The sequence below is a fragment of the Pseudomonas sp. B26(2017) genome (genome assembly GCF_002113045.1).
Taxonomy (GTDB): Bacteria; Pseudomonadota; Gammaproteobacteria; order Pseudomonadales; family Pseudomonadaceae; genus Aquipseudomonas.
This window is the reverse complement of sequence record NZ_NEJJ01000004.1, coordinates 227,786-329,775: the sequence shown is the minus strand read 5'-3', so window position 1 is coordinate 329,775 and position 101,990 is coordinate 227,786. Positions and strand designations below refer to the sequence as shown.

At 61.4% G+C, this 101,990-nt stretch carries 99 protein-coding genes; 55 read left to right on the top strand and 44 right to left on the bottom strand.

Translation table 11 applies throughout. The features are described from left to right. Both CAF79_RS08680 and CAF79_RS08675 read right to left on the bottom strand, forming a co-directional pair. Window positions 1-703: YgcG family protein (locus CAF79_RS08680; protein WP_085697473.1), on the bottom strand; the 703-nt coding region annotated here is incomplete at its 3' end. 13 nt (window positions 704-716) lie between these two features. After that, window positions 717-1,325 carry a LemA family protein gene (locus CAF79_RS08675; protein WP_085697472.1) on the bottom strand — a complete coding sequence of 203 codons (609 nt, stop codon included), beginning with the start codon at window positions 1,323-1,325 and terminating at the stop codon, window positions 717-719. Between the two features lie 260 nt (window positions 1,326-1,585). On the opposite strand from CAF79_RS08675, the gene bglX reads away from it, so the two are divergent. Further along, the gene (gene bglX / locus CAF79_RS08670) at window positions 1,586-3,877 is read left to right on the top strand and encodes a beta-glucosidase BglX (protein WP_085697471.1); all 2,292 of its coding nucleotides are present in this window, start codon (window positions 1,586-1,588) and stop codon (window positions 3,875-3,877) included. A gap of 134 nt (window positions 3,878-4,011) precedes the next feature. On the opposite strand, the gene CAF79_RS08665 is transcribed toward bglX, so the two are convergent. From CAF79_RS08665 to CAF79_RS08645, 5 genes are all read right to left on the bottom strand, one after another. After that, window positions 4,012-5,169: a phosphatidylserine/phosphatidylglycerophosphate/cardiolipin synthase family protein gene (locus tag CAF79_RS08665; protein ID WP_085697470.1), complete on the bottom strand. Its 1,158-nt coding sequence runs from the start codon at window positions 5,167-5,169 to the stop codon at window positions 4,012-4,014. 1 nt (window position 5,170) lies between these two features. Further along, the gene (locus tag CAF79_RS08660; RefSeq protein WP_085697469.1) at window positions 5,171-5,761 is read right to left on the bottom strand and encodes a YceI family protein; all 591 of its coding nucleotides are present in this window, start codon (window positions 5,759-5,761) and stop codon (window positions 5,171-5,173) included. Between the two features lie 81 nt (window positions 5,762-5,842). Then, on the bottom strand, window positions 5,843-6,145 hold the full coding sequence (locus tag CAF79_RS08655; RefSeq protein ID WP_085697468.1) for an amidase: 303 nt from the start codon (window positions 6,143-6,145) through the stop codon (window positions 5,843-5,845). After that, window positions 6,142-7,221: a serine hydrolase gene (locus tag CAF79_RS08650; protein WP_085697467.1), complete on the bottom strand. Its 1,080-nt coding sequence runs from the start codon at window positions 7,219-7,221 to the stop codon at window positions 6,142-6,144. Before CAF79_RS08650 ends, CAF79_RS08655 begins: the two co-directional genes overlap by 4 nt. A 180-nt stretch (window positions 7,222-7,401) precedes the next feature. After that, a complete protein-coding gene (locus tag CAF79_RS08645) occupies window positions 7,402-8,280 on the bottom strand; it encodes an acyl-CoA dehydrogenase family protein (protein WP_085697466.1) in 879 nt (292 codons plus the stop codon). A gap of 153 nt (window positions 8,281-8,433) precedes the next feature. Here CAF79_RS08645 and olsB point away from each other — a divergent pair, with 153 nt between their 5' ends. Further along, window positions 8,434-9,189: an L-ornithine N(alpha)-acyltransferase gene (olsB, locus tag CAF79_RS08640; RefSeq protein ID WP_085697465.1), complete on the top strand. Its 756-nt coding sequence runs from the start codon at window positions 8,434-8,436 to the stop codon at window positions 9,187-9,189. Next, window positions 9,189-9,983: a 1-acyl-sn-glycerol-3-phosphate acyltransferase gene (locus CAF79_RS08635; RefSeq protein ID WP_085697464.1), complete on the top strand. Its 795-nt coding sequence runs from the start codon at window positions 9,189-9,191 to the stop codon at window positions 9,981-9,983. Before olsB ends, CAF79_RS08635 begins: the two co-directional genes overlap by 1 nt. A gap of 14 nt (window positions 9,984-9,997) precedes the next feature. Here the strand turns inward: CAF79_RS08635 and CAF79_RS08630 are convergent, their stop codons facing one another. Further along, a complete protein-coding gene (locus CAF79_RS08630; protein ID WP_085697463.1) occupies window positions 9,998-10,570 on the bottom strand; it encodes an ACP phosphodiesterase in 573 nt (190 codons plus the stop codon). Between the two features lie 171 nt (window positions 10,571-10,741). Between CAF79_RS08630 and CAF79_RS08625 the strand changes: the two genes are divergently transcribed. Genes CAF79_RS08625 through CAF79_RS08615 form a run of 3 tightly spaced genes read left to right on the top strand, consistent with a single transcriptional unit; the run spans window position 10,742 to window position 13,323 of the window. Next, window positions 10,742-11,044 (top strand): helix-turn-helix transcriptional regulator, encoded by a 303-nt coding sequence (locus CAF79_RS08625; RefSeq protein WP_065257584.1) that lies wholly within the window; start codon window positions 10,742-10,744, stop codon window positions 11,042-11,044. Between the two features lie 33 nt (window positions 11,045-11,077). Next, window positions 11,078-12,241, top strand: coding sequence for an MFS transporter (locus CAF79_RS08620; protein WP_085697462.1), 1,164 nt, complete (start codon window positions 11,078-11,080; stop codon window positions 12,239-12,241). 32 nt (window positions 12,242-12,273) lie between these two features. Continuing rightward, window positions 12,274-13,323, top strand: a complete 1,050-nt coding sequence (locus tag CAF79_RS08615) for an alkene reductase (RefSeq protein WP_085697461.1) — start codon at window positions 12,274-12,276, stop codon at window positions 13,321-13,323. Window positions 13,324-13,571: 248 nt separating this feature from the next. On the opposite strand, the gene emhR is transcribed toward CAF79_RS08615, so the two are convergent. Then, window positions 13,572-14,204 carry an efflux system transcriptional repressor EmhR gene (emhR, locus tag CAF79_RS08610; RefSeq protein WP_085697460.1) on the bottom strand — a complete coding sequence of 211 codons (633 nt, stop codon included), beginning with the start codon at window positions 14,202-14,204 and terminating at the stop codon, window positions 13,572-13,574. A gap of 266 nt (window positions 14,205-14,470) precedes the next feature. Between emhR and emhA the strand changes: the two genes are divergently transcribed. Genes emhA through emhC form a run of 3 tightly spaced genes read left to right on the top strand, consistent with a single transcriptional unit; the run spans window position 14,471 to window position 20,253 of the window. Then, on the top strand, window positions 14,471-15,628 hold the full coding sequence (emhA, locus tag CAF79_RS08605) for an efflux RND transporter periplasmic adaptor subunit EmhA (RefSeq protein ID WP_039771445.1): 1,158 nt from the start codon (window positions 14,471-14,473) through the stop codon (window positions 15,626-15,628). Window positions 15,629-15,631: 3 nt separating this feature from the next. After that, window positions 15,632-18,796 (top strand): efflux RND transporter permease subunit EmhB, encoded by a 3,165-nt coding sequence (gene emhB / locus CAF79_RS08600; protein ID WP_085697459.1) that lies wholly within the window; start codon window positions 15,632-15,634, stop codon window positions 18,794-18,796. Beyond that, a complete protein-coding gene (gene emhC, locus CAF79_RS08595; protein WP_085697458.1) occupies window positions 18,793-20,253 on the top strand; it encodes an efflux RND transporter outer membrane subunit EmhC in 1,461 nt (486 codons plus the stop codon). The genes emhB and emhC overlap by 4 nt, the downstream gene beginning before the upstream one ends. 57 nt (window positions 20,254-20,310) lie before the next feature. Here emhC and CAF79_RS28750 read toward each other — a convergent pair whose 3' ends face one another. Then, a complete protein-coding gene (locus tag CAF79_RS28750; protein WP_139832571.1) occupies window positions 20,311-20,739 on the bottom strand; it encodes a hypothetical protein in 429 nt (142 codons plus the stop codon). A gap of 393 nt (window positions 20,740-21,132) precedes the next feature. Here CAF79_RS28750 and CAF79_RS08590 point away from each other — a divergent pair, with 393 nt between their 5' ends. Both CAF79_RS08590 and CAF79_RS08585 read left to right on the top strand, forming a co-directional pair. Next, window positions 21,133-22,392 carry an OprD family porin gene (locus CAF79_RS08590; RefSeq protein WP_085697457.1) on the top strand — a complete coding sequence of 420 codons (1,260 nt, stop codon included), beginning with the start codon at window positions 21,133-21,135 and terminating at the stop codon, window positions 22,390-22,392. Between the two features lie 167 nt (window positions 22,393-22,559). Further along, window positions 22,560-23,375, top strand: coding sequence for a methyltransferase domain-containing protein (locus CAF79_RS08585; protein ID WP_085697456.1), 816 nt, complete (start codon window positions 22,560-22,562; stop codon window positions 23,373-23,375). A 51-nt stretch (window positions 23,376-23,426) separates the two neighbouring features. Here the strand turns inward: CAF79_RS08585 and pcaC are convergent, their stop codons facing one another. The 12 genes from pcaC to CAF79_RS29120 form a co-directional block, all read right to left on the bottom strand. Beyond that, the gene (gene pcaC, locus CAF79_RS08580; RefSeq protein WP_011332825.1) at window positions 23,427-23,819 is read right to left on the bottom strand and encodes a 4-carboxymuconolactone decarboxylase; all 393 of its coding nucleotides are present in this window, start codon (window positions 23,817-23,819) and stop codon (window positions 23,427-23,429) included. Between the two features lie 10 nt (window positions 23,820-23,829). Beyond that, window positions 23,830-24,621: a 3-oxoadipate enol-lactonase gene (pcaD, locus tag CAF79_RS08575; protein WP_085697455.1), complete on the bottom strand. Its 792-nt coding sequence runs from the start codon at window positions 24,619-24,621 to the stop codon at window positions 23,830-23,832. A gap of 12 nt (window positions 24,622-24,633) precedes the next feature. After that, window positions 24,634-25,998 carry a 3-carboxy-cis,cis-muconate cycloisomerase gene (locus tag CAF79_RS08570; protein WP_085697478.1) on the bottom strand — a complete coding sequence of 455 codons (1,365 nt, stop codon included), beginning with the start codon at window positions 25,996-25,998 and terminating at the stop codon, window positions 24,634-24,636. A 47-nt stretch (window positions 25,999-26,045) separates the two neighbouring features. Continuing rightward, window positions 26,046-27,341, bottom strand: a complete 1,296-nt coding sequence (locus CAF79_RS08565) for an MFS family transporter (protein ID WP_085697454.1) — start codon at window positions 27,339-27,341, stop codon at window positions 26,046-26,048. Window positions 27,342-27,544: 203 nt separating this feature from the next. Then, window positions 27,545-28,111, bottom strand: coding sequence for a protocatechuate 3,4-dioxygenase subunit alpha (pcaG, locus tag CAF79_RS08560; protein WP_085697453.1), 567 nt, complete (start codon window positions 28,109-28,111; stop codon window positions 27,545-27,547). A 1-nt stretch (window position 28,112) separates the two neighbouring features. Next, a complete protein-coding gene (gene pcaH / locus CAF79_RS08555; protein ID WP_085697452.1) occupies window positions 28,113-28,817 on the bottom strand; it encodes a protocatechuate 3,4-dioxygenase subunit beta in 705 nt (234 codons plus the stop codon). 36 nt (window positions 28,818-28,853) lie between these two features. Further along, window positions 28,854-30,059 carry a 3-oxoadipyl-CoA thiolase gene (gene pcaF, locus CAF79_RS08550; protein WP_170929712.1) on the bottom strand — a complete coding sequence of 402 codons (1,206 nt, stop codon included), beginning with the start codon at window positions 30,057-30,059 and terminating at the stop codon, window positions 28,854-28,856. After that, window positions 30,056-30,835, bottom strand: a complete 780-nt coding sequence (locus tag CAF79_RS08545; RefSeq protein WP_085697450.1) for a CoA-transferase subunit beta — start codon at window positions 30,833-30,835, stop codon at window positions 30,056-30,058. The genes pcaF and CAF79_RS08545 overlap by 4 nt, the downstream gene beginning before the upstream one ends. Further along, on the bottom strand, window positions 30,835-31,692 hold the full coding sequence (locus CAF79_RS08540) for a CoA transferase subunit A (RefSeq protein WP_003222404.1): 858 nt from the start codon (window positions 31,690-31,692) through the stop codon (window positions 30,835-30,837). Before CAF79_RS08540 ends, CAF79_RS08545 begins: the two co-directional genes overlap by 1 nt. 282 nt (window positions 31,693-31,974) lie before the next feature. Further along, window positions 31,975-33,321 (bottom strand): MFS transporter, encoded by a 1,347-nt coding sequence (locus CAF79_RS08535; protein WP_085697449.1) that lies wholly within the window; start codon window positions 33,319-33,321, stop codon window positions 31,975-31,977. A 294-nt stretch (window positions 33,322-33,615) separates the two neighbouring features. Further along, entirely contained in the window at window positions 33,616-34,458 is an 843-nt protein-coding gene (pcaR, locus tag CAF79_RS08530; protein ID WP_007917109.1) for a pca regulon transcriptional regulator PcaR, read from the bottom strand. A 427-nt stretch (window positions 34,459-34,885) separates the two neighbouring features. Next, complete coding sequence (locus tag CAF79_RS29120; RefSeq protein WP_170929711.1) at window positions 34,886-35,053, bottom strand: hypothetical protein; 168 nt, start codon at window positions 35,051-35,053, stop codon at window positions 34,886-34,888. Between the two features lie 46 nt (window positions 35,054-35,099). Between CAF79_RS29120 and CAF79_RS08525 the strand changes: the two genes are divergently transcribed. Continuing rightward, the gene (locus CAF79_RS08525) at window positions 35,100-35,300 is read left to right on the top strand and encodes a hypothetical protein (protein ID WP_007957826.1); all 201 of its coding nucleotides are present in this window, start codon (window positions 35,100-35,102) and stop codon (window positions 35,298-35,300) included. Window positions 35,301-35,676: 376 nt separating this feature from the next. After that, a complete protein-coding gene (locus CAF79_RS08520) occupies window positions 35,677-37,152 on the top strand; it encodes an inorganic phosphate transporter (protein WP_085697448.1) in 1,476 nt (491 codons plus the stop codon). A gap of 271 nt (window positions 37,153-37,423) precedes the next feature. Here the strand turns inward: CAF79_RS08520 and ccoM are convergent, their stop codons facing one another. Both ccoM and CAF79_RS29115 read right to left on the bottom strand, forming a co-directional pair. Continuing rightward, on the bottom strand, window positions 37,424-37,540 hold the full coding sequence (ccoM, locus tag CAF79_RS29600; protein ID WP_305880187.1) for a cytochrome c oxidase subunit CcoM: 117 nt from the start codon (window positions 37,538-37,540) through the stop codon (window positions 37,424-37,426). Window positions 37,541-37,685: 145 nt separating this feature from the next. Next, window positions 37,686-37,847 (bottom strand): hypothetical protein, encoded by a 162-nt coding sequence (locus CAF79_RS29115; RefSeq protein ID WP_170929710.1) that lies wholly within the window; start codon window positions 37,845-37,847, stop codon window positions 37,686-37,688. Between the two features lie 185 nt (window positions 37,848-38,032). Here CAF79_RS29115 and CAF79_RS08515 point away from each other — a divergent pair, with 185 nt between their 5' ends. The 3 genes from CAF79_RS08515 (at window position 38,033) to CAF79_RS08505 (ending at window position 40,666) form a co-directional block, all read left to right on the top strand. Continuing rightward, a complete protein-coding gene (locus CAF79_RS08515; protein ID WP_085697447.1) occupies window positions 38,033-38,899 on the top strand; it encodes a LysR substrate-binding domain-containing protein in 867 nt (288 codons plus the stop codon). Between the two features lie 88 nt (window positions 38,900-38,987). Next, the gene (locus CAF79_RS08510; RefSeq protein ID WP_085697446.1) at window positions 38,988-39,458 is read left to right on the top strand and encodes a RidA family protein; all 471 of its coding nucleotides are present in this window, start codon (window positions 38,988-38,990) and stop codon (window positions 39,456-39,458) included. Beyond that, window positions 39,455-40,666, top strand: coding sequence for an aminotransferase class V-fold PLP-dependent enzyme (locus tag CAF79_RS08505; RefSeq protein WP_085697445.1), 1,212 nt, complete (start codon window positions 39,455-39,457; stop codon window positions 40,664-40,666). Before CAF79_RS08510 ends, CAF79_RS08505 begins: the two co-directional genes overlap by 4 nt. Here the strand turns inward: CAF79_RS08505 and CAF79_RS08500 are convergent. Beyond that, window positions 40,636-40,977, bottom strand: coding sequence for a hypothetical protein (locus CAF79_RS08500; RefSeq protein ID WP_007959194.1), 342 nt, complete (start codon window positions 40,975-40,977; stop codon window positions 40,636-40,638). The two genes, CAF79_RS08505 and CAF79_RS08500, sit on opposite strands and share 31 nt — an antisense overlap. Window positions 40,978-41,220: 243 nt before the next feature. Here CAF79_RS08500 and rapA point away from each other — a divergent pair, with 243 nt between their 5' ends. After that, window positions 41,221-44,067 carry an RNA polymerase-associated protein RapA gene (gene rapA / locus CAF79_RS08495; RefSeq protein WP_085697444.1) on the top strand — a complete coding sequence of 949 codons (2,847 nt, stop codon included), beginning with the start codon at window positions 41,221-41,223 and terminating at the stop codon, window positions 44,065-44,067. Between the two features lie 194 nt (window positions 44,068-44,261). Here rapA and CAF79_RS08490 read toward each other — a convergent pair whose 3' ends face one another. Continuing rightward, the gene (locus tag CAF79_RS08490; RefSeq protein WP_085697443.1) at window positions 44,262-45,611 is read right to left on the bottom strand and encodes an MFS transporter; all 1,350 of its coding nucleotides are present in this window, start codon (window positions 45,609-45,611) and stop codon (window positions 44,262-44,264) included. 303 nt (window positions 45,612-45,914) lie between these two features. On the opposite strand from CAF79_RS08490, the gene CAF79_RS08485 reads away from it, so the two are divergent. Both CAF79_RS08485 and CAF79_RS08480 read left to right on the top strand, forming a co-directional pair. Further along, window positions 45,915-46,268, top strand: a complete 354-nt coding sequence (locus CAF79_RS08485; protein ID WP_085697442.1) for a YkgJ family cysteine cluster protein — start codon at window positions 45,915-45,917, stop codon at window positions 46,266-46,268. A 163-nt stretch (window positions 46,269-46,431) separates the two neighbouring features. After that, window positions 46,432-48,714, top strand: a complete 2,283-nt coding sequence (locus CAF79_RS08480) for a bifunctional diguanylate cyclase/phosphodiesterase (RefSeq protein ID WP_085697441.1) — start codon at window positions 46,432-46,434, stop codon at window positions 48,712-48,714. Here the strand turns inward: CAF79_RS08480 and CAF79_RS08475 are convergent. Then, window positions 48,605-49,501, bottom strand: coding sequence for an NAD(P)-dependent oxidoreductase (locus tag CAF79_RS08475; protein ID WP_170929709.1), 897 nt, complete (start codon window positions 49,499-49,501; stop codon window positions 48,605-48,607). The two genes, CAF79_RS08480 and CAF79_RS08475, sit on opposite strands and share 110 nt — an antisense overlap. Before the next feature lie 197 nt (window positions 49,502-49,698). On the opposite strand from CAF79_RS08475, the gene CAF79_RS08470 reads away from it, so the two are divergent. Then, complete coding sequence (locus tag CAF79_RS08470) at window positions 49,699-51,900, top strand: hypothetical protein (protein ID WP_085697440.1); 2,202 nt, start codon at window positions 49,699-49,701, stop codon at window positions 51,898-51,900. A 230-nt stretch (window positions 51,901-52,130) separates the two neighbouring features. On the opposite strand, the gene CAF79_RS08465 is transcribed toward CAF79_RS08470, so the two are convergent. Next, complete coding sequence (locus CAF79_RS08465; protein ID WP_085697439.1) at window positions 52,131-52,436, bottom strand: DUF2288 domain-containing protein; 306 nt, start codon at window positions 52,434-52,436, stop codon at window positions 52,131-52,133. 350 nt (window positions 52,437-52,786) lie between these two features. Between CAF79_RS08465 and CAF79_RS08460 the strand changes: the two genes are divergently transcribed. The 9 genes from CAF79_RS08460 to CAF79_RS08415 all read left to right on the top strand — a co-directional run bounded on the left by CAF79_RS08460 (window position 52,787) and on the right by CAF79_RS08415 (window position 60,435). Beyond that, on the top strand, window positions 52,787-53,914 hold the full coding sequence (locus CAF79_RS08460; protein WP_064382946.1) for a branched-chain amino acid ABC transporter substrate-binding protein: 1,128 nt from the start codon (window positions 52,787-52,789) through the stop codon (window positions 53,912-53,914). Between the two features lie 231 nt (window positions 53,915-54,145). Next, the gene (gene livH, locus CAF79_RS08450; RefSeq protein WP_007959165.1) at window positions 54,146-55,069 is read left to right on the top strand and encodes a high-affinity branched-chain amino acid ABC transporter permease LivH; all 924 of its coding nucleotides are present in this window, start codon (window positions 54,146-54,148) and stop codon (window positions 55,067-55,069) included. After that, window positions 55,066-56,322 (top strand): high-affinity branched-chain amino acid ABC transporter permease LivM, encoded by a 1,257-nt coding sequence (locus CAF79_RS08445; protein WP_085697438.1) that lies wholly within the window; start codon window positions 55,066-55,068, stop codon window positions 56,320-56,322. Before livH ends, CAF79_RS08445 begins: the two co-directional genes overlap by 4 nt. Continuing rightward, entirely contained in the window at window positions 56,319-57,086 is a 768-nt protein-coding gene (livG, locus tag CAF79_RS08440) for a high-affinity branched-chain amino acid ABC transporter ATP-binding protein LivG (protein ID WP_085697437.1), read from the top strand. The genes CAF79_RS08445 and livG overlap by 4 nt, the downstream gene beginning before the upstream one ends. Then, window positions 57,087-57,788 carry an ABC transporter ATP-binding protein gene (locus CAF79_RS08435; protein ID WP_003222380.1) on the top strand — a complete coding sequence of 234 codons (702 nt, stop codon included), beginning with the start codon at window positions 57,087-57,089 and terminating at the stop codon, window positions 57,786-57,788. A gap of 158 nt (window positions 57,789-57,946) precedes the next feature. Continuing rightward, a complete protein-coding gene (locus CAF79_RS08430; protein ID WP_085697436.1) occupies window positions 57,947-58,255 on the top strand; it encodes a DUF2282 domain-containing protein in 309 nt (102 codons plus the stop codon). Between the two features lie 25 nt (window positions 58,256-58,280). After that, window positions 58,281-59,168 (top strand): DUF692 domain-containing protein, encoded by an 888-nt coding sequence (locus tag CAF79_RS08425; protein WP_085697435.1) that lies wholly within the window; start codon window positions 58,281-58,283, stop codon window positions 59,166-59,168. Further along, window positions 59,165-59,923 (top strand): DUF2063 domain-containing protein, encoded by a 759-nt coding sequence (locus CAF79_RS08420; RefSeq protein WP_085697434.1) that lies wholly within the window; start codon window positions 59,165-59,167, stop codon window positions 59,921-59,923. Before CAF79_RS08425 ends, CAF79_RS08420 begins: the two co-directional genes overlap by 4 nt. Next, window positions 59,920-60,435, top strand: a complete 516-nt coding sequence (locus CAF79_RS08415) for a DoxX family protein (RefSeq protein WP_085697433.1) — start codon at window positions 59,920-59,922, stop codon at window positions 60,433-60,435. Before CAF79_RS08420 ends, CAF79_RS08415 begins: the two co-directional genes overlap by 4 nt. Here CAF79_RS08415 and CAF79_RS08410 read toward each other — a convergent pair. Then, window positions 60,384-61,292 (bottom strand): LysR family transcriptional regulator, encoded by a 909-nt coding sequence (locus CAF79_RS08410; protein ID WP_085683276.1) that lies wholly within the window; start codon window positions 61,290-61,292, stop codon window positions 60,384-60,386. The two genes, CAF79_RS08415 and CAF79_RS08410, sit on opposite strands and share 52 nt — an antisense overlap. A gap of 103 nt (window positions 61,293-61,395) precedes the next feature. On the opposite strand from CAF79_RS08410, the gene CAF79_RS08405 reads away from it, so the two are divergent. The 3 genes from CAF79_RS08405 to CAF79_RS08395 all read left to right on the top strand — a co-directional run bounded on the left by CAF79_RS08405 (window position 61,396) and on the right by CAF79_RS08395 (window position 64,417). Continuing rightward, a complete protein-coding gene (locus CAF79_RS08405; protein WP_085697432.1) occupies window positions 61,396-61,995 on the top strand; it encodes a short chain dehydrogenase in 600 nt (199 codons plus the stop codon). 59 nt (window positions 61,996-62,054) lie between these two features. After that, complete coding sequence (locus CAF79_RS08400; RefSeq protein ID WP_085697431.1) at window positions 62,055-62,708, top strand: COG3650 family protein; 654 nt, start codon at window positions 62,055-62,057, stop codon at window positions 62,706-62,708. A 95-nt stretch (window positions 62,709-62,803) separates the two neighbouring features. Continuing rightward, on the top strand, window positions 62,804-64,417 hold the full coding sequence (locus CAF79_RS08395; protein WP_085697430.1) for an NAD(P)/FAD-dependent oxidoreductase: 1,614 nt from the start codon (window positions 62,804-62,806) through the stop codon (window positions 64,415-64,417). A 65-nt stretch (window positions 64,418-64,482) separates the two neighbouring features. On the opposite strand, the gene CAF79_RS08390 is transcribed toward CAF79_RS08395, so the two are convergent. Further along, a complete protein-coding gene (locus CAF79_RS08390; RefSeq protein ID WP_085697429.1) occupies window positions 64,483-65,577 on the bottom strand; it encodes a PLP-dependent cysteine synthase family protein in 1,095 nt (364 codons plus the stop codon). Window positions 65,578-65,823: 246 nt separating this feature from the next. Here CAF79_RS08390 and nhaA point away from each other — a divergent pair, with 246 nt between their 5' ends. The 3 genes from nhaA (at window position 65,824) to CAF79_RS08375 (ending at window position 68,217) form a co-directional block, all read left to right on the top strand. Continuing rightward, entirely contained in the window at window positions 65,824-67,011 is a 1,188-nt protein-coding gene (gene nhaA / locus CAF79_RS08385) for a Na+/H+ antiporter NhaA (protein WP_085697428.1), read from the top strand. Between the two features lie 199 nt (window positions 67,012-67,210). Next, the gene (locus CAF79_RS08380) at window positions 67,211-67,480 is read left to right on the top strand and encodes a hypothetical protein (RefSeq protein WP_085697427.1); all 270 of its coding nucleotides are present in this window, start codon (window positions 67,211-67,213) and stop codon (window positions 67,478-67,480) included. Beyond that, window positions 67,477-68,217, top strand: coding sequence for a zeta toxin family protein (locus tag CAF79_RS08375; RefSeq protein WP_085697426.1), 741 nt, complete (start codon window positions 67,477-67,479; stop codon window positions 68,215-68,217). Before CAF79_RS08380 ends, CAF79_RS08375 begins: the two co-directional genes overlap by 4 nt. A gap of 174 nt (window positions 68,218-68,391) precedes the next feature. Here the strand turns inward: CAF79_RS08375 and CAF79_RS08370 are convergent, their stop codons facing one another. Next, the gene (locus CAF79_RS08370; protein ID WP_007969461.1) at window positions 68,392-68,856 is read right to left on the bottom strand and encodes a glycine zipper 2TM domain-containing protein; all 465 of its coding nucleotides are present in this window, start codon (window positions 68,854-68,856) and stop codon (window positions 68,392-68,394) included. A 166-nt stretch (window positions 68,857-69,022) separates the two neighbouring features. Here CAF79_RS08370 and CAF79_RS08365 point away from each other — a divergent pair, with 166 nt between their 5' ends. Then, on the top strand, window positions 69,023-69,259 hold the full coding sequence (locus CAF79_RS08365; RefSeq protein ID WP_039771369.1) for a hypothetical protein: 237 nt from the start codon (window positions 69,023-69,025) through the stop codon (window positions 69,257-69,259). Window positions 69,260-69,264: 5 nt separating this feature from the next. Here the strand turns inward: CAF79_RS08365 and pdxH are convergent, their stop codons facing one another. The 5 genes from pdxH to dinG all read right to left on the bottom strand — a co-directional run bounded on the left by pdxH (window position 69,265) and on the right by dinG (window position 77,126). Beyond that, on the bottom strand, window positions 69,265-69,912 hold the full coding sequence (gene pdxH, locus CAF79_RS08360) for a pyridoxamine 5'-phosphate oxidase (RefSeq protein ID WP_085697425.1): 648 nt from the start codon (window positions 69,910-69,912) through the stop codon (window positions 69,265-69,267). 24 nt (window positions 69,913-69,936) lie between these two features. After that, a complete protein-coding gene (locus tag CAF79_RS08355) occupies window positions 69,937-71,040 on the bottom strand; it encodes an OmpA family protein (protein ID WP_085697424.1) in 1,104 nt (367 codons plus the stop codon). Between the two features lie 113 nt (window positions 71,041-71,153). Then, on the bottom strand, window positions 71,154-72,299 hold the full coding sequence (locus tag CAF79_RS08350; RefSeq protein WP_085697423.1) for a serine hydrolase domain-containing protein: 1,146 nt from the start codon (window positions 72,297-72,299) through the stop codon (window positions 71,154-71,156). Window positions 72,300-72,405: 106 nt separating this feature from the next. After that, complete coding sequence (locus CAF79_RS08345; protein WP_085697422.1) at window positions 72,406-74,886, bottom strand: beta-galactosidase; 2,481 nt, start codon at window positions 74,884-74,886, stop codon at window positions 72,406-72,408. 95 nt (window positions 74,887-74,981) lie between these two features. Next, the gene (gene dinG / locus CAF79_RS08340; RefSeq protein WP_007952008.1) at window positions 74,982-77,126 is read right to left on the bottom strand and encodes an ATP-dependent DNA helicase DinG; all 2,145 of its coding nucleotides are present in this window, start codon (window positions 77,124-77,126) and stop codon (window positions 74,982-74,984) included. A 99-nt stretch (window positions 77,127-77,225) separates the two neighbouring features. Here dinG and CAF79_RS08335 point away from each other — a divergent pair, with 99 nt between their 5' ends. After that, window positions 77,226-77,690 carry a CopD family protein gene (locus CAF79_RS08335; RefSeq protein WP_085697421.1) on the top strand — a complete coding sequence of 155 codons (465 nt, stop codon included), beginning with the start codon at window positions 77,226-77,228 and terminating at the stop codon, window positions 77,688-77,690. 131 nt (window positions 77,691-77,821) lie between these two features. On the opposite strand, the gene CAF79_RS08330 is transcribed toward CAF79_RS08335, so the two are convergent. The 4 genes from CAF79_RS08330 to CAF79_RS08315 form a co-directional block, all read right to left on the bottom strand. Continuing rightward, window positions 77,822-78,580: a collagen-like protein gene (locus tag CAF79_RS08330; protein ID WP_085697420.1), complete on the bottom strand. Its 759-nt coding sequence runs from the start codon at window positions 78,578-78,580 to the stop codon at window positions 77,822-77,824. Beyond that, window positions 78,573-78,851: a DUF1145 domain-containing protein gene (locus tag CAF79_RS08325; protein ID WP_085697419.1), complete on the bottom strand. Its 279-nt coding sequence runs from the start codon at window positions 78,849-78,851 to the stop codon at window positions 78,573-78,575. The genes CAF79_RS08330 and CAF79_RS08325 overlap by 8 nt, the downstream gene beginning before the upstream one ends. Window positions 78,852-79,013: 162 nt before the next feature. Further along, a complete protein-coding gene (locus CAF79_RS08320; protein WP_085697418.1) occupies window positions 79,014-79,736 on the bottom strand; it encodes an OmpA family protein in 723 nt (240 codons plus the stop codon). A gap of 90 nt (window positions 79,737-79,826) precedes the next feature. Further along, on the bottom strand, window positions 79,827-80,522 hold the full coding sequence (locus CAF79_RS08315; RefSeq protein WP_011332779.1) for an OmpA family protein: 696 nt from the start codon (window positions 80,520-80,522) through the stop codon (window positions 79,827-79,829). 199 nt (window positions 80,523-80,721) lie between these two features. Between CAF79_RS08315 and CAF79_RS08310 the strand changes: the two genes are divergently transcribed. From CAF79_RS08310 to CAF79_RS08295, 4 genes are read left to right on the top strand one after another with little or no spacing between them, the layout of a single operon-like run. Continuing rightward, window positions 80,722-81,219, top strand: coding sequence for a DUF6231 family protein (locus CAF79_RS08310; protein WP_085697417.1), 498 nt, complete (start codon window positions 80,722-80,724; stop codon window positions 81,217-81,219). A gap of 4 nt (window positions 81,220-81,223) precedes the next feature. Beyond that, on the top strand, window positions 81,224-81,700 hold the full coding sequence (locus CAF79_RS08305; RefSeq protein ID WP_085697416.1) for a YchJ family protein: 477 nt from the start codon (window positions 81,224-81,226) through the stop codon (window positions 81,698-81,700). A 31-nt stretch (window positions 81,701-81,731) separates the two neighbouring features. Then, window positions 81,732-82,217 (top strand): LEA type 2 family protein, encoded by a 486-nt coding sequence (locus CAF79_RS08300; RefSeq protein WP_085697415.1) that lies wholly within the window; start codon window positions 81,732-81,734, stop codon window positions 82,215-82,217. A gap of 5 nt (window positions 82,218-82,222) precedes the next feature. Beyond that, window positions 82,223-82,423, top strand: a complete 201-nt coding sequence (locus CAF79_RS08295) for an SEC-C metal-binding domain-containing protein (protein WP_085581598.1) — start codon at window positions 82,223-82,225, stop codon at window positions 82,421-82,423. Window positions 82,424-82,582: 159 nt separating this feature from the next. Here the strand turns inward: CAF79_RS08295 and CAF79_RS08290 are convergent, their stop codons facing one another. Then, window positions 82,583-83,140 carry a cysteine hydrolase family protein gene (locus CAF79_RS08290; protein ID WP_085697414.1) on the bottom strand — a complete coding sequence of 186 codons (558 nt, stop codon included), beginning with the start codon at window positions 83,138-83,140 and terminating at the stop codon, window positions 82,583-82,585. Between the two features lie 147 nt (window positions 83,141-83,287). Between CAF79_RS08290 and CAF79_RS08285 the strand changes: the two genes are divergently transcribed. From CAF79_RS08285 to pdeM, 11 genes are all read left to right on the top strand, one after another. Then, a complete protein-coding gene (locus CAF79_RS08285; protein ID WP_085697413.1) occupies window positions 83,288-83,932 on the top strand; it encodes a glutathione binding-like protein in 645 nt (214 codons plus the stop codon). 228 nt (window positions 83,933-84,160) lie between these two features. Continuing rightward, a complete protein-coding gene (locus tag CAF79_RS08280; RefSeq protein WP_085697412.1) occupies window positions 84,161-86,611 on the top strand; it encodes a penicillin acylase family protein in 2,451 nt (816 codons plus the stop codon). Window positions 86,612-86,789: 178 nt separating this feature from the next. Then, entirely contained in the window at window positions 86,790-87,824 is a 1,035-nt protein-coding gene (locus tag CAF79_RS08275; RefSeq protein WP_085697411.1) for a ligase-associated DNA damage response exonuclease, read from the top strand. Beyond that, window positions 87,821-89,509: an ATP-dependent DNA ligase gene (locus CAF79_RS08270; protein WP_085697410.1), complete on the top strand. Its 1,689-nt coding sequence runs from the start codon at window positions 87,821-87,823 to the stop codon at window positions 89,507-89,509. Before CAF79_RS08275 ends, CAF79_RS08270 begins: the two co-directional genes overlap by 4 nt. Window positions 89,510-89,842: 333 nt before the next feature. After that, window positions 89,843-90,625, top strand: a complete 783-nt coding sequence (locus CAF79_RS08265) for a transporter substrate-binding domain-containing protein (protein WP_085683295.1) — start codon at window positions 89,843-89,845, stop codon at window positions 90,623-90,625. 56 nt (window positions 90,626-90,681) lie between these two features. Continuing rightward, entirely contained in the window at window positions 90,682-91,410 is a 729-nt protein-coding gene (locus CAF79_RS08260) for an ABC transporter permease (protein ID WP_085697409.1), read from the top strand. After that, window positions 91,407-92,117, top strand: a complete 711-nt coding sequence (locus CAF79_RS08255) for an ABC transporter permease (RefSeq protein WP_011332767.1) — start codon at window positions 91,407-91,409, stop codon at window positions 92,115-92,117. The genes CAF79_RS08260 and CAF79_RS08255 overlap by 4 nt, the downstream gene beginning before the upstream one ends. A gap of 12 nt (window positions 92,118-92,129) precedes the next feature. Next, window positions 92,130-93,248 carry a succinylglutamate desuccinylase/aspartoacylase family protein gene (locus CAF79_RS08250; protein WP_085697408.1) on the top strand — a complete coding sequence of 373 codons (1,119 nt, stop codon included), beginning with the start codon at window positions 92,130-92,132 and terminating at the stop codon, window positions 93,246-93,248. A 13-nt stretch (window positions 93,249-93,261) separates the two neighbouring features. After that, window positions 93,262-94,026, top strand: a complete 765-nt coding sequence (locus CAF79_RS08245; protein ID WP_085697407.1) for an ABC transporter ATP-binding protein — start codon at window positions 93,262-93,264, stop codon at window positions 94,024-94,026. 59 nt (window positions 94,027-94,085) lie between these two features. Next, window positions 94,086-96,572 carry a ligase-associated DNA damage response DEXH box helicase gene (locus CAF79_RS08240; protein WP_085697406.1) on the top strand — a complete coding sequence of 829 codons (2,487 nt, stop codon included), beginning with the start codon at window positions 94,086-94,088 and terminating at the stop codon, window positions 96,570-96,572. Further along, window positions 96,572-97,228: a ligase-associated DNA damage response endonuclease PdeM gene (gene pdeM, locus CAF79_RS08235; protein WP_085697405.1), complete on the top strand. Its 657-nt coding sequence runs from the start codon at window positions 96,572-96,574 to the stop codon at window positions 97,226-97,228. Before CAF79_RS08240 ends, pdeM begins: the two co-directional genes overlap by 1 nt. Before the next feature lie 39 nt (window positions 97,229-97,267). Here the strand turns inward: pdeM and CAF79_RS08230 are convergent, their stop codons facing one another. Beyond that, entirely contained in the window at window positions 97,268-97,477 is a 210-nt protein-coding gene (locus CAF79_RS08230; RefSeq protein WP_085697404.1) for a hypothetical protein, read from the bottom strand. A gap of 106 nt (window positions 97,478-97,583) precedes the next feature. Further along, complete coding sequence (gene dcd / locus CAF79_RS08225) at window positions 97,584-98,150, bottom strand: dCTP deaminase (protein WP_007954988.1); 567 nt, start codon at window positions 98,148-98,150, stop codon at window positions 97,584-97,586. A gap of 353 nt (window positions 98,151-98,503) precedes the next feature. Between dcd and CAF79_RS08220 the strand changes: the two genes are divergently transcribed. After that, on the top strand, window positions 98,504-98,713 hold the full coding sequence (locus tag CAF79_RS08220; RefSeq protein WP_002554837.1) for a cold-shock protein: 210 nt from the start codon (window positions 98,504-98,506) through the stop codon (window positions 98,711-98,713). A 118-nt stretch (window positions 98,714-98,831) separates the two neighbouring features. Here the strand turns inward: CAF79_RS08220 and CAF79_RS08215 are convergent, their stop codons facing one another. Next, window positions 98,832-99,839: a DUF481 domain-containing protein gene (locus CAF79_RS08215; RefSeq protein ID WP_007954986.1), complete on the bottom strand. Its 1,008-nt coding sequence runs from the start codon at window positions 99,837-99,839 to the stop codon at window positions 98,832-98,834. 177 nt (window positions 99,840-100,016) lie between these two features. On the opposite strand from CAF79_RS08215, the gene CAF79_RS08210 reads away from it, so the two are divergent. Together CAF79_RS08210 and CAF79_RS08205 are read left to right on the top strand one after the other, a co-directional pair. Continuing rightward, entirely contained in the window at window positions 100,017-100,358 is a 342-nt protein-coding gene (locus tag CAF79_RS08210) for an MGMT family protein (RefSeq protein WP_170929714.1), read from the top strand. Between the two features lie 43 nt (window positions 100,359-100,401). After that, on the top strand, window positions 100,402-101,961 hold the full coding sequence (locus CAF79_RS08205; protein WP_085697402.1) for an AmpG family muropeptide MFS transporter: 1,560 nt from the start codon (window positions 100,402-100,404) through the stop codon (window positions 101,959-101,961). Window positions 101,962-101,990: the final 29 nt, after the last annotated feature.

Below are 101,990 nucleotides of genomic sequence, written 5' to 3'. Positions count from 1 at the left end.
AGCCCCCGCCACCACCACCGCCGCCGCCAAAACCTCCGCCACCAAAGCCGCCCCCTCCTCCGGAGCCGCCCCGGCCGGCGGGAAGGATACCGAGCATCTGGCAGACAAAAACAGTCAGGATGAATAACATCACCAGAAATACGAACAACGCCGGGTGCCGCGAGACGAAATCATCCGCAGGATCGCCGGCCGACTCATACACCGTGGAAGGTTCGTCCAGTGGATTGCCGCCCAGCACCACCAGCATCGCCGCCACGCCGTCACTGATGCCTTTACTGAAGTTACCGGCCTTGAACGACGGCGTGATCACCTGATGAATGATCACCGAGCTCTGGGCATCGGTCAGCCGGTCCTCCAGCCCGTAGCCGACTTCGATGCGCAACTTGCGCTCGTCCCGGGCGACGATCAACAGCGCGCCATTGTTCTTGTCCTTCTGGCCGATGCCCCAGTGCCGGCCGAGTTCGACGCCATAGTCCTCGATGGTCGCGCCTTGCAGGTTCGGCAAGGTCACCACCACCAGTTGCTCGCCGGTCGCCTGTTCGTGGGCCTGCAACTGCTGGCTCAGTTGCGCGCGCACCGACGGTTCGATCATCTGCGCGTCGTCCACCACCCGCCCGGTCAGTGCCGGAAAGGTCAACTCGGCCCGGGCGCTGACGGCGAACAGCCACAGCATCAGCACCAGGCCCATCTTCAACACACGCATGGGCATCCCCGGCTCAGAACTTCACTTCCGGGGCCTTGTCCGCGCCGGGGCTGGTGGCTTCGAAGGTCTCGCGGATCGGCAGGTTGCTGTACATCACGCTGTGCCAAAGGCGACCCGGGAAGGTGCGGATCTCGGTGTTGTACTTCTGCACTGCCAGAATGAAATCACGACGGGCCACGGCGATGCGGTTTTCCGTGCCCTCGAGTTGCGATTGCAGGGCGAGGAAGTTCTGGTTGGCCTTCAGGTCCGGATAACGCTCGGACACCACCATCAACCGGCTCAAGGCGCCGGTCAGTTGATTCTGGGCCTGATCGAACTGCTTGAGCTTTTCCGGGTTGTCGAGCGTGCTGGCATCGACCTGGATCGACGTCGCCTTGGCCCGCGCCTCGATGACTGCCGTCAACGTTTCCTCTTCGTGCTTGGCGTACCCCTTCACGGTTTCCACTAGATTGGGGATCAGGTCGGCACGGCGCTGATACTGGTTCTGCACCTGGCCCCAGGCGGCCTTGGCCTGCTCATCGAGGGTCGGGATGTTGTTGATGCCGCAGGCGGTCAACAATGTGGCCAGCACCAGCAGGGTGGCGGCCTTCAATCGCGAGCGGTAGACAGGACTGACATTCATCGTACGGGTGCTCCCTTGCACAGTTCATGAATAATGAATCGCGAAACATTCTCAGCCGACGGTTGCGGCATAATCGCCCGCGCCACTGGATTGCAGCGGGCCGATGGGCTAAAAAGAGGCCCTGCGCGATCACGTCGCCGACACTTTCGACGTACATTCGGCTGTCGTTTTCTGAATCAGCACCCGAACAACAATAGTCGCTCCCTAAATTTTGGCTGGCCGGCATTGCAACGCCGTTTAGGCCCTTGAGAAAACTATTCATGAAGAAGCTGTGTTTGCTGGGCCTGTTCGTCAGCCTGGCCAGTCATCAAGTACTGGCCGCCACGACCCCAGTACCCCTGGAAAACAAGGACGCGTTCATCAGCAACCTGATGAAGCAAATGACCCTCGACGAGAAGATCGGCCAGTTGCGCCTGATCAGCATCGGCCCGGAAATGCCCCGCGAGCTGATCCGCAAAGAGATCGCGGCCGGCAACATCGGCGGTACGTTCAACTCGATCACCCGCCCGGAAAACCGTCCGATGCAGGACGCTGCCATGCGCAGCCGCCTGAAGATTCCGATGTTTTTCGCGTACGACGTGATCCACGGTCACCGTACGATATTCCCGATTCCGCTGGCCCTGGCATCGAGCTGGGACATGGACGCCATCGGCCAGTCCGGGCGCGTTGCCGCCAAAGAGGCCGCCGCCGACAGCCTCGACATCACCTTCGCGCCGATGGTCGACATCTCCCGCGACCCGCGCTGGGGCCGCAGCTCCGAAGGTTTCGGTGAAGACACCTACCTGACTTCGCGTATCGCCAAAGTCATGGTCAAGGCCTATCAGGGCGAGGCCCCGAGCGCGGCCGACAGCATCATGGCCAGCGTCAAGCACTTCGCCCTGTACGGCGCGGTCGAGGGCGGTCGCGACTACAACACCGTCGACATGAGCCCGGTGAAGATGTACCAGGACTATCTGCCACCGTACCGCGCCGCGATTGATGCCGGCGCCGGCGGCGTGATGGTGGCGTTGAACTCGATCAACGGCATCCCGGCCACCGCCAATACCTGGCTGATGAATGACCTGCTGCGCAAGGAGTGGGGCTTCAAGGGCCTGGCGGTCAGCGACCACGGCGCGATCTTCGAACTGATCAAGCACGGCGTGGCCCGCGACGGGCGGGAAGCGGCGAAGCTGGCAATCAAGGCCGGCATCGACATGAGCATGAATGACACCCTGTACGGCAAAGAGCTGCCGGGGCTGCTCAAGTCCGGCGAGATCGAACAGAAAGACATCGACAACGCGGTGCGTGAAGTCCTCGCCGCCAAGTACGACATGGGCCTGTTCAAGGACCCGTACCTGCGTATCGGCAAGGCTGAAGACGACCCGGCCGACACCTACGCCGAAAGCCGCCTGCACCGCGCCGACGCCCGTGAAGTGGCGCGTCGCAGCCTGGTGCTGCTGAAGAACCAGAACGAAACCCTGCCGCTGAAGAAAACCGCCAAAATCGCCCTGGTCGGCCCGCTGGCCAAGGCCCCGATCGACATGATGGGCAGTTGGGCCGCCGCCGGTCGTCCGGCGCAGTCGGTGACCCTGTTCGACGGCATGAGCAATGTGATCGGCGACAAGGCGAACCTGATCTACGCCCGCGGTGCCAACATCACCAGTGACAAGAAGATCGTCGACTACCTGAACTTCCTCAACTTCGATGCCCCGGAAGTGGTCGATGACCCGCGTCCGGCCAACGTGCTGATCGACGAAGCGGTGAAAGCTGCCAGGGACGCCGACATTGTGGTTGCCGCCGTGGGTGAGTCCCGTGGCATGTCCCACGAATCGTCGAGCCGTACCGACCTGAACATCCCGGAAAACCAGCGCGAGCTGATCCGTGCCCTGAAAGCGACCGGCAAGCCGTTGGTGCTGGTGCTGATGAACGGCCGTCCGCTGACGATTCTTGAAGAGAAAGAACAGGCCGACGCGATTCTGGAAACCTGGTTCAGCGGCACCGAGGGGGGCAACGCCATCGCTGACGTGCTGTTCGGCGACTACAACCCGTCGGGCAAGCTGCCGGTGACCTTCCCGCGTTCCGTGGGCCAGATCCCGACCTACTACAACCACCTGAGCATTGGCCGGCCGTTCACGCCGGGCAAACCGGGCAACTACACCTCGCAGTATTTCGATGACACCACCGGGCCCCTCTTTCCGTTCGGTTACGGCCTGAGCTACACCAGCTTCAGCCTGAGTGACATGGCGCTGTCCTCGACCACCCTGAACGCTACCGGCAAGCTCGACGCCAGTGTCATGGTCAAGAACACCGGCAAGCGCGATGGCGAAACCGTGGTGCAGCTGTACATCCAGGACGTCACCGGTTCGATGATCCGTCCGGTCAAGGAGCTGAAGAACTTTCAGAAGATCATGCTCAAGGCCGGCGAGCAGAAGGTCGTGCACTTCACCATCACCGAAGATGACCTGAAGTTCTACAACGCCCAGCTCAAGTACGCGGCCGAGCCTGGCAAGTTCAACGTGCAGATCGGTCTGGACTCCCAGGACGTGACGCAGCAGAGCTTTGAGTTGCTGTAATCCCGCGCCCCGATCGTTCCCACGCTCCGCGTGGGAATGCAGCCCGGGACGCTCCGCGTCCCAAAGCGGACGCAGAGCGTCCATTGAGGCATTCCCACGCGGAGCGTGGGAACGATCAAATCTGAAAACTGCACTTAGCCGCGTCTATCGAGCAGATTGACCACCACCCGATCCACCCAGCCCCAGATCCGCTGCTTCACCCGCCGCCACAACGGCCGGCGCTGCCATTCCTCCAGGCTCACCTGCTGACTCAGGCCGAAGTCCTTCTCGAAACTCGCCACCACCGCTGCCGTCAGTGACGGATCCAGCGCTTCCAGATTCGCTTCAAGGTTGAAGCGCAGATTCCAGTGATCGAAATTGCACGAACCGATGCTCACCCAATCGTCCACCAGCACCATTTTCAAATGCAGGAAACACGGCTGGTATTCGTAGATTTTCACCCCGGCCTTGAGCAGGCGCGGATAGTAGCGATGCCCCGCGTAGCGCACCGACGGGTGATCGGTGCGCGGCCCGGTCAGCAGCAGGCGCACGTCGAGACCACGGGCGGCGGCCTTGCGCAGGGAACGGCGGATTTTCCAGGTCGGCAGAAAATACGGCGTGGCCAGCCAGATCCGCTGCTGGCCGCTGTTCAGCGCGCGGAACAGCGATTGCAGAATGTCCCGATGCTGACGGGCGTCGGCGTAGGCCACACGGCCCATACCCTCGCCCGTGTCCGGCACGCGGGGCAGTCGTGGCAGGCCGAAATGCGCATTGGGCCTCCAGGCCCGACGGTGGCGGTTGGCAATCCATTGGCGGTCGAACAGCAATTGCCAGTCGAGCACCAGCGGGCCGGTGATTTCCACCATGACCTCGTGCCACTCGCTGGTGTCGTGGCCCGGCGTCCAGAATTCATCGGTGACCCCGGTGCCGCCGACCACCGCCAGACGCTGGTCGACCAGCAACAGCTTGCGATGGTCGCGATAGAAATTGCCGACCCAGCGCCGCCAGTTCAGCCGATTGTAAAAACGCAGTTCGACCCCGGCACCGGTCAGCCGCCGACGCAACGTGAGGGTGAACGCGAGGCTGCCGTAATCGTCGAACAGGCAACGCACCCGCACGCCCCGCTCTGCCGCCAGCACCAGCGCCTGCACGATGGTTTCGGCACAGGCGCCGGCCTCCACCAGATACAGCTCCAGTTCGATCTGCTCGCGGGCGCGGGCGATCTCGTCGAGCATGCGCGGGAAGAATTGCGGGCCGTCGATCAACAGCTCGAAGCGGTTGCCATCACGCCACGGAAATACCGCGCCGCGCATGTCAGCGCGCCGTGAAGATCAGCACCGCACCCACCGGCACCGACAGACTGATGGCCGACAGGCCGGCCATGTTGCGCAGGCTTTCCAGCCCCGGCAGCAAATCGAAGTCCTCGGCGCTGATCACCAGCGGTTCCAGGGTCACCACTTGAAAACGTCGGTCATCGAGGCGCGTGGCAAGCAATTCGGCGGGATATTCGCGCTGTTTGCCATGCAGATTGACGGTCAGCGGCAGGCGCAATTCAAGCTGCGCGCCAGGGGCCAGATCGTTGATCGGGCGCAGGTCGATCCGGGTGCTGATGGTCGCTTCGGGGAATTGCTCGATCTGGAACAGTTCCTTGCGCATGCGCTCGTCGCGCAGCGGGATGCCGCTGTTGATCGAATCCAGTTCGACTTCGACCACGGCGCGGCCATCGGGATCGACCTTGCCGTGCAGCACCAGAAAGCGCTGCACTTCAGAAATATTGGCGTTTTTCGTGCTGACGAACGACAGCCGCGACGACTCGCCGTCCAGATACCAGTTGGCCTGGGCCGGCAGCGCAGCAGCGCCCAGCAGCAGGCCGGCGAAGGCGTTGCGCAGAGAACGGTTGAACATTGAAGACTCGTGGGGCCGATAAACCTGCACGAACCTTAACTGCCTGGAGCCGGGTTGCAAACCGGCAGTTCATTTTGCTGATCAGGGATTGAGACGACAGCCCTGACGCTCGCCCTGCCATTGGGCGCTGTTGCTACGGCCCATGCCGCTGGCACTGACGAGTTTTTGTGCAGCGTTATCGGTCAGCTCAGCGGGCAACCACTGCTTGACGTAACCCCGGCAGTATCCGGCGTCGTTGTTCATCACGTAGCGGCACGAACAATATTCCTTGGCGGTATAGGCGCTGATGATGTCCGGGAAAGCCCACAGGTTTTCGCGCTCGTGCCAGCCCCAGCCCAGCAGCACGACCAACAGCACCAGCAGGATTCGTCTGAACAGTTTCATGGCCGCACCGCCCCGAGCACACGCTTGAGCAATTCGTTGTGGCGATAGCTGCCGTCGCGGTCGTCGGCGTAGCGCACGATCACCAGTTTTTCGCTCGGGATCACGTACAACGCCTGGCCCCAATGTCCGAGGGCGGCAAAGGTGTCGGGCGGTGCGTCGGGCCACGGAGAAGGCGCGCCATCCGCCGGGCGATTGAGCCACCATTGGCCGCCGGGCACGGCTTCGTCCTGATGAGCCTTGTAGCCGGCGAAGGGTTGGCGGTTGAAGGCGACCCAATCCCTGGGCAGCAACTGCCGGTCGTTCCAGCGTCCGTCACGCTCCATCAACAGGCCGATTCGCGCCAGATCCCGGGCCGTCATATAAGCGTAGGAAGAGGCGACGAAGGTGCCCGTCGCGTCGGTTTCCCAGGTCGCATTGCGGATGCCCAGGGGATCGAAAAGTGCTGTCCACGGATAGTCCGGATAACGCTGTGGGCCGACGATGGTTTTCATTGCGGCGGCCAACAGATTGCTGTCACCGCTGGAATAACGGAACGCCTGACCCGGTGGAGCGTAGCGGTCGTGATCGGCGGTGAAGGCGGCCATGTCGCGGTGGCCACGGGTGTAGAGCATCGCCACCACCGAGGATTTCAGCGGGGCATATTCGTAGTCTTCCTGCCAGTCGATGCCGGAGGCCCAGTGCAGCAGATCCTTGAGGGTGATGGCCGGGTGTTTTTCCAGCGCCGGGTAGAACGTCGCCGCCGAGTCCTCGAGCTTGAACAGACCTTCGCCGTACGCCACGCCGAGCACCGTGGCCATCAGGCTTTTGCTGATCGACCAGGTCAGGTGTGGAGTGTCGGCGGTGGTTGCGGCGGCGTAGCGTTCGTAGATGATCTGGCCGTCACGGATCACCAGCAAGGCGTCGGTGCGGATGCCTTTTCGGGTGTTGTCATCGCGGGCGGCAAAGGCGTAAGCCTCCAGTACCTCGACGGCCTGGCCGTTGAGTTTCGGGCCGGTCGGCCACTGCTCGCCCGGCCATTGTTCGGCCTGAACCGTGAAGCTGATCAACAGCAGAAACAGGGACAGGCCTTTGAACATGGTGAGGGCTCTTGGGGAGAACCTGCTGAGGGTAGTCAGGGTTGATGACAGATTTGAGAATTTGACCGCCCATGAAACCGCCATCGCTGGCAAGCCAGCTCCCACAGGGGTAGAGGATTGCCATTGATAGCCTGTACACCAGCGACTGTGTGGGAGCTGGCTTGCCAGCGATGAGGCCGGTCAGTCCAGCGCCAACGCCTTGGCCAGGCGTTTGGCCCGCGCGCCCGCCGCCAGTTGCATGACCGATTGATCGCGCTGCCACATCGCCGCCCACTCGGGATTGCCGTCACGCAGGGCCTGATCGACTTCCGCTTTGAGCCCGTCAAACTGCGCAAACAAGCCACCAAGCAACACATGCCCGGCGGGATTGTTCGGTGGCTGCCGACTGACTTCCGCACACCCGGCCAACAGCGCCAGCAAGCGCAATTGCAACGGCTGTGGCCAGCCGCTGTCCTGACCGACGCCGTACAACCAGGCGGTCATCGCGCTGAGCACATAGATATCTTCAAGGGTGCGGAACGGTTTGACGTAGGCATCCCAACCGTCCCCGGCGAGCAGCTCGCACAACGCTTCATCGAGATGCAGTCGGCCATGGCTGATGTCCGGCATCAGCGGCAGGGCCGGGAGCTTTTCCACCCGCACACCGGGCTCACCGGGATAGACCACCGCCAGGCTCAGGCGCGGTGATTCGCCGGGTTGCTCATTGCGTGCGGCGATCAGCAGCCAGTCCGCCGCATCGCCGGCGGTGACGAAATCCTTTTGCCCGGTGAGGCGCAGGTCCGTGAGCCGGGTCTGCATGTCCGCCGGGCGCAGGCTGCGCTGTTCAGTCGCACACAACGCACCGAGGCTTGGTGGCGCGCTTGGCCAGAGCATCCGCAACGCCGCCTGATAGCCCACCAGAAACGCCAGCCCCGGCGTCGCCATCCGCCGCCCGCCTGCCACCGCCAGTTCGAACGGCGTCACGCTGCCCAGTTGCTGCAGCAACGTGGCGAAGCCCTCCGCCAGATCGGCATCGGCGGGCAGGCGTTCGCGGCATTCAAGCAGGATCGACCAGGTCATCAGAGGCTCCTTGTGGGCTGTCATATAAGCATCACCAAACATTCATGGCGATGACACCGGGGCTACATAGCCTGACTTTGCACAACACGGCTGCATAAAGAAAGTCGATCGGCTGCAACCCATGACGGGTTCAAGGCCCGTACGGAGATTCACATGACTCAGATCGCCCGCATCAGCGACACCGGCAATGAACGCCGCCTGCAAGCCGAACGCCTGATCGGCGCCGAGGCCTTGCAGCAAGCCCAGGCCTTGCGCTTCAACGTGTTCAGCGGCGAGTTCAACGCCAAGCTGAACGGCGCGGAGCTGGGTCTGGACATGGATGACTATGATGTTCACTGCAGCCACATCGGCGTGCGTGACCTGAACACCGGCCGCCTGGTGGCAACCACCCGTTTGCTCGATCACGCTGCCGCCAGCAGCCTGGGCAAGTTCTACAGCGAAGAAGAATTCAGCCTGCACGGCCTCGCCGGCCTGCAAGGCCCGATCCTGGAAATCGGTCGCACCTGCGTCGACCCGGCCTACCGCAACGGCGGCACCATCGCCGTGCTGTGGGGCGAACTGGCCGAAGTCCTGAATCAGGGCGGTTACAGCTATCTGATGGGTTGCGCGAGCATCCCGATGCAGGACGGCGGCGTGCAGGCCCACGCGATCATGCAGCGCCTGCGCGAGCGTTATCTGTGCACCGAACACCTGCGCGCCGAACCGAAGAATCCGCTGCCTAGCCTCGACATTCCATCGAACGTGATCGCCGAAATGCCACCGCTGCTCAAGGCCTACATGCGCCTGGGCGCGAAGATCTGCGGCGAGCCGTGCTGGGACGAGGACTTCCAGGTCGCCGACGTGTTCATCCTGCTCAAGCGCGACGAGCTCTGCCCGCGCTACGCCAAACACTTCAAGGCGGCCGTGTGATGAGCCGGCTGCGGGTGTACGCGCGGATCGCGCGAGTGCTGCTGGTGGTGACGCTGGGCCTGAGCATGGCCAGTGTCTTCGGCGTTTTCGAACGCCTGGGGCTGGCCCACTCGATGGAACGTCGGCAGCGCTGGTCGCGGTTTTTCATGGCGCGCCTGAGCAATGCCCTGCCCTTTCGTGTGACCGTTCACGGCGAGCTGCCAAAACAGCCGATGCTGTGGGTCAGCAACCATGTGTCGTGGACCGACATTCCGTTGCTCGGCATGCTCACGCCGCTGTCGTTTCTGTCCAAGGCCGAAGTGCGCACCTGGCCGGTGGCCGGATGGCTGGCGGCGAAGGCCGGCAGCCTGTTCATCCGTCGCGGTGCGGGCGACAGCCAGTTGATCCGCAAGCAGATGACCCGTCACCTGCAAACCGATCATCCGTTGCTGATGTTCCCGGAAGGCACCACCACCGATGGCCGTTCGCTGCGCACCTTTCATGGTCGCCTGCTGTCGGCGGCGATTGATTCCGAGGTGATGCTGCAACCGGTGGCGATCCGTTATCTGCGCGAGGGCAAGATCGATTCGCTGGCGCCGTTCATTGGTGACGATGATCTGCTGTCGCACCTGATGCGTCTGTTCAGCAACGACTGCGGCGATGTCGAGATTCACCTGCTCAAGCCGATTGCCTGCCAGGGCCGGGAGCGCGCGGCGCTGGCGTTCGAGGCACAGCAGGCGGTGCAGAAAGCCTTGTTCGGCGATGTACTCAAACCGGTCAAAGCGCAACACGCCCGCGATCTGATCGCAGCCTGATCGGCGACTTCCGCCTACAGCTGCCGGCCGGCAAAGTCCTGCAGCTGTGGGTAGAACAAACGAAAGTCTTCGCTCAACGGTTCATACAACTGCCGCAAGTCTTCCATCGCCCCCGCCAGTTCTTCAGGTCGGGTCAGGCGCCGGGAGATCCCGCGCAACACTTGTTCCAGCACTTCGAATTGCTGATACGAACCCAACCAGTCATTGGCCACCATGTGCGGGACGATCTTCGCCAGGCGCTCGGGCAACTGCCGCTCGCTGGACAGCACACGGTAAACGTCGGAGGTGAACTGGGCGAGCGGGCGGTCGGCGTACAGCGTCCAGTCCCGGGCCAGGCAATGGTCGAAAAACACGTCGAGGACGATGCCCGCGTAACGACGGCGGGTCCTGGAGAACCGCGCCAGTGAGACATCCACCAGCGGGTGGCGATCGGTGAACACGTCGATCTGCCGATGCAGGGCAATCGCCGCTTCGATCTCCGGGTCGAACTGCCCTTGCAGCCGCCCTTTGACGAAATCGCCATACAGACTGCCAAGCAGTTGACCGGGACGCTGGCCACCGAGGTGTAAATGTGCGAGATAGTTCATGGGCGCAGCTTAGCACCGCGCCCGCGTTTGTTTACACCTCACATATCGTTATAACCCGATATACCGATTTATGCGGTCATCAGATCAAATTCATATTGGTATATCGCGAAGTACCGATTTAAAGTTCGCCTCATCGCGATATAGCGCTACACACATCTTGAGCACCCAGCCATGAACATTGACCTCGACGAAATAATAAAAGCCCTGGCACACCCAGTACGGCGAGACATCCTCAACTGGCTGAAAGACCCGAAAGCCGAGTTTCCGGAACAGATCCACAACCACGAGTACGGCATCTGTGCCGGGCAGATCGATCAACGCTGCGGCCTGTCGCAATCGACCGTTTCCGCCCACCTGGCCACCCTGCAACGGGCCGGGCTGATCAGCAGTCAGAAAGCCGGCCAGTGGCACTTTTTCAAACGCAACGAGGACGTGATCCAGGCGTTCCTCAGCACCCTCAGCAAAGAGCTCTGACCCTTAACGTCAGCCAGCCAAAAGGAACAAACGATGCCCCTCTCACTATTCATACTCGCCTTGAGCGCCTTCGCCATCGGCACCACCGAGTTCGTCATCATGGGCCTGCTGCCTGATGTGGCGGCCGACCTCGGTGTGTCGATCCCCGGCGCCGGCTGGCTGGTGACCGGTTACGCTCTGGGCGTGGCCATCGGTGCACCGTTCATGGCAATGGCCACTGCACGACTGCCGCGCAAGGCTGCACTGGTGGCGTTGATGGGCATCTTCATTATCGGCAACCTGCTTTGCGCGATCGCCAGTGACTACAACGTGCTGATGTTCGCCCGAGTGGTTACCGCTCTCTGCCACGGTGCGTTCTTCGGCATCGGTTCGGTGGTCGCGGCCAACCTGGTCGCTCCGAACAAACGCGCCTCGGCCGTGGCCCTGATGTTCACCGGCCTGACCCTGGCCAACGTGCTGGGCGTACCGCTGGGCACCGCCCTCGGTCAGGAAGCCGGCTGGCGCTCGACCTTCTGGGCAGTGACCGTGATCGGTGTGATCGCGCTGATCGGCCTGATCCGCTTCCTGCCCGCCAAGCGTGACGAAGAAAAACTCGACATGCGCGCCGAACTGGCCGCGCTCAAAGGCGCCGGTATCTGGCTGTCGCTGAGCATGACCGCGCTGTTTGCCGCCTCGGTATTCACCCTGTTCACTTACGTCGCACCGCTGCTGGGCGATGTCACCGGCGTCTCGCCCCGTGGCGTGACCTGGACCCTGATGCTCATCGGCCTGGGCCTGACCGTCGGCAACATCATCGGCGGCAAACTGGCCGACAGGGGCCTGGCCGCGACGCTGATCGGCGTGTTCATCGCGATGGCCGTGACCTCCACGGTACTGACCTGGACCAGCATCGCGCTGATCCCGACCGAGATCACCCTGTTCCTCTGGGCCACCGCGTGCTTCGCCGCCGTGCCGGCCCTGCAAGTGAACGTCGTGACCTACGGCCAGGCCGCACCGAACCTGGTGTCGACCCTGAACATCGGCGCCTTCAACGTCGGCAACGCCCTCGGCGCCTGGGTCGGCGGCAGCGTCATCGCCCACGGCTACGGCCTGACAAGCGTGCCTCTCGCCGCAGCGGCGCTGGCGGTCCTCGCGCTGCTGGTGACCCTGATCACATTCCGCCAGAACGGCAATCCCGAGCTGGCCACCGCTAACTGATTCACTCACTTACCTCACGAGGGTTGTATCTCATGGCAACGATTTTCGATCCGATCAAACTGGGCGACCTCGAGCTGTCCAACCGCATCATCATGGCGCCGCTGACCCGCTGCCGCGCCGACGAAGGCCGCGTACCCAACGCGCTGATGGCCGAGTACTACGTACAACGCGCTTCGGCCGGCCTGATCATCAGCGAAGCCACCTCGGTGACCCCGATGGGTGTCGGCTACCCGGACACCCCGGGCATCTGGTCCAACGACCAGGTGCGCGGCTGGACCAACGTGACCAAGGCCGTTCACGCAGCCGGCGGCAAGATCGTCCTGCAACTGTGGCACGTCGGCCGGATCTCCCACCCGTCGTACCTGAACGGCGAAGCGCCGGTTGCACCGAGCGCCATCCAGCCAAAAGGCCACGTCAGCCTGGTTCGCCCGCTGGCCGACTATCCAACCCCTCGTGCGCTGGAAACCGCTGAAATCGCCGACATCGTCGACGCCTACCGCGTCGGCGCGGAAAACGCCAAGGCGGCCGGTTTCGACGGTGTGGAAATCCACGGCGCCAACGGCTACCTGCTCGACCAGTTCCTGCAAAGCAGCACCAACCAACGCACCGACCAATACGGCGGCTCCCTGGAAAACCGTGCCCGCCTGCTGCTGGAAGTGACTGACGCGGCAATCGAAGTCTGGGGCGCCGGCCGTGTCGGTGTGCACCTGGCTCCGCGCGCCGACTCCCATGACATGGGCGACGACAACCTGGCCGAAACCTTCACCTACGTCGCTCGCGAACTGGGCAAGCGTGGCATTGCCTTCATCTGCTCCCGCGAGAAAGAAGGCGCCGACAGCCTCGGCCCACAACTGAAAGAAGCCTTCGGCGGCGCATACATCGCCAACGAACGTTTCACCAAGGACAGCGCCAACGCCTGGCTGGCATCGGGCAAGGCTGATGCTGTGGCATTCGGTATCCCGTTCATTGCCAACCCGGACTTGCCGGCTCGCCTGAAGGCCGACGCGCCGCTGAACGAACCGCACCCGGAAACGTTCTACGGCAAAGGTGCGGTCGGTTACCTCGACTACCCGACTCTGTAAGCCATACCGCAGAAACGCAAAAGCCCCCGACTCGCGAGAGTCGGGGGCTTTTTATTGGTCGCTGGGTGGTCGGCCGTTCACATTCGTTCACAGGCTCGACACAAAATCCCTACAAAATACGTAGCTCGCTACATATCAACCCGCGCCGCAGAGGTATATAAAAGCATCCCATTGCAGCGGGGCGAGTGAACACGGATCTTCATCCGCGTCCTTCATTGACACAAACTGATCCAATAACGAATTTTGTTTCATTTGCGCAGGCTGGGGCTCAAGCGCAGCATGTCCAGCCCGGTATCGACCCAGCGCTCGGCCTCGGCGTAGAGTTCGAAGCTGTCCGGCGCCAGGAGCCATCCATAGAGAAGGCCGTCGATATAGGCGTGAATGCTGATGGCTGCCCGGGCAGTGTCGAGGTCTGCCGGCAGCTGCCCACGATTGACCGCATTACTCAATGTCAGCGCGATCCGCACATTGCAATCGAGGCTGGCGGTCCGGCGCTGCTGGCGCAGATCGCACATTTCATCGGTGAACTCGCACTTATGAAACAGAATTTCGTTGATGCGCCGGGTTTTTGGGTCCAGCGCAATTTGATGAAACAAATGAATCAGCAACTTGCGCATGCAGCCCAGCGGATCGGGTTCGTCCTCGCTTTCGCTGGCCTTTGCCAGTTCATCCAGCGGTTCCTTCAGCGTATCGAGCATCGCCTGCAACAGATCGGCCTTGTTGCTGAAGTGCCAGTAGATGGCACCGCGCGTTACACCCGCAAGGCTCGCAATGTCGGACAGCGTCGTACGGGCCACGCCCCTTTCATAGAAAGCTTTCTCGGCGGCTTCCAGAATCTGGCTTCGCGTTTCCTGAGCTTCCTCTTTGGTGCGACGAACCATGGCAGTAAAACCTCAAACAGGATGTTTCAGGGATGGCTGAATATCCGCTGAATAAAAAGGGGTGGATCTCTCGCGGATCGACTCCCCGGCCTACAATTTCAGACCTTGCCACGACTTTTGTAACCGGTTGGGTACGCAGCCAAGGTGTTTACAAACAACCATGAACGTAAGTATATTCATTAGCAAGCTACTTATCCACCCGGTAACCTTTTTTTACCCTTCCACACTTCTTGTGCGCTTTTCGCGCGCCTGACCCGAGGATCTTCATGCAATTCAAGCCAGCTGTTACCGCTCTGGTCACTGCCGTCGCCCTGGCATCGCTGCTCAGCGGATGTAAAAAGGAAGAGGCGGCTCCCGCCGCACCACCTCCTCAGGTCGGCGTCGTCACCCTGCAACCACAAGCCTTTACCCTGACTTCCGAACTGCCGGGCCGCACCAGCGCGTTCCGCATCGCCGAGGTTCGCCCGCAGGTCAACGGCATCATTCTCAAGCGTCTGTTCAAGGAAGGCGGCGATGTCAAAGCCGGCCAGCAGCTGTATCAGATCGATCCGTCGGTCTATGAAGCGACCCTGAAAAGCGCCGAAGCCAACCTGCGCTCGACCAAGTCGATCTCCGACCGCTACAAGCAACTGGTCGACGAGCAGGCGGTCAGCCGTCAGGAATACGACACCGCCGTGGCCAACCGCCTGCAATCGGAAGCGTCGTTGCAGAGCGCACAGATCAACGTGCGCTACACCAAGGTCTACGCGCCGATCTCCGGTCGTATTGGCCGCTCTTCGGTGACCGAGGGCGCGCTGGTCAGCAGCGGCCAGACCGACGCGATGGCCGTGATCCAGCAACTGGACCCGATCTATGTCGACGTCACCCAGTCCTCGGTCGAGTTGCTGGAACTGCGCCGCGAGCTGGAAAGCGGCCGTCTGCAGAAAGCCGGCGACAACGCCGCTGCGGTCAAGCTGACCCTGGAAGACGGCAGCCAGTACAAGCTCGACGGTAAGCTGGAATTCTCCGAAGTGTCGGTCGATCAGACCACTGGTTCCGTGACCCTGCGCGCTGTGTTCCCGAACCCGGATCACACCCTGCTGCCGGGCATGTTCGTCCACGCGCAGTTGCAGGCCGGTGTGAACAGCGCCGCGATCCTCGCACCGCAACAAGGCGTGACCCGCGACCTCAAAGGCACTCCGACCGCGCTGGTCGTCGGCCCGGACAACAAGGTCGAACTGCGTCAGCTCAAGGCCAGTCGCACCGTCGGCAGCCAGTGGCTGATCGAAGACGGCCTGAAGGCCGGCGATCGCCTGATCACCGAAGGGCTGCAATTCGTCAAACCGGGTGTTGAGGTCAAACCGACCGAAGCGACCAACGTCGGCAAGAAGAACCCGGCCCCCGCTCAGGCAGCTGACAAAGCCGCCGGCGGCAAAGGGGAGTAATCCATGTCAAAATTTTTCATCGACCGTCCGATTTTCGCCTGGGTAATTGCCCTGGTGATCATGCTGGTCGGGGCACTTTCGATCCTGAAGCTGCCGATCAACCAGTACCCGAGCATTGCGCCACCGGCCATTGCGATCTCCGTGACCTACCCGGGTGCTTCGGCACAGACGGTTCAGGACACCGTGGTCCAGGTGATCGAGCAGCAACTCAACGGTATCGACAACCTGCGTTATGTGTCCTCGGAAAGTAACTCCGACGGCAGCATGACCATCACCGCGACCTTCGAGCAAGGCACCAACTCCGACACCGCGCAGGTCCAGGTCCAGAACAAGCTGAACCTGGCCACCCCGCTGCTGCCGCAGGAAGTGCAGCAACAGGGTATCCGCGTGACCAAGGCAGTGAAGAACTTCCTGCTGGTGATCGGCGTGGTGTCGCGTGACGGCAGCATGACCAAGGACGACCTGTCCAACTACATCGTGTCGAACATGCAGGACCCGATTTCCCGGACCGCCGGTGTCGGTGACTTCCAGGTCTTCGGTGCCCAGTACGCGATGCGCATCTGGCTCGACCCGGCCAAGCTGAACAACTTCAACCTGACCCCGGTCGACGTGAAAACCGCGATTGCGGCGCAGAACGTCCAGGTTTCGTCCGGTCAGCTCGGTGGCTTGCCTGCCGTGCAGGGCCAGCAGCTGAACGCCACGATCATCGGCAAGACCCGTCTGCAGACCGCCGAGCAGTTCAAAGAGATTCTGCTCAAGGTCAACAAGGACGGCTCGCAGGTTCGCCTCAAAGACGTCGCCGACGTAGGCCTGGGTGGCGAGAACTATGCGATCAGCGCCCAGTTCAACGGCAGCCCGGCTTCCGGTCTGGCGGTGAAACTGGCCAACGGCGCCAACGCCCTCGACACTGCAAAAGCACTGCGCAACACCATCGACAGCCTCAAGCCGTTCTTCCCGCAAGGGATGGAAGTGGTGTTCCCGTACGACACCACCCCGGTGGTGACCGAGTCGATCAAGGGTGTGGTTGAAACCCTGGTCGAAGCGATCGTGCTGGTGTTCCTGGTGATGTTCCTGTTCCTGCAGAACTTCCGCGCCACCGTCATCACCACGATGACCGTGCCGGTGGTATTGCTCGGCACGTTTGGCATCCTCGCGGCGGCCGGCTTCAGCATCAACACCCTGACCATGTTCGGCATGGTGCTGGCCATCGGTTTGCTGGTGGACGACGCCATCGTTGTGGTGGAAAACGTCGAGCGGGTGATGAGCGAAGAAGGCTTGTCACCGAAGGAAGCGACCAAGAAATCCATGGGCCAGATCCAGGGCGCCCTGGTCGGTATCGCCCTGGTGCTGTCGGCGGTATTGCTACCGATGGCATTCTTTGGCGGCTCCACCGGTGTGATCTACAAGCAGTTCTCGATCACCATCGTGTCGGCCATGGCGCTGTCGGTACTGGTTGCACTGATCTTCACCCCGGCGCTGTGCGCCACCATGCTCAAGGCGATTCCACACGGCGAACACGGCACCCCGAAAAAAGGCTTCTTCGGCTGGTTCAACCGTGGTTTCGACCGCAGCGTCAAAAGCTACGAGCGCGGCGTCGGCAACATCCTGCGCCACAAGGCCCCGTACCTGCTGGCTTACCTGATCATCTTCGTCGGCATGATCTGGCTGTTCCTGCGTATTCCATCGTCCTTCCTGCCAGAAGAAGACCAGGGCGTACTGTTCGCCCAGGTGCAGACCCCGGCCGGTTCGAGTGCCCAGCGCACTCAAGTGGTCGTGGATGAAATGCGTGAGTTCCTGCTGCGTCCGACCAAGGATGGCGGTGAAGGCGACGCCGTAGCGTCGGTATTCACCGTGACCGGCTTCAACTTCGCCGGCCGTGGCCAGAGCTCGGGCATGGCGTTCATCATGCTCAAGCCGTGGCACGAGCGGAACGCCGACAACAGCGTGTTCAAACTCGCCGCCCGCGCCCAGCAGCACTTCTTCACCTTCCGCGATGCAATGGTGTTCGCCTTTGCCCCGCCGGCCGTACTGGAGTTGGGTAACGCCACCGGTTTCGACGTGTTCCTGCAGGACCGTGCCGGTATCGGTCACGAGCAACTGATGGCCGCGCGTAACCAGTTCCTGGGCATGGCCGCGCAAAGCAAAGTGCTGTCGCAGGTGCGTCCGAACGGTCTGAACGACGAACCACAGTTCCAGTTGGAAATCGACGACGAGAAGGCCAGTGCTCTGGGCATCACCATCTCCGACATCAACAACACCCTGTCGATTGCGCTGGGCAGTAGCTACGTCAACGACTTCATCGACCGTGGTCGGGTGAAGAAGGTGTACGTACAGGGCCAGCCGGACTCGCGCATGAGCCCGGAAGACCTCAAGAAATGGTATGTGCGTAACGCCAGCGGCACCATGGTTCCGTTCTCCGCATTCGCCAAGGGGGAGTGGATCTACGGCTCGCCAAAACTGTCGCGTTACAACGGCGTGGAAGCAGTCGAGATTCTCGGTGCCCCGGCGCCTGGCTATTCCACCGGTGAAGCCATGGCCGAGGTCGAGGCGATTGCTGCCAAACTGCCGAAGGGTGTCGGTATTTCCTGGACCGGTCTGTCCTATGAAGAGCGTCTGGCAGGTTCGCAGGCGCCGGCACTGTTCGCGCTGTCGCTATTGATGGTGTTCCTGTGTCTGGCGGCTCTCTACGAGAGCTGGTCGATTCCTATCGCCGTCGTGCTCGTCGTACCGCTGGGGATCATCGGGGCATTGCTGGCGACCAGTCTGCGCGGTCTGTCCAACGACGTGTACTTCCTGGTGGGTCTGTTGACGACCATTGGTCTGGCGGCGAAAAACGCCATTCTGATCGTCGAATTCGCCAAGGAACTGCACGAACAGGGCAGCAGTCTGCGCGATGCCGCCATCGAGGCTTGCCGCATGCGTCTGCGTCCGATCATCATGACGTCCCTGGCGTTCATCCTCGGCGTGGTGCCTCTGGCAATTTCCACCGGGGCAGGTTCGGGCAGCCAGCACGCAATCGGCACCGTGGTGATTGGCGGTATGATCACTGCCACCGTTCTGGCGATCTTCTGGGTCCCACTGTTCTTCGTCACTGTGTCGTCCATGGGTCAGCGCAAAAACGCCGACAAGGATGACACCATCGAAACTCCTAAAGAGGCTGGCCAATGAGCAAGTCGCTACTCTCCATCGCAGTCGCCGCGTTCGTGCTGAGCGGTTGCTCGCTGATACCGGATTATCAGCAGCCTGAAGCACCGGTGGCTGCGCAATTCCCGCAGGGCCCGGCGTACTCGCCGGCCGAGGCACCGGCGCAGGCCGCTGCCGAACAGGGCTGGAAGCAGTTTTTCCATGACCCTGCCCTGCAGCAGCTGATCCAGGTCGCCCTGGAAAACAACCGCGACCTGCGTGTCGCGGCGCTGAACATCGACGCCTACGCGGCTCAATACCGCATCCAGCGTGCCGATCTGTTCCCGGCCGTGTCGGCCAATGCCAGCGGCAGCCGTCAGCGGGTTCCGGCCCGTGCGTCGCAGACCGGTGATTCGACGATCACCAGTTCCTACTCCGCTACCGTCGGCATCAGCGCCTACGAACTCGACCTGTTTGGTCGGGTTCGCAGCCTGAGTGAACAAGCGCTGCAACAATACTTCGCCACCGAAGAAGCGCGCCGCAGCACCCAGATCAGTCTGGTGGCCAGCGTGGCCAATGCCTACCTGACCTGGCAGGCCGACAAGGAACTGCTCAAGCTGACTCAGGACACCGTCGGTGCCTTCGAGGAAAGCTACAAGCTGACCAGCCGCAGCAATGAAGTCGGTGTGGCTTCGGCGCTGGACCTGGCACAGTCGCGCACTTCGGTCGAGAACGCCCGGGCTCAACTGGCGCGTTATACCCGCCAGGTCGCCCAGGACGAAAACAGCCTGACCCTGCTACTCGGCACCGGTGTGCCGGCCAACCTGCAAGCGGCCAAACCGCTGTCGGATGACCTGCTGGCCGACGTGCCGGCCGGCCTGCCGTCGGATCTGCTGCAACGTCGTCCGGACATCCTTCAGGCCGAATACAACCTGAAGGCGGCCAACGCCAACATCGGCGCGGCCCGCGCAGCGTTCTTCCCGAGCATCAGCCTGACCGCCAACGCGGGCAGCCTGAGCCCGGACCTGTCCGGCCTGTTCAAGGGCGGTTCGGGTACGTGGCTGTTCCAGCCGCAGATCAACCTGCCGATCTTCAACGCCGGCAGCCTGCGCGCCAGCCTCGACTACGCCAAGATCCAGAAGGACATTGGCGTGGCGAACTACGAGAAGTCCATTCAAACGGCCTTCCAGGAAGTCGCCGATGGCCTGGCCGCGCGCCAGACCTACACCGAGCAGTTGCAGGCCCAGCGTGATTTCGTCGCTGCCAACCAGGACTACTACCGTCTGGCCGAGCGTCGCTATCGCATCGGCGTCGACAGCAACCTGACCTTCCTCGATGCCCAGCGTCAGCTGTTCAGTGCCCAACAAGCCCTGATCACCGACCGCCTCGCGCAGCTGACCAGTGCGGTCAACCTGTACAAGGCACTGGGCGGTGGCTGGAATGCGCAGACCGCGCAGAACGAGCCGCTGAAAGAAGAAGCGCCGAAGATGAAGTTGTTCTGACTCAAAAAAAGCCCACTAAACAGTGGGCTTTTTATTGCAGCGACAAAACTTCAATAATCATTTTTCCTCTACTTTAAACTCTTCGACTACCACCTTTTGCTCCTCTGGTACTCCACTCTCTTTAATTCGGAACGACAAAGAACCTTCAATCAAGTTAGCTGTTAATGAAGATGAAAATTTTTTCAATTCAATTTCACCTGTACCACGAACGCCGAAGAGTCCCTCCAGCGTTCCCACTCCCCAGGTTGCGGATACCGTCGACTCACTTTCTTTTATTTCGATGGGATACGTTCCAGTAGTTAATTTACTACTGCACTTCAGTTGCAAAACTGGTGCTTCTTCACCATCGTTTCCAAAATAAGCGAGCAAAGCAAATTTTTCCCCTTTAGGGAAAAACCTAAAAGAAGTGGTATGAAGTGTTACCACCTGACCACCTATATGATGTTGCACCGTCATTGAACCAACAGGCTGCTTTGAACTATTCATATCATTCGTCCCATAAAAAATTGAATTTCATATTTACCTTGCACAATAACGTTAGGGAAAATCCGCAATCAGAACAACTGTCATATCTGACAGGTCCAGCAACAATTAAAGATGGTTGGATTTAATATTTAGATCGAAATATTCTAAATGTCAGTCATCTATCTTGCGTTCGATAATCGCCCAAAACCCGCTTTTGCCAATTGAACCCTCCAGTTAATTCCCCGCACCATTTGCCCTACAAAACCAATAACAACAGGTTCGACACCATGCTCCCGCGCCCTGCTCCATCCGGCTGATCGCCGCCGCTCGCCCCCTGATTCCATTGAATTCCTGCGCCTCAGAAACGGCCGCAGCGTCCCCGTTCGCCCAAAAAAACAAGAGAGACCCGAGAACATGACAACGTCCCCTGCGCCCTACGCACTTCCCGGCCTGATCGCCCTCGCCCTGGCCGGCGTCGCGCTGCCCGCCGCGGCTGAAGAAGCCGGTTTCATCGAAGGGGCCAAGGTCAACCTGAACCTGCGCAACTTCTACATCAACCGTAACTTCACCAACCCGACCAAGGCTCAGGGCAAGGCTGAAGAGTGGACGCAGAACTTCATCCTCGACGCCAAGTCCGGCTTCACCCAGGGCACCGTCGGGTTCGGCATCGATGTACTGGGGTTGTATTCGGTGAAGCTCGATGGCGGCAAAGGCACGGGCGGCACGCAACTGTTGCCGCTCGATCGTGACGGGCGCCCCGCGGACAACTTCGGCCGCACCAACGTCGCGTTCAAGGCAAAGCTGTCGCAGACCGAAGTGAAGGTCGGCGAGTGGATGCCGGTGCTGCCGATCCTGCGTTCGGACGACGGTCGCTCCCTGCCGCAGACCTTTCGCGGCGGGCAGATCACCTCGAAGGAAATCGACGGCTTGACTCTCTACGGCGGCCAGTTCCGCGCCAACAGCCCCCGTGACGACAGCAGCATGAGCGACATGTCGATGACCGGCAAAGCCGCTTTCACCTCCGATCGCTTCAACTTCCAGGGCGGCGAATACGTGTTCAACGACAAGCGCACCCAGATCGGCCTGTGGAACGCCGAGCTCAAGGACATCTACAGCCAGCAATACGTCAACCTGATTCACAGCCAGCCGGTCGGCGACTGGACCCTGGGCGCCAACCTCGGTTTCTTCTACGGCAAGGACGACGGCAGTGCCCGTGCCGGCGACCTCGACAACAAGACCTGGTCGGGCATGTTCTCGGCGCGATACGGCGGCAACACCTTCTACGTCGGCCTGCAAAAGCTCACCGGCGACAGCGCCTGGATGCGCGTCAACGGCACCAGCGGCGGCACTCTGGCCAACGACAGCTACAACGCAAGCTACGACAACGCACAGGAACGTTCCTGGCAACTGCGCCACGATTACAACTTCGCCGCCCTCGGCGTGCCCGGCCTGACCCTGATGAACCGCTACATCAGCGGCGACAACGTGCACACCGGCACCATCACTGACGGCAAGGAATGGGGCCGCGAATCGGAACTGGGCTACACCGTACAAAGCGGCGCGCTCAAGAACCTGAACGTCAGATGGCGCAACTCGACCATGCGTCGTGACTTCAGCAACAACGAGTTCGACGAAAACCGTCTGATCGTCAGCTATCCGATCAGCCTGCTCTAGGCCGCCTGTCCGAATGGCTGGCGTTGCACCAGCCATCATCTAGAGTGGAAAAACCTGAAGGACTCAGGTGCTCCACCCTCTTCGCTTCCGTTATCTGTTGATGTAGGTCCTCAAGACTTGGCCAGGTTGTCATCGGAAGACCCTGCTGATCACCGGAGGACCACCTCATGATCACCCGACTCAAACCGGCTCCCGTCGACAAGGACTGGGATGCCAAGGCGTACCAGCAGTTTTCCCGTCTCAGGCAACAACCGGTCGATGAGTTGCTCGGTCGTGTCGACCTGGACAATCCTCAACGCATTTATGACCTCGGTTGCGGGACCGGGATTGCCACGAAGGTTCTGGCAGATCGCTGGCCGCTGGCAAACCTCAAAGGCATCGACAGTTCGCAGGACATGCTTCAGGTCGCCCGTTGCCTGCCGATCAAGGCGCGCTGGCAACACGCCGACCTGCAACGCTGGAAACCCCGCAAGCCGGCCGACCTGTTGTTCGCCGCAGCCGTGCTGCACTTCATCGATGACCATCGAATGCTGTTGCCGGGATTGCTCCGCCACCTCAACCCTGGCGGTTGTCTGGCCGCGCACATGCCGGACTGGCGCGATGCGCTGTGGTACCGGCTGATGCTCGACACCCTCGACGATGCCGGCCCCGGTGGCAAACCGTTGGGCAGCCCACAACTGCGCGAGCGCATGGCGGCCCGGCCGTTATTGTCGCTGGAGGATTACTACCGTTTGCTTGCGCCACTGACCCGGTCGCTGGATATCTGGGAAACCGAGCAGTTGCAGGTGGTCGACGGCAAGTCGCCGGTATATGACTGGGTGAAGGTGTCGGCGCTACGACCGGTGATGCTGGGGCTGACGTCAGAGGAACAGGCGCGCTTCATTTATCACTACCTGATGCGGGTGCATGCGCATTATCCGCAGGAGGAAAACGGCCATACGTTGTTTGCGTTCAAGCGGATTTTCATTGTCGCCAAGGTGTGAGGTTCGAAGGATCGCAGTCTTCAACTGGTTGCGATCCCCTGAATTCAACGATTACTCGCGTGATTCGGTGCCCAGCTCATCCCAAACCGACTCGGCCAGATGAAACGTCGCATTCGCCGCCGGAATCCCGCAGTAGATCGCGCTCTGCATGATCACTTCCTTGATCTCGCCGCGACTCACGCCATTGTTGGCCGCCGCCCGCAAGTGCAACTTGAGTTCACCTTCGCGGTTCATGCCGATCAGCATGGCGATGGTGATCAGGCTGCGGGTGTGACGCGGCAGGCCCGGGCGAGTCCAGATATCGCCCCAGGCGTGACGGGTGATCATCTCCTGGAATTCCGAGTTGAACTCGGTCAGCGTGGTCAGGCTGCGATCGACATGAGCGTCGCCGAGCACCGCGCGGCGCACTTGCATGCCGTCGTCGTAACGTTGTTTCTCGTCCACGGGAATCCCCTCAATCGGCCAGCAAAAAGGTCAGCACACGGTCGCTGAACGCGTCGCCGGCCTGAACGTTGGAAAGGTGCGCCGCATAAAACTCGGCGTACTCGGCACCGCGCACGTGCTCCTGAATGAAATGCCCGCCGGACGGTGGCGTCACTGCATCTTCGGTACCGGCGATCACCAGCAGCGGCGTCGTGATCGACGACAACTGCTCACGGAAATCCGCATCGCGTACCGCCGCGCAGTTGGCGGCGTAACCTTCAGGATGGGTCGCGGCCAGCATGTCGGTGATCTGCTTGGCCGCCGCCGGATGGGCGGCGGAAAAATCCGGAGTAAACCAGCGGGCAATCGACGCATCACGCAGCGCGACCATCGCCGCCGGGCCGTCGCGCAGCACGGTTTCGATGCGCGGATTCCACACCGACGGGTCGCCGATTTTCGCCGCCGTGTTGCACACGATCAGTTTGTTCAGCCGCTGGCCGGCGTTGATCCCCAGCCACTGGCCGATCAGGCCGCCCATCGACAGACCGCAGAAATGCGCGCGTTCGATATGCAGCGCATCCAGCAGCGCCAGCACGTCGCGGCCCAGTTGCTCGATGCTGTAAGGGCCCGGAGTCACCAGCGACTGGCCGTGACCGCGCGTATCAAAACGCAGCACCCGGAAATGTTCGGTGAAGGCCGGCATCTGCACGTCCCACATGTGCAGGTCGGTGCCCAGCGAGTTCGACAACACCAGCACCGGCGCATCGACCGGGCCTTCCAATGTGTAATGCAGTTCGCCATCGGCGAGTTGAACGAAAGCCACAGCCCTCTCCTTTCAATCAGACAATGCGTTGTGTTCGGCCACTGCCCGCTCGACCCAGACCTGCGCCTGACCAAGGTAGTGGGCGGGATCAAGCAGATGATCCAGTTCGGTAGCACTCAGTTCGGCGGTTACCTGCGGTTCGTCACCGAGTACCGCACGCAGTTGCCGCTGTTCGGCCACCGCCCGTTTGCAGCATTGCTCGAGCAGATGATGCGCGGTATCGCGGCCGACCCGTTGCGCGAGCACAATGCTCACCGCTTCGGCCAGCACCAGGCCTTGGGTCAGTTCCAGATTACGGGCCATGCGCGCGGCATCGACTTCCAGACCGTCGGCCAGCAGCCGGGCCTGTTTCAGCGCGCCGGACACCAGGCAGCAGATTTCCGGCAGGGTTTCCCATTCGGCGTGCCACAGGCCAAGGCTGCGTTCGTGCTCCTGAGGCATGGCGCTGAACAGCGTCGACACCAGCCCCGGCACCCGCGTCGCCGCGCCGATCAACACCGCCGCGCCCACCGGATTGCGTTTGTGCGGCATGGTCGAGGAACCGCCCTTGCCCGGCGCCGAGGGTTCGAACACTTCCGCCGCTTCGGTCTGCATCAACAGGCTGATGTCGCGGCCGAATTTGCCGAGGCTGCCGGCGATCAGCCCAAGCACAGCGCCAAATTCGACGATGCGATCACGCTGGGTATGCCAAGGCTGTTCCGGCAAAGTCAGTTGCAGTTCTTCGGCCAGCGCCCGGGCAATCGGCAACGCCTGCTCGCCGAGCGCGGCGAGGGTGCCGGACGCGCCGCCAAATTGCAGCACCAGCAACCGTGGCTTGAGTTCGCGCAGACGCTGCCGGCTGCGGGTCACGGCGCCGAGCCAGCCGGCGATCTTCATGCCGAGCGTCACCGGCGTCGCATGTTGCAGCCAGGTGCGCCCGGCCAGCGGTATCGCGGCGTGGCGCTGCGCCTGACTGGCGAGGGAGTCGGCCAGTTGCGCCAGCTCCCCTTCAATCAACTCCAGCGCCTGACGCAATTGCAGCACCAGCCCGGAATCCATCACATCCTGGCTGGTAGCGCCCAGATGCACGTAGCGCTCGGCTTCGGCATCGGTTGCGGCGATCTGTTTGCCCAACGCCTTGACCAGCGGAATCGCCGAATTGCCGGCCGTGGCAATCGCCTCGCCCAACGCTGCAAAATCAAACAACCCGGCGCGGCAGGCGTTTTCGATCGACGCCACAACACTCGCCGGAATCAACCCGACCCGCGCTTCGGCGCGGGCCAGCGCCGCTTCGAAGTCGAGCATCGCCTGCACCCGGCCCTGATCACAGAACACGTCGCGCATATCGCGGGCAGTAAAGTAGGCATCGAACAATTGATTGCCCGGTCGCTGAGTCATAAACAGTCCTTGCCGGCGCGGGCCGATGTGGCCCGCGCGCATCGGTTTTAAAGGTCGTGGTGCAAATACTTCGCTTCTTTGGGCAGGCGCAGGCTGAACAGGAACGCCACGGCCATCATGATCGTGACATACCAGTAGAACGCGTTTTCCATCCCTCCAGCCTTGAGGCTCAGGGCGACGTATTCTGCCGAACCGCCGAAGATCGCGTTGGCCACCGCATACGCCAGGCCGACGCCGAGGGCGCGGACTTCCGGCGGGAACATTTCGGCTTTAACCAGGCCGCTGATCGAGGTGTAGAAACTGACGATCGCCAGCGCCAGAGTAATCAACACGAAGGCCAGGAACGGGCTGCCGACACTTTTCAGACTGAGCAGGATCGGCACCGTGAACAGCGTACCGAGGCCGCCGAACCAGAGCATCGAGTTACGTCGGCCGATCTTGTCGGCGAGCATGCCGAACAGCGGCTGCATGCACATGTACAGGAACAGCGCGCCGGTCATGATGTAACTGGCCGTCTTGGCGTGCATGCCGGCGGTGTTCACCAGGTATTTCTGCATATACGTGGTGAAGGTGTAGAAAATCAGCGAGCCGCCGGCGGTGTAACCGAGCACGGTGATGAACGCGGCCTTGTGGTCGCGCAACAGCGCACTGATGCTGCCGGCGTCCTTGTGCTCACGCGTTTCCTTGTTGGTAGTTTCTTTCAGCGTGCGTCGCAGGAACAACGAAATAAGCGCCGCCACCGCCCCGACCACGAATGGAATCCGCCAGCCGTAGGCACGCAATTCTTCTTCGGACAGGAACTGTTGCAGGATCACCACCAGCAGCACCGCCAGCAGTTGCCCGCCGATCAGGGTCACGTACTGGAACGAGGCGAAGAACCCGCGCTGGCCCTTGAGCGCGACTTCGCTCATGTAGGTCGCCGTGGTGCCGTACTCACCGCCCACCGACAGGCCTTGCAGCAGACGCGCGAACAACAGCAGCAACGGCGCCCAGACGCCGATGTCCTTGTAAGTTGGCAGACAGGCAATCAGCAACGAGCCGAAGCACATCATCAGGATCGAAATCAGCATCGAGTTCTTGCGCCCGTGCTTGTCCGCCACCCGACCGAATATCCAGCCGCCGATCGGTCGCATCAGGAACCCGGCGGCGAATACGCCTGCCGTGTTTACCAGTTGCACCGTGGGGTTGTCGGAGGGGAAGAACGCCGGGGCGAAATAGATCGCGCAGAAGGCGTAGACGTAGAAGTCGAACCATTCGACGAGGTTGCCGGACGACGCGCCGACAATGGCAAAGATGCGCTTGCTGCGCTCTTCACCGGTGTAATGGGAGGTGAGGGTTGTCATTGTTTTTCACTCGATAGGGACAGTGAGAGTCTAGACACACTTCGCAACAGTCCCGTTCCACATTGGATCACCAACCAGACCCGATCTCTGATCGTTCCCACGCTCCGCGTGGGAATGCCGCCATGGACGCTCTGCGTCCACTGTGACGCGGAGCGTCACGGTATGCATTCCCACGCAGAGCGTGGGAACGATCAGTATCCGGTTCAATAATCGAAGAACACGGTTTCCGCATCAGTGCCCTGCAGGATCACATTCCACTGATAAACACCCGCTGCATCCGGCTTCGCCAGCAACGTGGCGCGGCGCTCGGCCGGTACGCATTCGAGCAGCGGGTCATTGACGTTCGCCGGATCGCCTTCGAAATAAATCCGCGTCAGCAAGTGCTTCACCAGACCGCGCGCGAACACCAGCACCACCAGATGCGGCGCCTGGGTCGTGCCCTTCAGGCCTTCGACCGTGCCCGGCTTGATCGTGGTGAAACGGAAGCGCCCTTCGGCATCCACCGGCACCCGGCCGAAGCCTTCGAAATTCGGGTCGAGCGGTTTGGCCTGCTCGTCTTCCGGGTGATCGTATTTGCCGGCGGCGTTGGCCTGCCAGACTTCGAGCATGGCGTCGTTGACGACATCGCCGTTGCCATCCACCACTTGCCCGCTGATCGCCACGCGCTGGCCGAGGGTCAGTTCATTGGCGAGGTGCTCACGGTTCAGCCAGGTCAGGCCGATGTGGTAATACGGCCCGACGGTGTGGGACGTGGTCGCAGTCAGGGTCATCTCATTTCTCCATCGGCGTGGCTTCGCGGCCGCGCAGCACGATGTCCCAGCGATAAGCGAGGGCGTAGGACGGAATGGTTTTTTCCAGATCGAAAGCGGCGATCAGGCGTTCCTTGGCCGAGGTGTCCGTCACGCAGTTATAGATCGGGTCGTACGCCAGCAGCGGATCGCCCGGGAAATACATCTGCGTGACCAGGCGCGTCAGAATGCTCGGCCCGAACAGCGAAAAATGTACGTGCGCCGGGCGCCAGGCGTTGTGGTGATTGCCCCATGGATAAGCGCCGGGCTTGATGGTCTGGAACTGATACCAGCCGTCCGCATCCGTCACGGTGCGGCCGGTGCCGGTGAAGTTCGGGTCCAGCGGCGCGTCGTGCAGGTCGCGGGCATGGTTGTAGCGACCGGCGGCGTTGGCCTGCCAGATCTCCACCAGAATTCCCGGCACCGGCAGACCGTCTTCGTCGAGCACACGCCCGTGAATGATGATCCGCTCGCCCAATGGCTCACCTGGATGCTGGGCGGTCAGATCGTTGTCAGTGTCGGCCACACGCTCGGCACCGATGGTCGGGCCGGTGATTTCCGACAGCGAATGCGGCAGAAACACCAACGGCTTGGACGGCGAGCGCAGATTGGTGGATTGATAGGTCGGATGCAGGTACGGCGGCTGGGTGCCTTCCTGCGGGCGGCGGTAACCAGGCTTGTCAGTCATTTCGCTTTCCTCTGTTCTTTTTCGTCACGGCTTGCGTCAGACGCGTTCGATGGCCAGGGCCAGACCCTGGCCGACACCGACGCACATGGTCGCCAGACCTTTCTTGCCACCGGTCTTTTCCAGCTGATGCAGTGCGGTCAGCACCAGTCGCGCGCCGCTCATGCCCAACGGATGACCCAAGGCAATCGCGCCGCCGTTCGGGTTGACCTGGGCCGCGTCGTCCGCCAGCCCCAGTTCGCGCAGCACCGCCAGACCCTGGCTGGCAAAAGCTTCGTTGAGTTCGATCACATCGAAGTCGCTGACCGCCACGCCGAGACGCTCGGTGAGCTTGCGCACCGCCGGCACCGGGCCGATGCCCATCACCCGTGGAGCGACCCCGGCGCTGGCCATGCCCAGCACTTTGGCGCGGGCAGTCAAACCGTGTTTTTTCACCGCTTCCGCCGAGGCCAGAATCAGCGCGGCGGCACCGTCGTTGACGCCCGAAGCGTTGCCGGCGGTGACGGTCTTGTCCGGGCCGTTGACCGGTTTCAGTTTGCTCAACGCTTCAAGCGTGGTGTCGGCGCGAGGGTGTTCGTCCTGGCTGACCACGGTTTCGCCCTTCTTGTGGGCGATGCGCACTTCGACGATTTCCTCGGCGAAGTAGCCGGCAGCCTGGGCAGCGGCAGTACGTTGCTGGCTGCGCAGCGCGAAAGCGTCCTGGTCCTCGCGGGAAATTTCGTAATCGTCGGCGACGTTGTCGGCGGTCTGCGGCATCGCATCCACGCCGTACTGGGCCTTCATCAACGGGTTGATGAAACGCCAGCCGATGGTGGTGTCTTCCAGCTTCATGTTGCGCGAGAACGCCGCATCAGCCTTGCCCATCACGAACGGCGCGCGGGACATCGACTCGACGCCGCCGGCAATCGCCAGCTCCATTTCGCCACTGGCGATGGCGCGGAACGCCGTGCCAACGGCGTCCATGCCCGACGCGCAAAGACGGTTGAGGGTGACGCCCGGCACGCTTTCCGGCAGACCGGCCAGCAGCAGTGCCATGCGCGCGACGTTGCGGTTGTCTTCGCCGGCCTGGTTGGCGCAGCCGAGGAATACTTCGTCGATGGCGCTCCAGTCCACCGACGGATTGCGCTCCATCAGGGCCTTGATCGGCACGGCGGCCAGGTCGTCAGCGCGAACCGCCGCCAGACCGCCACCGAAACGACCGATGGGCGTACGAATCGCATCGCAGATATAAATGTCGCGCATCATGCTTCTCCCGGTGCTTGGCCGTGGGCCGCTGCGGTACGGGCTTCGAGATCGCGCAGGGCGGTCAGCTCGACTTCGGTCGGTTCAGTAGTGGTGGCCACGCTGTCGGCAAAACGAATGGCCCAACCGGTAGCGGCGACCACTTGCTCACGGGTCACGCCCGGGTGCAGCGCGGTGACCACGAACTCGTTGGTGCCCTCTTCCGGCTCCATGATGCACAGGTCGGTGATGATCCCGACCGGGCCAGCGCCTGGCAGGCCCAGACGTTTGCGCGAATCACCGCCCTCGCCATGGCCGACCGAGGTGATGAAATCGAGCTTGTCGACAAACGAACGCGCCGACTGCTTGAGGATGATCAACACGCTTTTGGCGGAGCCGGCAATTTCCGGCGCGCCACCGGCACCCGGCAAACGGACCTTCGGCTGGTGATAGTCGCCAACCACGGTGGTGTTGATGTTGCCGAAACGGTCGACCTGCGCTGCGCCGAGGAAACCGACGTCGATGCGCCCGCCCTGCAGCCAGTAGCGAAAAATCTCTCCGGTGGGCACGACGGTGTCAGCAGTTTCCGCCAGTTCGCCGTCACCGATCGACAGTGGCAATACGCTGGGTTTGGCGCCGATCGGGCCCGACTCGTAGATCAGCACCACGTCCGGCGACGAGGTCAGGCGCGCCAGGTTGGCGGCTTTCGACGGCAGGCCGATGCCGACGAAGCACACCGAGCCGTTCTTCAGGCGACGGGCCGCGGCGACGGTCATCATTTCATTGGTGGTGTAAGTCATTACTTGGCCTCCGAAGCAGCGGCCAACTTGGCCTGGAACTCGCTGAAGTCAGCGCAGCCATGGATGTATTCGTTGATCCACGCGGTGAACGTCTCACGGTCGCGGGCGATCGGATCCCACGCCTGATAGAAGCGATTGTCACGCTCGGTGTAACCGTGGGCGTAGGACGGATGCGCGCCACCGGGTACATGGCAGACTGCGCTCAAGGCCCAGGTCGGCAGTACGCAGGCGTTCATCGGCGCGTTGAGGTTGTCGACGATTTCTTCGACGGTGACGATGCAACGCTTGGCGGCCAGTGCGGCCTCTTTCTGCACACCGAGAATGCCCCACAGCAGCACGTTGCCCTGACGGTCGGCCTTCTGGGCGTGGATCACGGTCACGTCCGGACGCACCGACGGCACCGCCGCCAGCACTTCGCCGGTGAACGGACAAGTCACGGATTTGATCAGCGGGTTGACCTTCGGCAGGTCGGAACCGGCGTAGGCCCGCAGCACTGCGAACGGTAGGCCGGAGGCGCCGGCGACGTAGGCGTTGGCCAGGTCGGCGTGGCTGTGCTCTTCGATTTCCAGGGCGTGCGGCCATTGTTTCTCGACCGCGTCGCGCAGACGGTGCAGCGAACCTACGCCAGGGTTGCCGCCCCAGGAGAAGATCAGCTTGCGTGCACAGCCGGCGCCGATCAGTTGGTCGTAGATCAGGTCAGGCGTCATCCGCACCAGGGTCAGATCTTTCTTGCCCTGACGAATGATTTCATGACCCGCCGCCGTAGGGATCAGGTGAGTGAAGCCTTCGAGCGCGACGGTGTCGCCGTCGTTGACGAATTGCTTCACCGCGTCGTGCAGCGAAAGGATCTCAGCCATGGAGCGGGCTCCCGTTTTTGTAATGAATCGCCAGTGAATAAAAAGGCGCGAGGTTCTGCGCCGGAGTCACTGAAGATTAAGCCGCTGATTTTCGTCAAACAATCCGATAATCGACTGAGTGTTCGTTTATCGAACAGATTGTTATCAACCTATCTTTCCGTCACTGATCGTTCCCACGCTCTGCGTGGGAATGCAGCCCGGGACGCTCCGCGTTCCTTCGGGATCCCAACGTGGAGCCACCGCTGAGGCCAGTTCGACGTGGGAACGATCCTGCAATAAAACTCAAGTCGCGTCCGCGTGACTGACCAGGCCCTTGATCACGACCGCTGCCGTAGCCAGGCCCGCCGGAATCACCAGCGCTGTCAGCACTTGCTCGAAATTCCAGCCCAGGCCCAACAGGGTGGCGCCCATCCACGCCCCGAGAATCGCGCCGAAGCGGCCGATCCCGAGCATCCACGAGACACCGGTCGCGCGGCCCTGAGTCGGATAAAACCGCGCCGCCAGTGAGGGCATCGCCGATTGCGCGCCGTTGACGCACATGCCCGCCACCAGCACCAGCGTCGCCAGCAACGTGATGTTGCCCAGACTCTGCCCCACCGCGTAGGCAAACACCCCGGCCAGCAGGTAGAAAATGCCGATGACCTTGTGCGGATTGAACCGGTCCATCGCCCAGCCTACGCCGACCGCGCTCAACACCCCGCCGAACTGAAACAGCGCGCCGATAAACGCTGCCTGCTCCATGCTCGCGCCGCTGTCGCGCATCAGGGTCGGCAGCCAACTGGTCAACAGATAAACGATCACCAGACCCATGAAGTAGGTCAGCCACAGCAGCAACGTACCGACGCTGTAGGTGCCGGAGAAAATCACCGCAAACACGTTGCGTGCTTTGACGGTTTTCTGTTCCGGCACGCTGAAACTCGCGGCCTGAGCGACGGTGGCAGGATCAATGGGTGCGAGAGTCTTGCGTACCTTGTCGGTGCCACGATTCCGCACTACCAGATAACGCGCCGATTCCGGCAACCAGAGCAGCAACACCACAGCGAGGATCAGAGGCAGAATCCCGCCGATCAGCAATAGACTGTGCCAGCCAAATGCCGGGATCAGCTTGGCCGAAATAAATCCGCCGCCGGCCATGCCGAGGTTGAAGCCGCAGAACATGCTGGTCACCAGCAACGACTTCTTGCGCTCCGGGGTGTATTCCGACAGCAGCGTGGTAGCGTTCGGCATGCCGGCCCCCAGCCCCAGACCGGTGAGGAAGCGCAGCACCAGCAACTGATCGACGTTGGTCGCGTAGGCCGAGGCCAGGCTGAAACCACCGAACAGAAAAACCGCGCCGACCAGTACGACTTTTCGCCCGAAGCGGTCAGCCAGCGGACCGGAGCCCAGCGCACCGAAGACCATGCCGATCAGCGCGGCGCTCATCACCGGGCCGAGGCTGGCGCGGTCGATGCCCCAGTCCTGGGAAAGCGCCGGAGCAATAAAACCCATGGCCGCGGTGTCGAGGCCATCGAGGAACACAATCAGGAAACACAGGATCACGACGCGCCACTGATAGCGCGAGATCGGTTGGGCATTGATGAAGGACTGCACATCGAGGCAGTGACCTACAGCGGACTGAGGCTGGTTCATTATTTTTATTCCACGCAAAAAACGCAGTCGAACGGCGGCCGGCCAGAGAGCGGCACGGTCACAACTATATAAGGAAGAAATCGGGCGTTGCGCTAATACCGGCAACAGGAACAGGAGCGGCGACAGTCGGGGAACGTGCGCATGGGAAGTTGCCTCTTGTCATTATTATGGGAGTCGACAATCCGGCGGGCTCATTCACATTCGCGCCGGATGACGCTGCCGCGACATTAATGATCCGAGGGTTTTAGCGTCAATTCGATAAACGCAACTCTGTGCGTTTATCGAACAGGTTCATCAGGCGAACAACTGCGCACTGAGGTCACGACTGGCGCTCAACAGGCCGGGCAGAAAGCGCTGCTCAAGTTCGGTGCGGCTGACGCGACCGGCGTGAGTGCTGACATTGAGCGCGGCCACCACCTGGCCGGAAGCATCGTAGACCGGCACGGCAATCGAACGCAGGCCTTGCTCCAGTTCCTGATCGACGATGCACCAGCCCTGCTGCCGGACTTCCTGCAAACATTCGAGCAAGGCGTCGGGGGTGTGAATCGTGCGGCTGGTCTTGGCCACCAGTTCGGCGTGGTCGAGGTATTCGCGCAGCGAGGTGTCGTCCAGCGCTGCCAGCAGAATCCGTCCCATGGACGTGCAATACGCCGGCAAACGCCCGCCCACCGAGAGGTCCACCGAAATCAGACGCTGAGTGGTTGCCGAACGGGCGATGTAGAGGATGTCGTCGCCCTCCAGTGTGGCCATGTTGCAGGCTTCGTGCAGTTGCTCGCTCATGCGATCAAGGTACGGCTGGGCCGAGACCGCCAGCGGTGTCGAGGACAGATAGGCGTGTCCGAGGGTCAGCACTTTGGGCAGAAGTGAATAAGTGCGCCCGTCGGTGGTGGCGTAGCCGAGTTTGATCAGTGTGTGCAGGCAACGGCGCACGGCGGCGCGGGGAATTTCCGTGCGGTGGCTGATCTGGGCGATGGTCAGGTGGCGCTTGCGCTCCTGAAACGCCTGCACCACCGCCAGGCCACGGGCCAGTGAGGTCATGAAATCCGGATCGCCGGTCAGGGCCTGGATACGCTTGGCCGGCGAAGCGACGATCGGCGGCGCTACCGAGGTGAAGGAATTGCGCATTTGATCGTTCATGTGGTTCCTTTTTTTCTTGTTCGGATCAACGGCTATACAAGCGGCTCGCCGGCAGATACACAAGCGACAGACCGCCAACATCGGGCGATTATCGAACCGTCGACCGATAATCGCAATCGCCCTGACCTCCTCCGGCGGGCTGCTCCGAGGAGTTTTGAACCTGGAACGCCTGCATAGTTAACGAGCCTTAGTTGTCCGACTAAATGGCGCCAGAAATCAAACACTGCGCAACAAAGATGCAACTATTGCCGGAAGTTGCACGTCACAAAACAATCACACATGCGCAAACGTTTTTAACTTGGCAAAGATAGTCAATCCCGAATCGGCCGCTATAATGCACCTCAGTGACACCGCGCTTTTTATTTGCCGACGGTGCCACCCGCTGGCGCGATGTCCATCGCCGCCAGCCCCGGCCAGCGCCTGATGCTCATTGCTCATGCACCGCCAGCGCGCTCGCTGAAACAGGAAACTGATGCTGCGTCAGTTTTAATCTGGTGCCGTAGCCGCCTGCAACATGGAAGTCCCGGCCGTCTTCCCGATAACACCGCTGCCTGTCCAGGCAAGCGTTGGTCGACGAACCGGTTAAATGCTTCATGCAGTGCGTTCACCGGATATTTATCTCAACTCATACAGGTAGCACTGTGACGAAAGACGAACTGCGCGCGGAACTTGAGCGCCAGGAACAACGTTACAAGGAAGTTTACGGCGGGGAAGTCACCACCTACGCCGCCCAGCCCGAACCGGAACGCAAAGCCTGGCGTAAACGCCCTACCGTTCAGGATCAGGTCTTCCAGCAAGAACTGAAAAAAATGGAAGAGGAACTCAAAGCCGAAGAGCCTTGAAACCGTTCTTTGCATCTTTCGAGGGTAAGCGTACTCACCGGGTTACAAGCACGGTGGACTGACGATGCCTTGCGCGCCCGCTACCCGCGGGCAGCGGCCAATTCCCCCTGTATTGCGCAGGTCTGGAGTGTGTCAGACGCGTTTCTCAGATATTTCATACAAGTTTCAGCCTCCTCCCGACAACCGGCCAATTCGCCTACGCCTCGCATTTTTATCAATTGAATCAATGGCTTGCAAAACCCTGCAGAAAGCTGGGGTAATGCACCTTGATACAAATTAATTTGGCGAAGTCGGTAACCGATGAGCAGGTAGGGGATCGATTTCCAGTCTTTTCTGGCATAATCGCGCCCCCTTATGACCGGGTCAGAAAACCTTCATGATCGATTTATTCAGCGGACTGGATGCCTGGGTGCTTGTGAGCCTCCTGCTCGCCCTGACATTTGTCCTCGCCTTCGAGTTCATCAATGGATTTCATGACACCGCTAACGCGGTAGCCACTGTTATCTACACCAAAGCGATGCCGCCTCACCTGGCGGTGTTCTTCTCGGGCGTGTTCAACTTCCTCGGCGTATTGCTGGGCGGCGTTGGCGTGGCGTATGCCATCGTGCACCTGCTGCCCGTAGAACTGTTGATCAACGTAAACACCGGCCATGGTCTGGCAATGGTGTTCTCGCTGCTCGCCGCCGCGATCGCCTGGAACCTGGGCACCTGGTACTTCGGTATCCCGGCCTCCAGTTCGCACACGCTGATCGGTTCGATCCTCGGTGTCGGCCTGGCCAACGCCCTGATCAACGAAATTCCACTGGCCGACGGCGTCAACTGGCAGAAAGCGATCGATATCGGCGCCTCGCTGGTGTTCTCGCCGATGGCGGGCTTCCTGATCGCCGCGCTGGTGCTGATCGGCCTGAAATGGTGGCGCCCGCTGTCGAAGATGCACAAGACGCCGGAACAGCGCCGCAAGATCGACGACAAGAAGCACCCGCCGTTCTGGAACCGTCTGGTCCTGGTGATCTCGGCCATGGCCGTAAGCTTCGTGCACGGTTCCAACGACGGTCAGAAAGGTATCGGCCTGATCATGCTGGTACTGATCGGTATCGTGCCTGCGCAGTTCGTCCTCGACCTGAACAGCACCACCTACCAGATCGAGCGTACTCGTGACGCGACCCTGCATCTGAGCCAGTTCTACAAGCGCAACGCCGACACCCTGGGCGAGTTCCTGGCGCTGGGCAAAAGCGTGGAAGGCGACCTGCCGGAGAAATTCCGTTGCAACCCGCAACAGACCGAACCGACCATCGCCGCCCTGCTCGACACCCTTAAAGGTGTAGCGGACTACCACTCGCTGTCCTCGGAAAGCCGCATCGAAGTGCGTCGTTACCTGCTCTGCCTGGACGACACTGCGAAGAAGGTCAGCAAACTGCCAGGCCTGGCCCCGCGTGAGAAATCCGACCTGGACAAGCTGCGCAAAGACCTGACCACCACCACCGAATACGCCCCGTTCTGGGTGATTCTGGCGGTCGCCCTGGCCTTGGGCCTGGGCACCATGGTCGGCTGGAAACGCGTGGTACTGACCATCGGCGAGAAGATCGGCAAGCAAGGCATGACCTACTCGCAAGGCATGTCGGCCCAGATCACCACCGCCAGCCTGATCGGCCTGGCCAACATCTTCAGCCTGCCGGTTTCCACCACCCACGTCCTTTCCTCGGGCGTGGCCGGCACCATGGTCGCCAACAAAAGCGGCCTGCAAGGCGGCACGGTGAAAACCATCCTGCTGGCCTGGGTCCTGACCCTGCCGGCCACCGTCGCCCTGTCGGCCGGCCTGTTCTGGCTGGCGTCGAAAGCGCTGGGTAGCTGATAGACAGCTGTAATGAAAAAGGCGTGATTCGCAAGGATCACGCCTTTTTTATTGCTTCCAGAAATGGGACGCGGAGCGTACCGGGCGGCATTCCCACGCAGAGCGTGGGGAACGATCAAAGCAAAAGCAGTCCGCCAGCCGCAACACCCGAAAAACCGATATTCACAAAAAACACTCAAAGCATGGTCGGCCAAAAGGCCGCCAGGAAGACAAAAAAAAGGGCAACCGAAGTTGCCCAAAATGCCTTGCGTGCTCATCAAATCCAGAAGAATCAACGCTTCTTGCGCTTGTTCGCATCCTTCCAGATAAAAAATCCAAACCCTGCAAAAAACAGAACCATCAGGCCCACAGTCAGGACCCCGGCGAACACCACGTTATCGAAAAACATGACTGGCCTCCTGGCCCCTGCTCTGCTGCGATGGAACCAAGTTAACCAATCAGGCAGGCGCAGGAATTGACCGGGATCAATGCCGGTCACCGCACGGAGGAAAGGAAGGGAAATAACTGACCTGCATCAAAGGATGCAGGGGAGATCAACGCTTTTTCGGTTTGTTTTTTGGCTTTTTCTTCGGCTTGCCCAACGGCATGGCCTGCTCGAAAGCCTGGCGTACCTCATTCAGGCGCTTCTCGTTGAGGTCATGGATACGCTTGGCGCGTTCAGTGTTGAGGTCGATCAGCTTGTCGTCTTGGCTCATGGCGTTCGGTGCATCGCTTGGACTGAATCACAACTGCCGGTTCACCGACAGGACTGCGCCAATAATGCGGCCTGACGCAGGCGCTGACCAGCCACTGACCTAAACGCTGTACAACAATTCATGTACCGCCCACCGGATTTGCCCGCACAATCGGCGCTTTGCCGTTAATAAGAAGGATCTGCGTCGTGCCCCTGCATCAGGATCTGCCCCCGCTGATGGCCTTGCGCGCTTTTGAAGCCGTGGCCCGTCATTTGAGTTTCATCAAGGCTGCCGATGAGCTGTCGGTGACCCAAAGCGCGATCAGCCATCAGGTGCATAAACTCGAAGAATTCCTCGATCAGCGACTGTTCGTGCGCCGCACCCGGGCGATCGATCTGACACCTGCCGGCGAACAGTATTACCGGCAAATCCAACCGGCCCTGGCCGCGATTGCCGCCGCCACCCACGAACTGCGCGGAGAGCGCCCCACCACTCTGCGCATCGGTCTGCTCGCCTCCTTCGCCACTTTATGGCTGGCACCACGTCTTGCGGACTTCCACGCGAAATACCCGAACATCCATGTCGAGCTGCTGCCCGCCGTGCAACTGGCCGACGTCGACGCCGGCGAGGTGGATCTGGCGATCCGCTATGGCAAGGGCGGCTGGGCGAGAGTCGAGGCCCGCCGGTTCATGGGCGAAACCCTGACACCGGTGTGCAGCCCGGACTTCAAGGCCAAAGGCGTGAACAACGGGCCCTTGCTGATGGCCAAATCGCACCAGCCGTTCGAATGGATCGACTGGCAGCAACACAGCGGCATCGATCTGGCTCATGTGCCCAGCGTCATGCTCCACGACTACAACATCGTCGTCGAAGCGGCCGTGGCCGGTCAGGGCATTGCCATGGGTCGCCAGCGAATGATCGAACGACGAATCAAGGAAGGCGCCCTGGTGCCGGCCTTCGACACGCCGCCGATGCTCGGCGATATCGGCTATTGGCTGGTCACCCCGCAACGCCCGCCCACACCGGCGGCGCAAAGCTTCTGCCAGTGGCTGGAGGAAACCGCGAACGCGTGAATTTTTTGGATACGTCGGATTAAATCTATCCGTTTGTCGCCCTTCCCTCGGGACAACATGCTGAAGCCTTCACTCAGGAGGACTTCCCATGACCGATTCCCTCAGCCAACGTGTTCAACAACTCGGCCTGCGCCTGCCCGAACCGAGCCAGCCGATCGCCAATTACGTCAACCACGTGGTCAGCCAGAACCAGCTGTTCATCTCCGGACAGATTCCGTTGCTCGACGGCAAACCTGCGTTCATCGGGCGACTGGGCGAAGCGATCTCCGAGGAAGAAGGTGCCAACGCCGCCGAATTGGCGGCCCTGGGGCTGCTCGCCCAATTGAGCCATTCGCTGGGTGACGACCTGTCGAAACTGGTGCGCATCCTGCGCCTCGGGGTTTTCGTCGCCGCCGCACCGGACTTCAAGGCTCAGGGCGTCGTTGCCAACGGCGCCTCGAATCTGCTGGTCAACGCTCTCGGCGACAAGGGCCGTCACGTGCGCACCGCAGTCGGCGTGTCGAGCCTGCCGGCCGGCGTGGCGGTGGAAATCGACGCGATTTTCGAGATCAAGCCGTGAACATCGACGACCTCACGCACCTGCGCGCCGCCACACCCGGCTGCGCCCAGGTGATCCACTTCAACCACGCCGGCGCCTCGCTGCCAAGCCAGGCTACCCTCGACGCAGTGATCGAACAGTTGCAACGCGAAGCGCTCGGCGGGCCAATGGAATCGGCAGACAACCGGGTACAGGAACGCGCGCGCAATGCGGCCGCCGCCCTGCTCAACGCCGAACCCGAGGACATCGCCTTCGCCAGCAGCGGCTCGGCAGCCTGGAGTCAGGCGTTCAACGCACTGGGGCCGTGGCAGCCCGGGGAACGAATTCTGGTGGGCCGCCATGAATGGGCCGGCAATCTGGCATGCATGGCCGAAGCGGTGAAGGCCGGCGCGCGGCTTGAAGTGATTCCTTGTGACGCCCATGGTGCGGTCGACCCGCAAGCTCTGGCGCAGATGATCGACGGCCAGGTACGGCTGATCGCACTCACCTGGCTGCCGGCCAACGGCGGCCTGATCAATCCCGCCGCGCAGATCGGCCGCGTGGCGCGGCGCCACGGCATCCCTTATTTCATCGATGCCGGTCAGGCGCTGGGGCAGTTGCCCTGTGACGTTCAGGCTTTGCAGTGCGACATGCTCAAGGGTGCCGGACGCAAGTTTCTGCGCGGCCCGCGCGGCACGGCGCTGATGTACATCCGGCCGGCATTTTTGCAACGGCTGCTCCCCGTGCAACGCGATGTATTGTCGGCGCCGTGGGACGGCAGACGATTCACCCTGCGCGACGACGCGCGCCGCTTTGAAACCAGTGAAGTATCGCTGGCCCTGCTGGCCGGGCTGGCCAATGCGCTGGAAGAGTACAACCGCCTCGGCGCAATCCCGGTTCGCCAGCGGATCGAACAACTGAGCAGCGAATTGCGCCAACGCCTCAAGGCGATTCCCGGCCTGACGCTGCGGGATCTCGGAGCGACCCATCAACAATCCGGGCTGATCGCCTTCACGCTGGAAGGCTGGGACAGCGTGGCGTTGAAGCAGACATTGGCCGAACGGCGAATCAACATCGGTGCCAATGACGTGGCCTACACGCCGCTGGACATGCAGGCGCGCGGGCTGACAAATATCGCGCGGGTGGCGGTGAGCTATTTGAACACGCAGGAAGAGATCGACGTGTTGCTGGAAAACCTGACGGAATTGGCCGCCCGGCCTCAGATTTCGATGTCGACCCAAAGCCCCTGACGCGGCTGATCTTCCATCAGCGGTGCCACCGGCACGGTGTTGTCGGCATTCAGTTCGGTACCGGGCACGGCGAGATGCGCTTCGGGGTCATCGTCGGCTTCGCGGCGCCGGCGATCGCGCTCTTGCTGGCGGCGCTGCTCTTCGCGCAGCAGATAGCCATCCTCTTCCGGATCGCGCTTTTGCAGGTCGATGGTGCTTTCGTTGGAGCTTTCCTGCACCGGCACCACAGGGGGAATATCCGGTCGCTGGCGGATCGGATCCTGCTGGGAGGTGATCGGCACGGCGCTCAGGGGGAGCATCGGTGGCAGCATATGAAGGGTCTCCTGTCAGCAGGTTATCGGCGGCGCCCAGGGTGCCTTGAGCCATCGGTCGCAAACTTGTGACCGGTTTGGCACTCAGGGGTGCCGCAACATCCCGTAAAACCGATGCATGACCTAATCTTCCCTGCAATTGGCCGATTGCGTTTAAAAGCCGGGCCGAGGCTCCTTATCCTTTGGCCTCGGGCCCTCATTCCGTTAAGATAGCCCGCTTTTTCAAGGTGGGAGTCAGGCAGCATGGCGCAGCAGTATCAACCGGGGCAACGCTGGATCAGTGACAGCGAAGCAGAGCTTGGTTTAGGCACCGTTCTGGCACAGGATGGCCGCTTGTTGACCGTGCTTTACCCGGCCACTGGCGAGACTCGCCAGTACGCGCTACGGAATGCGCCCCTCACCCGCGTGCGGTTCTCGCCCGGCGATTCGATCACGCACTTCGAAGGCTGGAAGATGACTGTCCAGCAAGTCGACGACGTCGACGGCCTGATGGTCTACCACGGCCTCAACGCGCAGAACGAAGCCGTCACCCTGCCGGAAACCCAGCTGTCGAACTTCATTCAGTTCCGTCTGGCCAGCGACCGCCTGTTCGCCGGCCAGATCGACCCGCTGGCGTGGTTCTCCCTGCGCTATCACACCCTGGAACACACCAGCCGCCAGTTGCAGTCTGCGCTCTGGGGCCTGGGTGGCGTGCGTGCACAACCGATCGCCCACCAGTTGCACATTGCCCGTGAAGTCGCCGACCGCATTGCGCCGCGTGTATTGCTGGCGGACGAAGTGGGTCTGGGCAAGACCATCGAAGCCGGTCTGGTGATCCATCGCCAGTTGCTGTCGGGCCGCGCCAACCGCGTGCTGATCCTCGTTCCGGAAAACCTCCAGCACCAATGGCTGGTGGAAATGCGCCGCCGTTTCAACCTGCAGGTCGCGCTGTTCGACGAAGAGCGTTTTATCGAAAGCGATGCCACCAACCCGTTCGAAGACACCCAACTGGCGCTGGTGGCGCTGGAGTGGCTGGTCGACGATGAAAAGGCGCAGGACGCCCTGTTCGCTGCCGGCTGGGACCTGATGGTGGTCGACGAAGCCCACCATCTGGTTTGGCATGAAGACAAAGTCAGCCCGGAATACTCGCTGGTCGAACAACTGGCCGAAGTCATTCCCGGCGTGCTGCTGCTCACCGCGACACCGGAACAACTCGGTCAGGACAGCCACTTCGCCCGTCTGCGCCTGCTCGATCCGAACCGTTTCCATGACCTGGCCGCCTTCCGCGCCGAGAGCGAAAACTATCGCCCGGTGGCCGAAGCCGTTCAGGAGCTGCTGGACAAGGGGCGCCTGTCGCCGGCCGCGCACAAGACCATCCACGGCTTCCTCGGCAACGAAGGTGAAGCCCTGCTCACCGCCGTCAACGATGGCGACAGCGAAGCCAGCGCCCGACTCGTGCGTGAACTGCTCGACCGCCACGGCACCGGCCGCGTGCTGTTCCGTAACACCCGCGCCGCCGTGCAGGGTTTCCCGGAGCGCAAACTGCACCCGTACCCGCTGCCGTGCCCGGACGAATACCTGGAACTGCCGCTGGGCGAACACGCCGAGCTGTACCCGGAAGTCAGTTTCCAGGCCCAGCCGGACGCCAGCGAAGAAGAACGCTGGTGGAAATTCGACCCGCGCGTCGAGTGGCTGATTGACCAGCTGAAAATGCTCAAGCGCACCAAAGTGCTGGTGATCTGCGCCCACGCCGAGACCGCGATGGACCTGGAAGACGCCCTGCGCGTGCGCTCCGGCATCCCGGCCACGGTGTTCCACGAAGGCATGAACATCCTCGAGCGTGACCGCGCCGCCGCCTACTTCGCCGACGAAGAGTTCGGCGCGCAGGTGCTGATCTGCTCGGAAATCGGCAGCGAAGGTCGCAACTTCCAGTTCGCCCACCACCTGGTGCTGTTCGATCTGCCGTCGCACCCGGACCTGCTGGAGCAGCGGATCGGTCGTCTGGACCGGATCGGCCAGAAGCACATCATCGAACTGCACGTGCCCTACCTGGAAACCAGCCCGCAAGAGCGCCTGTTCCAGTGGTACCACGAAGCGCTGAACGCGTTCCTCAACACCTGCCCGACCGGCAACGCCTTGCAGCATCAGTTCGGCCCGCGCCTGCTGCCGCTGCTCGAAGAAGCCGACGATGGCCAATGGCAAGCGCTGATCGACGAAGCGCGTACCGAGCGCGAGCGGCTGGAAGCCGAGCTGCACACTGGTCGCGACCGCCTGCTGGAACTCAACTCCGGCGGCGCCGGCGAAGGTGAAGCGCTGGTCGAGGCCATCCTCGAACAGGACGATCAGTTCGCCCTGCCGATCTACATGGAAACCCTGTTCGACGCCTTCGGTATCGACAGCGAAGACCATTCGGAAAACGCTCTGATCCTCAAGCCGAGCGAGAAGATGCTCGACGCCAGCTTCCCGCTGGGCGACGACGAAGGCGTGACCATCACCTACGACCGCAACCAGGCGCTGTCGCGCGAAGACATGCAGTTCATCACCTGGGAACATCCGATGGTACAGGGCGGCATGGATCTGGTGCTGTCCGGTTCGATGGGCAACACCGCCGTCGCGCTGATCAAGAACAAGGCGCTCAAACCAGGCACCGTACTGCTGGAACTGCTCTACGTCAGCGAAGTGGTTGCCCCGCGCTCGCTGCAACTGGGTCGCTACCTGCCGCCGGCCGCCCTGCGCTGCCTGCTCGACGCCAACGGCAACGACCTGTCGTCGCGTGTGGCCTTCGAAACCCTGAACGATCAACTGGAAAGCGTGCCGCGCGCCAGCGCGAACAAGTTCATCCAGGCCCAGCGCGACCAGCTGACGCCACGGATCAACGCCGGTGAAAGCAAGGTCGCCCCACGCCACGCCGAGCGCGTCGCCGAAGCCCGCCGCCGTCTGGCAGCCGACACCGACGAAGAACTGGCGCGCCTGACCGCGTTGCAAGCGGTCAACCCGACCGTGCGCGACAGCGAACTGGACGCCTTGCGCAAGCAGCGTGAACAAGGTCTGGCGATGCTCGACAAAGCGGCGCTGCGACTGGAAGCGATCCGGGTGCTGGTAGCGGGCTGAACCGCCCTGCTCCATCGCCAAAAATGAAAAGGCCCGCAGTGATGCCGGCCTTTTTTGTACACCGCAGATCGTTCCCACGCTCCGCGCGGGAATGCCTCAAGGGACGCTCCGCGTTCCAGCTCTCGAATGGGACGCAGAGCGTCCCGGGCTGCATTCCAACGCAGAGCGTGGGAACGATCAGGCGATGCAGGTCATCACGCGGTAACGGCCTGACTCTGCGGCTCAACCACTGCCACCAGCCCTTCCTTCATCCGCTTCGCATCCCGCACAAAACACCGCGACGCGAGGAACAGGAACACCATGGTCAGGAACAGCGCCGCCGGAATCAGGTACATCGCGTCATGCAGGCCGACAGCCTTGAACGCTTCGGTCATCTGCTCGGCACCCGCCGAGACCATCGCCGACTTGGCGAAGTGATCCGACAAACCGCCCACCACTACCGGCCCCAGGCCGCCGCCGAGCAGATACAACCCGGCGAAGAACAGCGCCATCGCCGTAGCCCGCAGGCGTGGCTCGACCACGTCCTGAATCGCCGTATAGACGCAGGTATAGAAGTTGTAGGCGAACAGCCAGCCAACGCTGAACACCGCGACAAACACCCCGATCTCGATACGCCCGGCATGCAGCGCCCACGCCGTGCAAAGGGTCGAGATGATCAGGCTGAACGCGGCAAACAGCAGTCGCCCGTTGGCCACCCGCTGGTGAATCTTGTCGGCGATCCAGCCGCCGAGGGTCAACCCGACAAGCCCGGTCACACCGACGATCACGCCGGTCGCCACCGCCGCTTCCTGCAACGGCATCAGGAAATAACGCTGGAGCATCGGCACCAGGAACGAGTTGCAGGCGTAGGTCGCGAAGTTGAAGCACAACCCGGCCATCACCAGCCACAGGAAGGTCGGCACGGCGAGAACGCGGCGGATCGGCTTGTCGACTTTCTCCTGGGACACCTGCACGGTTTCCGCCGCGCCGCGCTTGGGTTCCTTGATGAAGAACATGAACACCGCCAGCACCAACCCTGGCACGGCGGCAATAAAGAACGGCGCGCGCCAGCTGTCGAACGCCTTGACCATCCAGCCGATGGTGAAGAAAGCCAGCAGCAGCCCCAGCGGCAGGCCGAGCATGAAAATGCCCATGGCCCGAGCGCGGCGATGGGCCGGGAACAGGTCGCCGATCAGTGAGTTGGCGGCGGGTGCGTAACTCGCTTCCCCGATGCCGATCCCCATGCGCACCAGCAGGAAACTCCAGAAACTGCCGACCAGACCGTTAACGGCAGTCAGCGCGCTCCAGGTCGCCAGGCCCCAGCCCATCAGTTTGCTGCGCGAACCGGTGTCGGCCAGGCGCCCCAGTGGTAATCCGGCAATCGCGTAGACCAGCGTGAACGCGGTGCCGACGATCCCGAGCTGGAAGTCGCTGAGGTGCCATTCCATGCGGATCGGTTCGATGATGATCGCCGGAATGGTGCGGTCGAAGAAATTGAACAGGTTGGCGAGGAACAGCAGGAACAGAATGCGCCAGGCATTCGCCGCTTGGGTCGAGTTCTGCATGGGTCCGTCTCTTTATTGTTATTGGGGCTTCACTGCCAACGCATCCGAGCCCGGAACCTGCAATCTAGTCACGCTCGTCGGGGCTGTCTGTCATCATTCGTCAGCCTGATGACAAGCCATGGCCGTGTAACGAAACGTAAGCCCTTGAAATGCTTCGAATCCCCCTGAAACCGGGGGGTTTGCGGAAAAATCCGGCAATGAAAAAATACTTTCGCGCCCCCCTTCCCAACGCCGTGGCAAAGCCTAGAATGGCCGCCGGATCCGTCCGGATCCTGCCGATCAATCCCTTTGATACCCCCGCCCATGTCCGAAGCCAGTCCGTGTCTGAATTGCGGTGCCTGCTGTTCCCATTTTCGTGTTTCTTTTTTCTGGGGTGAATGCGCATCCTCCGGCGGGACAGTCCCCGATGAACTGGTCACTCAGATCACGCCCAGCCGGGTCGCGATGATCGGCACCGACCGCAAGGCGCCGCGCTGCACCGCGCTGGAAGGCGAAGTCGGAAAGTCAGTGGCCTGCACGATCTACGACAAGCGTTCCAGCCCCTGCCGCGAGTTCGAAGCATCGTGGGAAAACGGCGCGCAGAACATCGACTGTGACAAGGCACGTGCCCGTTTCGGCCTGCCGCCACTGCAACCGCACTGGAACGAAGTCGCCTGAACTCCGGCATCCGGGCACTTAGCGCCAATCGCTATGACGCTAATGCCGAAATCATTAGCGCCAATGTGCCACTATCGCTTGCACGGCAAAAACCGCCTCTATACTCCAGACATTCGCCTGCGTTGATGACGCAGTAAGGACGCACTCAGAGACGGGGCATGCTATGGAGTGGCTTGGTTTGCAATTTGTTGCCGAGCAGCCGGAGAGCGGGCAGGTCATCCTCAATTGCACACACAATCCCCTGTTGGTGCTGGTGGCCTACCTGGTCGCCTGCGCCGCGAGTTTCGCCACCCTCGACATGGCCGAACGGGTCGCCCACGCTGAAGAACCCGGTTCGCAGCGACTGTGGCGCTGGATCGGCGCAACCTGCCTGGCCGGCGGCATCTGGGCCATGCATTTCATCAGCATGCTGGCGTTCCAGGCGCCGATCGACATTCAGTACGATCTGCCCGTGACCCTGTTTTCGCTGTTAATTGCGTTACTCGCATCCTGGCTGGCGATGCACACCCTGAGCACGCCCCAACCAAGCCTGCTGGAATACCTCAAGACCGCCATCGTCATCGGCCTTGGCATCGCCAGCATGCACTACGTCGGCATGGCGGCCATCGAATCCGCCGCCACGACTTACTACCAACCCACTCTGTTCATCTCATCGATCGTGATCGCCATTGGCGCCAGCTTCGCCGCGCTGTGGGTGGCCGGTCATCTGCGCGAAGGCAACGGCCTGCACATCCAGATGCTCAAATACGTGGCGGCGTTGATTCTCGGTGCGGGCATCCTCAGCATGCACCTCACCGGCATGGCCGCACTGCAACTGGTGCTGCCCGAGGGGCAATTGCCGACTCAGGCGTCGCAAACCAGTCACTTGCAGTTGGGCCTCACCGTCGCGTTGATCACATTGCTGATCCTCGGCAGCGCCATCAGCGCCGCATTGGCCGACAAGAAGCTGCAGAACAAGGAACACGACCTGCGCCGGGTCAACGCCCTCCTCAGCCAGCTCGATCAGGCACGCATGTCGCTGCAGCACGTGGCCAACTACGACGCCCTGACCAACCTGATCAACCGGCGTGGTTTCAATCAGATCTTCGCGGAAAAGCTCAGCCAGAAATCCAGCGAAGGCGGCATGCTGGCCGTGATGTTTCTCGACATCGACCACTTCAAACGCATCAACGACAGCCTCGGCCATGACGCCGGCGATCAACTGCTCAAGGTTATCGCCCAGCACATCAAGGGCTCGGTCCGTAGCCATGAAGACGTGGTGGCGCGGTTTGGCGGCGACGAGTTCTGCATCCTGATCGGCCTGCGCGACCGCGAAGAAGCGCGCAATCTGGCCCAGCGCATCATGCTCAAGATGAAAGAGCCGATCGAGCTGGCCGGACGGCGCATGGTGATGACGACCAGCATCGGCATCAGCCTGTTTCCCGAAGACGGCACGACCTGCGATGAACTGCTCAAGCACGCAGATCTTGCGCTGTACCAGTCCAAGGGCGCCGGGCGCAACGGCGTGCACTTCTTCGATTCCAACCTGAAAAACCGCGCCAGCCTCGAGTTGCAACTGGAGGAAGAACTGCGCCATGCGCTGCGTGAAGAGAACGGCCTGCTGCTGTATTACCAGCCGATCTTCGAACTCAAGACCGGCAAAGTCACCAAGCTCGAAGCGCTGATCCGCTGGCAGCATCCGGTGCACGGCCTGCTCACCCCAGATCGCTTCATTGCCATCGCCGAAAACAACGGCCTGATCGCCGAGCTCGACAACTGGGTCCTGCGCAAGGCCTGTGAAGACCTCGGCGAGTTGTCGCGCCATGGTTGCGAAGACTTGAAGATCGCCTGGAACTGCTCACCGCTGAATCTGGCCCGGGAAGAACTGGCCAATGAAATCGAGCATGCCTTGCGCAGCGCCGGCGTCGCCCCGGAACGGCTGGAACTGGAAGTCACCGAAAACGCCTTGATGGGCAACATCGCCAACACCCTGGTGCTGTTGCGGCAGATCCGCGCCCTCGGCGTGTCACTGTCGATCGACGACTTCGGCACCGGCTATTCGTCGCTGGCCTACCTCAAGCGCCTGCCGCTCAACACCTTGAAGGTTGATCGCTCGTTCATCCTCGACATTCCCAAGGCCACCGCCGACATGGAGATCGTCCAGGCGATCATCGTCATGGCGCACACCCTGCATTTACAGGTGGTCACCGAAGGCGTCGAGAGCCTGGAGCAATACGAGTTCCTCGAGCGCTCGGGCTGCGACTTCATTCAGGGTTACCTGCTCAGCCGCCCGGTGCCACTGGCGGAACTGCGCCCGGTGCTGGAGGAAATCAACCAGCGCAAACACGCGCACACGGTCAATCCGCTGAGTCTGGCGCGCGGTACATTTGCACCAGTGTCGCTGGATCCTTCTGCAAAAAACCTTGTGCCCCATGCAGGCGCATCAGTTGTGCGGCCAATCCGCTGATCGGCGTGGCCGAGCCGGTTTCCCGGGAAAACTTCACTGCGGTATCCAGATCCTTGAGCAGCGTGCGCACGTGCCACTTCACCGGCTCGAAACGGCTTTCGGCCATTTGCGGGGCGAGGATCTGCAACGGTCTGGAATCGGCAAAGCCACCGGCCAGCGCCTCGGCGATCAGGCTGGCATCGACCTCGGCCTGTTCGGCCAGCGCCACCACTTCGGCGATCACCAAGGCATTGCAGGCGACGATCATCTGATTGCAGGCCTTGGTCACCTGGCCGGTGCCGACGCCGCCCATGTGCGTGACGCGCTGCCCGAGTTCGAGCAACACCGGGCGTACCCGATCAAGGTCCGCGGCATCACCGCCGACCATGATCGCCAGACTGCCGGCCTCGGCCCCGACCACTCCGCCGGACACCGGCGAATCGAGCCAGGCCATGCCCGTCTTGCCGGCGAGCTCAGCCGCCATTTCTCGGGTGGCCGTCGGTTCGAGGCTGGAAAAGTCCACCAGCAACTGACCGGGTTTCGCCCCTTCGGCCACGCCGGCCGGGCCGAACACCACCTCGCGCACCACCGCCGTGTCCGCCAGGCACAACATCACCACATCAGCCTGTTCACAGAGTTCGGCCGGGGTCGCCACCTGCCGGGCGCCGGCCTCGACCAGCGGCGCGCACTTGGCCGGGTTGCGGTTCCACACGGTCAACGGATAACCGGCGGCCAGCAGACGGTGGCACATCGGCAGGCCCATCAGGCCGATTCCGGCAAACCCCAACGAAGGTCGCGTTGACATCATTTAGCCTCCTTTTGATTAAAGATCGCCGAATAATGGCCGATCCATCATCAATCAGGAAAGGATTCCCCCGCGCGGCACTCAGGCCATCACCCTGACGCACGGGCCAAACACGCGCAGAAAAAAGACGCGAGATTCCCATTCCGTGAGGCTCGACGACAGCGGTCGCCGATCCAACCAGTCCAGGTAAATGGCGCACAATGACTTCTAAAAACAATCCGGCCACTGCGGTATCCGATCTGACTCTGAGCCCTGCGGCGAACAGCCCTGCCCCAATGAAGCCATTGCCACCTTCGCGTCCGCTGGGCACCCAGCAATACCTGTATTTCACCGAAACCAATACCGACCGCATCCTCGACAACCTCGATGGCCTGCGTGACCTGGTGTTCCCGCGCCCGCCGCATCTGGAAGGCGACAACGAACAGCACAACGACCAGGAATTCCCCTCGGTGTGCCTGATCGGCCTCGGTCGCTGCGGCTCCAACATCGCCCTCGACGTGGCGGAGCTGGTGTACAACGCGCGCAAGTTCTACCTCAACGAATTCAACAACGAAGATCGTCCTTCGAGCGAGCGTCGCCTGGCCGACAAAGGCTACAGCCCGGCCCAGTGGATCAAGACCAACCTGCGAATCGGCCCGAACAAGGGCAGCAAACCGGTGTTTCTGGTGGAACCGCTGGTGATGCTCGGCGACCTCGACAAGGACATTGCCGGGCGCATCCGTTTCTCGCGCAAGGGCGAAAAAAGCGGTTTCCTGCGCGATTACAGCAAGATGAAGATCATGGACTTGTCGGAAGTCCACGCCGGTGGCGCCGGTAACGCGCCGATCCTCGGCCAGTATCTGGCGAAGATCATCCTCAACAAGGACACCCAGCGCTTCTCCAGCCCTGACTGGAAAATGATCCACTCGTACCTGATCGACAGCTGCGGGATCAAGGCCAACCAGTCGCGCCTGTATTTCTCGATCTTCAGTGCCGGCGGCGGTACCGGTTCGGGCATGGCCTCGGAATTCGGCCTGGCTCAGCAGCACTCGTACATGAACAAGACGTTCGACACCAAGCCGATGGACGAGCATGACGGCAAGAGCGGTCATTCGTTCGTGTTCGAACCGATCTTCACCAGCGGCATCTGCGTACTGCCGAACATTTCCGACCACCGCAGCGAAATGTCCGAGGCGCTGCACATCAACGCCGGTCGCCTGCTGTGCAAATACCTGTCGGAAGAATGGGATTTCTCGTACAACTTCGCCAACGAAGACAGCAGCGAAGCCAGCGTCATGGGCCGTATCCGCCCATGGAACGCGATGATGCTGATCTCCAACGACATCATGCGTTACGCCGAAGAGAGCGATGACGGCAACATCCAGAACATTGATGTCAATGCGATGGAGAAACACGCCAACCAATATATCTCGCAGCAGATCTTCAACATTCTGACGGCCCAAGCGGTTACGACCGACTACGACCAGAACTATTTCCGTCGCGCCGGCATCGACATCGGCGAGACCATTCGCCTGGATGCCAACGACCTGTTCATGAGCCTGGCCGGCCCGGTGGCGATTGCCTACGCCGAGTCCGTGGTGCCGGAAACGCCGCCGCCGAGCAGCGACAAATTCAAGGTGTTCGATAAAGAGCCGCAGCGCCTGAACATCGACGACCTGTTCTTCCGCTCGATCGACCTGCCGCACTTCAACAAAGTGACCCAGGCCATCGAAGGCATCAGCCTGTTGCCGATCGAGTCCAAGCGCTATCGCGCGTCGCTGGAGCAGTACAAGAATTCCGGCTACGACGCGGCCGCGCTGCACGACCTGCACTTCTTCAAGAACTGCTCGTCGGTGGTCTCGATCGTTTCGCTGCCAAAAGACTACAAGCTGTCGTACATGGACCTGAACCGGTTGAAGACCCACCTCAACAGCCTGTTCCCCAACACCACGCTCAAGCGCTACGCGCTGGTGATAGGCGCCTCGGCCAACCTGTCGCTGACCACCCTGATCGCCAAGAGCCCGTGCCTGTCGGACGACTTCCTGACGCTGATCGTGGCGTTCATCAAGCGTTGCTTCGCCAAGACCCCGTACCGTTTCGATGACACCCTGGACAATTCGATCCTCGATTTCATCATCAGCGAAGCATTCGACGAAGACCGCATCGACGACCTGCTGAACGAGTTCGAGAACCCGGCGAAAATCCTCGATACCAACTGGTATGCGATCAAGCCGATGTATGAGAAGAAGTACCGCGAGCTGATCAACGACAAAGAGAAGTTTGTCTCGATCAACGACATTCGCCTGTCGCGCGATTGCGTGAAGAAGTCGATCAAGTACCTGCGCGAGATCTACCGTCACCGGATCGGCAAGACCAAGGTTATTTCCCTCAATAACCATACTGGCAAGTCTTACTCGGTCTGACGGCAGACCGAGGCGCCTCGATCGCCCCGAAATTCCCTGGAAATTTCAGTCTTTCCAACATCCCGAAACAATTAAGCAGCCGTTAGGCTGCTTACTGAACTGTGCCCGTTACGTTTACGTCACCGTTATGCCACCCACGCTTGTGGCATTTCTCTACGGCAACGTGCCATCACGCTACTCGGCTACACACTTTTTCCCGGCAGTGACACGCACCACAAAAGGGCATCGATTCAGCGCGACGCCCTTTCCTGGATCAGAATCCACGGTCGCACCACAACCGACCACAACTCGGGATCGCGCTCAAGAATGTCTTGCGCCCGCGGCGCAGAGAGCTTGGCGACCTTATCTTCGCCCAGCCAGGCAGCCACTTTCGCGCTCTGATTCGATGCCATTGCCTCTGCCACGGCGATCAAATCCAGCTCGGCGCTGACCCATAACAGGTCACCCTTGGCAAAGAAGGGCTCCAGCTCCTTCCACGTAATAGTTGCGGTTTCACCAAGCAGCTTGGCATAGAGGGTGCTAGGTTCTTGATTCATGGGACTGTCCGGAAAAGAAATCGGCGCGAATGATAACGTCGGTGGTCCGGCAGAAAAACCCGGTTGCAAAAGGCCGTACCGAACGAAAAGAGCAGGAACGCCAGGGAATGCTGATGATTGGGTATAAACCCTCTGAACGCCCCGCCGCAATTCTGTCTTTTTCTTTCATTTAAGCGACACCCTCAGGTTTTGCCCCCTGGCGCCAGCTTCCCAGGCCAACAACCGGCGCTCTACACTGTACCGGTACAGTTGCCGGGGGCTTTTCCGGAGGGTATCGCCCAGATATCTGTCCCGGTTCTGCTGCTACGGCGTCAGGACTCTAAAAAATACAACAGTAAGAGTGGAGCACTATGACTAAGGCTACTAAGCAGATTTCCAAACTGTTTGCCGCTATGGTTCTGGCCGGGGTTGCCAGCCATTCGTTCGCGGCTGACACCATCAAGATCGGTATCGCCGGCCCTAAAACCGGTCCAGTAGCCCAGTACGGCGACATGCAGTTCAGTGGCGCGAAAATGGCCATCGAACAGATCAACGCCAAAGGCGGCGTCGACGGCAAGAAGCTCGAAGCCGTTGAATACGATGACGCTTGCGATCCTAAACAAGCGGTAGCGGTTGCGAACAAGGTCGTCAACGACGGCGTCAAGTTCGTGGTCGGTCACCTGTGCTCCAGCTCCACTCAGCCTGCTTCGGATATCTACGAAGACGAAGGCGTGATCATGATCACCCCGGCTGCCACCAGCCCGGACATCACCAACCGTGGTTACAAAATGGTCTTCCGCACCATCGGTCTGGACAGCGCCCAGGGCCCTGCCGCCGGTAACTACATTGCCGATCACGTGAAGCCGAAAATCGTCGGCGTGCTGCACGACAAGCAGCAGTACGGTGAAGGCATCGCCACCGCCGTCAAATCCACCCTCGAGAAGAAAGGCACCAAGGTTGCCGTGTTCGAAGGCGTCAACGCCGGCGACAAGGACTTCTCCGCGATCATCGCCAAACTCAAGCAAGCCAACGTCGACTTCGTCTACTACGGCGGCTACCACCCGGAGCTGGGCCTGATCCTGCGTCAAGCCCAGGAAAAAGGCCTGAAAGCCAAGTTCATGGGTCCGGAAGGCGTGGGTAACGACTCGATCACCCAGATCGCCAAGGACGCGTCCGAAGGCCTGCTGGTGACCCTGCCGAAATCCTTCGACCAGGATCCGGCCAACGTGGCCCTGGCCGATGCATTCAAGGCCAAGAAAGAAGACCCGAGCGGTCCGTTCGTGTTCCCGTCCTACTCGGCAGTTGAAGTGATTGTCGGCGGTATCGCTGCGGCCAAGTCCGAAGACCCTGCCAAAGTGGCTGAAGCCATCCACGCCGGTACTTTCAAGACCCCGACCGGCGATCTGAGCTTCGACGCCAAGGGCGACCTGAAGGACTTCAAATTCGTGGTTTACGAGTGGCACAACGGCAAACCTAAAACCGAAGTGTCGCCTCAGTAAGGCGCTGCCTGACTGACTGCCAATAAAGCCCACGGCGTGCCGTGGGCTTTGTTTTACGAATGTATTGGGCCGCGCTGGCGTGATCCGCCAGTCTCCCCACCTGAAAATCTCAAAACCGTCATCAGCGGTTCGCTGGCAAAACCCGGATTCGAAGTGGATAAAGATCCACGGGACCGGGCGGGAAAATGACTCCACCAGTGAAATGCGTATCAGGTTTTTAGGAGCGCTGTAATGCCTGACATCTATCACTTCTTCCAACAGCTGGTTAACGGCTTGAACGTTGGCAGCATGTATGCCCTGATCGCCATCGGCTACACGATGGTCTACGGCATCATTGGAATGATCAACTTCGCCCACGGCGAGGTGTACATGATCGGTTCCTACGTGGCGTTCATCGCCATCGCCGGGCTGACCATGATGGGACTCGAAAGCGTCCCGCTGTTGATGACCGTGGCTTTCATCGCCAGCATCGTCGTCACCAGCTCCTACGGTTACAGCATCGAACGCATTGCCTACCGCCCGTTGCGCGGCAGCAACCGTCTGATCCCGCTGATTTCCGCGATCGGTATGTCGATCTTCCTGCAGAACACGGTTCTGCTGGCGCAAGACTCCAAGGACAAAGCTATCCCCAACCTGATTCCTGGCAATTTTGCCTTCGGCCCAGGTGGCGCACATGAAGTGCTGATTTCCTACATGCAAATCGTGGTGTTCGTGGTGACCCTGATCGCCATGCTCGGCCTCACGCTGTTCATCTCCCGCTCTCGCCTGGGCCGCGCCTGCCGCGCCTGCGCCGAAGACATCAAGATGGCCAACCTGCTGGGCATCAACACCAACAACATCATCGCCCTGACCTTCGTCATCGGTGCTGCGCTGGCGGCCGTCGCGGCCGTGCTGCTGAGCATGCAATACGGCGTGATCAACCCGAACGCCGGTTTCCTCGTCGGCCTCAAGGCCTTCACCGCTGCGGTACTGGGCGGGATCGGCAGCATCCCCGGCGCCATGCTCGGCGGGCTGGTGCTCGGGGTGGCGGAAGCCTTTGGTGCCGATATCTTCGGCGACCAGTACAAGGACGTCGTGGCTTTCGGCTTGTTGGTTCTGGTGCTGTTGTTCCGTCCGACCGGCATTCTGGGCCGTCCGGAGGTTGAGAAAGTATGAACAGGAATCTTAAACAGGCGCTGTTCAGCGCCTTGCTGGTCTGGGCCGTGGCCTATCCGGTACTGGGACTGAAACTGACCATCGTCGGCATCAACCTGGAAGTGCACAACACCAGCCCGGCCATTCTGGCGACCATCGCCATCTGCTCGGTGCTGATGTTCCTGCGGGTGCTGTTCAACCAGCAGATCAGCAAGGCGTGGCGTTCGTCGCCTGGCATGCCGCTGATCCCGGCCAAGGCCAGCAACTTCCTGACCCTGCCGACCACCCAGCGCTACTTCATCATCGCGCTGATCATCGGTGCGCTGGTGTGGCCGTTCTTTGGCTCCCGTGGCGCGGTGGACATCGCGACGCTGATCCTGATCTACGTGATGCTCGGCCTGGGCCTGAACATCGTGGTCGGTCTGGCCGGTCTGCTCGACCTGGGTTACGTCGGCTTCTACGCCGTCGGCGCCTACAGCTACGCGCTGCTGTCGCACTACTACGGCCTGAGCTTCTGGATCTGCCTGCCGATTGCCGGCCTGATGGCGGCGACGTTCGGCTTCCTGCTCGGTTTCCCGGTATTGCGTCTGCGCGGCGACTATCTGGCGATCGTGACCCTGGGTTTCGGGGAAATCATCCGCCTGTTCCTGCGTAACCTGACCGACATCACCGGCGGCCCGAACGGCATCAGCAACATCGAGAAACCGACGTTCTTCGGCCTGACCTTCGAACGCAAGGCCGCGGAAGGCCTGCAAACCTTCCACGAGTACTTCGGCCTGGAATACAACTCGATCAACAAGGTGATCTTCCTCTACCTGGTTGCCCTGCTGCTGGCGCTGGCGGCGCTGTTCATCATCAACCGCCTGCTGCGCATGCCGATCGGCCGTGCGTGGGAAGCACTGCGTGAAGATGAGATTGCCTGCCGTGCGCTGGGTCTCAACCCGACCGTGATCAAGCTGTCGGCGTTCACCCTGGGCGCGAGCTTCGCCGGTTTTGCCGGCAGCTTCTTCGCCGCCCGTCAGGGTCTGGTGACGCCGGAATCGTTCACCTTCATCGAGTCGGCGATCATCCTCGCCATCGTGGTGCTGGGTGGCATGGGCTCGCAGCTGGGCGTGATTCTCGCGGCTGTGGTGATGATCCTGCTGCCGGAAATGATGCGTGAGTTCAGTGAGTACCGCATGTTGATGTTCGGCGCCCTGATGGTGCTGATGATGATCTGGCGACCTCAAGGTCTGCTGCCCATGCAACGTCCTCACATGGAGCTGCGCAAATGAGCCGCGAGATCCTGAAAGTCGAAAATCTGAGCATGCGCTTCGGCGGCCTGCTGGCGGTCAACGGCGTGGCCCTGACCGTGAAGGAAAAACAGGTGGTGGCACTGATCGGGCCGAACGGCGCCGGCAAGACCACCGTGTTCAACTGCCTGACCGGTTTCTACCAGCCGTCGGGCGGCAGCATCCTGCTGGACGGCGAGCCGATCCAGGGCCTGCCGGGCCACAAGATCGCCCTCAAAGGCGTGGTGCGCACGTTCCAGAACGTGCGGTTGTTCAAGGACATGACGGCGGTCGAGAACCTGTTGATCGCCCAGCACCGTCATCTGAACACCAACTTCCTGTCCGGCCTGTTCAAGACCCCGGCGTTTCGCAAGAGCGAGCGCGAGGCCATGGAGTTCGCCGAGTACTGGCTGGAAAAGGTCAACCTGAAAGAGTTCGCCAACCGCCCCGCCGGCACCCTGGCCTACGGTCAGCAGCGTCGCCTGGAAATCGCCCGCTGCATGATGACCCGTCCGCGGATTCTCATGCTCGACGAACCGGCCGCCGGCCTGAACCCGAAGGAAACCGAAGACCTCAAGGCGCTGATCAGCGTGCTGCGTGAAGAGCACAATGTGACCGTGCTGCTGATCGAACACGACATGAAACTGGTCATGAGCATTTCCGACCACATCGTCGTGATCAACCAGGGCACGCCTCTGGCCGACGGCACGCCGGAACAGATCCGCGACAATCCTGAAGTGATCAAAGCCTACCTGGGGGAAGCGTAAATGCTGCAGTTCGAAAACGTTTCCACCTTCTACGGCAAGATCCAGGCCCTGCACAGCGTCAACGTCGAAGTCCGCCAGGGCGAGATCGTGACCCTGATCGGCGCCAACGGTGCCGGCAAGTCCACGCTGCTGATGACGCTGTGCGGTTCGCCGCAGGCCCACAGTGGCAGCATCCGCTACATGGGTGAGGAACTGGTCGGCCAGGACTCGTCGCAGATCATGCGCAAAAGCATCGCCGTGGTGCCGGAAGGCCGTCGGGTGTTTGCCCGCCTGACTGTCGAAGAAAACCTGTCCATGGGCGGATTCTTCACCGACAAGGGCGACTATCAGGAACAGATGGACAAGGTTCTCGGACTTTTCCCACGCCTGAAAGAACGCTTCAACCAGCGTGGCGGCACCATGTCCGGCGGCGAACAGCAAATGCTCGCCATCGGCCGCGCGCTGATGAGCAAGCCGAAACTGCTCCTGCTCGACGAGCCGTCGCTGGGCCTGGCACCGATCATCATCCAGCAGATCTTCGACATCATCGAACAGCTGCGCAAGGACGGTGTGACGGTGTTCCTGGTCGAGCAGAACGCCAACCAGGCGCTGAAAATCGCTGACCGCGCCTACGTGCTGGAGAACGGCCGGGTGGTCATGCAAGGCACCGGTGAAGCGCTGCTGACCGACCCGAAAGTACGCGAGGCGTACCTCGGCGGTTGATGGATCGCAGCAAACAGAAAACGGCCTTCGGGCCGTTTTCTGTTTGTGCCGGAAAAAAACTTTTACCGATCGCTGTAACGCATCGCCAAGTCGTTTCTCTAGTGGGGCAAGCAAGCGCATTCGCTTGTTCAACCCAAGTAAAAGACCGGAGAAACATCATGACTGCTACCACCCGCACCCTGTCCGCCACCGCCCTGGTTCTGGCCCTCGGTTCTGCCCTGAGCATGGCCGCCGTTTCGACCGCTCAGGCCGCCGACAACAGCAACATGGAAAAATGCTTCGGCGTGGCCATGAAAGGTCATAACGACTGCGCCGCCGGCGCCGGCACCACCTGCGCAGGCACAGCGAAAATGGATTACCAGGCCAACGCCTGGAAATTCGTACCGAAAGGCACCTGCACCACCACCGAAAGCAAGACCTCGCCGACCGGTTTCGGCCAGATGGAAGCCTTCAAGGCCAAGTCCTGATCCACGGCCTGCCCGAGTGACGAACATGATCACCTCCTGCGACCATGCCTCCCCCCGCACTCGGGCAGCCCTCACCGGGCTCCCGCCCCGCGCCGGGCTGGGGCTCAAGACCGGGCACTTTCGTGAAGTGCTCGGTTCTCTTCCGGACATCGGATTCTTCGAGGTCCACGCCGAAAACTACATGGTGGCCGGCGGCCCGTTCCATCATTTTCTGGGTTTGATCCGCGAGGCGTATCCGCTGTCGCTGCACGGTGTCGGGCTGTCTATCGGTACCGAAGGCGCGCTGGATGTCCAGCACCTCAAACGCCTGGCGGCACTGATCGAGCGCTATCAACCCCAATCCTTTTCCGAACACCTGGCCTGGTCCAGCCATGGCCCGGTGTTTCTCAATGATTTGCTTCCTCTGGCGTACGACACACCGACGCTGAACCGCGTCTGTGACCACATCGATCAGGTGCAGAACATCCTCAAACGCCCGATGCTCCTGGAAAACCCGGCAACCTATCTGGCGTTCGAGCGCTCGACCATCGACGAAGCGGATTTCATCCGTGAAGTCGTCCGGCGCAGTGGCTGCGGCCTGTTACTGGACGTGAACAACGTCTACGTCTCGTGCATCAACCATCAACGTGATCCCTTGGCCTATCTCGACGCACTACCTCTGCGCGCAGTGGGCGAGATTCATCTGGCGGGGTTTGCTGAAGACTCCGACAGCCTCGGTGATCGTTTGCTGATCGACGATCACGGCGCGCCAATCGATCAAGCCGTCTGGTCGTTGTACCGGCAAGCGCTGGAACGCGTCGGCCCGGTGGCGACGCTGATCGAACGGGACAATCAGGTGCCGGCCTTTAACGTGCTGTTGGCAGAAGCGCAGCAGGCCGATGCGCTGTTGCTGGGTGCGGGAGCTCGGCCATGAGCACTCAAACCGCGTTCAGCGCCGCGTTGCTCGATACCGGGCTGCGCTGCCCCGACGGTTTGTGCAGCGCCAACGGCGCCGATCCTGCCAGCCGTTTCGCGGTCTACCGCAACAACGTGCAGGGTTCGCTGATCAACGCACTGGCCGACAGCTATCCCGTGGTGATGCAGTTGGTGGGTGACGAATTCTTCCAGGCCATGGCCGGCGTTTTCGTGCAAAGCCATCTGCCACACAGTCCGTTGATGAGCGACTACGGCATAGAGCTGGCGGACTTCATCAGCAGATTCGAACCTGCCGCGAGCGTCCCCTATCTGGCCGACGTCGCGCGGCTGGAACGCTTGCGCACGCTGGCTTATCACGCGGCCGATGCTTTGCCTTTGAGTCAGGAGCGGATCGCCGCCGTGTTTGCAGATGCCGATGCGCTGAATGAACTGCGCATCGGCCTGCACCCTTCGCTGCATCTGCTCGATTCAAGCTTCGCCGTAGTGAACATCTGGGCCGCGCATCAGCACGACGCCACACTGGCCGGGATCGATCCTCTTCACGCCCAACACGCGTTGATTCTGCGCAACGGACTGGAGGTCGAGGTGTTCGCCGTGGATCGCGGCGCCGGCCAGTTCATTCGCCACCTCAAGGCCGGCCTGTCACTCACGCAGGCGCTGGAGTCCGCCGAAGCCTTCGACCTCAGCCAGACCCTCGCCCTGCTGATCAACCGCCAAGTCATCACTCATTTCTATCCAAAGGTGTCGTCATGAACAGTCTCGTTGCGCGCGCCATCGCGCTGCTGGAAAAAATCCCACACAGCCTGATCGCCTTCATCGCGCGTTTTTCCATCGCGGCGGTGTTCTGGAAATCCGGACAGACCAAGGTCGAGGGCCTGGCCATCGACCTGATCGACGGAACATTCCAGATTGGCTGGCCGCATCTGGCGGACTCGACGATTCCGCTGTTCCAGAGCGAATACCACGTGCCGTTGCTGTCGCCGGACATCGCCGCGCACATGGCGGCGTTTGCCGAGCACTTCTTCCCGATGCTGATCCTGATCGGCTTCGCCACACGGTTTTCAGCGCTGGCCTTGCTGGGCATGACGCTGGTCATCGAGCTATTCGTCTACCCCGACGCCTACCCGACTCACGGCACCTGGGCAGCGGTTCTCCTGTACCTGATGGCCACCGGGCCGGGCAAAGTGTCGATCGATCACTTGATCGCCAGGCACTACAACCGGTCCAGCGCTTCGCCGCTGAGTTTGAACCAGCCGATCAGGTAATCCGCCAGCACCTGAGTACGTTTCGGTAATCCCCCCTGATAAGGGTGCACCAGGTACATCGGCATGCGACGGGTCTGAAAATCGCGAAGGAGCCAGCGCAATCGGCCGTCAGCCAATTCCGCCTGCAACAGATAGGACGGCAGGCGAGCGATCCCGGCGCCGGCCAATGCGGCTTTCTTCAACAGGTTGTAGTGATTGCTGGCGAACGGTCCCGACACCCGCACCCGCAGCAGTTCGTGTTGCTGGTGATAAAGCCATTCCTCGCGACCGCTGTAATGACTGTTGAGCAGGCAACGGTGTTCGGCCAGTGCCTGCGGCGTCAGTGGTTCACCAAAACGTTCCAGATAGGCGGGGCTGGCGCAGGTCATTTCCTGCCAGGCCAGCAGCGGCCTGGCCACCAGTCGCTCGTCATTGGCGACCTCGGTGCGAATCGCCAGATCGAAGCCGTCGCGGGACAGGTCGCGGTAGCTGTTGTTCAGCTCCAGTTCGATCTGCACTTCGGGGTATTTCTGCGAGAAGTCCAACAGCAGACCGTCGAAGAACGTTTCTCCCAGCGACACCGGAACCGTCATACGCACCGGGCCAGCCATGTCGTCCTTCAATCGTGCCAATGCCTGACGCGCTCGCTCTACCTGGACTACAAGCGCCTGTGCCTGTGGCAACAACGCCGCACCGGCCGCGGTCAGGCTCAGCCGACGCGTCGTACGTTGCAGCAACACCACGGAAAAACGCGCCTCCAGCTGACTGATACGCTTGGACAGCTGCCCCTTGCTGCACCCCAATTGCTGCGCCGCCAGGGTAAAACTGCCGGCCTCGATCAACACCGCGAACGCCGCCAGATCATCCATCTCGCTCATGGATTGTTTCCATTTGAAAACCAAAGGTTGCCCATTAGTGCGCTTATCCGCAGAAAAAACCACTCTAGACTGAAACCTCGTTCAATCACTTGAGGCAATCACGATGAAAATTCTGTTGATCGGCGCCGGCGGCACCATCGGTTCGGCGGTGGACAAAGAGCTGTCGCAGCGTCATGAAGTCATTCGTATCGGCCGCAACAGCGGCGATTTCCAGGTGGATATCAGCGACAGCGCATCGATTCGCAAATTGTTCGAACAGACCGGCAAGTTCGACGCGCTGGTGTGTGCCGCCGGCAACGTAACCTTCGCCCCGCTGGGTGAAATGACCGAAGACAGCTTCGCCCTCGGCCTGAAAGACAAGTTGATGGGCCAGGTCAATCTGCTGTTGATCGGCCGCGAATTCGCCAACGACGGCGCATCCTTCACCTTCACCACCGGCGTGCTCAGCCACGATCCGATCCGCAGCGGCGCGTCGGCGGCACTGGTCAACGGCGCGCTCGACAGTTTCGTCCGCGCAGCGGCCATCGAGCTGCCACGCGGTCTGCGCGTCAACTCGATCAGCCCGACCGTGCTGGTGGAAGCCATGGGCAATTACGCCCCGTACTTCCGTGGCTACAAGCCGGTTCCTGCGGCGGATGTGGCATTGGCCTACGCCAAAAGTGTCGAAGGCTTGCAGACAGGTCAGACATTTCACGTGGGCTAAACCCTTGTGATGAACGGTCAGCCTGCGTAACGTGGCGACACTTGTCTGGAGAGCCAAAGATGCGTGTTGCCCGTTCCCTGATCGTTGTTGCCCTGCTCCCGTTGTTTGCCGCGTGCCAGTTGTTCGATGGTGCGCGGGAAAGTGCCTCCCACGTCGGCCAGACGCGGATGCAGGGACAACTGACCGCTGCCGACGGCAAACTGGTGTTCCAGGCGTGCGGCGAGCAGCGCCAGTACGTGGTCAATGACATCGGCGGCACCAGCATCCTGCAAGAGGCCGCCACCTTGGCCGATCAACAGGGCAAGTTGTTCGCAGACGTGCGCGGAAAGATCGCCGGCGACCGCCTCGACCTGACGCAGCTCTATCGCGTCGAACGTTCCGGCACTGCCTGTGACGACCCCAACTTCAAACAGCTGATCCTGCGCGCCGCCGGCCATGGTCCGGAATGGAACGTCAAGGTCAGCGGCAAGGGCCTGGTCATCGACCGCGAAGGCCAGCCACCACTCGCCGTGCCCTACGTCGAAGAGCAACTGGGCGACGGTCGTTTCAACCTCAGCAGCGAAGCCAACAACCAGCGCATCGAGTTGTGGGTAGCGCCGCAGCGCTGCGTCGACAGCAACACCGGCAGCGTGCAGCACATGAGCGCCGAGTTGCGTATCGACGGCATGGTACAGCGCGGTTGCGGGTATTTCGGCGGTTCACGTAACGACTGATCGTTTTACCCTCACGAGATCCGGCCGTTGCGGCTTATAATCGCCGCCTTCAAACGCCCTGGCGCAGTTGTGCGCCCCGCGAACCGGATCCTGTCATGTTACGAATCACCGAACTCAAGCTGCCGATCGACCATCCCGACGAAGACCTGCGCGCTGCCATCGTGCAACGCCTGGGCATCGCCAGCGATGACCTGCTCGATTTCACCTTGTTCAAGCGCAGCTACGATGCGCGCAAAAAGTCCTCCGAACTGTGCTTCATCTACACCATCGACCTCGAAGTGCGCGACGAGGCCAAAGTGCTGGGCAAGTTCGCCGACGACCGTAACGTCAACATGGCGCCGGATGTCAGCTACAAATTCGTCGGCCAGGCGCCAAGCGACCTGAGCCAGCGCCCGATCGTGGTCGGGTTCGGCCCGTGCGGGATCTTCGCCGGCCTGTTGCTGGCGCAGATGGGCTTCAAGCCGATCATCCTCGAGCGCGGCACCGAAGTGCGCCAGCGCACCAAGGACACCTGGGGCCTGTGGCGTAAAAGCGTGCTCAACCCCGAGTCCAACGTGCAGTTCGGCGAAGGCGGCGCGGGCACGTTCTCCGACGGCAAGCTGTACAGCCAGATCAAGGATCCGAAATTCCTCGGCCGCAAGGTTCTGCATGAATTCGTGAAGGCCGGCGCGCCGGAAGAAATTCTTTACGTCAGCAAGCCGCACATCGGTACGTTCCGTCTGACCGGCATGGTCGAGACCATGCGTGAAGAAATCCGCGCTCTGGGCGGTGAAGTACGCTTCCAGGAGCGTGTCACCGACGTGCTGATCGAGGACGGCCAACTGGTCGGCGTCGAACTGGCCAGCGGCGAGATCCTGCATTCGAAACACGTGATTCTGGCGCTGGGCCACAGTGCCCGCGACACTTTCCGCATGCTCCACAGCCGTGGTGTGTTCATGGAAGCCAAGCCGTTCTCGGTGGGTTTCCGCATCGAGCACCCGCAATCGCTGATCGACCGCGCGCGACTGGGCAAATACGCCGGTCACCCGAAACTCGGCGCTGCCGACTACAAACTGGTGCACCACGCCAAAAACGGCCGTTCGGTCTACAGCTTCTGCATGTGCCCGGGCGGCACGGTGGTGGCGGCGACTTCCGAGCCGAACCGCGTAGTCACCAACGGCATGAGCCAGTACTCGCGTAACGAGCGTAACGCCAACTCCGGCATCGTTGTCGGCATCACCCCGGAAGTCGATTATCCGGGCGGCCCGCTGGCCGGGATCGAGTTGCAGGAACGTCTGGAATCCCACGCTTTCATCCTCGGCGGCAGCGACTACAAGGCGCCGGCGCAATTGGTCGGCGACTTCATCAATGGCATTCCTTCGACCGAGTTGGGCGAAGTCGAGCCGTCATACAAACCGGGCGTCGCTCTGGGCGATCTGGCCCTGGCGCTGCCGGAATTTGCCATCGAAGCCATTCGTGAAGCATTGCCGGCGTTCGAGAAACAGATTCGCGGTTATTCACTGCACGATGCGGTGCTGACGGGAATCGAGACCCGCACCTCGTCACCGCTGCGCATCACGCGTAACGAGGCGCTGCAGAGCATGAACGTCAAAGGTCTGTTCCCGGCCGGCGAAGGCGCGGGTTATGCGGGCGGGATTCTGTCGGCGGGTGTGGACGGGATTCGGATTGCGGAAGCCGTGGCACGAGACATCCTGGGCCTCGAAGCCTGATAAACAAGCTTTGAAGTGACACAACCCCTGTGGGAGCGAGCTTGCTCCCAGAGGGGTATTCGGCGTCAGATATTGGCGCGTAATACGCTGGCCGGCAGCGCCTCACCCCGTTCGGCACTCGCCGCCACGACCGCTATCAATCCCTCCAGCTCATAACCCTGCGCCTTGAGCCACGCCTGATCGTAGTAGGTGTCCGCATAGCGCTCGCCGCCATCGCACAGGATCGCCACGATCGACCCCGACTCCCCCGCCGCTTTCATCTGCTGCGCCGCCATCAACGCACCGATCAGGTTGGTCCCGCTCGACCCGCCCACATGCCGGCCCAGACGCTGCGCCAGGTAATGCATGGCCGCCAGCGACAAGGCGTCCGGCACCTTGACCATCGCGTCGATCACCTTCGGCAGGAACGACGCTTCTACCCGTGGCCGGCCGATACCTTCGATCCGCGAACCGTGATCCAGCCGCAAACTCGCGTCGCCGGTCTGGTAGTAGTCGAAGAACACCGAACGCTCGGCGTCGGCGCAGAGCACACGGGTGCAGTGCTGGCGATAACGCACGTAACGGCCGAGGGTCGCGGTGGTGCCGCCAGTGCCGGGGCTGGAAATCAACCAGGTGGGGCACGGGTGTTGCTCGTAGCGCATCTGCTGGAAGATCGACTCGGCGATGTTGTTGTTCGCCCGCCAGTCCGTGGCGCGCTCGGCGTAGGTGAACTGGTCGATGAAATGACCGTCGTGCTCGCGGGCCAGGCGTTCGGACTCGGCGTATATCTGCGTCGGGTCTTGCACCAGATGACTCTGGCCACCGTAGAACGCAATCTGCGCGATCTTTTCCCTGGACGTGGTCGCCGGCATCACCGCAATGAACGGCAGGCCGAGCATCCGCGCGAAGTACGCTTCGGAAATCGCCGTCGAACCGCTGGACGCCTCGATCACCGGCGCGCCGGGTTTCAGCCAGCCGTTACACAAGGCGTAGAGAAACAGCGAACGGGCCAGCCGATGCTTGAGGCTACCGGTCGGGTGGCTGGATTCATCCTTGAAGTACAACTCGATGCCCGCAAACCCTGGCAGCGGCAAGGGGATCAAGTGAGTGTCGGCGCTGCGCTGGAAGTCCGCTTCGATGATCCGGATGGCTTCGCGGGCCCACTGTCGGTTGTCGCTCATGGCTGTCGTTCTCATTGAATCGGGCAAAAGTGCCTTCACAGGCTCAGCCCCCAAGCTTAGGAAAAAACCTACAGCACTGACAGATACAGCTGAGCTTCAATACCTTTGGCAACTGCTAGGCTCTGCTGCAGGTCTGGCATACGCCTTGTAACCATATATAACAAAAAAGAATATAAATTTTGTTTTAACAACTAACAGTACGGGTTAGGGTGTGCCACCTTTTGACTTTATCGATGGAGAGCGACCTTGCCTCTGCGTAGCACTTTCACGCGTTTCTTTCAGTTGGAAGCTGCCAGCGGTCTGTTACTGATCGCCGCGGCCATCCTGGCTCTAATCATCAACAACTCGCCGCTGTCGTGGTTGTACAGCGGCCTGCTCGACACTCCGGTGGTGGCGCAGATCGGCGCGTTGAAGATCGCCAAGCCCCTGCTGCTGTGGATCAACGACGGTCTGATGGCGCTGTTCTTCCTGCTGATCGGCCTGGAAGTGAAGCGCGAAGTGCTCGACGGCCAGTTGTCGAAACCGTCGCAGATCGTCCTGCCCGGCGCGGCGGCCATCGGCGGCATGCTGGTGCCGGCGCTGATCTACTGGTTCCTCAACCGTGACAACCCGGCCGCCCTCGACGGCTGGGCCATTCCGACCGCCACCGACATTGCCTTCGCCCTCGGCGTGCTGGCCTTGCTCGGCAAGCGCGTGCCGGTGTCGCTGAAGCTGTTCCTGATGACATTGGCCATCATCGACGACCTCGGCGCCATCGTGATCATTGCGATCTTCTACTCCGGCGAGCTCTCGACCCTGTCGCTGGGCCTCGCTGCCGCGTGCATCGCGGCGCTGGTGGCGATGAACCGGCTCGGGGTGGTCAAGCTCGGGCCATACATGATCATCGGGTTGATCCTCTGGGTCTGCGTGCTCAAGAGCGGTGTTCACGCGACGCTGGCGGGTGTGACCCTGGCTTTCTGCATTCCGCTGCGCACCAGGAATGCCGAGCCTTCGCCACTGCTGACCCTCGAACACGCGCTGCACCCGTGGGTCGCCTACGGCATCCTGCCGCTGTTCGCCTTCGCCAACGCCGGCCTGTCGCTGACCGGCGTGACCGCCGAAAGCTTCACCCACCACGTTCCGATGGGCATCGCCGTCGGCCTGCTGCTGGGCAAGACCATCGGCGTGTTCGGCCTGACCTGGCTCGCCGTCAAATCCGGCATCGCCGCCCTGCCCCAGAACGCCAATTGGGGTCAGGTGCTGGGCGTGGCGATGCTCTGCGGGATCGGCTTCACCATGAGCCTGTTTGTCGGCTCCCTCGCCTTCGTGCCGGGTGCCAGTGAATACGCCGGGATGGACCGGATGGGCATTCTCACCGGTTCGGTGTTCGCGGCATTGATCGGTTATGCGGTGACGTTGGCGGCGAGCAGAAAAAGATCCACTCAAAGCAGTTAACACGATCATTACGGCGCCTCTCGCTGGAAGGCCCAGGATTCAATGAAAGATTCACACACATGATTGGGCTCCAGCCCCCTGCAAACCGTTGGTAAGTGTCCCGTTGGTGCTGCTCGCAGCGCTTAACCTGAGCCTTTCAAGTGTGCTATATCTTCTGTTGACAGCAGCGTTACCCCAGAACGTTTTTTCGGAGTTTTCCATGTCACGCAAAGCAGAAAAGCGCCCAATGACGGACAGTCAGATCGCCGTGCAGGAATCTTATATTCCGGACATTGCCCTGAAAGCGTTCAATAACGCCTACAAAATGGCACTTGCCAATGGGGCTGCGGTGCTTGTCGCCAAAGATGGTCAGTTGTTTGAAGTGACAGAAAAGTCTTCAGTCGCACTGCGTTCGATCGGCACCTATGGAAACCTGAAAAGCGGGACTCGCCTGCACATCAGCAAACTGTCTAAACAGGTCGTTTCTTGAGCACACCGAGGATACGTATATTCGCCGGACCAAATGGATCAGGAAAAAGCACCTTTAATCGGTTGGTTCCTGCGCATCTATTAGGCAATTACATAAACCCGGATGATATAGAGCGTGCAATCAAAGACACTGGATATTTTGATTTCACCACCTATCGCATCGAATCTCACAAAAATGACATTTTCGACTTTTTCCGCAGCCACGCCCTGCTGAAAAAAGCTCCGGAGTCATTGGCAAAATTGGATTCGATTGCGATTGAAGGTGACAGGCTCAGCTTCTCGGATACTCAAATCGACTCATATGTAGCCTCCGCTCTCTCCGACTTCATACGGCGTTCTCTGATCAAAGAGAAAATCAGTTTTACGTTCGAAACTGTAATGTCCTCCTCAGACAAGGTCGATTTGCTCTACGAAGCCCAGAGATCCGGGTATAGGGTTTACGTCTATTACGTTGCAACAGCCGACCCGGAAATCAATGTTGCCAGGGTTGCCTATCGCGTATCGCAGGGTGGTCACAACGTTCCTCCTGAAAAGATACGAAAGCGTTATTGGAGATCTCTGGCGCTTCTATCGGACGCAATCCTCACCTCGAACAGAGCCTATATCTTTGATAACTCCGACGAAGGTAGCGAAGGACTGACACATGTAGCAGAGATTACGGACGGGGAGCTGATTGAAATTAAATCAGACGTACAGCCACCTTGGTTTAAAGAGTTCGTACTCGATAAACTGATCTAGATCACAAGCCTTCGACTTCTCTTAATGTCGGCCCTTATTCACGTCGAAAATCCCCCACGCCTTTAAAGATACGTCCTACCAAATCGCATTCGTCTATCGCGATCCCTGCTGAACACCAAACAAAAACCCCGACCAGTCACCTGATCGGGGTTTTCCTTTACCGCTCGTTTGCGCTTAGTGCGAAACGCGGCTGGTCCCGCCGACAGTCGAAATCCGTACCCGCTCACCGACGCGGAACACTTCATTTTCCTGAACCTGCTGCACGTAGGCGCGCATGCTGCCGTCGTCTTCGCGCACGGTGATTTCGACACCTTGAGTGCGGGTCAGGCCTTCTTCAGTGGCCGAACCGATCAGGCCGCCGGCCACGGCACCGATAACGGCTGCAACGATGCTGCCTTTACCGCCGCCGATAGCGCTGCCGCCGACACCGCCGACCACTGCACCGGCGGCGCCGCCGATCGGGGTCTTGGTGCCTTCGATTTTCACCGGACGCAGGGATTCGATGGTGCCCATGCGAATCGTCTGCACGCGACGCGCTTCGTCACGGGAGTAGGAGTCACCGGTCAGGCTCGACTGGCAGCCGGTCAGCAACATCGCCATCGTGGAAAAGGAAGCAACCAGCAGAACAGACTTACGCATAGCATCAACTCCAAAGGACAGGTATTCATTAAACTCCGCAGCTTGACGCCTGTCACGACGTGGCCCGGATAAAGTTGCTTTCATTCAGGTCCGGTACAGGCACCCGCGAACTCACCCAACAGTAGCGCCAAATTCCATTTCCTGCGCCGTCGACCCAAGGATTTCCATGGATTACTTCATCATTGTCGTCACCACCGCCGCCGGCCTGTATTTCCACTGGTGGCTGTATGTGCGGATCAAACGCTGGATGGATCGCGATCTGGCCTTGTCACTGGCCGGCAAGGATGAAGGCAAACGCGCGTTCATGCTCGAACGGCTGGAGCAGGCTCAGGCACAGAAGATCAAGCGCCGGGACCTGCCGAAGTGGCTTGAGGCCGCTGCGGCAGGTTATCCCGCTCGGTAGACTGCTCAGGGTGCCAGACGTTCAAGAATCCACTCGGCGCCCTGCACACGGTAGTTGAGGCGATCGTGCAAACGGCTCGCGCGGCCCTGCCAGAACTCGATGCGTTCGGGGAGCAAGCGGTAACCGCCCCAGTGTTCCGGGCAGTGAGGCTGAGTGTCGGTGAAGCGCTGTTCGGTCGCCTTGAGCAAGTCTTCCAGTTCACCCCGGCCGTTGATCACCCGGCTCTGCGGTGAAGCCCAGGCGCCCAGTCGGCTGCCCAGCGGTCGCACCTGATAATACGCGTCGGACTCTTCAGGCGAGACCTTCACCACCCGTCCTTCGATGCGCACCTGGCGCTCCAGGGTCGGCCAGAAGAACGTCATGGCCGCGAACGGATTCGCGGCCAGATGCTGGCCCTTGGCACTCTCGTAGTTGGTGAAGAAGGTGAAGCCCTGCTCGTCCAGCCCCTTGAGCAGCAGAATGCGGCAATGCGGACGGCCTTCCGCATCCACCGTGGCCAGGGTCATCGCGTTGGCTTCCACTGGCGCCTGTTCGGTTTTCACCGCTTCGGCAAACCACTGGTGAAACAACGCAAAGGGCTCGGCCGGGGCTTGCGCCTCGGTCAGGCCGTCCCGGGTGTAATCACGACGCATATCTGCCAGAGACTGGGTCACGGCGCATTCCTTTTCGTTAGCGGATCACTTTTTGGTGGTATCGGTCGCAGCGACTTTCTTGTCGGTTGCGGCAGCTTTGGCGGGCGCGGTCTTTTTCGCCGGAGCCTTGGCCGGGGCCTTCTTCGCTGGAGCCTTGGCAGCAGCTTTCTTGGCCGGGGCCTTTTTGGTGGCCGGTACGGCGGCCTTCTTCGCAGCCGGCGCCGGGGTCACCGGTTTGGCGGCAGGCTTGACGTCCTGAGCGGCGACCATGGTCACTGGCTTCGGTGCTGGCATGTTGTACTTGCTCAGCAGCGCAACCATGGTGTTCTGCGGGGTCACCAGCAGTTCGACACGACGGTTGAGGGCACGGCCTTCAACGCTGTCGTTGGCGGCGCGCGGTGCTTCGGAACCCATGCCGCGCAGCATCAGGCGATCACGCTGCAGACCGCTGAGACGGAAGATCGCCGCCACCGCCTGGGCACGTTCCTGGCTCAGCTTGATGTTGGCCGGAGCGGCACCGGTGGTGTCACTGTGACCGAGCACCAGTACGGCGGTTTTCGGGTCGGCTTCAAGGATTTTCGCCACGCGGGTGAACGGGCCGAGGGTTACCGGCAACAGCATCGCCGGGCGATCCGGGTTGAACGAGCCTTCCACCGGCGCGGTTACGACCAGTACGTTTTCACGACGCTCGAGTTGCAGGTTGCTGTCCTTGATCGCGGTGCGCAGGCGCGGCTCGTAATCATCCAGCCAGGCCTGAGTCACTTTCGGATCGGGCATCGGCACGACTTTGGCCGTGTCGTGCTCCTTGCCGCCAAACGGCCACCACCATTTGCCGCCCTTGTCGGCCTCAGCCTTGGCGACTTCGACCGGTTTTGCCTCGGGCTTGGCTTCAGCTTTCACTTCAGCCTTGTCCGCCGAGTCGTCCGAGCCAAACGGCCAGTACCAGGGGTTGCTGCTCTCGGCCTTGGCCACCGGCGCGGCAGCAGCCGGTTTCAACGGTGCAGGTGCCGGAGCCGGCTCCTTGGCGGCGACTTTGTCGGAAGAACCGAACGGCCACCAGCTGCCGCCATCGGCGTCGTTCTTCGGAGTCTGTGCACAACCGGTGATTGCGAAACACAGGGCCAGGGCGAGAGTTTGTTTGGACGACATTGGAAACCCACAAAAAGAATTAGTGAACAATCAGAGGACTTTCGCCCGGATAAACAGACGCTTTGAAACGAAAATCGCCATGAGGTTCCGGCCCTGGAACCTCGGGCGACGCTTTACAGACAAGTGGCAAGTACCCGCGCCAGCTTCTGCGCGCGCGGATCCATCAAGACGTACGGCCCCAGTGTACTTGTCACAAATCCAAAGGCCACATCGTGCTCCGGATCAGCAAAACCGATGGAACCGCCGGCACCCGGATGCCCGAATGCACGCGGGCCGAGGCCGTAAGTGGCATTCGGCACGTCGGGTTGATCGAGCATGCAGCCGAGACCGAAACGGGTGCGGGTCAGCAAGGTCTTGTCCTCGCCGAGGCTGTGTTCACGGGTCAATTCGTCGAGCATTTCGCTTTCCAGCAGGCTGCCGTCGAGCAGACCGGCGTAGAACCCTGCCAGACTGCGGGCATTGCCGTGGCCGTTGGCCGCTGGTTGCTGCATGCGCCGCCATTCCGGCTTGTTGGTGCTGGTGAGCACCGACGGCGGATTGGTGAAGGCCCGGGTGGTCATGGCTGTCGGCTCACGCATGGTCACTTGCAGCAGGCGCTGGGCGGCCGCATCACCGGTGTTGCCCTTGCCCCGGGCGATGTGCGCCACGCGATGGAATTCTTCGTCGGCCAGACCGACATGGAAATCCAGCCCCAGCGGTTTGGCGACCCGCGCCACAATCGATTCCCCCGGCCCGCGACCGTCGGCGCGCCGCAGCAATTCGCCGATCAGCCAGCCGTAAGTGATCGCGGCATAGCCATGACCGGTGCCCGGCGTCCACCACGGTGCTTCGGCCGCGAGGGCGTTGACCATGGTTTGCCAGTCGTACAGCGCTTCAGGTGCCAGCAATTCGCGCAGGGCCGGCAGACCGGCCTGATGGCAAAGCAATTGGCGCAGGGTGACGGATTCCTTGCCGGCGGCAGCGAATTCCGGCCAGTAACGGGCGACTGGCGCATCGAGCTGCAACTTGCCTTCGGCAACCAGTTGCAGCGCGGTGACGGCGGTGAAGGTCTTGGTGCAGGAGAACAGGTTGGCGATGGTGTCGCTGTGCCAGGCCTCGGCGCCGTCCTTGTCGGCGGTACCGGACCAGAGGTCAAGGACGGTTTCCCCGCCAACCCGGATGCACAACGCGGCGCCGCGTTCCTGGGGATCGTCGAACAGTGCGGCGAAGGCTTCGCGCACCGCTTCGAATTGAAGCTCGTAATGTCCCTGAATCTGCACCCGCAACTCCCCCGCGAAAACGCTCTACAAAGTGGCCCGCATTGTTCCAGCCCGTGAGGGTTTTGGGAACTGCTGCGGGCCGGGCGGTCTTCAGGTTTCGTAACGATCAGTGACCGTTGCCGGAATGCCCGCCGCTGTGGCCAGCGCCCTGCCCCGGGCCTTTGCCGGCGTCAGCCTTGCGGCCGCCTTCGGCTTCGTGGCCAGCCTTGTCCGATGCGGCAGCCGCTTTTTGCGCCTCTTTGTTCAACTGATCGACGGTCGCCAGGTTGCTCTTGCGCACGGCTTCGACAAAACCCTGGAACGGCAGATCAGTGACGCCAACCAGACCAAAGTGACCGTTCTCGCCATCGAGCAGGCGGCCGGTCACCGGTTGATCCAGATACTGGAACCAGTGCACGCCGACAATCGACGGCTCGCTCAGCGCCTGCTTGAGGAAGTTGGCGTAGGCCGGACCGCGATCTTCTTCCTTGCTCAACGGGGTCACGCCGCCCCAGAACGGGCCACGGTCGGTGGAGCCGAAATTGAATTCGGTGATCAGCACCGGTTTGTCGAGGCTGCGCAACGCGGCAAAGTCATAGCCGTCCTGCGGTTGCAGGGTGTACATGTTGAAACTCAGCACGTCGCAATACTGGGCGCAGGAGGCCACGGCTTCCGGGGTGCTGGTGGCGAAACGGCCGCCGAGCAGCAACTGGTTCGGCGCGTGCCATTTCAGCGAGTCGGAAATGGTCTTGAAGTAGGTGTCGGCGAAGACCTTCTGGAAGTATTTGAAGTCGGCCTCGATTTCCGGATGCTCAGGATTCGGCAGCGGCGCTTCGAAACCCGGGTCTTCCATCAATTCCCACGCCGGCAGATCAATGCCCCAGGCCTTCGACAGCCCCGCCTGGTTGCGGTACTTGTCGCGCAACTGCTTGAGGAACGCACGTTTGGCCGGCACGTCTGTAGTCATTTTCAAGGTGCCGTAGGCCAGCGCGTAGCGAGATTTCGGATCATCTCCGGGGCCGGCCCAGGCCAGTTCGTTGTCGGCGAAGTAACCGATCAGCCACGGATCATCGCGATGATCGCGGGCGGCAATCGCCACGGCGCGCTCGGTGGCCATGGCGAAACGTGGATCAAACGGGTCAGGCATGCCGCCCCACCAGTCGGTGCCGGTGCTGATGCTGGTGTAGTCGCCGACGATTGACAGCGGCAAGGTGTACGGCATGCGCTCGGCGTCACCAAGGACGGGGGCGCTCCAGTTACCGATGGTGTTGAAGCCCCAGGCTTGCAGGCGATCAAGGGTGTGGCTGGCCCACTTTTGTTCGTCGACCGTGTTTTTGCACGGTGTCGCTACGCTTTGCCCGGTGGTGGCAGCCGACTCGGCAACCCCGGTTTTCGGCTGTTCGGAGGCGGCTACCGGTGCACTGGCGTTGGTTGCCACCTCTTCCGCGGCGCCAGCCTTGGCGGCTTCGGCCACTCCGGCCTTGTTGCCGCTGTCCGGGATGCACGGCTCGCCATACAGGCGCTGAAGGTTGGCGCCGTAGAAGTCGTACCAGCGCCCGAAATTGTAACCACGGCCCTGATCGACACCGTTACCGCCACGGTTGTCACCTTCGCCAAAGTGGCTGGCCAGCGGCTCTTCAGGTTTGGGCAGGGATTCGAACATGTATTCGCGACCGGCCACGTAGGTCTGGTTGACCTCGGGGCTGACAGTGTTTACGCCCAGGGAATAGAACGGATGGCCCTCGGGCGTCACCAGATACCAGCGGCCGTCACGCTTTTCGGTGCGGAAGAAACCGCTGGCCTTGAACGCCGGGCCTTTATTCCAGCCACCGAACTTGTCCAGCGACGACTTTTCGCGCTCGGCCAGCCAGGTTTTCAGTTGTTGCTGTTCTTTGGCGGCGGCGGATTTCAGTTGTTCGTCGTTGGCGACTTTTTCCGGCCACTTACCGCGAGTCGATTGGCCATAGGCATCCACCAGATTGCCGTAGGCGGATTTGATCACCTCACCTTCGTCCTGCACGCCAAAACGCTCAAGCAACAGACTTTGCGCGGCTTTCGGCTGGTCCATCGACAGGCTGACCGATACCACCTGGCTGCGATCCAGCTCACCGCTGCTGCTCGCCAGCAGGATGCGCTGCCCGTCAATCGTCATCGGCATCGCTGGCCCGGCCTTCATGCCCTGGCTCAGTGGCGAGGTCGCGGTCAATGGCACCAGCAAGGTCTGCGCCGGGCCGGCCGGCAGATCAACGCGGCTGACCAGGGTCTTGCCGTCGTTACTCTGGATTTGTACGTAGACGGTCACCGCCCAGTTCATTGCACTCTGGATGCGCAGGCTCATCATGCCGGACTGCGACCAGTCCCAGGCACCGGTCTGTGGGGACAGACGCAAGGTCGGGCGGGCCGTCGGATTGAACGTCACCCGGCGCAGCACTTCACCTTCCGGGGTCTGCTCGGCATTGGCTTGCGGCAGGTCGGCGTTTTCGGTCGCCACTTTCACCACATCGGCGGGGCGGACAAAGTTGAACAGGGTCTGCTGGCCGGCAGGTGCCGCCAGCAAGGGGCCAGCGAAAACCAGGGCAAAAATGGCAGGCAACGAACGACGAATCATGAGAACGGAATTCTCCCTAACGACCCACAAGGGCCAATGGAAAAGCAATGACAGAGAGATAGACAGCGCGGCGGGCAAAACTGCCCACCGATGTCTCAGGATATTTCACGACGGAAAGGAGGCAACGCATTGAGGATCGCCTTGCCGTAGCGCTGGGTGACCAGTCGCCGATCCAGCAAAGTGATGGTGCCGCGGTCTTCTTCGGTGCGCAGCAGACGACCACAGGCCTGAACCAGCTTCAGCGAGGCGTCGGGCACCGAGATCTCCATGAACGGATTGCCGCCCCGGGCTTCGATCCATTCAGACAACGCGGCTTCGACCGGATCGTCCGGCACCGAGAACGGGATCTTGGCGATCACCACGTGCTCGCAGTAGGCCCCTGGCAAGTCCACACCCTCGGCGAAACTGGCAAGACCGAACAGCACGCTGGAATCGCCGCCATCGACCCGCGCCTTGTGCTTGTTCAGGGTTTCCTGCTTCGACAGGTTGCCCTGAATGAACACTTGCTTGCGCCAGTCACGGTCAAGGCCGTCGAACACGTCCTGCATTTGTTTGCGCGACGAGAACAACACCAGACTGCCGCGAGAGCCTTCCACCAGTTCCGGCAGATCGCGGATGATCGCGGCGGTGTGGGCGGCGGCATCGCGCGGGTCGGCCTTGAGGTCCGGCACCCGCAACACTCCGGCGTCGGCATGATGGAACGGGCTCGGCACCACGGCGGTGACGGCTTTTTTCGGCAGGCCGGCGCGCATGCGGAAGCGATCGAACGTGCCGAGCGCGGTCAAGGTCGCGGAAGTCACCAGGCAGCCGTAGGCCACGTTCCACAGACTGCGGCGCAGGGTTTCGGCGGCGAGGATCGGGCTGGCGTTGACCTCGATATCGAACAGCGAACCGCTTTCGGCCAGGGTCAGCCAGCGGGCCATCGGCGGGTTGTCTTCCGGGTCTTCGGCGGTGAATGCGGTCCACAGTTCCCAGTTGCCGGAGGCACGGGACAACAGGCTGCCGAACAGTGGATACCATTCTTCGGCCTGATTGCTGGCGATGCCGATGTTGACCTCGCCGTCCATGCCTTCCTTGAGCAGATCCGTCAGGCGGGTGAACAGATCGTTGAGGCGGGCGAAGCCTTTTTTCAGCTCGATGCCCATCTCGCGCATGTGTTCGGGAATCACCCCGCCGATGAAGCGATGACGCGGGCGTTCGCGGCCCTCGACGTCTTCGCCGGGCTTGAAATCGGCAATCTGTTCGCAGGCGGTGAACATGAACTGCTGCTGGGTCTTGATCTCCCGCGCCAGCTCCGGCACCTGCTCGATCAGCTTGCCGAGGTCACCCGGCAGCGGGTGCTGGGCCAGCAGTTTGGTGAGGTTCTTGGCGGTGGTTTCCAGCCAGTCGGCGGTGGAACGCAGGCGCGTGTAATGGGCGAAGTGGCCGATGGCCTTGTCCGGCAGGTGATGGCCTTCGTCGAACACATAAATGGTGTCGCGCGGATCGGGCAATACCGCCCCGCCACCCAGCGCCAGGTCGGCCAGCACCATGTCGTGGTTGGTGACGATCACGTCGACTTTGCCCATGCCTTCGCGGGCCTTGTAGAAGGCGCACTGGCCGAAGTTCGGGCAATGCCGGTTGGTGCACTGGCTGTGATCGGTGGTCAGGCGCGCCCAATCGGCGTCTTCCAGCGCGTTGGGCCAGCTGTCGCGGTCGCCGTCCCATTTATTGCCGGCGAGCTTCTCGATCATGCTGGTGAACAGCTTCTGACTGGCCTCATCGACCTCGATCTTGAAGCCTTCTTCTTCGAACAACTGGGCGGTGGCGGTCTGGGCATGGCCTTCCTGCAGCAGCATGTCGAGCTTGGACAGGCACATGTAGCGGCCACGGCCCTTGGCCAGGGCGAAGCTGAAGTTCAGCCCGCTGTTGCGCATCAGGTCGGGCAAGTCCTTGTAGACGATCTGCTCTTGCAGGGCGACGGTGGCGGTGGCGATCACCAGGCGTTTGCCGGCCAGTTTCGCCGTCGGGATCGCGGCCAGGCTGTAGGCCACGGTCTTGCCGGTGCCGGTGCCGGCTTCCACCGCGACAATCGCGGGGTCCCCACTGCGCCGGCCTTCGTCATCGGTGTCGATATCCCCGAGGACCTTGGCGACTTCAGCGATCATCAGGCGCTGGCCGTAACGCGGCTTGAGGCTCTTGGCCTCTAGAAAACGCGAGTAGGCGCCCTGGATCGTGGTTTTGAGTTCAGTGCTGATCATTGAGTGTCGGGCGCAAAAAACGCTGGATAAATTTTCAGTGGTTCGAATGGGGGGCTATCATACCCCGCGAATCGATCCCGCGCAGAACGGAGTACCCCAATGACACCTTTTAGCCTCGTTTACCCCATCCATGTACTGGCCGCGCTGGTGTGGGTCGGCGGTATGTTTTTCGCCTGGATGGTGCTGCGTCCTGCGGCGATGAAGGCGCTGGACGGTCCCGGGCGCCTGACGCTCTGGGTGGAAGTGTTTCAAGGTTTTTTTCGTTGGGTGTGGGGGGCGGTGATTTTGCTGCCGGTGACCGGAGTCGGCATGTTGCATCTGCAACACATCGCCTTCGATAACGCGCCGCGTTACGTGCAAGTGATGATGGGGTTGTATGTGGTGATGACTGCGCTGTTCATCCGCATTCAGGCATTGATGCTGCCGGAACTGCGCACGGCGGTGCAGGCGAAGGACTGGCCGGCCGGTGCGGCGGTGCTGGGGCGGATTCGCAAGGTGGTGGGGTTCAATCTGCTGGTCGGGATGGTGCTGGTGGCGGTGGCCGCAGCGCGACCGTCGTTCTGAAGTGATGCTGGTCGTTCCCACGTCGAGGCGTCGACCGTCTGCGTGGGAATGCAGCCCGTGACGCTCCGCGTCACTGGACGCGGAGCGTCCCTTGAGGCATTCCCACGCAGAGCGTGGGAACGATCAATCGGTCAGAGGCGCTGTACGGTGACAGACCCCGCCGCCCCCGCAGGCCCCGGCTGTCCGTCGGCCCCCGGTTTGCCGCTCTTGCCACCATCGGCACGATAGACCAGACAGCCCTTGGACTTGCCACCCGCACCCGGCTTGCCCCCAGGACCGGCCGGACCACCGGCACCGCCGGCGACTTCGACCTTGATCAGCTCGGCCGGAAATTCCCGCGGCACTTCAAGACGCACCAGTGCGCCCGGCGCCCCTGGCTGACCGTCGCTACCGTTGCTGCCATCAAAACCGCGCCCTGCCTGACCCCAGGTGCAACCCGGCTCCTGACCGTTGGCGCCATCGAGCCCGACAAAACCCGGCGCACCGGTACCGCCACGGGCATCGACCACCAGTTTCGGCGCATTCAACGCTTTGAATTGCAGATTCAGATTGCGCCCGGCGCGGGCGGCTTTTTCGTACGTCCCCGGCGCGCCACGCGCGGTGATCTGGCTGCCTTCGGCGAGTTCGGCGCGGATGACTTTCATATCCAGCGCCTGTTCGCTCGGCACGATGGCAATGCGCGCTTCGTGGCCCAGCTGCAATTCGCCGACATTCAGTTCGGTCACGTTCGAAGGAATCAGCAAGGTGCCGTAATCGGCGACCACCAGTTTTTCCAGCTGCAAGGTGCTGGCGGTGTTCGGCAGACGCATGAGGGAGTTGGTTTCGACGCTGACCACCTGGGCGCAGGCCAGGGGACTGATGAATGCAGCGAGCAGGCAGAGTTTACGCATGGGAAGCCTCCGGAGCGGCCGGGGCCGGGATGGTTTGCAGGTGGAATACGCCGAACAACAGGATGCGGCCACGATCACGCCAGGGGTGCGGACGACCCTTGAGGCTGCGATTGCACAGCAGCACTTCGAGTAGGTGGATCGCCAGCAGCAGACCGGCGGCCAGATTGACCATCAGGTGCAGCGGATGAACAAACGGCACCAGCTGATTGGCCAGCACCACGCAGCAGAACAGCAGGGTCAACAATCGCCCCAGCCCACAGAACACCTTCATACGCTCCCCCGTGTTGCGAATTATTCTTTGGGCGCACAGTAACGGCTTCTGCAGGGGATAAGCCAGAGGGGAAAATGAAAAAAACCGGTCCGTCGCCGGATGGCTGCCGGTTCGACGAGATTCATCGACCGACAGCTCTAGCCTGCAGACTACAGACGTTATCTAACGATTGATGTGCAGTTCCACCCGACGGTTCTGCGCACGCCCCTCATCAGTATTGTTATCGGCGACCGGTTCGCTCTCGCCGCGCCCTTCACTGGTGAGTTTGTTCGGCGCCAGGCCCTGGCTCAGCAAATATTCCGCCACGCTGCTGGCTCGACGTTCCGAAAGCGCCTGGTTATAGGCATCCGAACCCTTGCTGTCGGTGTGGCCGATGACCTTGATGCTCACCACATCGGCATTGCGCAGTTTGTCCATCAACGTGTCCAGCTGGCTTTTGGCAGCGGGTTTCAAATCGGACTTGTCGAAATCGAACAACACGTTGCCGGCGTCGTTGAGGGTGATGACTTCGGTTTGCGGGGCCGGTTCGGCCGGTTTCTCGGTGACCGGGTATTGCGGCAACGGACAGCCACGATGATCGACCGGAGTGTTGGCCGGGGTGTCGGGGCAACGGTCGCGGCGATCGAATACGCCGTCGTCGTCTTCATCGCCATCCTGGGCGTAACAGATCAATCCGCCAGTGAGGATCCCCAGCGCAGCGCCACCGCCGGCCCAGCCGCTATTTTCGAGCGCGCCGAGACCGCCGCCGACCAGTCCGCCAATAAGGCTGCAGATCGGCCAGGTACGTTGATTGAGGGGAGCGGTGCCATCGCTGTGGGTGGCGCAACCGGTCAACAGGCTGCCCAGCAGCAGAACCGGCAAGACGGACCTTGTAAGAACACTCATCGTTAAAGCTCCTGTGTCACCGGCCCATACCGGTTACACAGGAGTAAAGACCCGCATCCGCGACTGCACAAGCCGCGGATGCGAGGGGGGCTAGCGGTTGATTTTGATTTCGGTACGACGGTTCAGCGCGCGACCGTCGGCAGTTTTGTTGTCTGCCACCGGCTGGCTTTCACCGGCACCGGTCACCGACACGAAGCTGCTTTGCGGTACGCCGCTTTCGACCAGGTACTTGACCACCGAGTGCGCACGGCGGTCCGACAGTTTCTGGTTGTAGGCATCGCTGCCGACGCTGTCGGTGTGGCCGGTCACGGTCAGTTGCGCCGTGCTGGATTCCTGTTTCAGGCGCGAAGCGACTTTATCCAGGACCAGTTTGTCGGCCGGAGTCAGCGTGGCCTTGTCGAACTGGAAGTGAACATCGCGGATGACAATGGTTTCTTCCTTGACCACCACAGCTTCTTCGACCACTGGCGCAGGGGCTGGTGGAGGGCAGCCGTCAGCATCGACCTGTACGCCTTTAGGCGTGCCCGGGCACTTGTCGCGACTGTCCGGCACACCATCGCCGTCTTCATCGCCATCACCGTGAACCCAGCAATAGGCTGCTGCCGTACCGCCGACGAGTAACGCGCCATACCCCGCCCATGCGGAGCTTTCGGTCGCACCGAGGCCCGCACCGACGACACCGCCGACTGCCGCACAGGTCGGCCAGTCGGTTTTCTGCAAACCTGCACAACCAGTCAACACACTGGTTAGCAGAACCAAGGGTAATGCTGTCCGAACTATGCTCATCTAGTTTTCTCCTGAGGGATCGGCTTAGAACCGATTCAGGGAGTAAAGACCGGAGTTTTAATCTCCGCCAGCAATAGGCCATTGCCGTTTGTGCGCCTGTTCACGGGACTTCGGCGAATTTGCCGCAAACCCGCAGGACAGAGATCTAGGCCTTGGCGTCCGGGCAGGCTAGTCTTGGCGCTCTGATTGAGGAGCTTCGATGAACGTTGCCATTTCTTCCCGCACCCCGCAGCAGGCGTTGGCCGCCCTGCTCGACCGCTACGCACCGGCACGCCTGCTGCTGATCGGCGCCAGCGAATTCCCGGCGCTGGCTGCCTTTAAGCAGGCGCACCCGCAGACCTGCGTCGCGCACGCCGCGCCCGGTGCGTTGCCGGCGGAACTGGCGGCGCGCCGTTTCGACCTGGCGCTGGTGGTCGATTGCCTGGAACATTTGCCCAAGCGCGACGGCCTCAATCTTTTGGGCGGGATCCGCAACCTCAACGCCAGCCGTATCGCGGTGCTGGCGGATCTGCCGGCCAGCGGCTGGCAGGAAACCGATTTTTATTCCCTGGCCCTGCAGGCCAGCGAACGCTTCGCCCGGGACGAACAGGTGCTGACCCTCTTCACCTACGATCTGCTTGACTACAAACAAGTCCCCGACTGGCTCAATTCGCGGTTCTGGGCCAATCCGGAAAACTTCGGGAAATACTGGTGGTAATGCAATGAGTACAGCCATTTGCCCTTGCGGCAGCGGCAACCTGCTGGATGCCTGCTGCGGTCCTTATCACGCCGGCCACCCGGCCCCGTGCGCCGAAGCCCTGATGCGTTCGCGCTACAGCGCCTACGTGCTGGGTCTGGTCGATTATCTGGTGGCCACCACCCTGCCCGCCCAGCAAGCGGGGCTGGATCGCCAGTCGATCAGCAACTGGAGCGCCCAGAGCACCTGGCTCGGTCTGGACGTGGAAAGCTCGGAAGTGTTCGGCGGCCAGCCGGAACACGCGTTCGTCACGTTCACTGCGCGCTGGCATGACGGTCAGGGCGAGCACAGCCACCGCGAACGCTCGTCGTTCGTGCAGAACAGCGGGCGCTGGTATTTCATCGACCCGACCGTGCAACTGAAGCTGGGCCGCAACGACGCCTGCCCGTGCGCCAGCGGCCAGAAGTTCAAGAAATGCTGTGCGGGGTATTTCGGCAGCTGAGGCTAGACTGGGCCGCAAAGGGAGTTAAACCATGCTCGGTCATTGGCGCACATTTCAGGTCCTTTCACTGCTCGTGTTTCTGGGGCTCGGCGGCTGCGCGTCCTGGTTCAGCGACGACTCCCGCGACCCCGCCGTGCACCTGGTGAAAGTCGAAGTAGTACGCGCCAGGTTGCTGGAACAGAAATTCATCCTGCACTTTCGCATCGACAACCCCAACGACAGCGACCTGACCGTGCGCGGCCTGGAATACCGCATACACCTGGCCGACATGCTGCTGGCCGAAGGCGAGCACGAACACTGGATCACGGTGAACCCCAAAAGCAGCGCGTTCTACAACGTGCCGATCCGTACCAACCTGTGGCCGAAGGTCAAAGAGGTGGTGAAAATGCTGAAAAACCCGAACCAGCAGATTCCCTATCGGCTGGAAGGCGAGATGGAAACCGGTTTATTCATCGCTCACTACGTGCACCTGGCGCGCAATGGCGTGATAATCCCCGCCGATTTGATTACGGAGTGACCCCGATGACCCAGCAACCTCATGTCCATGGCCCTGACTGCAACCACGATCATGACCATCACCACCATGACCATGGCCATGTCCACGGCCCGAACTGCGGCCACGCCCACCAGGAACCGGTGCGCAATGCCCTGAAAGACGTTGGCCGCAACGACCCTTGCCCATGCGGCAACGGCAAGAAGTTCAAGAAGTGCCACGGCGCTTGATGTTTCGGGCGAAGACCGACTTCGCCTGACACACCGCTTTCGCGAGCAAGCTCGCTCCCACAGGGATCGCGTTCCGTCAGGAGCAACTCGGTCGAATGTGGGAGCTGCGGTGCGACGATTCGACTTGCCGGCGATGGCGGCGGCACATTCAGCAAAGCCCTATCGGGCCGCAAGAATCTCCGCACTGCCAACCACCGTCGCATACTCCCCGTGCAGATTCCCCAATGACATGGCATGCACCTCTTGCGCCGAACGCAGCGTGCCGAAATAGTCAGCCTTGTCGAAGGTAAAGCACGCATCCTCCGCCACCCACGCCTCAAACCCCAGGTTGCCCGCCGTGCGTGCCGTGGACTCCACCGAGTTGTTCGTCGCCACGCCGACAATGATCAACTGCCCGATCCCCGCCTCACGCAGCTTCGCCTCGAGCCCCGTCGCACAAAACGCATCCGGTACCTGTTTCCGGATCAGCCATTCGCCGTCCTGCGGCAAGAACCGGTCCTGAAATTCCACCCCTGACTGCTCTGGCCAGAACACTGATTCCGGCGAGCGCGACAGGTGCTGCACATGAATCACCGGCCGCCCGCTGCGCCGCCAGAAGCCCAGCAAATCGAGGATCCGCTCTTCGGCCGACGGATTGTTCCGCCGCCCCAGACGCGGTTCCAGAATGCCTTTTTGCTGGTCGATGATGATAAGTGCAGCGTTGGCCTTCAGCTCCATGGCGATTTTTCTCACGCAGGGTCATTGAATTTCCCGTACTTGAGCATCACCTCCTGTGAGTAAGCAAGCTATCGAACGCACACAGGACAACCTGAAGCCGGCGTTTGCTGTCCGCACGTAAGTCATTTTGCTGATTTGGAGTTTTCCATGATCGACCTGTATTACTGGACCACGCCCAACGGCCACAAGATTTCCCTGTTCCTCGAAGAGGCCGGCCTGCGCTACGACGTGCACCCGATCAACATCAGCCAGGGCGAGCAGTTCCAGCCGCAGTTTCTGAAAATCTCGCCGAACAACCGCATCCCGGCCATCGTCGATCATGAGCCGGCCGATGGCGGCGAACCGTTGTCGCTGTTCGAGTCCGGGGCGATCCTGCTGTACCTCGCGGAAAAGACCGGCAAGTTCCTGCCCAAGGATCTGCGTGGCCGCCAGGTGGCGCTGCAATGGCTGTTCTGGCAAATGGGCGGCTTGGGGCCGATGGCCGGGCAGAACCATCATTTCAGCCAGTTCGCCCCGGAAAAAATCCCCTACGCGATCAAGCGCTACATCGACGAAACCACGCGCCTGTACGGGGTTCTGGACAAGCAACTGGCGAACAATGAGTTCGTCGCCGGCAGCGAATACAGCATCGCCGACATGGCGATCTACCCGTGGATCGTTTCGCACAAGTGGCAGAGCCAGAACCTGGAAGACTTCCCGAACGTGCAGCGCTGGTTCAACCACATCAAGGATCGCCCGGCGACCGTGAAGGCGTATGCGCTGGTGCAGAAGATCAATCCGCCAAAGTCCTGACCTGTCTTGATCGTTCCCATGCAGAGGCGTCGAATCGTCCGCGTGGAAATGGGCCGCAGAGCGGCCCGGACTGCATTCCCGCGCAGACGGTTCGGCGCCTCGACGTGGGAACGATCTGCATGAGCGGGAAGAAATAACCGCTCGCCCCGCTTGCGCGGCCCCCACCTGCTCACTAACGTAGCGGCTTTATTGCGCCCCCAGCCTCTACACCCCCGCAGGAGCTTTGCCATGGCCTCGCCAGCCCTTTCACATTTTCTTCCCCGGTTCGGCGTTGCCGCAGCAGTGGCCGGTGTTCTGAGCCTGACCGGTTGTCAGACCTGGAACGCCCAGGACACCCTCCCGCCGACCTCCGGTGTGCAGCCGCTCAAGGGCCTGGCGCAGAACGTTTCGGTACGCCGCAATGCCATGGGCATGCCGCTGATCGAAAGCAACAGCTTCCACGACGCACTCTTCGCCCTCGGCTACGTGCATGCCAGCGACCGGATCAATCAGATGGTCACCCTGCGCCTGCTGGCCCAGGGCCGTCTGGCGGAAATGTCCGGTTCGTCGATGCTCGACGCCGACCGTTATATGCGCGCCGTCAACCTGAAGAAAAGCGCCGGCGAGCTGTACAAGGCCTCGTCGCCACGGCTCAAGCGCTTCTTCGAAGTCTATGCCCGGGGCGTCAACGCCTACCTGTTCCGCTACGCCGACAAACTGCCGGGGGATCTGGCATCCAGCGGCTACAAGCCCGAGTACTGGAAACCGGAAGATTCGGCGCTGATCTTCTGCCTGCTGAATTTCAGCCAGTCGGCCAACCTACCGGAAGAAATCGCTTCGCTGGTGCTGGCGCAGACCGTGACCAACGACAAACTGGCGTGGCTGACGCCGTCCGCCCCTGACGAAAACCTGCCGCTGGCCGAGGCCGACAAGCTGCAAGGCATCAAGCTCAACGGGCAGATTCCGGGGCTGACGGAACTGAGCAACGCCAGCGAACAACTGGCCGCCATCAACCTGCTTGGCACTCAGTCGTCGAACAACTGGGCCATCGCTCCGCAACGCAGTCGCAGCGGCAAGAGCCTGCTGGCCAGCGACAGCCATGGCCCGCTGGCCGCGCCGTCGCTGTGGAGTTTCGTGCAGATCCGCGCACCGAAATACCAGGCCGCCGGCGTGACCGTGGCGGGTCTGCCCATGGTGCTCGGCGGCTTCAACGGCAAGGTGGCGTGGAGCCTGACCAGCGTGCTCGGCGATAACCAGGACCTGTTCCTGGAAAAAATCCGTCGTCAGGGCAGCACGCTGTCCTACGAGGTCAACGGCAAGTGGCAACCGGTCGCCGTGCGCAACGAAACCTATTTCGTCAAAGGCCAGCGGCCAATTCGCGAAGCGGTGTACGAAACCCGCCATGGCGCGCTGCTCAACAGTGTTCAAGCCGCCGCTCAGGGCGCAGGTTTCGGCCTGGCCCTGCAGACGCCGAGCTTCACCGACGACAAATCCCTCGATGCGTTTTTCGATCTGAGCCGCGCCCAGAACGTTGAACGCGCCTCGGACGCCAGCCGGGAAATCCGCGCCATCGCGTTGAATCTGGTGTTTGCCGACGCCAGCAACATTGGCTGGCAAGTCACCGGGCGTTTCCCGAACCGCCGTGAGGGCGAAGGCCTGCTGCCGTCGCCGGGCTGGGAAGGTCGCTTCGACTGGGACGGCTACGCCGACCCGATGCTGCACCCCTACGATCAGGATCCGGCCCAGGGCTGGCTCGGCACCGCCAACCAGCGGGTCATTCCCCATGGCTACGGCATGCAACTGTCCAATTCCTGGGCGGCGCCGGAACGTGGCGAGCGCCTGGCTGAACTGGCCGGCAGCGGCAAACACGATGGTCGCAGCGTGATCGCCATGCAGTACGACCAGACCACCACCTTCGCTGCGAAGCTGAAGAAAATGTTCGAAGCACCGGGCATGGCGCAGCCGCTGAAACAGGCGATCGACGCGCTGCCGGACGCCGAGCGCAGCAAGGCCCGCGAGGCTTACACCCGTCTGATGGCGTTCGACGGCAAGCTCAGCCCGACTTCCGCCGATGCGGCGATTTACGAGCTGTTCCTGCAGGAAAGCATGAAGCAGATTTTCCTCGACGAACTCGGCCCGCAAAACAGTCCGGCGTGGAAAGCGTTTATCGCCAACGGCGATCTGTCCTACGCCGCACAGGCCGATCACTTGCTGGGCCGCGAAGACAGTCCGTTCTGGGACGACGCCCGTACGCCACAAAAAGAAGACAAACCGGCGATTCTCGCCCGCAGTCTGGCGGCTGCGATCAGCGCTGGCGACAGTCAGTTGGGTGGCGACCGCCGGTCCTGGCAGTGGGGCAAACTGCACCGCTACGAGTGGAAGAATGCCAACGGCCAGACTGTTCGCGGCCCGATCGCGGCGGGCGGCGACCACACCACGCTCAACATGGCGGCGTTTGCCTGGGGCCAGGACTTCAACACCACCCGTGCGCCGTCGATGCGTTTCATCGTCGACTTCGGTCAGAGCGAGCCGCTGATCGGGCAGAACGGGACGGGGCAATCGGGTAATCCGGTGAGCCCGAACTACCTGAACGGCATCGATCCGTGGCTCAAGGGCCAGTACATCGGCCTGCCGATGCAGCCGCAGAACTTTGACCGGGTGTATGGCAAGACGCGGTTGACGCTTACCCCCGGCAAGTAATCCCCCCCGGTTGATCATTCCCACGCTCCGCGTGGGAATGCCTCAAGGGACACGGAGCGTCACGGGCTGCATTCCCGCGCAGAGCGTGGGACCGATCATGTGACAGTTAAAAAACTCGATAGAACTTCTGACTTCGCGCCTGCCTCATAGCTAACAAGTCCTCCATTCCGGTAACACCATGGACCTTGTTATCGCTCGCCCCGAAGGCCTCTACTGTCCCGCCGGGGATTTCTACATTGACCCGTGGCGGCCCGTCGAGCGCTCGGTGATCACCCATGCCCACGGTGATCATGCCCGTGGCGGCAACCAGCATTACCTGGCCGCCAGCCCTGGCGAAGGGATTTTGCGCGCGCGCCTGGGCCAGGACATCAACCTGCAAACCCTCGACTACGGCCAGCGCCTGACCCACCACGGCGTCACCCTGAGTTTTCATCCCGCCGGCCATGTGCTCGGCTCGGCCCAGGTGCGGCTGGAATACGGCGGCGAAGTCTGGGTCGCGTCCGGCGACTACAAGATCGAACCCGACGGCACCTGCGCGCCGTTCGAACCGGTGCGTTGCCACACCTTCATCACCGAATCGACCTTCGGCCTGCCGATCTATCGCTGGCAGCCGCAGGCGCAGGTGTTCGCCGAGATCAACCAGTGGTGGCAGGCCAACATCGAGGCGGGCAAGGCCAGCGTGCTGTTCTGTTATTCGTTCGGCAAGGCCCAGCGGATTCTCCACGGCATCGACGAAACCCTAGGGCCGATCCTCAGCCACGGTGCGGTCGAGCCGCTGAACCGGGTCTACCGCGAGGCCGGCGTCTACCTGCCGCCGACGATCTACGCCGGCGACGTGAAAAAGAACGACCCGATCATGCGCCAGGCGCTGGTCATCGCCCCGCCGTCGGCCGGCGGCAGCAGCTGGATGCGCCGGTTCGGCGATTACAGCGACAGCTTCGCCAGCGGTTGGATGCGCCTGCGCGGCACCCGCCGGCGGCGCGGGGTCGATCGCGGGTTCGTGCTTTCGGATCACGCCGACTGGCCCGGCCTGTTGTGGGCCATCGAGCAGACCGGCGCCGAACGGGTCATGGTCACCCACGGCTCGATTGGCGTACTGGTGCGCCATCTGCGCGAAAAAGGGCTCGACGCTCAAGGCTTCAATACTGAATACGGTGACGACGAAGAAGAGCATTCCACCGCCACGCCCGCCGTCGCCGAGGTGCAGCCATGAAAGACTTCGCCGGGTTGTACGCCGAACTCGACGCCACCACCTCCAGCAACGCCAAACTGGCGGCCATGCAGACCTACTTCGCTCAGGCGCAACCGCAGGATGCCGCGTGGGCGGTGTACTTTTTGTCCGGCGGGCGGCCTCGGCAACTGGTGCCAGTGCGGATCCTGCGGGATCTGGCGGTCGAAGTGTCCGGGCTGGAGCCGTGGCTGTTCGAGGAGAGCTATCAAGCAGTCGGCGATCTGGCGGAAACCATCTCGCTGGTGTTGCCGGAACACCCGCACACCTCCGAGGCCGGCCTCGCCGAATGGATCGAAGCCAAACTGCTGCCCTTGCGCGGTGAAACCCCGGAATACCTCGCCCACCAGTTACCCGCACTGTGGGCGCAACTGGATCGACCGAGCCTGATGCTGTGCATCAAACTGATCACCGGCAGCTTCCGGGTTGGCGTGTCCAAATTGCTGGTGACCCGAGCCCTGGCCTCCATGGCCGGGCTCGACAGCAAACGCGTGGCGCAACGGCTGGTGGGTTACACCGACTTGTCCAACCGGCCGAACGCTGACAGCTACCTGAAACTGATCGCGCCCGAATCCAGCGATGAACACGCCCAGCGCGGAGGCCAGCCCTACCCGTTCTTCCTCGCCCACGCGCTGGCGCAACCGGTGGAAACCTTCGACACCCTGCTCGGGCCTGCAAGCAACTGGCAGGTGGAGTGGAAGTGGGATGGTATCCGGGCGCAGGTGGTCAAGCGCGACGGCAAATTGTGGGTCTGGTCCCGGGGCGAAGAGCTGGTCACCGAACGTTTTCCCGAACTCGACACACTGGTGCAAGGGTTGCCTGACGGCACAGTGATCGATGGTGAGATCGTGGTGTGGAAGAACAACCGCCCGGTCACCGAAGACGCGTTCGATCCCCAGACGACGCAAGCCCCGGCGGTGCAACCCTTCGCGCTGTTGCAACAGCGGATCGGCCGCAAGTCGCTGGACCGCAAAATCCTCGAAGACGCGCCGGTGGTGGTACTCGCCTATGACCTGCTCGAATGGCAGGGCGAAGACTGGCGCAACCAGCCCCAGGCCAGACGTCGTGAGCAACTGGAGCAGGTCATCGCCAAATGCAACAACCCGGTGCTGCTGCCTTCGCCGCTCCTGACGGGTGATGACTGGCTCGATCTCGCCCGCCAGCGTGAGGCCTCCAGGCGACTTGGGGTCGAAGGCATGATGCTCAAGGCCCGGGATGCGATGTACGGCGTCGGCCGCACCAAGGACATGGGCGTGTGGTGGAAATGGAAGGTCGATCCGTTCAGCGTCGACGCGGTGCTGATCTACGCCCAGCGCGGGCATGGGCGCCGCGCCAGCCTCTACAGCGATTACACCTTTGCGGTGTGGGACGGCCCGCCCGGTTCCAGTGCGCGGGCGCTGGTGCCCTTCGCCAAGGCCTATTCCGGGCTGACCGATGCGGAAATGCGCGAAGTCGACAGCATCGTGCGCAAGACCACCGTGGAAAAATTCGGCCCGGTCAGCAGCGTGACCCCAAGCCTGGTGTTCGAACTGGGCTTCGAAGGCATCGCCCTCTCCCGCCGGCACAAAAGCGGCATCGCCGTGCGCTTCCCGCGCATGCTGCGCTGGCGCCAGGACAAGACCGTGGATGAGGCCGACAGCCTGGCGACCTTGCAAGAGCTGTTGGTCTGACTCCTTCCCCCGATACTCCCCCTCACCCCGATCGTTCCCACGCTCCGCGTGGGAATGCCTCAATGGACGCTCTGCGTCCGCTTTGGGACGCGGAGCGTCCCGGGCTGCATTCCCACGCAGAGCGTGGGAACGATCCCCTGAACCATCCTGGTGCAGCTTTTGCGGCGCGCCCGTTTTCGTGCACCGACCGGCCCCGGCATGCACTTCCTGCACCTTTTAAAACACTTGTTCGGGACTCTGGTTCGGAAATTGCTACTTTCTATAAGTCGTAAGCGCTCCAGTAACAATCATTCCGCGCCACAAGCGCTCATATTGGTTCTTAGGGATTGAATAATGAAAAAAGCATTGCTGACCCTTTCTGCACTGGCGTTGTGCATGGCCGCCGGCTCCGCGCTGGCCAAGGAATACAAAGAACTGCGGTTTGGCGTTGACCCTTCCTACGCACCGTTCGAGTCGAAAGCGGCAGACGGCAGCCTGGTTGGCTTCGACATCGATCTGGGCAACGCGATCTGCGCCGAGTTGAAGGTCAAGTGCAAATGGGTCGAAAGTGACTTCGACGGCATGATTCCGGGCCTCAAGGCCAATAAATTCGACGGTGTGATCTCGTCGATGACCGTGACCGAAGCCCGTGAAAAAGTCATCGACTTCTCCAGCGAGCTGTTCTCCGGCCCGACTGCCTACGTGTCGAAGAAGGGTTCCGGCATCACCAACGACGTCGCGTCGCTGAAAGGCAAAACCGTCGGCTACGAGCAAGGCACCATCCAGGAAGCCTATGCCAAAGCCGTGCTGGACAAGGCCGGCGTGAAAACCCAGGCCTATCAGAACCAGGATCAGGTGTATTCCGATCTGACTTCCGGCCGTCTCGATGCGGGCATTCAGGACATGTTGCAGGCCGAACTGGGCTTTCTGAAGTCGCCACAGGGTGCCGACTATGCTGTCAGCGAGCCGGTCGACAACCACTTGCTGCCAGCCAAGACCGCTGTCGGTATTAAGAAAGGTAACACCGAGCTGAAAGCGCTTTTGGATAAAGGTATCAAAGCGTTACACGATGATGGCAAATACGCCGAGATTCAAAAGAAACACTTTGGCGATCTGAATCTGTACAGCGGCAAATAATGCCCCGGCGCCCATCCTCGATGGGCGCCTTTTTCATTCAGTCAGGTTGCTGATTTATGTTCGAAAACCTCTTACAAAATCTGGGGCTCTCCGCCTTCAGCCTCAAGGGCTTTGGCCCGTTGCTGTTGGAAGGCACCTGGATGACCATCAAATTGTCGGCGTTATCGCTGCTGGTGGCCGTGTTGCTCGGCCTGCTCGGCGCCAGTGCCAAGCTGTCAAAAGTCAAACTGCTGCGCCTGCCCGCCCAGATCTACACCACGCTGATTCGCGGGGTGCCGGACCTGGTGCTGATGCTGCTGATCTTCTACAGCCTGCAAACCTGGCTGACGACGCTCACCGATTACCTGGAATGGGAATACATCGAGATCGACCCGTTCAGCGCCGGGGTCCTGACCCTGGGCTTCATTTATGGCGCGTACTTCACTGAAACCTTCCGCGGGGCGATTCTCGCCGTGCCACGCGGTCAGGTCGAAGCCGCCACCGCCTATGGTCTCAAGCGCGGCCAGCGCTTTCGTTTCGTGGTGTTCCCGCAAATGATGCGCTTCGCCCTGCCGGGCATCGGCAACAACTGGATGGTGATGCTCAAGGCCACCGCGCTGGTCTCGATCATCGGCCTGGCCGATCTGGTCAAGGCCGCGCAGGACGCCGGCAAGAGCACCTATCAGCTGTTCTATTTTCTGGTTCTCGCCGCGTTGATTTACCTGCTGATCACCAGTGCCTCAAACTTCATCCTGCGCTGGCTCGAACGCCGCTACGCCGCCGGTGCACGGGAGGCCGTACGATGATCGAACTTCTGCAGGAATACTGGAAAGCCTTCCTTTATACCGACGGCCAGAACATCACTGGCCTTGCGATGACGATGTGGCTGCTCAGCGCCTCGATCTTCTTCGGTTTCATCGTGTCGATTCCGCTGTCGATCGCCCGCGTCTCGCCGCACTTCTACATCCGCTGGCCAGTGCAGTTCTACACCTACCTGTTCCGTGGCACGCCGCTCTATATCCAGTTGCTGATCTGCTACACCGGGATCTACAGCCTGGCCGCCGTGCGCGCGCAACCGCTGCTCGACAGTTTCTTCCGCGATGCAATGAACTGCACGATCCTGGCCTTCGCCCTGAACACCTGCGCCTACACCACGGAGATATTCGCCGGGGCGATCCGCAGCATGAACCACGGCGAAGTCGAAGCGGCCAAGGCTTACGGGCTGACCGGGTGGAAACTCTATGCCTACGTCATCATGCCGTCGGCGCTGCGCCGGTCGTTGCCGTACTACAGCAACGAAGTGATCCTGATGCTGCACTCGACCACCGTGGCCTTCACCGCGACCATCCCCGACATCCTCAAGGTCGCGCGGGACGCCAACTCGGCGACCTTCCTGACCTTCCAGTCGTTCGGCATCGCCGCCCTGATCTACCTGACCATCACCTTTGCGCTGGTCGGCCTGTTCCGTCTTGCCGAACGCCGATGGCTGGCCTTTCTCGGCCCGACCCACTAGGACCCTTTTGAGATGCGCCACCAGATACACGACCTGCTGGCCCCGCTGCCGGGGACCGCACGACAGATTCACAGCTTTCACTTCGGCCCGGACAAGGCTCAGGGCAAGATTTACATCCAGTCCTCGCTGCATGCCGACGAACTGCCCGGCATGCTCGTGGCCTGGCACCTCAAGCAGCGTCTGGCGGAGCTGGAAGCCGCCGGGCGCCTGCGCAGCGAAATCGTGCTGGTGCCGGTGGCCAACCCGGTTGGCCTCGAACAGGTGCTGATGGATGTGCCGCTGGGCCGCTACGAGCTGGAGAGCGGGCAGAATTTCAACCGCTGGTTCGTCGACCTCAGCGAAGAAATCGGCAACGAAATCGAAGCGCAACTGAGCGACGACCCGCAGCGCAACCTCGAATTGATCCGATCCAGCCTGCGCAACGCCCTCGACCGCCACACCGCCACGACTCAGTTGCAATCCCAACGCCTGACCCTGCAACGGCTGGCCTGCGATGCGGACATGGTTTTGGACCTGCATTGCGATTTCGAATCCGTGGTTCACCTCTACACCACGCCCGAGGCCTGGCCGCAGGTCGAGCCGCTGGCGCGCTATATCGAATCCCAAGCGAGCCTGCTGGCCACCGACTCCGGCGGCCAGTCGTTCGATGAGTGCTTCACCCTGCTGTGGTGGCAATTGAAGGAGCGCTTCGGCGAACACTTCGACATTCCGCTCGGCAGTTTCTCGGTCACCGTCGAGTTGCGCGGTCAGGGAGATGTCACCCATCCGCTGGCCAGTGGCGACTGCCAGGCGCTGATCGATTACCTGATCCATTTCGGCGCCATCGTCGGCGAACCAAAAGCCTTGCCGGCACTGCCACATCCCGCCACACCTCTGGCCGGCGTGGAACCGGTGGCCACTCCCGTCGGCGGCCTGCTGGTCTACAGCGCCACACCCGGCCAGTGGCTGGAAGCCGGGCAGAAAATCGCCGAAATCATCGACCCGATCAACGACCGGGTCACGCCAGTCCATTGCACCGCTTCCGGTCTGCTCTATGCCCGCTCGCTGCGGCGCATGGCCACCGCCGGGATGGTGATCGCCCACGTCGCGGGCGCCGAAGCCTATCGCAGCGGCTATCTACTTTCGCCTTGAGGATGCCTGTTCCATGTACAAATTGACCGTTGAAGGCCTGCACAAAAGCTATGGCGACCATCAGGTGCTCAAAGGCGTCTCGCTCAAGGCCAAGACCGGCGACGTGATCAGCCTGATCGGCGCCAGCGGCTCGGGCAAAAGCACCTTTTTGCGCTGCATCAACTTTCTCGAACAACCCAACGACGGCGCGATGAGCCTCGACGGCCAGGCGATCCGCATGGTCACCGACCGCCACGGCATGCACGTCGCCGACCCCAATGAACTGCAACGCCTGCGCACGCGGCTGGCGATGGTGTTCCAGCATTTCAACCTGTGGAGCCACATGACCGTGCTGGAAAACATCACCATGGCCCCGCGCCGGGTGCTGGGTTGCAGCAAACAGGAAGCCGACGACCGCGCCCGGCGATATCTGGAAAAGGTCGGTTTGCCGGCGCGGGTGGCCGATCAGTACCCGGCGTTCCTCTCCGGCGGCCAGCAACAACGGGTGGCGATTGCCCGAGCGCTGGCCATGGAACCGGAAGTCATGCTGTTCGACGAACCGACTTCGGCACTCGACCCGGAACTGGTCGGTGAAGTGCTCAAGGTGATCCAGGGCCTGGCCGAGGAAGGCCGGACCATGATCATGGTCACCCATGAAATGAGCTTTGCGCGCAAGGTCTCGAGCCAGGTGCTGTTTCTGCACCAGGGGCTGGTGGAAGAAGAAGGTGCGCCCGAAGAAGTGCTGGGCAATCCGAAAAGCGAACGCCTGAAGCAATTCCTCAGCGGCAATCTCAAGTAAAACTATTGCCCCGCCGGCGCGGTCTCTGAAGGAACACTTTCAGAGCACACGTCGCCGGCATGGGCACTTCCACCGACTTCGCCAAACTTTGGTTCAGCGCCCGCGACTGGAAGCCGTTCGCCTTTCAAAAACAGGTGTGGGCGGCGGTCAAACGTGGCGAATCCGGCCTGCTGCACGCCAGCACCGGCGCCGGTAAAACCTACGCGGTGTGGTTTGCCGCGCTCAATCGCTTTGCCCGCTCCGGGCCTGTTGCCGAAACCACCCGTAAACGTCCACCGCCCGCCGAACCGCTGACTGTTTTGTGGATCACGCCGATGCGTGCGCTGGCCGCCGACACCGCGCGCGCCTTGCAAACGCCGCTGGACGATCTGCAGATTCCCTGGAGCGTCGGCCTGCGCACTGGCGACACCGGCAGCAGCGAACGCGCCCGGCAGAACCGGCGACTGCCCACCACACTGATCACCACCCCGGAAAGCCTGACCTTGATGCTCGCCCGCGCCGACGCGCAAACGGCGCTCTCGACGCTGCGCATGGTCGTGGTGGATGAATGGCACGAATTGCTCGGCAACAAGCGCGGCGTCCAACTGCAACTGGCCCTCGCCCGGTTGCGGCGCTGGCACCCGGGACTGATCGTCTGGGGTGTTTCCGCGACGCTGGGCAATCAATCCCACGCCGAACAGGTGCTGATCCCGCAGGGCGACGGCGTGAGTATTCAGGGGCAAAACGAAAAGTCGCTCAAGGTCGACACCTTGCTCCCACCGGCCATCGAACGCTTTCCCTGGGCCGGGCATATCGGTTTGAAGATGTTGCCGCAGGTGGTCGCCGAACTGGACGTCTGCGCCAGCAGCCTGGTGTTCACCAATACCCGGGCGCAATCGGAAATCTGGTATCAGGCCTTGCTGGAAGCGCGGCCGGACTGGGCCGGGTTGATCGCCTTGAATCACAGTTCTCTGTCCCGCGACACCCGCGACTGGGTTGAGCAGGCGCTGAAGAATGGTCAGCTCAAGGCCGTGGTCTGCACGTCGAGTCTGGATCTGGGGGTGGACTTCCTGCCAGTGGAGCGGGTGCTGCAGATTGGTTCGGCCAAAGGTGTCGCGCGGCTGATGCAGCGTGCCGGGCGTTCGGGCCATGCGCCCGGTCGAACGTCGCGGGTAACATTGGTGCCGACCCATAGCCTGGAACTGATCGAAGCCGCTGCTGCTGGTGATGCCGTAGCACAGCGGCGGATCGAACCTCGATTGTCACCGCACAAACCGCTGGATGTGCTGGTGCAGCATCTGGTCAGCATGGCCCTGGGCGGTGGCTTTATTCCCGATGAGTTGTACGAGGAAGTCCGTGGTGCCTGGGCCTATCGCGACCTGACACGTGCAGACTGGGCCTGGGCGCTGGCGTTCGTACGCCACGGCGGGATGTCGCTGACGGCGTACCCGGATTACCGCCGGGTCGAACCGGATGAGCACGGGATCTGGCGGGTCCCCGATGCACGGCTCGCACGCCGCCATCGCATGAGCGTCGGCACCATCGTCAGCGACGCTTCGATCCATTTGAAATTCTGGAGCAAGGGCGGTGGCGGCAAGCAACTGGGCAGCGTTGAAGAGGGCTTTATCGCCCGCCTCAAACCCGGCGACGGCTTCTTGTTCGCCGGGCGCTTGCTGGAGTTGGTGCGGGTGGAAAACATGACTGCCTACGTCAAACGCAGCACGGCGAAAAAAGCCGCTGTACCGCGCTGGAATGGCGGGCGTATGCCGCTGTCCAGCGAACTGGCGCAAGCGGTGGTCAGCCGGTTCAGCGCGGCGGCAAACGGTGAGTTTGCCGGCCCGGAAATGCAGGCGTTGCGACCGTTGCTGGAAACGCAGCTGCGCTGGTCGGGCCTGCCGACCGTTAACAATCTGCTGGCCGAAGTGCTGAAATCCCGCGAAGGCTGGCACCTTTTCCTCTACCCGTTCGCCGGACGCCAGGTGCATCTGGGACTGGCCAGCCTGCTGGCGTGGCGGGTCAGTCAGCGCCTGCCTGTGACCTTCTCGATTGCGGTCAACGATTACGGCCTGGAATTGCTCAGCGCGACGCCCGTTGACTGGCCTGTGCAACTGGATGACGCGCTGCTCAGTCCCGAGGATTTATTGAGGGATGTGCTGGCCAGCCTCAACGCGGGCGAACTGGCGCTGCGCAGGTTTCGGGAAATCGCCCGGATTGCCGGTCTGGTGTTCGCCGGTTACCCCGGTGCGCCGAAAAGCACTCGTCAGGTGCAGGCCTCCAGCGGGCTGTTCTTTGAAGTGTTCAAACAATACGACGCCGACAATCTGCTACTGGCACAGGCCGGGGAAGAGGTCCTGCGCGAAGAGCTGGATATTCGTCGGCTGGAACAGACATTGGAGCGAGTCAACCGGATGAAACTGGACATGCACCTGATCAAACGTCCCACACCGCTCGGCTTTCCATTGCTGGTGGAGCGCATGCGCGAAAGCATGAGTTCGGAAAAGCTCGCCGACCGCATCCGCCGCATGGTTGGCGACCTGGAGAAAACCGCCGACAAGGGCCAATCCTGATGAACGCGCCCTATCCTGTGCGCCTGGCAGGCGAAGACCTCTGGTTGCTGCCGGAAAAGGCGCTGTACTGGCCGGCGCAACAGGCGTTGCTGATCGCTGATGTGCATTTCGGCAAGGCTGCCGCTTACCGGCGTCTGGGGCAACCGGTGCCGCAGGGCACCACGGCGAGCAACATCGCCGTGATCGAGCAGTTGCTGGCGAAACTGCCGTGTCGGCAACTGATCTTTCTTGGGGACTTTCTGCACGGGCCTGGCTCCCACGCTCCCGACACCTTGCAGGCATTGGCGCAATGGCGGGCGCGGCACGCCGATCTGCCGATCACGCTGATTCGCGGCAATCACGATAAACGTGCCGGTGATCCACCGCAGACCCTGAACATTCGAGTGGTGCCCGAACCCCTGTTGCTAGGGCCTTTCGCGTTGCAGCACGAACCCGAACCGCACCCTGAACGCCACGTCCTTGCAGGCCACGTACACCCGGTTTTTCGATTGAACGGCAAGGGGCGTCAGCGTTTGCGGCTGGCGTGCTTCAGGCTGGGAGAACACATCAGTCTGCTGCCGGCCTTCGGGGCCTTCACCGGCGGTTATCCGGTGGAGAAGGAAGACAGCTGTCGGATCTTTGTCATTGGCGACAACGAAATATGGCCCGTCGGCTGAAGTCCTGCTCAGGACTCAGCCGACGGGCCATACATTCAATCAAGCGACAGGCGCGGGTGGCGGTTTGTCCGGCAACGTAGGCTCGCCGGGCTCGGTCGGTTCTTCGTTGGGGGTATCGGGATCGGGCTGGTGAGGAATTCCGCCAGCCATGGCGATGGGTGGGTGTGCCAACAAGGACCAGGCCAATACGCCAACCTGATTGGGCTCGAGCCTTGCCAGTTCGGCAGTGATTTGCGGATCGATCTTCATGGAGCACTCCTCGGCGAAGGCCCGTTTCGCTGTCCGCGAATCGGGCAGTACACCTAATAGAGTGTCTACCCGCCGAAGAATTCCCGGTAACTGCCGGATGGACGGCTCAGGTACGTGGCAAGGTCACGCCACGCTGGCCCTGGTACTTGCCGGCGCGATCCTTGTAGGAGACTTCGCATTCCTCGTCGGATTCGAGGAACAGCATCTGCGCCACGCCTTCGTTGGCGTAGATCTTCGCCGGCAGGTTGGTGGTGTTCGAGAACTCCAGGGTCACCTGGCCTTCCCACTCGGGCTCGAGCGGGGTGACGTTGACGATGATGCCGCAGCGAGCGTAGGTGCTCTTGCCCAGGCAGATGGTCAGGACGTTGCGTGGAATACGGAAGTATTCAACGGTCGTGGCCAGGGCGAAGGAGTTCGGCGGAATGATGCAGACGTCGCTGTGGACGTCGACGAAGCTGCCGGCATCGAAGTTTTTCGGATCGACGATGGCCGAATTGATATTGGTGAACACCTTGAAATGATTGGTGCAACGCACATCGTAGCCATAGCTCGAAACACCGTAGGAGATCACACGGCTGTCGTCGCTGCCACGTACCTGGCGCTCGACGAACGGCTCGATCATGCCGTGTTCCTGCGCCATGCGGCGAATCCACTTGTCCGATTTGATGCTCATGGCGGGTGTCCTGAATAGCGAGGTGGAAAAAATCTGTCCGGCATCTTACCGGGCGCGCCGCCGGGTTCAAAGTCCGGGCTGCAAATCTCGCCGAACGTGCAGGAATTACGCGGCCTGGCGACGAACCGTCAGACCGCCGATCCCTAAAACAGAGAAACCTTCGCAAGAAGCATTGGCACGTTCCGGAAAAAGGGTTAAGGTGGCGCCACTGTGCTGCTTGTGTCACTGAGAATCTCTACACGATATGTTGAATTTCGATCCAACCATCTACAAGAATTTTTCCTGCTCTTTGCACTCAGTCTCGGCCAGGGTTCTTCCTGAGTCGCAGTTATCTTTGTTCAAGGAGTTACACCATGTCTAATCGCCAAACCGGTACCGTTAAGTGGTTCAACGATGAAAAAGGCTTCGGCTTCATCACCCCACAATCCGGTGACGACCTGTTCGTTCACTTCAAAGCTATCCAATCCGACGGCTTCAAAAGCCTGAAAGAAGGCCAACAGGTTTCTTTCATCGCTACCCGCGGTCAGAAAGGCATGCAAGCTGAAGAAGTACAAGTTATCTAACTTGTAGCTTCTTTAGTAAAAGGCCCCGCCCTCAAAAGCGGGGCTTTTTTGTGAGTGTCTGTTTTTCCGGGCGCAAAAAAAGATCGCAGCCTTCGCAGGCTGCGATCTTTTTTGTTGTTTACCAGGCGACGCCGAAACCGGCGGTGTAGCGGGTCTTGCTCAGGTCCGCGTCCTCGGTGCCGCTGATGATGTCGCGCTCGGCCTTGAGATTGAGGGAGGCCCAGTCGGTGACCTTGTAGCGCAGGCCCATTTCCGCATCCAGAGCATAGTCGGCCACACCGGACAGCGGCTTGCCGACTTCGCCATTGGTGAAGAACTCGACTTTCTTGCCGATCAGGTAGCGGTTGTAATCCCACTTCATCGCGACCGAATAGAAGTTGTCCTTGCTGCCATCACGATACTGGTAGTCGGTGCGGTTGAGCAGCGAGCCCAGGGAGAATGCCCCCAGCTCGTCATCCCAGAACTGGTAACCCGGACCTGTACCGACCACGCGCTGACGCGCCAGCTCTTCGATGTGGTCGCGCTTGTAATTCAGGCGCCCCTGCCAGAACCACTTGTCCGTCAGGAAACGGTCGAGTGCATACTCGGCGCGCCAGTTGTCGGTGGTGGTCACGTCGTCCTGCACTTCGCGGTTGTACTCGCCCTCGGCGGTGTGGCGCCAGCGACCATGGCGGGCGGACGTCTTGAAGCCGATGTCGTAATCGTCGGTGTCCTTTTCCGCGCGCTGATAATCCAGCGCCAGATCGACGTTGCCCTTCCACACCAGATCCTCGACCACCGGTTTGGGTTTGAGAATCTGCTGAATGCTCGCCAACTCCACGGTTTTCGGCGCTTCGCCGTTGGCCAGGGTGACCTTGCCGTCTTCGGCAGCGCTCAGCGACTTGGCCTTCTCGCCGTTGTAGGCGTCCTGCTTGACCAGCAACTCCTGATCGCTCTCCAGCGTCTTGACCTGCTTCCAGTCAATGGTCACTGCGCCCGCGTACTGGGTCTGGACCAGCAACTTGCCACCGTCGAACAGCGTGATTTTGCCGCTCAGCTTGTCACCGTTCTTCAACCAGACGGTGTCGGCAAGCAGGGGTGTGGACGCACTGAAGACAGCAAGGCACAGCAGGGTTCTGGACAACATAAGCAAATCGGGGACTCAAGTTTGCGAAAAAATGGTCGGCATTATCCGTAGGAATAATTCCCTGACAAGGAATGACCCGGCTATTTCTATTGAGTTCATTTCTCAATTGCCCTTGCACCGATTACGCTTAAGGACATAACGCGATCAAGTTCAGGAACCGCGCAAGTGACAGACCCGATGCATGCCTGCGAAAACGATCCGCAAATCCGACGCACGGCACTCTATTCCACCCTCGCCCAAGTGCCCGAGGGCAAGGTCGTCAGCTATGGTCAGTTGGCCGAACTGGCGGGGTTGGGGCGCGCCGCCCGCTGGGTCGGCCGGACCCTGAGCCAATTGCCCGGCGATACCAAACTGCCCTGGCACCGCGTACTCGGCGCCGGCGGTCGGATCAGCCTGCCGGCGGGCAGCCCGTCCGGGGACGAACAGCGGGCGCGATTGCGCATGGAAGGCATCACCATCCTGAACAATCGTGTGGATATTCGGCGCCATGGCTGGCGTCCGGTAGAGCACAGCGGTTAGAGTGCGCGCTTTGTTTTCGCAATCTTGAGGCAGACTTCAGCCCATGCCCCGTAAAACCTGGCGCGCCGCGCTCGCCGCCTATGCCAGTCCTTCGACGCTCGTGCTGTTGTTGCTGGGTTTCGCCGCCGGCCTGCCGTACATGCTGGTGTTCTCGACACTTTCGGTCTGGCTGCGTGAAGCCGGTGTGGCCCGCGAGACGATCGGCTACGCCAGCCTGATCGGTCTGGCCTATGCCTTCAAATGGGTCTGGTCGCCCCTGCTCGATCAATGGCGCCTGCCGTTGCTCGGCAAGCTGGGGCGCCGTCGCTCGTGGCTGGTGCTCTCACAGACGCTGGTGATCCTCGGCCTGATCGGCATGGGCTTTTGCGACCCGCAGAAACACCTGTCCTGGCTGATCGCTATCGCAGTGATCGTCGCCTTCGCTTCCGCCACCCAGGACATCGCCGTCGACGCCTATCGCCTGGAAATCGCCGAAGACAACCGTCAGGCCGCTCTGGCCGCCAGTTACATGTCCGGTTATCGGGTGGCGGCCCTGCTCGCGACCGCTGGTGCACTGTTCTTCGCCGAAGGCTTCGGCTCCACCGGGTTCAACTATCAGCACTCCGCCTGGACCGGCACCTACGTGCTGTTCGGCGCCTTGATGGTCCCTGCCCTGCTCACCACCCTGCTGATGCGCGAGCCTCCGGTGCCATTGCGCACTCAGTTGCAGGCCGGGCGCTACACCTTCATGCATCAGTTGATGTCGGTGTTCGTGCTGATCATTTTGCTGGTCTCCGTCCCGGCGATGTTCACCCAGCTCTACAACACCGATTTCGCCAGCGTGCTGTTTGGTGACATGAGCCCGCTGGACCTGCTGCTTGAAGACCGGGCGTTCCTGCGCGCGATTCTCTACACCACGCTGACCTGCCTGTGCCTCTCGGCCATGGGCCGTCGCGGTCTGGCGCCGGTGCTGACGCCGGTCAACGACTTCATCCTGCGCTACCGCTGGCAGGCGCTGCTGCTGCTCGGCCTGATCGCCACCTACCGGATGTCCGACACGGTGATGGGAGTGATGGCCAACGTGTTCTACATCGACCAGGGCTTCACCAAGGACCAGATCGCCAGCGTCAGCAAGATTTTCGGTCTGATCATGACCCTCGTCGGCGCCGGCATGGGTGGTCTGCTGATCGTGCGCTTCGGCATCCTGCCGATCCTGTTCATCGGCGGCGCTGCGTCGGCGGCCACCAACCTGCTGTTCCTCATGCTGGCGGACATGGGCCCGAACCTGCAGATGCTGGTGGTGACGATCTCTCTCGACAACTTCAGTTCCGGTCTGGCGACCTCGGCGTTCGTCGCCTACCTGTCGAGCCTGACCAACCTGAAGTTCTCCGCCACTCAATACGCCCTGCTCAGCTCGATCATGCTCCTGCTGCCACGCCTGATCGGCGGCTACTCCGGCGTGATGGTGGAGAAATTCGGTTATCACAACTTCTTCCTCATCACCGCGCTGCTCGGCGTGCCGACCCTGGTGCTGATTGCCCTGCACTGGTTCCAGGAAAGCCGCCGCGAAGGTCCGACGCCGACGCCGGAACCTGCACCGACCTCCGTCGTGGAAGAGTCGTAAGACATCTCGCACCCGGCGAGAGGGTTCGC

Excerpts from the sequence above, each read along its gene's own strand:
- CAF79_RS08240 (WP_085697406.1), top strand. The coding sequence starts at position 94,086 with ATGGGCACTTCCACCGACTTCGCCAAACTTTGGTTCAGCGCCCGCGAC.
- CAF79_RS29115 (WP_170929710.1), bottom strand. The coding sequence starts at position 37,847 with ATGAGCCAAGACGACAAGCTGATCGACCTCAACACTGAACGCGCCAAG.
- pcaR (WP_007917109.1), bottom strand. The coding sequence starts at position 34,458 with ATGAACGATCAAATGCGCAATTCCTTCACCTCGGTAGCGCCGCCGATC.
- livH (WP_007959165.1), top strand. The coding sequence starts at position 54,146 with ATGCCTGACATCTATCACTTCTTCCAACAGCTGGTTAACGGCTTGAAC.
- CAF79_RS08380 (WP_085697427.1), top strand. The coding sequence starts at position 67,211 with ATGTCACGCAAAGCAGAAAAGCGCCCAATGACGGACAGTCAGATCGCC.
- CAF79_RS08395 (WP_085697430.1), top strand. The coding sequence starts at position 62,804 with ATGTTACGAATCACCGAACTCAAGCTGCCGATCGACCATCCCGACGAA.
- CAF79_RS08425 (WP_085697435.1), top strand. The coding sequence starts at position 58,281 with ATGATCACCTCCTGCGACCATGCCTCCCCCCGCACTCGGGCAGCCCTC.
- CAF79_RS08540 (WP_003222404.1), bottom strand. The coding sequence starts at position 31,692 with ATGGCTGAGATCCTTTCGCTGCACGACGCGGTGAAGCAATTCGTCAAC.
- CAF79_RS29120 (WP_170929711.1), bottom strand. The coding sequence starts at position 35,053 with ATGAAGCATTTAACCGGTTCGTCGACCAACGCTTGCCTGGACAGGCAG.
- CAF79_RS08630 (WP_085697463.1), bottom strand. The coding sequence starts at position 10,570 with ATGAACTATCTCGCACATTTACACCTCGGTGGCCAGCGTCCCGGTCAA.
- CAF79_RS08265 (WP_085683295.1), top strand. The coding sequence starts at position 89,843 with ATGAAAAAAGCATTGCTGACCCTTTCTGCACTGGCGTTGTGCATGGCC.
- CAF79_RS08270 (WP_085697410.1), top strand. The coding sequence starts at position 87,821 with ATGAAAGACTTCGCCGGGTTGTACGCCGAACTCGACGCCACCACCTCC.
- CAF79_RS08285 (WP_085697413.1), top strand. The coding sequence starts at position 83,288 with ATGATCGACCTGTATTACTGGACCACGCCCAACGGCCACAAGATTTCC.
- CAF79_RS08390 (WP_085697429.1), bottom strand. The coding sequence starts at position 65,577 with ATGAGCGACAACCGACAGTGGGCCCGCGAAGCCATCCGGATCATCGAA.
- CAF79_RS08355 (WP_085697424.1), bottom strand. The coding sequence starts at position 71,040 with ATGTCGTCCAAACAAACTCTCGCCCTGGCCCTGTGTTTCGCAATCACC.
- CAF79_RS08635 (WP_085697464.1), top strand. The coding sequence starts at position 9,189 with ATGAGCCGGCTGCGGGTGTACGCGCGGATCGCGCGAGTGCTGCTGGTG.
- olsB (WP_085697465.1), top strand. The coding sequence starts at position 8,434 with ATGACTCAGATCGCCCGCATCAGCGACACCGGCAATGAACGCCGCCTG.
- CAF79_RS08315 (WP_011332779.1), bottom strand. The coding sequence starts at position 80,522 with ATGAGCATAGTTCGGACAGCATTACCCTTGGTTCTGCTAACCAGTGTG.
- CAF79_RS08345 (WP_085697422.1), bottom strand. The coding sequence starts at position 74,886 with ATGATTCGTCGTTCGTTGCCTGCCATTTTTGCCCTGGTTTTCGCTGGC.
- dinG (WP_007952008.1), bottom strand. The coding sequence starts at position 77,126 with ATGATCAGCACTGAACTCAAAACCACGATCCAGGGCGCCTACTCGCGT.
- CAF79_RS08645 (WP_085697466.1), bottom strand. The coding sequence starts at position 8,280 with ATGACCTGGTCGATCCTGCTTGAATGCCGCGAACGCCTGCCCGCCGAT.
- CAF79_RS08650 (WP_085697467.1), bottom strand. The coding sequence starts at position 7,221 with ATGTTCAAAGGCCTGTCCCTGTTTCTGCTGTTGATCAGCTTCACGGTT.
- CAF79_RS08415 (WP_085697433.1), top strand. The coding sequence starts at position 59,920 with ATGAACAGTCTCGTTGCGCGCGCCATCGCGCTGCTGGAAAAAATCCCA.
- CAF79_RS28750 (WP_139832571.1), bottom strand. The coding sequence starts at position 20,739 with ATGAATAGTTCAAAGCAGCCTGTTGGTTCAATGACGGTGCAACATCAT.
- CAF79_RS08255 (WP_011332767.1), top strand. The coding sequence starts at position 91,407 with ATGATCGAACTTCTGCAGGAATACTGGAAAGCCTTCCTTTATACCGAC.
- CAF79_RS08330 (WP_085697420.1), bottom strand. The coding sequence starts at position 78,580 with ATGCGTAAACTCTGCCTGCTCGCTGCATTCATCAGTCCCCTGGCCTGC.
- CAF79_RS08430 (WP_085697436.1), top strand. The coding sequence starts at position 57,947 with ATGACTGCTACCACCCGCACCCTGTCCGCCACCGCCCTGGTTCTGGCC.
- CAF79_RS08325 (WP_085697419.1), bottom strand. The coding sequence starts at position 78,851 with ATGAAGGTGTTCTGTGGGCTGGGGCGATTGTTGACCCTGCTGTTCTGC.
- CAF79_RS08535 (WP_085697449.1), bottom strand. The coding sequence starts at position 33,321 with ATGAACCAGCCTCAGTCCGCTGTAGGTCACTGCCTCGATGTGCAGTCC.
- CAF79_RS08335 (WP_085697421.1), top strand. The coding sequence starts at position 77,226 with ATGACACCTTTTAGCCTCGTTTACCCCATCCATGTACTGGCCGCGCTG.
- CAF79_RS08320 (WP_085697418.1), bottom strand. The coding sequence starts at position 79,736 with ATGAGTGTTCTTACAAGGTCCGTCTTGCCGGTTCTGCTGCTGGGCAGC.
- CAF79_RS08615 (WP_085697461.1), top strand. The coding sequence starts at position 12,274 with ATGGCAACGATTTTCGATCCGATCAAACTGGGCGACCTCGAGCTGTCC.
- CAF79_RS08280 (WP_085697412.1), top strand. The coding sequence starts at position 84,161 with ATGGCCTCGCCAGCCCTTTCACATTTTCTTCCCCGGTTCGGCGTTGCC.
- CAF79_RS08305 (WP_085697416.1), top strand. The coding sequence starts at position 81,224 with ATGAGTACAGCCATTTGCCCTTGCGGCAGCGGCAACCTGCTGGATGCC.
- emhA (WP_039771445.1), top strand. The coding sequence starts at position 14,471 with ATGCAATTCAAGCCAGCTGTTACCGCTCTGGTCACTGCCGTCGCCCTG.
- CAF79_RS08300 (WP_085697415.1), top strand. The coding sequence starts at position 81,732 with ATGCTCGGTCATTGGCGCACATTTCAGGTCCTTTCACTGCTCGTGTTT.
- CAF79_RS08675 (WP_085697472.1), bottom strand. The coding sequence starts at position 1,325 with ATGAATGTCAGTCCTGTCTACCGCTCGCGATTGAAGGCCGCCACCCTG.
- CAF79_RS08490 (WP_085697443.1), bottom strand. The coding sequence starts at position 45,611 with ATGCAGAACTCGACCCAAGCGGCGAATGCCTGGCGCATTCTGTTCCTG.
- CAF79_RS08480 (WP_085697441.1), top strand. The coding sequence starts at position 46,432 with ATGGAGTGGCTTGGTTTGCAATTTGTTGCCGAGCAGCCGGAGAGCGGG.
- CAF79_RS08365 (WP_039771369.1), top strand. The coding sequence starts at position 69,023 with ATGGATTACTTCATCATTGTCGTCACCACCGCCGCCGGCCTGTATTTC.
- CAF79_RS08500 (WP_007959194.1), bottom strand. The coding sequence starts at position 40,977 with ATGCTGCCACCGATGCTCCCCCTGAGCGCCGTGCCGATCACCTCCCAG.
- CAF79_RS08275 (WP_085697411.1), top strand. The coding sequence starts at position 86,790 with ATGGACCTTGTTATCGCTCGCCCCGAAGGCCTCTACTGTCCCGCCGGG.
- CAF79_RS08620 (WP_085697462.1), top strand. The coding sequence starts at position 11,078 with ATGCCCCTCTCACTATTCATACTCGCCTTGAGCGCCTTCGCCATCGGC.
- CAF79_RS08545 (WP_085697450.1), bottom strand. The coding sequence starts at position 30,835 with ATGACTTACACCACCAATGAAATGATGACCGTCGCCGCGGCCCGTCGC.
- CAF79_RS08485 (WP_085697442.1), top strand. The coding sequence starts at position 45,915 with ATGTCCGAAGCCAGTCCGTGTCTGAATTGCGGTGCCTGCTGTTCCCAT.
- CAF79_RS08295 (WP_085581598.1), top strand. The coding sequence starts at position 82,223 with ATGACCCAGCAACCTCATGTCCATGGCCCTGACTGCAACCACGATCAT.
- rapA (WP_085697444.1), top strand. The coding sequence starts at position 41,221 with ATGGCGCAGCAGTATCAACCGGGGCAACGCTGGATCAGTGACAGCGAA.
- livG (WP_085697437.1), top strand. The coding sequence starts at position 56,319 with ATGAGCCGCGAGATCCTGAAAGTCGAAAATCTGAGCATGCGCTTCGGC.
- bglX (WP_085697471.1), top strand. The coding sequence starts at position 1,586 with ATGAAGAAGCTGTGTTTGCTGGGCCTGTTCGTCAGCCTGGCCAGTCAT.
- CAF79_RS08585 (WP_085697456.1), top strand. The coding sequence starts at position 22,560 with ATGATCACCCGACTCAAACCGGCTCCCGTCGACAAGGACTGGGATGCC.
- CAF79_RS08565 (WP_085697454.1), bottom strand. The coding sequence starts at position 27,341 with ATGACAACCCTCACCTCCCATTACACCGGTGAAGAGCGCAGCAAGCGC.
- CAF79_RS08655 (WP_085697468.1), bottom strand. The coding sequence starts at position 6,145 with ATGAAACTGTTCAGACGAATCCTGCTGGTGCTGTTGGTCGTGCTGCTG.
- CAF79_RS08400 (WP_085697431.1), top strand. The coding sequence starts at position 62,055 with ATGCGTGTTGCCCGTTCCCTGATCGTTGTTGCCCTGCTCCCGTTGTTT.
- CAF79_RS08405 (WP_085697432.1), top strand. The coding sequence starts at position 61,396 with ATGAAAATTCTGTTGATCGGCGCCGGCGGCACCATCGGTTCGGCGGTG.
- CAF79_RS08460 (WP_064382946.1), top strand. The coding sequence starts at position 52,787 with ATGACTAAGGCTACTAAGCAGATTTCCAAACTGTTTGCCGCTATGGTT.
- CAF79_RS08250 (WP_085697408.1), top strand. The coding sequence starts at position 92,130 with ATGCGCCACCAGATACACGACCTGCTGGCCCCGCTGCCGGGGACCGCA.
- CAF79_RS08420 (WP_085697434.1), top strand. The coding sequence starts at position 59,165 with ATGAGCACTCAAACCGCGTTCAGCGCCGCGTTGCTCGATACCGGGCTG.
- CAF79_RS08470 (WP_085697440.1), top strand. The coding sequence starts at position 49,699 with ATGACTTCTAAAAACAATCCGGCCACTGCGGTATCCGATCTGACTCTG.
- CAF79_RS08210 (WP_170929714.1), top strand. The coding sequence starts at position 100,017 with ATGCATGCCTGCGAAAACGATCCGCAAATCCGACGCACGGCACTCTAT.
- CAF79_RS08245 (WP_085697407.1), top strand. The coding sequence starts at position 93,262 with ATGTACAAATTGACCGTTGAAGGCCTGCACAAAAGCTATGGCGACCAT.
- emhC (WP_085697458.1), top strand. The coding sequence starts at position 18,793 with ATGAGCAAGTCGCTACTCTCCATCGCAGTCGCCGCGTTCGTGCTGAGC.
- CAF79_RS08660 (WP_085697469.1), bottom strand. The coding sequence starts at position 5,761 with ATGTTCAACCGTTCTCTGCGCAACGCCTTCGCCGGCCTGCTGCTGGGC.
- CAF79_RS08510 (WP_085697446.1), top strand. The coding sequence starts at position 38,988 with ATGACCGATTCCCTCAGCCAACGTGTTCAACAACTCGGCCTGCGCCTG.
- CAF79_RS08435 (WP_003222380.1), top strand. The coding sequence starts at position 57,087 with ATGCTGCAGTTCGAAAACGTTTCCACCTTCTACGGCAAGATCCAGGCC.
- emhB (WP_085697459.1), top strand. The coding sequence starts at position 15,632 with ATGTCAAAATTTTTCATCGACCGTCCGATTTTCGCCTGGGTAATTGCC.
- CAF79_RS08205 (WP_085697402.1), top strand. The coding sequence starts at position 100,402 with ATGCCCCGTAAAACCTGGCGCGCCGCGCTCGCCGCCTATGCCAGTCCT.
- pcaG (WP_085697453.1), bottom strand. The coding sequence starts at position 28,111 with ATGACCCTGACTGCGACCACGTCCCACACCGTCGGGCCGTATTACCAC.
- CAF79_RS08445 (WP_085697438.1), top strand. The coding sequence starts at position 55,066 with ATGAACAGGAATCTTAAACAGGCGCTGTTCAGCGCCTTGCTGGTCTGG.
- CAF79_RS08215 (WP_007954986.1), bottom strand. The coding sequence starts at position 99,839 with ATGTTGTCCAGAACCCTGCTGTGCCTTGCTGTCTTCAGTGCGTCCACA.
- ccoM (WP_305880187.1), bottom strand. The coding sequence starts at position 37,540 with ATGTTTTTCGATAACGTGGTGTTCGCCGGGGTCCTGACTGTGGGCCTG.
- CAF79_RS08665 (WP_085697470.1), bottom strand. The coding sequence starts at position 5,169 with ATGCGCGGCGCGGTATTTCCGTGGCGTGATGGCAACCGCTTCGAGCTG.
- CAF79_RS08625 (WP_065257584.1), top strand. The coding sequence starts at position 10,742 with ATGAACATTGACCTCGACGAAATAATAAAAGCCCTGGCACACCCAGTA.
- CAF79_RS08465 (WP_085697439.1), bottom strand. The coding sequence starts at position 52,436 with ATGAATCAAGAACCTAGCACCCTCTATGCCAAGCTGCTTGGTGAAACC.
- CAF79_RS08475 (WP_170929709.1), bottom strand. The coding sequence starts at position 49,501 with ATGATGTCAACGCGACCTTCGTTGGGGTTTGCCGGAATCGGCCTGATG.
- dcd (WP_007954988.1), bottom strand. The coding sequence starts at position 98,150 with ATGAGCATCAAATCGGACAAGTGGATTCGCCGCATGGCGCAGGAACAC.
- CAF79_RS08410 (WP_085683276.1), bottom strand. The coding sequence starts at position 61,292 with ATGAGCGAGATGGATGATCTGGCGGCGTTCGCGGTGTTGATCGAGGCC.
- CAF79_RS08310 (WP_085697417.1), top strand. The coding sequence starts at position 80,722 with ATGAACGTTGCCATTTCTTCCCGCACCCCGCAGCAGGCGTTGGCCGCC.
- pcaF (WP_170929712.1), bottom strand. The coding sequence starts at position 30,059 with ATGATGCGCGACATTTATATCTGCGATGCGATTCGTACGCCCATCGGT.
- CAF79_RS08260 (WP_085697409.1), top strand. The coding sequence starts at position 90,682 with ATGTTCGAAAACCTCTTACAAAATCTGGGGCTCTCCGCCTTCAGCCTC.
- emhR (WP_085697460.1), bottom strand. The coding sequence starts at position 14,204 with ATGGTTCGTCGCACCAAAGAGGAAGCTCAGGAAACGCGAAGCCAGATT.
- CAF79_RS08220 (WP_002554837.1), top strand. The coding sequence starts at position 98,504 with ATGTCTAATCGCCAAACCGGTACCGTTAAGTGGTTCAACGATGAAAAA.
- CAF79_RS08520 (WP_085697448.1), top strand. The coding sequence starts at position 35,677 with ATGATCGATTTATTCAGCGGACTGGATGCCTGGGTGCTTGTGAGCCTC.
- CAF79_RS08590 (WP_085697457.1), top strand. The coding sequence starts at position 21,133 with ATGACAACGTCCCCTGCGCCCTACGCACTTCCCGGCCTGATCGCCCTC.
- CAF79_RS08290 (WP_085697414.1), bottom strand. The coding sequence starts at position 83,140 with ATGGAGCTGAAGGCCAACGCTGCACTTATCATCATCGACCAGCAAAAA.
- CAF79_RS08570 (WP_085697478.1), bottom strand. The coding sequence starts at position 25,998 with ATGACTCAGCGACCGGGCAATCAATTGTTCGATGCCTACTTTACTGCC.
- pdeM (WP_085697405.1), top strand. The coding sequence starts at position 96,572 with ATGAACGCGCCCTATCCTGTGCGCCTGGCAGGCGAAGACCTCTGGTTG.
- CAF79_RS08370 (WP_007969461.1), bottom strand. The coding sequence starts at position 68,856 with ATGCGTAAGTCTGTTCTGCTGGTTGCTTCCTTTTCCACGATGGCGATG.
- pcaH (WP_085697452.1), bottom strand. The coding sequence starts at position 28,817 with ATGACTGACAAGCCTGGTTACCGCCGCCCGCAGGAAGGCACCCAGCCG.
- CAF79_RS08230 (WP_085697404.1), bottom strand. The coding sequence starts at position 97,477 with ATGAAGATCGATCCGCAAATCACTGCCGAACTGGCAAGGCTCGAGCCC.